This window comes from Paenibacillus sp. GCM10028914, assembly GCF_042666275.1.
GTDB lineage: Bacteria > Bacillota > Bacilli > Paenibacillales > Paenibacillaceae > Paenibacillus_AQ.
The window spans coordinates 230,687-346,029 of the sequence record NZ_JBHTFO010000016.1 but is presented as its reverse complement, the minus strand read 5'-3'; the positions used below and the strand labels follow the sequence as shown (position 1 = coordinate 346,029).

114 protein-coding genes and 1 riboswitch (2 of these 115 running past the window's edge) are annotated in these 115,343 nt (G+C 44.8%); of the genes, 36 read left to right on the top strand and 78 right to left on the bottom strand.

Annotated features, from left to right (window positions below; all coding sequences use genetic code 11):
- Positions 1 to 455, top strand: the final stretch of a protein-coding gene (acnA, locus tag ACFQV5_RS17250; protein WP_379248592.1) for an aconitate hydratase AcnA. Its footprint begins 2,260 nt before the window's first position; only the last 455 of its 2,715 coding nucleotides appear in the window; its start codon lies off the left edge, out of view; it ends in the stop codon at positions 453 to 455.
- A gap of 80 nt (positions 456 to 535) precedes the next feature.
- Here acnA and ACFQV5_RS17245 read toward each other — a convergent pair whose 3' ends face one another.
- The 6 genes from ACFQV5_RS17245 to ACFQV5_RS17220 form a co-directional block, all read right to left on the bottom strand.
- Entirely contained in the window at positions 536 to 2,719 is a 2,184-nt protein-coding gene (locus tag ACFQV5_RS17245; protein ID WP_379248591.1) for an alpha-amylase family protein, read from the bottom strand.
- Positions 2,720 to 2,747: 28 nt separating this feature from the next.
- Complete coding sequence (locus ACFQV5_RS17240) at positions 2,748 to 3,644, bottom strand: carbohydrate ABC transporter permease (RefSeq protein ID WP_379248590.1); 897 nt, start codon at positions 3,642 to 3,644, stop codon at positions 2,748 to 2,750.
- 11 nt (positions 3,645 to 3,655) lie between these two features.
- On the bottom strand, positions 3,656 to 4,612 hold the full coding sequence (locus ACFQV5_RS17235; RefSeq protein WP_379248589.1) for an ABC transporter permease: 957 nt from the start codon (positions 4,610 to 4,612) through the stop codon (positions 3,656 to 3,658).
- A gap of 21 nt (positions 4,613 to 4,633) precedes the next feature.
- Positions 4,634 to 6,307 (bottom strand): type 2 periplasmic-binding domain-containing protein, encoded by a 1,674-nt coding sequence (locus tag ACFQV5_RS17230; protein WP_379248588.1) that lies wholly within the window; start codon positions 6,305 to 6,307, stop codon positions 4,634 to 4,636.
- 122 nt (positions 6,308 to 6,429) lie between these two features.
- Positions 6,430 to 7,482, bottom strand: a complete 1,053-nt coding sequence (locus ACFQV5_RS17225) for a response regulator (protein WP_379248587.1) — start codon at positions 7,480 to 7,482, stop codon at positions 6,430 to 6,432.
- Entirely contained in the window at positions 7,475 to 9,247 is a 1,773-nt protein-coding gene (locus tag ACFQV5_RS17220; protein ID WP_379248586.1) for a cache domain-containing sensor histidine kinase, read from the bottom strand. Before ACFQV5_RS17220 ends, ACFQV5_RS17225 begins: the two co-directional genes overlap by 8 nt.
- 252 nt (positions 9,248 to 9,499) lie before the next feature.
- Between ACFQV5_RS17220 and ACFQV5_RS17215 the strand changes: the two genes are divergently transcribed.
- The 3 genes from ACFQV5_RS17215 to ACFQV5_RS17205 all read left to right on the top strand — a co-directional run bounded on the left by ACFQV5_RS17215 (position 9,500) and on the right by ACFQV5_RS17205 (position 11,627).
- Positions 9,500 to 9,664 carry a hypothetical protein gene (locus ACFQV5_RS17215; RefSeq protein ID WP_379248585.1) on the top strand — a complete coding sequence of 55 codons (165 nt, stop codon included), beginning with the start codon at positions 9,500 to 9,502 and terminating at the stop codon, positions 9,662 to 9,664.
- A gap of 466 nt (positions 9,665 to 10,130) precedes the next feature.
- The gene (locus ACFQV5_RS17210) at positions 10,131 to 10,526 is read left to right on the top strand and encodes a GntR family transcriptional regulator (RefSeq protein ID WP_379248584.1); all 396 of its coding nucleotides are present in this window, start codon (positions 10,131 to 10,133) and stop codon (positions 10,524 to 10,526) included.
- 3 nt (positions 10,527 to 10,529) lie between these two features.
- Positions 10,530 to 11,627 carry a DUF1648 domain-containing protein gene (locus tag ACFQV5_RS17205; RefSeq protein ID WP_379248583.1) on the top strand — a complete coding sequence of 366 codons (1,098 nt, stop codon included), beginning with the start codon at positions 10,530 to 10,532 and terminating at the stop codon, positions 11,625 to 11,627.
- A 134-nt stretch (positions 11,628 to 11,761) separates the two neighbouring features.
- Here the strand turns inward: ACFQV5_RS17205 and ACFQV5_RS17200 are convergent, their stop codons facing one another.
- Positions 11,762 to 12,505: an IclR family transcriptional regulator gene (locus ACFQV5_RS17200; RefSeq protein WP_379248582.1), complete on the bottom strand. Its 744-nt coding sequence runs from the start codon at positions 12,503 to 12,505 to the stop codon at positions 11,762 to 11,764.
- Positions 12,506 to 12,756: 251 nt separating this feature from the next.
- On the opposite strand from ACFQV5_RS17200, the gene ACFQV5_RS17195 reads away from it, so the two are divergent.
- Positions 12,757 to 13,719 (top strand): alpha/beta hydrolase, encoded by a 963-nt coding sequence (locus ACFQV5_RS17195; RefSeq protein WP_379248639.1) that lies wholly within the window; start codon positions 12,757 to 12,759, stop codon positions 13,717 to 13,719.
- 128 nt (positions 13,720 to 13,847) lie between these two features.
- Entirely contained in the window at positions 13,848 to 15,026 is a 1,179-nt protein-coding gene (locus tag ACFQV5_RS17190; RefSeq protein WP_379248581.1) for a Fe-Mn family superoxide dismutase, read from the top strand.
- A gap of 90 nt (positions 15,027 to 15,116) precedes the next feature.
- Here ACFQV5_RS17190 and folE read toward each other — a convergent pair whose 3' ends face one another.
- From folE to ACFQV5_RS17165, 5 genes are all read right to left on the bottom strand, one after another.
- Entirely contained in the window at positions 15,117 to 15,710 is a 594-nt protein-coding gene (gene folE, locus ACFQV5_RS17185) for a GTP cyclohydrolase I FolE (protein ID WP_379248580.1), read from the bottom strand.
- 48 nt (positions 15,711 to 15,758) lie between these two features.
- A complete protein-coding gene (locus ACFQV5_RS17180; protein WP_379248579.1) occupies positions 15,759 to 15,992 on the bottom strand; it encodes a YneF family protein in 234 nt (77 codons plus the stop codon).
- Between the two features lie 130 nt (positions 15,993 to 16,122).
- Positions 16,123 to 17,985 (bottom strand): tRNA epoxyqueuosine(34) reductase QueG, encoded by a 1,863-nt coding sequence (gene queG, locus ACFQV5_RS17175; RefSeq protein WP_379248578.1) that lies wholly within the window; start codon positions 17,983 to 17,985, stop codon positions 16,123 to 16,125.
- Positions 17,986 to 18,015: 30 nt separating this feature from the next.
- Positions 18,016 to 18,618, bottom strand: coding sequence for a signal peptidase I (gene lepB, locus ACFQV5_RS17170; protein ID WP_379248577.1), 603 nt, complete (start codon positions 18,616 to 18,618; stop codon positions 18,016 to 18,018).
- A gap of 204 nt (positions 18,619 to 18,822) precedes the next feature.
- Positions 18,823 to 19,248 carry a GNAT family N-acetyltransferase gene (locus tag ACFQV5_RS17165; protein WP_379248576.1) on the bottom strand — a complete coding sequence of 142 codons (426 nt, stop codon included), beginning with the start codon at positions 19,246 to 19,248 and terminating at the stop codon, positions 18,823 to 18,825.
- 455 nt (positions 19,249 to 19,703) lie between these two features.
- Between ACFQV5_RS17165 and ACFQV5_RS17160 the strand changes: the two genes are divergently transcribed.
- Positions 19,704 to 20,312, top strand: coding sequence for a superoxide dismutase (locus tag ACFQV5_RS17160; protein ID WP_379248575.1), 609 nt, complete (start codon positions 19,704 to 19,706; stop codon positions 20,310 to 20,312).
- Positions 20,313 to 20,376: 64 nt separating this feature from the next.
- On the opposite strand, the gene ACFQV5_RS17155 is transcribed toward ACFQV5_RS17160, so the two are convergent.
- The 6 genes from ACFQV5_RS17155 to ACFQV5_RS17130 all read right to left on the bottom strand — a co-directional run bounded on the left by ACFQV5_RS17155 (position 20,377) and on the right by ACFQV5_RS17130 (position 26,827).
- Positions 20,377 to 21,609: an MFS transporter gene (locus ACFQV5_RS17155; protein ID WP_379248574.1), complete on the bottom strand. Its 1,233-nt coding sequence runs from the start codon at positions 21,607 to 21,609 to the stop codon at positions 20,377 to 20,379.
- Positions 21,610 to 21,702: 93 nt separating this feature from the next.
- A complete protein-coding gene (gene mutY / locus ACFQV5_RS17150) occupies positions 21,703 to 22,863 on the bottom strand; it encodes an A/G-specific adenine glycosylase (RefSeq protein ID WP_379248573.1) in 1,161 nt (386 codons plus the stop codon).
- A 37-nt stretch (positions 22,864 to 22,900) separates the two neighbouring features.
- Positions 22,901 to 23,296, bottom strand: a complete 396-nt coding sequence (gene acpS, locus ACFQV5_RS17145; protein WP_379248572.1) for a holo-ACP synthase — start codon at positions 23,294 to 23,296, stop codon at positions 22,901 to 22,903.
- 178 nt (positions 23,297 to 23,474) lie between these two features.
- The gene (gene nadE / locus ACFQV5_RS17140) at positions 23,475 to 24,284 is read right to left on the bottom strand and encodes an ammonia-dependent NAD(+) synthetase (protein WP_379248571.1); all 810 of its coding nucleotides are present in this window, start codon (positions 24,282 to 24,284) and stop codon (positions 23,475 to 23,477) included.
- Positions 24,285 to 24,384: 100 nt separating this feature from the next.
- Complete coding sequence (locus ACFQV5_RS17135; protein ID WP_379248570.1) at positions 24,385 to 24,819, bottom strand: BrxA/BrxB family bacilliredoxin; 435 nt, start codon at positions 24,817 to 24,819, stop codon at positions 24,385 to 24,387.
- Positions 24,820 to 25,126: 307 nt separating this feature from the next.
- Positions 25,127 to 26,827, bottom strand: coding sequence for a two-component system sensor histidine kinase NtrB (locus ACFQV5_RS17130; RefSeq protein WP_379248569.1), 1,701 nt, complete (start codon positions 26,825 to 26,827; stop codon positions 25,127 to 25,129).
- Between the two features lie 202 nt (positions 26,828 to 27,029).
- Between ACFQV5_RS17130 and ACFQV5_RS17125 the strand changes: the two genes are divergently transcribed.
- Positions 27,030 to 28,307 (top strand): BaiN/RdsA family NAD(P)/FAD-dependent oxidoreductase, encoded by a 1,278-nt coding sequence (locus tag ACFQV5_RS17125; protein WP_379248568.1) that lies wholly within the window; start codon positions 27,030 to 27,032, stop codon positions 28,305 to 28,307.
- Between the two features lie 81 nt (positions 28,308 to 28,388).
- Here ACFQV5_RS17125 and ACFQV5_RS17120 read toward each other — a convergent pair whose 3' ends face one another.
- Entirely contained in the window at positions 28,389 to 29,627 is a 1,239-nt protein-coding gene (locus tag ACFQV5_RS17120; RefSeq protein WP_379248567.1) for an ABC transporter permease, read from the bottom strand.
- A complete protein-coding gene (locus tag ACFQV5_RS17115) occupies positions 29,624 to 30,349 on the bottom strand; it encodes an ABC transporter ATP-binding protein (RefSeq protein ID WP_379248566.1) in 726 nt (241 codons plus the stop codon). The genes ACFQV5_RS17120 and ACFQV5_RS17115 overlap by 4 nt, the downstream gene beginning before the upstream one ends.
- Before the next feature lie 281 nt (positions 30,350 to 30,630).
- Between ACFQV5_RS17115 and ACFQV5_RS17110 the strand changes: the two genes are divergently transcribed.
- Positions 30,631 to 31,098, top strand: a complete 468-nt coding sequence (locus ACFQV5_RS17110) for a MarR family winged helix-turn-helix transcriptional regulator (protein ID WP_379248638.1) — start codon at positions 30,631 to 30,633, stop codon at positions 31,096 to 31,098.
- Between the two features lie 162 nt (positions 31,099 to 31,260).
- Here ACFQV5_RS17110 and ACFQV5_RS17105 read toward each other — a convergent pair whose 3' ends face one another.
- Positions 31,261 to 32,772, bottom strand: a complete 1,512-nt coding sequence (locus tag ACFQV5_RS17105; RefSeq protein WP_379248565.1) for an MDR family MFS transporter — start codon at positions 32,770 to 32,772, stop codon at positions 31,261 to 31,263.
- Positions 32,773 to 32,893: 121 nt separating this feature from the next.
- The gene (locus tag ACFQV5_RS17100) at positions 32,894 to 33,457 is read right to left on the bottom strand and encodes a GNAT family N-acetyltransferase (RefSeq protein ID WP_379248564.1); all 564 of its coding nucleotides are present in this window, start codon (positions 33,455 to 33,457) and stop codon (positions 32,894 to 32,896) included.
- Positions 33,458 to 33,743: 286 nt separating this feature from the next.
- Between ACFQV5_RS17100 and ACFQV5_RS17095 the strand changes: the two genes are divergently transcribed.
- Complete coding sequence (locus ACFQV5_RS17095) at positions 33,744 to 34,724, top strand: alpha/beta hydrolase (protein WP_379248563.1); 981 nt, start codon at positions 33,744 to 33,746, stop codon at positions 34,722 to 34,724.
- Between the two features lie 96 nt (positions 34,725 to 34,820).
- Here ACFQV5_RS17095 and ACFQV5_RS17090 read toward each other — a convergent pair whose 3' ends face one another.
- Positions 34,821 to 35,126: a hypothetical protein gene (locus tag ACFQV5_RS17090; protein ID WP_379248562.1), complete on the bottom strand. Its 306-nt coding sequence runs from the start codon at positions 35,124 to 35,126 to the stop codon at positions 34,821 to 34,823.
- Positions 35,127 to 35,309: 183 nt separating this feature from the next.
- Between ACFQV5_RS17090 and ACFQV5_RS17085 the strand changes: the two genes are divergently transcribed.
- Positions 35,310 to 35,789: a GAF domain-containing protein gene (locus ACFQV5_RS17085; RefSeq protein ID WP_379248561.1), complete on the top strand. Its 480-nt coding sequence runs from the start codon at positions 35,310 to 35,312 to the stop codon at positions 35,787 to 35,789.
- Between the two features lie 61 nt (positions 35,790 to 35,850).
- Here ACFQV5_RS17085 and ACFQV5_RS17080 read toward each other — a convergent pair whose 3' ends face one another.
- The 3 genes from ACFQV5_RS17080 to ACFQV5_RS17070 form a co-directional block, all read right to left on the bottom strand.
- The gene (locus ACFQV5_RS17080) at positions 35,851 to 36,612 is read right to left on the bottom strand and encodes a MerR family transcriptional regulator (RefSeq protein ID WP_379248560.1); all 762 of its coding nucleotides are present in this window, start codon (positions 36,610 to 36,612) and stop codon (positions 35,851 to 35,853) included.
- A 249-nt stretch (positions 36,613 to 36,861) separates the two neighbouring features.
- A complete protein-coding gene (locus ACFQV5_RS17075) occupies positions 36,862 to 37,059 on the bottom strand; it encodes a YwbE family protein (protein ID WP_379248559.1) in 198 nt (65 codons plus the stop codon).
- Between the two features lie 155 nt (positions 37,060 to 37,214).
- Positions 37,215 to 38,021, bottom strand: a complete 807-nt coding sequence (locus ACFQV5_RS17070; RefSeq protein ID WP_379248558.1) for a C40 family peptidase — start codon at positions 38,019 to 38,021, stop codon at positions 37,215 to 37,217.
- A 503-nt stretch (positions 38,022 to 38,524) separates the two neighbouring features.
- Here ACFQV5_RS17070 and ACFQV5_RS17065 point away from each other — a divergent pair.
- Both ACFQV5_RS17065 and ACFQV5_RS17060 read left to right on the top strand, forming a co-directional pair.
- On the top strand, positions 38,525 to 39,211 hold the full coding sequence (locus ACFQV5_RS17065) for a response regulator transcription factor (RefSeq protein ID WP_379248557.1): 687 nt from the start codon (positions 38,525 to 38,527) through the stop codon (positions 39,209 to 39,211).
- Positions 39,212 to 39,219: 8 nt separating this feature from the next.
- Entirely contained in the window at positions 39,220 to 40,701 is a 1,482-nt protein-coding gene (locus ACFQV5_RS17060; RefSeq protein WP_379248556.1) for a sensor histidine kinase, read from the top strand.
- A gap of 144 nt (positions 40,702 to 40,845) precedes the next feature.
- On the opposite strand, the gene ACFQV5_RS17055 is transcribed toward ACFQV5_RS17060, so the two are convergent.
- Positions 40,846 to 41,970 carry an NADH-dependent flavin oxidoreductase gene (locus ACFQV5_RS17055; RefSeq protein ID WP_379248555.1) on the bottom strand — a complete coding sequence of 375 codons (1,125 nt, stop codon included), beginning with the start codon at positions 41,968 to 41,970 and terminating at the stop codon, positions 40,846 to 40,848.
- A gap of 195 nt (positions 41,971 to 42,165) precedes the next feature.
- On the opposite strand from ACFQV5_RS17055, the gene ACFQV5_RS17050 reads away from it, so the two are divergent.
- The 6 genes from ACFQV5_RS17050 (at position 42,166) to ACFQV5_RS17025 (ending at position 48,232) form a co-directional block, all read left to right on the top strand.
- Positions 42,166 to 42,867, top strand: a complete 702-nt coding sequence (locus ACFQV5_RS17050) for a response regulator transcription factor (RefSeq protein ID WP_379248554.1) — start codon at positions 42,166 to 42,168, stop codon at positions 42,865 to 42,867.
- Complete coding sequence (locus tag ACFQV5_RS17045) at positions 42,864 to 43,856, top strand: HAMP domain-containing histidine kinase (protein WP_379248553.1); 993 nt, start codon at positions 42,864 to 42,866, stop codon at positions 43,854 to 43,856. Before ACFQV5_RS17050 ends, ACFQV5_RS17045 begins: the two co-directional genes overlap by 4 nt.
- A 98-nt stretch (positions 43,857 to 43,954) precedes the next feature.
- Positions 43,955 to 44,725, top strand: coding sequence for an ABC transporter ATP-binding protein (locus ACFQV5_RS17040; RefSeq protein ID WP_379248552.1), 771 nt, complete (start codon positions 43,955 to 43,957; stop codon positions 44,723 to 44,725).
- Positions 44,700 to 46,643 (top strand): FtsX-like permease family protein, encoded by a 1,944-nt coding sequence (locus tag ACFQV5_RS17035; RefSeq protein ID WP_379248551.1) that lies wholly within the window; start codon positions 44,700 to 44,702, stop codon positions 46,641 to 46,643. The genes ACFQV5_RS17040 and ACFQV5_RS17035 overlap by 26 nt, the downstream gene beginning before the upstream one ends.
- A 90-nt stretch (positions 46,644 to 46,733) precedes the next feature.
- A complete protein-coding gene (locus tag ACFQV5_RS17030) occupies positions 46,734 to 47,345 on the top strand; it encodes a DedA family protein (protein ID WP_379248550.1) in 612 nt (203 codons plus the stop codon).
- A 50-nt stretch (positions 47,346 to 47,395) separates the two neighbouring features.
- On the top strand, positions 47,396 to 48,232 hold the full coding sequence (locus tag ACFQV5_RS17025; protein ID WP_379248549.1) for an undecaprenyl-diphosphate phosphatase: 837 nt from the start codon (positions 47,396 to 47,398) through the stop codon (positions 48,230 to 48,232).
- Between the two features lie 344 nt (positions 48,233 to 48,576).
- On the opposite strand, the gene ACFQV5_RS17020 is transcribed toward ACFQV5_RS17025, so the two are convergent.
- The 7 genes from ACFQV5_RS17020 to ACFQV5_RS16990 form a co-directional block, all read right to left on the bottom strand.
- Positions 48,577 to 48,924 carry a hypothetical protein gene (locus ACFQV5_RS17020; RefSeq protein WP_379248548.1) on the bottom strand — a complete coding sequence of 116 codons (348 nt, stop codon included), beginning with the start codon at positions 48,922 to 48,924 and terminating at the stop codon, positions 48,577 to 48,579.
- 161 nt (positions 48,925 to 49,085) lie between these two features.
- Positions 49,086 to 50,072, bottom strand: a complete 987-nt coding sequence (locus ACFQV5_RS17015; RefSeq protein WP_379248547.1) for a Gfo/Idh/MocA family protein — start codon at positions 50,070 to 50,072, stop codon at positions 49,086 to 49,088.
- Positions 50,069 to 51,067 carry a Gfo/Idh/MocA family protein gene (locus tag ACFQV5_RS17010; RefSeq protein WP_379248546.1) on the bottom strand — a complete coding sequence of 333 codons (999 nt, stop codon included), beginning with the start codon at positions 51,065 to 51,067 and terminating at the stop codon, positions 50,069 to 50,071. The genes ACFQV5_RS17015 and ACFQV5_RS17010 overlap by 4 nt, the downstream gene beginning before the upstream one ends.
- A gap of 22 nt (positions 51,068 to 51,089) precedes the next feature.
- Entirely contained in the window at positions 51,090 to 51,995 is a 906-nt protein-coding gene (locus tag ACFQV5_RS17005) for an ROK family protein (protein WP_379248545.1), read from the bottom strand.
- A 225-nt stretch (positions 51,996 to 52,220) separates the two neighbouring features.
- Positions 52,221 to 53,039 (bottom strand): carbohydrate ABC transporter permease, encoded by an 819-nt coding sequence (locus ACFQV5_RS17000; RefSeq protein WP_379248544.1) that lies wholly within the window; start codon positions 53,037 to 53,039, stop codon positions 52,221 to 52,223.
- Positions 53,040 to 53,906, bottom strand: a complete 867-nt coding sequence (locus ACFQV5_RS16995; protein ID WP_379248543.1) for a carbohydrate ABC transporter permease — start codon at positions 53,904 to 53,906, stop codon at positions 53,040 to 53,042.
- Between the two features lie 270 nt (positions 53,907 to 54,176).
- Positions 54,177 to 55,400 (bottom strand): ABC transporter substrate-binding protein, encoded by a 1,224-nt coding sequence (locus ACFQV5_RS16990; protein WP_379248542.1) that lies wholly within the window; start codon positions 55,398 to 55,400, stop codon positions 54,177 to 54,179.
- A gap of 239 nt (positions 55,401 to 55,639) precedes the next feature.
- Here ACFQV5_RS16990 and ACFQV5_RS16985 point away from each other — a divergent pair, with 239 nt between their 5' ends.
- From ACFQV5_RS16985 to ACFQV5_RS16975, 3 genes are all read left to right on the top strand, one after another.
- The gene (locus ACFQV5_RS16985; protein WP_379248541.1) at positions 55,640 to 56,773 is read left to right on the top strand and encodes a LytTR family transcriptional regulator DNA-binding domain-containing protein; all 1,134 of its coding nucleotides are present in this window, start codon (positions 55,640 to 55,642) and stop codon (positions 56,771 to 56,773) included.
- A gap of 196 nt (positions 56,774 to 56,969) precedes the next feature.
- Positions 56,970 to 57,818 (top strand): ABC transporter ATP-binding protein, encoded by an 849-nt coding sequence (locus tag ACFQV5_RS16980; RefSeq protein WP_379248540.1) that lies wholly within the window; start codon positions 56,970 to 56,972, stop codon positions 57,816 to 57,818.
- Positions 57,815 to 58,525: an ABC transporter permease gene (locus tag ACFQV5_RS16975; RefSeq protein ID WP_379248539.1), complete on the top strand. Its 711-nt coding sequence runs from the start codon at positions 57,815 to 57,817 to the stop codon at positions 58,523 to 58,525. Before ACFQV5_RS16980 ends, ACFQV5_RS16975 begins: the two co-directional genes overlap by 4 nt.
- 91 nt (positions 58,526 to 58,616) lie before the next feature.
- Here the strand turns inward: ACFQV5_RS16975 and ACFQV5_RS16970 are convergent, their stop codons facing one another.
- The 3 genes from ACFQV5_RS16970 to ACFQV5_RS16960 form a co-directional block, all read right to left on the bottom strand.
- A complete protein-coding gene (locus tag ACFQV5_RS16970; protein ID WP_379248538.1) occupies positions 58,617 to 59,474 on the bottom strand; it encodes a transporter substrate-binding domain-containing protein in 858 nt (285 codons plus the stop codon).
- Positions 59,475 to 59,665: 191 nt separating this feature from the next.
- A complete protein-coding gene (locus ACFQV5_RS16965) occupies positions 59,666 to 61,633 on the bottom strand; it encodes a methyl-accepting chemotaxis protein (RefSeq protein WP_379248537.1) in 1,968 nt (655 codons plus the stop codon).
- A 515-nt stretch (positions 61,634 to 62,148) separates the two neighbouring features.
- Entirely contained in the window at positions 62,149 to 62,427 is a 279-nt protein-coding gene (locus ACFQV5_RS16960; protein ID WP_379248536.1) for a hypothetical protein, read from the bottom strand.
- Between the two features lie 218 nt (positions 62,428 to 62,645).
- On the opposite strand from ACFQV5_RS16960, the gene ACFQV5_RS16955 reads away from it, so the two are divergent.
- Positions 62,646 to 64,061, top strand: a complete 1,416-nt coding sequence (locus ACFQV5_RS16955; RefSeq protein WP_379248535.1) for an NAD-dependent malic enzyme — start codon at positions 62,646 to 62,648, stop codon at positions 64,059 to 64,061.
- Between the two features lie 121 nt (positions 64,062 to 64,182).
- Positions 64,183 to 64,788: a class I SAM-dependent methyltransferase gene (locus ACFQV5_RS16950; protein WP_379248534.1), complete on the top strand. Its 606-nt coding sequence runs from the start codon at positions 64,183 to 64,185 to the stop codon at positions 64,786 to 64,788.
- Between the two features lie 27 nt (positions 64,789 to 64,815).
- On the opposite strand, the gene ACFQV5_RS16945 is transcribed toward ACFQV5_RS16950, so the two are convergent.
- From ACFQV5_RS16945 to ACFQV5_RS16920, 6 genes are all read right to left on the bottom strand, one after another.
- A complete protein-coding gene (locus ACFQV5_RS16945) occupies positions 64,816 to 65,817 on the bottom strand; it encodes an anti sigma factor C-terminal domain-containing protein (protein ID WP_379248533.1) in 1,002 nt (333 codons plus the stop codon).
- A 149-nt stretch (positions 65,818 to 65,966) separates the two neighbouring features.
- A complete protein-coding gene (locus ACFQV5_RS16940) occupies positions 65,967 to 67,382 on the bottom strand; it encodes an alanine/glycine:cation symporter family protein (protein WP_379248532.1) in 1,416 nt (471 codons plus the stop codon).
- Positions 67,383 to 67,570: 188 nt separating this feature from the next.
- The gene (locus ACFQV5_RS16935) at positions 67,571 to 68,338 is read right to left on the bottom strand and encodes a MerR family transcriptional regulator (RefSeq protein ID WP_379248531.1); all 768 of its coding nucleotides are present in this window, start codon (positions 68,336 to 68,338) and stop codon (positions 67,571 to 67,573) included.
- A gap of 125 nt (positions 68,339 to 68,463) precedes the next feature.
- The gene (locus ACFQV5_RS16930) at positions 68,464 to 69,126 is read right to left on the bottom strand and encodes a PspA/IM30 family protein (protein ID WP_379248530.1); all 663 of its coding nucleotides are present in this window, start codon (positions 69,124 to 69,126) and stop codon (positions 68,464 to 68,466) included.
- Positions 69,126 to 69,662, bottom strand: coding sequence for a hypothetical protein (locus tag ACFQV5_RS16925; RefSeq protein WP_379248529.1), 537 nt, complete (start codon positions 69,660 to 69,662; stop codon positions 69,126 to 69,128). Before ACFQV5_RS16925 ends, ACFQV5_RS16930 begins: the two co-directional genes overlap by 1 nt.
- Positions 69,663 to 69,979: 317 nt before the next feature.
- Positions 69,980 to 70,675 (bottom strand): hypothetical protein, encoded by a 696-nt coding sequence (locus ACFQV5_RS16920; protein ID WP_379248528.1) that lies wholly within the window; start codon positions 70,673 to 70,675, stop codon positions 69,980 to 69,982.
- Positions 70,676 to 70,869: 194 nt separating this feature from the next.
- Here ACFQV5_RS16920 and ACFQV5_RS16915 point away from each other — a divergent pair, with 194 nt between their 5' ends.
- From ACFQV5_RS16915 to ACFQV5_RS16895, 5 genes are all read left to right on the top strand, one after another.
- Positions 70,870 to 72,030, top strand: a complete 1,161-nt coding sequence (locus tag ACFQV5_RS16915) for a Gfo/Idh/MocA family protein (RefSeq protein WP_379248527.1) — start codon at positions 70,870 to 70,872, stop codon at positions 72,028 to 72,030.
- Positions 72,031 to 72,053: 23 nt separating this feature from the next.
- Positions 72,054 to 72,731, top strand: a complete 678-nt coding sequence (locus ACFQV5_RS16910; protein ID WP_379248526.1) for a ThuA domain-containing protein — start codon at positions 72,054 to 72,056, stop codon at positions 72,729 to 72,731.
- A 14-nt stretch (positions 72,732 to 72,745) separates the two neighbouring features.
- Entirely contained in the window at positions 72,746 to 73,852 is a 1,107-nt protein-coding gene (locus ACFQV5_RS16905; protein WP_379248525.1) for a Gfo/Idh/MocA family protein, read from the top strand.
- Positions 73,853 to 74,233: 381 nt separating this feature from the next.
- The gene (locus tag ACFQV5_RS16900) at positions 74,234 to 75,160 is read left to right on the top strand and encodes a phosphotransferase (RefSeq protein WP_379248524.1); all 927 of its coding nucleotides are present in this window, start codon (positions 74,234 to 74,236) and stop codon (positions 75,158 to 75,160) included.
- 97 nt (positions 75,161 to 75,257) lie between these two features.
- Positions 75,258 to 76,067, top strand: a complete 810-nt coding sequence (locus ACFQV5_RS16895) for an AraC family transcriptional regulator (RefSeq protein ID WP_379248523.1) — start codon at positions 75,258 to 75,260, stop codon at positions 76,065 to 76,067.
- Positions 76,068 to 76,169: 102 nt separating this feature from the next.
- Here the strand turns inward: ACFQV5_RS16895 and rbsK are convergent, their stop codons facing one another.
- From rbsK to ACFQV5_RS16870, 5 genes are all read right to left on the bottom strand, one after another.
- Positions 76,170 to 77,048, bottom strand: a complete 879-nt coding sequence (gene rbsK, locus ACFQV5_RS16890) for a ribokinase (protein WP_379248522.1) — start codon at positions 77,046 to 77,048, stop codon at positions 76,170 to 76,172.
- Positions 77,045 to 78,031 (bottom strand): LacI family DNA-binding transcriptional regulator, encoded by a 987-nt coding sequence (locus ACFQV5_RS16885; protein WP_379248521.1) that lies wholly within the window; start codon positions 78,029 to 78,031, stop codon positions 77,045 to 77,047. The genes rbsK and ACFQV5_RS16885 overlap by 4 nt, the downstream gene beginning before the upstream one ends.
- 157 nt (positions 78,032 to 78,188) lie before the next feature.
- Complete coding sequence (locus ACFQV5_RS16880) at positions 78,189 to 79,028, bottom strand: formylglycine-generating enzyme family protein (protein ID WP_483874806.1); 840 nt, start codon at positions 79,026 to 79,028, stop codon at positions 78,189 to 78,191.
- Positions 79,029 to 79,181: 153 nt separating this feature from the next.
- Positions 79,182 to 79,715 carry a chromate transporter gene (locus ACFQV5_RS16875; protein WP_379248519.1) on the bottom strand — a complete coding sequence of 178 codons (534 nt, stop codon included), beginning with the start codon at positions 79,713 to 79,715 and terminating at the stop codon, positions 79,182 to 79,184.
- A gap of 25 nt (positions 79,716 to 79,740) precedes the next feature.
- Positions 79,741 to 80,385 carry a chromate transporter gene (locus tag ACFQV5_RS16870; RefSeq protein ID WP_379248518.1) on the bottom strand — a complete coding sequence of 215 codons (645 nt, stop codon included), beginning with the start codon at positions 80,383 to 80,385 and terminating at the stop codon, positions 79,741 to 79,743.
- A 259-nt stretch (positions 80,386 to 80,644) separates the two neighbouring features.
- On the opposite strand from ACFQV5_RS16870, the gene ACFQV5_RS16865 reads away from it, so the two are divergent.
- Positions 80,645 to 81,838 carry an ROK family protein gene (locus ACFQV5_RS16865; RefSeq protein ID WP_379248517.1) on the top strand — a complete coding sequence of 398 codons (1,194 nt, stop codon included), beginning with the start codon at positions 80,645 to 80,647 and terminating at the stop codon, positions 81,836 to 81,838.
- 22 nt (positions 81,839 to 81,860) lie between these two features.
- On the opposite strand, the gene ACFQV5_RS16860 is transcribed toward ACFQV5_RS16865, so the two are convergent.
- The 18 genes from ACFQV5_RS16860 to ACFQV5_RS16775 all read right to left on the bottom strand — a co-directional run bounded on the left by ACFQV5_RS16860 (position 81,861) and on the right by ACFQV5_RS16775 (position 97,461).
- Entirely contained in the window at positions 81,861 to 83,189 is a 1,329-nt protein-coding gene (locus tag ACFQV5_RS16860) for an FAD-containing oxidoreductase (protein WP_379248516.1), read from the bottom strand.
- Between the two features lie 14 nt (positions 83,190 to 83,203).
- Positions 83,204 to 83,794, bottom strand: a complete 591-nt coding sequence (locus ACFQV5_RS16855; protein WP_379248515.1) for a YdhK family protein — start codon at positions 83,792 to 83,794, stop codon at positions 83,204 to 83,206.
- Between the two features lie 136 nt (positions 83,795 to 83,930).
- Positions 83,931 to 84,905 (bottom strand): cation diffusion facilitator family transporter, encoded by a 975-nt coding sequence (locus tag ACFQV5_RS16850; protein WP_379248514.1) that lies wholly within the window; start codon positions 84,903 to 84,905, stop codon positions 83,931 to 83,933.
- A gap of 221 nt (positions 84,906 to 85,126) precedes the next feature.
- Positions 85,127 to 85,435 carry an ArsR/SmtB family transcription factor gene (locus tag ACFQV5_RS16845; protein ID WP_379248637.1) on the bottom strand — a complete coding sequence of 103 codons (309 nt, stop codon included), beginning with the start codon at positions 85,433 to 85,435 and terminating at the stop codon, positions 85,127 to 85,129.
- 248 nt (positions 85,436 to 85,683) lie between these two features.
- Positions 85,684 to 85,866 carry a hypothetical protein gene (locus tag ACFQV5_RS16840; RefSeq protein ID WP_379248513.1) on the bottom strand — a complete coding sequence of 61 codons (183 nt, stop codon included), beginning with the start codon at positions 85,864 to 85,866 and terminating at the stop codon, positions 85,684 to 85,686.
- Positions 85,867 to 85,937: 71 nt separating this feature from the next.
- Entirely contained in the window at positions 85,938 to 87,233 is a 1,296-nt protein-coding gene (locus ACFQV5_RS16835) for an ABC transporter permease (protein WP_379248512.1), read from the bottom strand.
- A complete protein-coding gene (locus tag ACFQV5_RS16830) occupies positions 87,226 to 88,128 on the bottom strand; it encodes an ABC transporter ATP-binding protein (RefSeq protein ID WP_379248511.1) in 903 nt (300 codons plus the stop codon). The genes ACFQV5_RS16835 and ACFQV5_RS16830 overlap by 8 nt, the downstream gene beginning before the upstream one ends.
- Before the next feature lie 18 nt (positions 88,129 to 88,146).
- On the bottom strand, positions 88,147 to 89,049 hold the full coding sequence (locus ACFQV5_RS16825) for an ABC transporter ATP-binding protein (RefSeq protein WP_379248510.1): 903 nt from the start codon (positions 89,047 to 89,049) through the stop codon (positions 88,147 to 88,149).
- On the bottom strand, positions 89,030 to 89,455 hold the full coding sequence (locus ACFQV5_RS16820; protein ID WP_379248509.1) for a GntR family transcriptional regulator: 426 nt from the start codon (positions 89,453 to 89,455) through the stop codon (positions 89,030 to 89,032). Before ACFQV5_RS16820 ends, ACFQV5_RS16825 begins: the two co-directional genes overlap by 20 nt.
- Positions 89,456 to 89,516: 61 nt before the next feature.
- Entirely contained in the window at positions 89,517 to 90,149 is a 633-nt protein-coding gene (locus tag ACFQV5_RS16815) for a hypothetical protein (protein WP_379248508.1), read from the bottom strand.
- A 292-nt stretch (positions 90,150 to 90,441) separates the two neighbouring features.
- Positions 90,442 to 90,906, bottom strand: coding sequence for a DUF420 domain-containing protein (locus ACFQV5_RS16810; protein WP_379248507.1), 465 nt, complete (start codon positions 90,904 to 90,906; stop codon positions 90,442 to 90,444).
- Positions 90,907 to 90,924: 18 nt separating this feature from the next.
- Positions 90,925 to 91,833: a cytochrome c oxidase assembly factor CtaG gene (gene ctaG, locus ACFQV5_RS16805; protein WP_379248506.1), complete on the bottom strand. Its 909-nt coding sequence runs from the start codon at positions 91,831 to 91,833 to the stop codon at positions 90,925 to 90,927.
- Positions 91,834 to 92,031: 198 nt separating this feature from the next.
- Complete coding sequence (locus tag ACFQV5_RS16800; protein ID WP_379248505.1) at positions 92,032 to 92,355, bottom strand: cytochrome C oxidase subunit IV family protein; 324 nt, start codon at positions 92,353 to 92,355, stop codon at positions 92,032 to 92,034.
- Between the two features lie 3 nt (positions 92,356 to 92,358).
- On the bottom strand, positions 92,359 to 92,985 hold the full coding sequence (locus tag ACFQV5_RS16795) for a cytochrome c oxidase subunit 3 (protein WP_379248504.1): 627 nt from the start codon (positions 92,983 to 92,985) through the stop codon (positions 92,359 to 92,361).
- Positions 92,982 to 94,829, bottom strand: a complete 1,848-nt coding sequence (gene ctaD, locus ACFQV5_RS16790; RefSeq protein WP_379248636.1) for a cytochrome c oxidase subunit I — start codon at positions 94,827 to 94,829, stop codon at positions 92,982 to 92,984. The genes ACFQV5_RS16795 and ctaD overlap by 4 nt, the downstream gene beginning before the upstream one ends.
- An 83-nt stretch (positions 94,830 to 94,912) precedes the next feature.
- Positions 94,913 to 95,965 carry a cytochrome c oxidase subunit II gene (coxB, locus tag ACFQV5_RS16785; RefSeq protein ID WP_379248503.1) on the bottom strand — a complete coding sequence of 351 codons (1,053 nt, stop codon included), beginning with the start codon at positions 95,963 to 95,965 and terminating at the stop codon, positions 94,913 to 94,915.
- A 366-nt stretch (positions 95,966 to 96,331) separates the two neighbouring features.
- Positions 96,332 to 97,081: a type I methionyl aminopeptidase gene (map, locus tag ACFQV5_RS16780; RefSeq protein ID WP_379248502.1), complete on the bottom strand. Its 750-nt coding sequence runs from the start codon at positions 97,079 to 97,081 to the stop codon at positions 96,332 to 96,334.
- Between the two features lie 191 nt (positions 97,082 to 97,272).
- Entirely contained in the window at positions 97,273 to 97,461 is a 189-nt protein-coding gene (locus tag ACFQV5_RS16775) for a hypothetical protein (RefSeq protein ID WP_379248501.1), read from the bottom strand.
- A gap of 319 nt (positions 97,462 to 97,780) precedes the next feature.
- Between ACFQV5_RS16775 and ACFQV5_RS16770 the strand changes: the two genes are divergently transcribed.
- From ACFQV5_RS16770 to ACFQV5_RS16760, 3 genes are all read left to right on the top strand, one after another.
- Positions 97,781 to 98,800: a serine hydrolase domain-containing protein gene (locus ACFQV5_RS16770; protein ID WP_379248500.1), complete on the top strand. Its 1,020-nt coding sequence runs from the start codon at positions 97,781 to 97,783 to the stop codon at positions 98,798 to 98,800.
- An 83-nt stretch (positions 98,801 to 98,883) separates the two neighbouring features.
- Positions 98,884 to 99,156: a transposase gene (locus ACFQV5_RS16765; protein ID WP_379248499.1), complete on the top strand. Its 273-nt coding sequence runs from the start codon at positions 98,884 to 98,886 to the stop codon at positions 99,154 to 99,156.
- A gap of 130 nt (positions 99,157 to 99,286) precedes the next feature.
- A complete protein-coding gene (locus ACFQV5_RS16760; RefSeq protein WP_379248498.1) occupies positions 99,287 to 99,625 on the top strand; it encodes a DUF4870 domain-containing protein in 339 nt (112 codons plus the stop codon).
- A gap of 48 nt (positions 99,626 to 99,673) precedes the next feature.
- Here the strand turns inward: ACFQV5_RS16760 and ACFQV5_RS16755 are convergent, their stop codons facing one another.
- The 6 genes from ACFQV5_RS16755 to ACFQV5_RS16730 form a co-directional block, all read right to left on the bottom strand.
- Positions 99,674 to 101,035 (bottom strand): nucleobase:cation symporter-2 family protein, encoded by a 1,362-nt coding sequence (locus ACFQV5_RS16755; RefSeq protein WP_379248497.1) that lies wholly within the window; start codon positions 101,033 to 101,035, stop codon positions 99,674 to 99,676.
- Between the two features lie 39 nt (positions 101,036 to 101,074).
- The gene (locus ACFQV5_RS16750; RefSeq protein ID WP_379248496.1) at positions 101,075 to 101,644 is read right to left on the bottom strand and encodes a xanthine phosphoribosyltransferase; all 570 of its coding nucleotides are present in this window, start codon (positions 101,642 to 101,644) and stop codon (positions 101,075 to 101,077) included.
- 151 nt (positions 101,645 to 101,795) lie between these two features.
- Positions 101,796 to 101,895: riboswitch (purine riboswitch) on the bottom strand.
- Positions 101,896 to 101,997: 102 nt separating this feature from the next.
- On the bottom strand, positions 101,998 to 103,098 hold the full coding sequence (locus ACFQV5_RS16745; RefSeq protein WP_379248495.1) for a metallophosphoesterase: 1,101 nt from the start codon (positions 103,096 to 103,098) through the stop codon (positions 101,998 to 102,000).
- 70 nt (positions 103,099 to 103,168) lie between these two features.
- Complete coding sequence (locus tag ACFQV5_RS16740; RefSeq protein ID WP_379248494.1) at positions 103,169 to 103,471, bottom strand: hypothetical protein; 303 nt, start codon at positions 103,469 to 103,471, stop codon at positions 103,169 to 103,171.
- 206 nt (positions 103,472 to 103,677) lie between these two features.
- Positions 103,678 to 104,520 (bottom strand): TrmB family transcriptional regulator, encoded by an 843-nt coding sequence (locus tag ACFQV5_RS16735; protein WP_379248493.1) that lies wholly within the window; start codon positions 104,518 to 104,520, stop codon positions 103,678 to 103,680.
- A gap of 79 nt (positions 104,521 to 104,599) precedes the next feature.
- Positions 104,600 to 105,394: a zinc ribbon domain-containing protein gene (locus ACFQV5_RS16730; protein WP_379248492.1), complete on the bottom strand. Its 795-nt coding sequence runs from the start codon at positions 105,392 to 105,394 to the stop codon at positions 104,600 to 104,602.
- Between the two features lie 376 nt (positions 105,395 to 105,770).
- Between ACFQV5_RS16730 and ACFQV5_RS16725 the strand changes: the two genes are divergently transcribed.
- Complete coding sequence (locus ACFQV5_RS16725; protein ID WP_379248491.1) at positions 105,771 to 106,139, top strand: hypothetical protein; 369 nt, start codon at positions 105,771 to 105,773, stop codon at positions 106,137 to 106,139.
- An 86-nt stretch (positions 106,140 to 106,225) separates the two neighbouring features.
- On the opposite strand, the gene ACFQV5_RS16720 is transcribed toward ACFQV5_RS16725, so the two are convergent.
- From ACFQV5_RS16720 to ACFQV5_RS16710, 3 genes are all read right to left on the bottom strand, one after another.
- A complete protein-coding gene (locus tag ACFQV5_RS16720; protein ID WP_379248490.1) occupies positions 106,226 to 107,068 on the bottom strand; it encodes a M15 family metallopeptidase in 843 nt (280 codons plus the stop codon).
- 181 nt (positions 107,069 to 107,249) lie between these two features.
- The gene (locus ACFQV5_RS16715) at positions 107,250 to 107,969 is read right to left on the bottom strand and encodes a hypothetical protein (protein WP_379248489.1); all 720 of its coding nucleotides are present in this window, start codon (positions 107,967 to 107,969) and stop codon (positions 107,250 to 107,252) included.
- Positions 107,970 to 108,051: 82 nt separating this feature from the next.
- A complete protein-coding gene (locus tag ACFQV5_RS16710; protein WP_379248488.1) occupies positions 108,052 to 111,231 on the bottom strand; it encodes a DEAD/DEAH box helicase in 3,180 nt (1,059 codons plus the stop codon).
- A 192-nt stretch (positions 111,232 to 111,423) separates the two neighbouring features.
- Here ACFQV5_RS16710 and ACFQV5_RS16705 point away from each other — a divergent pair, with 192 nt between their 5' ends.
- The gene (locus ACFQV5_RS16705) at positions 111,424 to 111,627 is read left to right on the top strand and encodes a PLDc N-terminal domain-containing protein (protein WP_379248487.1); all 204 of its coding nucleotides are present in this window, start codon (positions 111,424 to 111,426) and stop codon (positions 111,625 to 111,627) included.
- A gap of 130 nt (positions 111,628 to 111,757) precedes the next feature.
- Here ACFQV5_RS16705 and ACFQV5_RS16700 read toward each other — a convergent pair whose 3' ends face one another.
- The 3 genes from ACFQV5_RS16700 to ACFQV5_RS16690 all read right to left on the bottom strand — a co-directional run bounded on the left by ACFQV5_RS16700 (position 111,758) and on the right by ACFQV5_RS16690 (position 114,896).
- Positions 111,758 to 113,041, bottom strand: a complete 1,284-nt coding sequence (locus ACFQV5_RS16700; protein ID WP_379248486.1) for an ABC transporter substrate-binding protein — start codon at positions 113,039 to 113,041, stop codon at positions 111,758 to 111,760.
- 137 nt (positions 113,042 to 113,178) lie between these two features.
- Entirely contained in the window at positions 113,179 to 114,015 is an 837-nt protein-coding gene (locus ACFQV5_RS16695) for a carbohydrate ABC transporter permease (RefSeq protein ID WP_379248485.1), read from the bottom strand.
- The gene (locus ACFQV5_RS16690) at positions 114,015 to 114,896 is read right to left on the bottom strand and encodes a carbohydrate ABC transporter permease (RefSeq protein WP_379248484.1); all 882 of its coding nucleotides are present in this window, start codon (positions 114,894 to 114,896) and stop codon (positions 114,015 to 114,017) included. Before ACFQV5_RS16690 ends, ACFQV5_RS16695 begins: the two co-directional genes overlap by 1 nt.
- 145 nt (positions 114,897 to 115,041) lie before the next feature.
- On the opposite strand from ACFQV5_RS16690, the gene ACFQV5_RS16685 reads away from it, so the two are divergent.
- On the top strand, positions 115,042 to 115,343 hold the beginning of the coding sequence (locus tag ACFQV5_RS16685) for a cache domain-containing sensor histidine kinase (protein WP_379248483.1). The gene runs 1,474 nt beyond the window's last position; the window shows 302 of its 1,776 coding nt (coding positions 1-302); it begins with the start codon at positions 115,042 to 115,044; its stop codon lies beyond the right edge, outside the window.

Here is a 115,343-nt window from a genome sequence, read left to right as displayed (position 1 = left end):
CAGATGAAGTCATGTCGATCTACGATGCTTCAATGAACTACCAGGCTGGTGGTCAGAACCTGATCGTTATTGCAGGTAAAGAATATGGTACAGGTAGCTCCCGTGACTGGGCAGCAAAAGGTACCTACCTGCTCGGCGTAAAAGCTGTGCTGGCTGAAAGCTTCGAGCGGATTCACCGCTCCAACCTTGTAGGAATGGGCGTTCTGCCGCTTCAGTTCCAAGAAGGTCATGGTTGGGAAAGCCTCGGACTCAATGGACGCGAAACGTTTGATGTTCTAGGTCTGGATAATGAAGTAAAACCAGGTCAAGAGTTGACTGTCGTCGCTACTCGTGAAGATGGTACTCGTTTTGAAATTCCAGTCATCGCTCGTTTGGACAGCATGGTCGATGTTGACTACTACCATAACGGTGGTATCCTGCAAACCGTGCTTCGCCAAATGATCGCTAATAACTAATCATTCGAACGGTCACAACGTTCATCTAAATCTAAAAGGGATGGCGCGGTCTTATTACAAGACCTGCGTCATCCCTTTTTTCATTGTTGATCGTCGATTTCTGCCCTGGAAAATTTGAGCCGGACTTCCGTATCCTCGTCATTAAAATGAAGCGACAGCTTGACGAGCTCCGGTTGTGGGCCTATGGCTAATTCACCCGTTGCACCTAAGCATTTAAAATCTTCAATTGCGAAGTTGTGCGGCACATAAAACCAGTAATTTTCCACAGTTTGAGTTATCCCTTTCAGCACAACTGTCATCGATAATTTCTCCGACTCCCAATGCTCCGACCGAACACTGACCGCATCCATACTGACATGTCTCGATGAAGCCAACAGCATGGGATGCTCTTGTACAGCCTTGATCGCGAGCAGCTGACAATGTCCTACAACCAGACTTCGGACCGGGACCTCATTCCTGTAAGTACCTAAATACTGCTGTTCCCAAAAATCAAACACGGCGTATTCGTTCCCCGGATCCAATCCAATCTGACTGCATGAAATGGATGAGGCCTCCAAATAATCTACAGCAAACCGACCGACAACACACCAACTTTTGTTCTCCATAAGGATATGGATAGCCCACAGAGCTGCAAAAGGATGCTCTTCTGTACCGTCTTCGCCAATGTCGTTCATATCCGCTTGTGTCTTCTGCTCTCCCGCTCTGTGCAGATCTACGGAATATCCTTTCACATGCGTCCAAGCGAACGCAGGCAAGTTAAGTTCAAAAGCCCCCGTCTCTGCTGTAACCGTCGTTAAAGGCGGTAAATTGCGACGGATCATATTGATCCGTTCTTCATCGTAGCTTTCCGGCTTATCACTGATCATCAGCAAGCCTCCGGTCAATGATACAAGCGATATAGCAGATCTTGCCCACTCCAGCGGCGCCCGCACGCATACATGATCCGGATCATTAAGAAACAGTATCCGCTGTGTATGAAACCAGCGAGCGCTTTCTACAAGCTGCATCTTGATCGCTGGCCAGCTCGGATTGGAATCAGTAGCAATCCTGCAGGCATCTGCCAGCCCCACTGCTTCGCTGAGTACTCCCCAGCATGACAGCAAATAAGCATCGTCACCAATCTGTTCTCTGGCGCACTCCAAAAAGCTCCGAAACCTTGTTTCCGCCTCATCATTCGTGATCAGTCCCAATTTAACGGCTTCATGGAGACCATCGTAAATCAAGTGTCGAATGGCGTCGGTTTTAAAGTAAGTATGACCGAAATCCTTCAAACCCTTGTAGTAAGGGGCGACATGACGCGCAAGAGTATTCGGTGAGCAATCCAACACGTATTGAATCCATTTACCTTTGAGCGGGACTCCATCCTCATCAGTTATACAGGAACTACTCTCTGCCGCAAACAAAGGATTGGTAACGACTGCATTCGTCCATATGCCTGGTTCAAGACCTTCATTCCGTATCGCAGTTATCAGCCCTTCATGACCTGACGGAAATTTCCCGTTGGTTTCCAGCCATGCATCCGCCACCCTCCCGTCCGCCCGGGGAGGAACCATCTGCTGCTGATAACCGTCGTCGATCTGAATGTATTCCAATCCATATGCTTTAAAATGCTCGCTTACAAAATGAGCTGCATGGAATACATCCTCCTCCTGTACATCGCTGCGATAAGCTTCCCAGGAACACCAACCAGCCATCGGCTTCAGATTAGGGCGCCATTCCCACGGCTTGTGGTAACGGAAATTCAGATGAGCTCGATAATACTGCATCCTAAGATTTATTATCCATGGCGACGAACCAACCTCGACATCGATTTCTGCCCAGGAGCTCCCGTCTTGAGCTTGCCCTATCGTAGTGCAAGCCCAGCTCCAGGGGGCGCCGCTCCAGTCGATGAATAAATCCTGAAGAATATCATACAAGCCACTCACACCGTAAATTACAGGACGACCGACCTGACCCAAGATAGCCTCTCCCACCTCAGCTCGGCGAGGACGCATATTTATAGCTTCACCACTTAGCTCAAAACGGACACGCACTGTTTCGGGACGTTCCAGAGCTAGATACAACTGCTGGATAAATGGGTTGCTTTGAAGGTTGCCGTCAGATATTCGGCGGTAATACGGATCAGCCCCTTCAGGAATACGGATAGTTATCAGCGTGCGACCATTATATTCATATTTCAGCAAACCAGCCTCTTCGTCCCAAAGATGATTAGCATGGGCATTCGGTGGTTCAGTTCGGTTCATGGTAAGCCCCTTTTGAGTCATTGAAATCATCCTCCAATTTTCGTCAGAGTTAACCTTTGACAGCTCCTAGCGTAATACCCCCGACAAAATACTTCTGAAAAAACGGATATACGAAAATAATGGGCAGTGTAACGACCATAGAAGTCGCTGCGCGAAGCGTCAGCGGTGAAATATTTCTATACTTGCTGTATGCCAGCTGCTGGTCGGCAACCTGCTGCAGTGCTTCTACTTCAAGGAGAAGTCTTCTTAAATAAACCTGCAGGGTGTCCCATTCGCCGCTCGAGTTGTACAGTATTACATCAAACCATGCATTCCAGTGACCTACGGAGCTAAAAACGGCTATCGAAGCAAAGACGGGCAGCGAAATCGGAAACATGATCTGCATGTATATCCGCATCTCCCCTGCACCGTCAATACGAGCCGACTCCGGAAGGGATTCCGGTAGATTTTGCATATAGGAGGAAATGATTAGCATGTAATAGGCGTTTAGTAAACTCGGAATCCAGTACACATGAAATGTATTGATCAATCCCAACTTCATCATCAGCAAGTAAGTAGGAATTAATCCACCGCTGAAGTACATCGTGACCAGAAACAGTAGCCTGATCCATTTTCGGCCTGAGAACCCGCGGATTGTTACGATATAGGCAAGAAGTCCTGTCATAAACAAACAGGTACAGGTGCCAACAACAACCCGGAGAACCGATATCACCAATCCTTCCAAGAGCTGTGAATTTTGAAAAAGAAGCATATACGAATCAAAAGAGAACTCACGGGGCCAAAAATAAATCCCTCCCCTTGCCGCATCGGCCCCATCGTTCAAGGACAAAGCAAGGAGATTAATGAACGGATATATCATTACAAACGACATGAGCAGCATAAAAAGGATGTTAAACGCATCAAACAGCCGGCTTCCCAAGCTTGGTTTCAAAAATGAGGGCTCCATTCTCCTCCTCCTTAAAATATCGATGTATCGAGCCATTTTTTTGCAGCCCGGTTTGCGCCAAACACGAGCAGCATCCCAATAACAGCTTTCATTAGGCCGACAGCAGCACCATATGAGTAATTGCCAAGCTGAATTCCGTATTTATACGCATACGTATCGATGACCTCGTAATACTCGCGCGTCTGTGCGTTACCGATAAGCAACTGCTGTTCAAAGCCGGCATTCAGAATGCCCCCAATGCCCAAAATCCACAGCAGCACGATCGTTGTTCTAATCCCTGGAATGGTGATGTGCCAGATGGACCCGAAACGTCCGAGTCCATCTACCTTTCCAGCTTCATATATTTCGGAATCCACACCCGCCATGGCGGATAAATAAATGATTGTGGACCAACCAACATCTTTCCATAAATTAGAGGCGGTAATTATACCCCAAAAATATTTGCCCTCACCCAAGAAAGATATTGGTTTGTCTATCAATCCCAGGCGAAGTAAAATGTCGTTCAGTATGCCTTCGTTGCCGATCAGCGTAAATAAAATGCTCGCAACCACAACCCAGGAAATAAAGTGCGGCAGATAGGATATGGTCTGAACCACCTGCTTAAACCGCTTCTTTCGCAGTTCATTCAGCAGCAGCGCCAAAATGATAGGTGCTGGAAACCCCACAAGGATGTTCAAGCCGCTGATAGCTAGAGTGTTGCGCAGAACATAATCAAAATCTGGCGAATCGATAAATGCCCGGAAGTGCTTGAGAGCGACCCAATCGCTGGTCATGATCGATTGGCCGGGGACATAATCTACAAATGCCATCAAGATGCCGTACATCGGAGCATAGTTGAAGATGATAACCCAGGCTATTAAAGGAACACAGATCAGCCAAAGGTTACGTTCCCTGTTCCAAGTGGTTTTTAGCCGCGTCAGCTTCGAAGGCGCTGCCCGTTGAAGGTCCGTCCCCTTCGTAAAATTCATGACATCGCCCCCTTCCATCCATTACTTCCACTCATTCATGCGCCGCTGGTATTCCTTAGTACGAAATGCCTCTATATCCTGAAGACCAGATTTGTTCAATTTGTCCTTGAGTTCATTAAAGCTTGCTTCAGCCTCGGCCTCAGTCTTAGCTGTCACGGCTTTAGCCCACAGCGTTTCGAGGAGCTCTTCAATTTGCGTATTCGTCACAGCGAGCGGATCATTGCCTGGAATTTGTATGGTACCCAGTGTGTTATCGTAGATCGTATCCTTCAGGTTATCGTTCATCAGTTTTTTCCATCTGGCCTCATTGTTAAAATTCTGGTCAAACCAATACGTGCTCTTACCGTCATCCTTCATTGTCCCTACCCCTTCAACCAGCGTAAATACACCCTGACCGACTTTATCGCTATTGGTGAAGTCATACGTTCCGTTAACTACGCCCTGCTTCATTGCATCCACCCACTCGATCTTGCCATCCTTGTACGTCCATACGGACTCTTCAATATTGGGAACGCCCCAGCCTATAATTCTCGTCCCCAAGTCGGTAATCGAAAAATTAAACCATTTCATAATCATCTCCGGATTTTTCGCCTTATCCGTTATAATAGTTCGGTATGTGCCCCGTGCGTTCATCGCAGTCAAGTATGCCGATTCCGCAGTTTGGGCCTTGGCTTTTACCTGAACAAAACGCTGTTCTTCTTTCCAGTCCTTGTTGGTCTTCTGCCATACTTCATGTCCCGCGTTCCAGCTCACCCACCATGAACCGATATGCCCCATAATACGCTCAGCAGAGAATTTAGCCTTCCAATCGTCGAACGTATTAATGAAGCTGTCTGGATCCAGCATTCCGTCACGATAAACCTGATTCATAAATTTGGTCATTTCAAGACCGGCTGGCGTATTGACCCAGTGGGTGTTCGTTCCGTCCTCATCAATTTGATATCCAGCTTTTAACCCCCACATTCCGGATAAAGTTGGGATGACCACTTTATACATCGGTGCATAACCGGAAAGGGCATACGTTCTTTCACCATTAGCATTTACGGGGTGACGCTCCTGCATTTGTTTCAACACTTGATAAAATTGCTCGGGAGTCTCAAAAGAAGGCGCCCCCATTTCCTGCCACCAATCATAACGGATATGGGCTGACGCTCCAGGGATAGGAAGATTACCCCAATAACTTGGAAGCGCATACAATTCTTCTTTGGAGTTTTGGAACGATTTATACAAATCTCCCAACTGGCTCTTTATGTTCGGAGCATATTCGTCTATATACTGACCAATCTCCACGGCTTTGCCCTGCGCGATCCATTTGGCGGCCTGCTCTTCGTTCAGTCCTGTAATGACTTCGGGATAGTCTCCCGATGCAAGCATCAGATTGAGCTTTTCATTCATATCTACGTCATATACCGTCTTGTTCAGCTTTACATTGAATTTATCTAGCAGAAATTGCTGAATCAGACGGCTGTTCTCTTTAACCGTATCCGGATTATCCTGACCAGCATAAAAATTGATTTCGATCGTTTCCGCTGGCACTTCCCATCCATATTCATTCTTAACACCCTCTGATTGAACCTTCCCCTCCGTCTGATCCTTCTCGACAGTCGGATCGGTCCGTTCACCACCACTCGAACAGCCGGACAATAAAGACCCTATCATGACGCAAACCAGCGCAAAGATTGTGCTCTTACGCATACAGCCACCTCCAGAAAGTTATTTACGGACTATCTTACAACAGGTCTGCATCAAGAAATATAGATATTCTTATCCCATGTATCTTTTCTTGCACAAAAAAAAAGAGCCTTACTTGCGGCCCCTTAATCATCTATATATTTTTGCAGTCTTCTGTACTCCGTGGGTGTCATCCCGGTTTCTTTTCTAAACACCTTTGCAAAATGATGATAGGTAGAGTAACCAATACTTTCAGCCACAGCCCATACGGTCAGATTCGTTTCCGTTAGCAGCTGTTTGGCCTTCTCCATACGGAGATTGGTTACATATCTCACAAAGCTCATCCCTGTTTCCTCTTTAAAAAAACGGCTGAAATAAGTGACGGACATGGCGGCATGTTCAGCGGCTCCCGTAAGCGAAAGCTCATATGAACCCATGTGGCTGTCGATATAGCTGAGAGCTTTCCTAATCTGCTGAGTCTGCCCCAATCCGCGCAGCCGCGCTGCCTTATGAAACAGGTCTATACAAGCTGCCTTGAACCACTCACTGGGATGACCAACTGCAGAAGGCTCCGCCTCCTCCCTTAATAACTCCTCCGATATTCGACTGCACATCCCAGCTGCCCTTCTTCTTATGTACGCCACCTGATCTAGGTAAATATCTGCGACAAGGACATCGTCTTGGGTCGATTCCTCCACTAATTGCTGGAATCGCTCTACTTCCCTAATAAGTTCCTTTTCCTGGCCGGACCAGAGGGAGCGAAAGAGCTGTTCAGCATTTTGATGCCAACGAGGTTCAATGCGTCCAGCCAGCCGCTTGCCCTCCAGCTTATCCTGGTCAAAGAAACTTTTCAGGAGCGACATCAGGCTTTCAGGCTCGATCGGCTTCAATAAATAGTCTGTTACGTTGTAACGAAGGGCTTGGTGCGCATACTTGAATTCTGCATGTCCTGAAATAACAATCACTTTAACTTGCCCGCAGCATTTTCTCACTTCCGCAATCAATTCCATCCCGTCCATCTCAGGCATGCAAATATCTGTGATAAGAATATGCGGGGAATTTTTACGGACTAACTCCAATGCATCCTTACCGTTTGAAGCTTCGCCAATGAGCACAAAATCATCCCCCAAGCGGGCGACTAGAGCTCTGAGGCTTCGTTTAATCATTTTCTCGTCGTCGGCGATGATAATCTTATACAATGAACTCACCCTTTCCGTTAGACCGGTCTGCAGCAGCCATCGGGAGTATAATTTGGATGATTGTTTTATGCGGTTCAGAACATACAATATAAAGTCCGCAGTCCATGCCAAAATACAACCTTATTCTGCTGTGTACATTCCACAATCCGACTCCTCTTTCATGAATGTCATTGTTTTCGTGCTCGCCAGAGAATAATAAATTATAGTGATCTTTCACCTCCTGCTCCATTCCGAATCCGTGATCCTCTATCTCCATAACGAAAAAATCCCCTTTTTCCATACCCCGAATGGAAAAATAACCCGGATCAAGCTTGTGCTGCTGATAACCGTGCTTAAATGCATTTTCCAGAAGAGGTTGAAGCATCATTGGCACTGCTTGCACTCTGGCGGCGGCGGTATCATCCACCTCGATCGATATTCGAAGGCGTTCGAACCTCTCGATTTGAATATCCAGATAATCCCTAATATGCGACATCTCGATGGACAGCGGGACAATTTTCGCATGGTTTTCCACACTATAGCGGAAGATTCGAGCCAGGGAGTTGACGACCCGGCTTATTTCAGGAACGTTCTCGACAATTGCATAGGAATTAACAATCTCCAATGTGTTATAGAGAAAATGGGGGTTAATCTGATATTGAAGCGCTTGCATTTTGGAATCCAGACGTTTCAGCTCCAGCTCCTTTTCTCTCACCTGTAACGCAGATACCGTTCGAATCAGGTTTTTAATTTCAAGTACCATTTTGTTAAATTGGCGGTATAAGTAGCCGATCTCCCCTCTTCGTTTCTCCGGCGCTCGCACATCCAGATCTCCGATTTCGATTCGTTTCATTAATCGCTGCAGCACAAGGATCGAATCCGTCAGTGAAAAAGAAACGAACCATGCTGACAGCAAACCGAGGATGAGTCCGAACACCCCGAAAAACATGGTAGTGTTCCGCAGCTTAATTAAATCGGAATTGATTTCATTGAGGGGTGTCTCTGAGACAAATGTAAGGCCGGTCAGATCAGAGACGGCGTAAGCGATCAAAATTTCTCCCTCATCAGATGGGTGAATATCGCCGCCTTCGTTGCCCATAATTATTTTTTCTAATAAGGAGCCGGGGACAGGACCTCCTCTCTTCTCATATTGAGGATGATACATATATCTTCCTTGCGGGTCGGCAATCCAGACAAATCCCCGATTCTCCAGTTGAATGCTGCTAACGACAGCAAGGATCTGCTCAAACTTGAGATCAACCATCAAGATTCCCCAATTCTGCGTACCCGGGCTGTAAAATTTGACCGCTAGAGTAAGCAATTCCAGATCATTGTAGCGGGTCCTACCCATGATCTGAAATTTACCGGCTGATTCAAACTTGCCTGCCATCTCTGCGAAACGCCTTTGTGCAAACAGATTGCTATAGCTGGAAGCACCGATTCCGTCCTGGGTAACGACTGAAATACCATAAATGTCGGATCGACCGACCATGCTATTTGAGATCATTTTAGTAATCGGCCTTGAATACAATAATCTTTCGTAGGGGCCTTCTGCGGCATGATCCAAAAATTCTGCAGAAATACTGCGGGCAGTCATAGGCAAGGTTAGATTTCCTATCTCCCTAATATAAACGTCCATACGACTACTCATTTGATTCATAAGCTGCCGACTCAGGCTCAAGGTGTTGTTCCGAATCGCAAGACTTGACATTTTGTACCAATATACACCTATTCCTACCAGCAGCACACACAGAATGAAGAACACAGTGAAAATCTGTTTCCTCAATGAAGATCTCAGCTTTCCCTCCCCCTTCGTTAATCCATCAATTCCGAAAACTTTAATATATTGTATGTTCTCTTTTATCTCCTGGCAATTAGGACTTTTGTATGAAAATAAGGAGAATATGGCTAATCCAAGTTGAATTTGAGGTAAGCACTCGGCAAACTATTACTTTCTTCCCCTTTTCAGCTAACAACGTTTCTATCAGTCTCTATCTGGTTATAAAAGAGCGATACAAACTTCAAGGAGGATTGTCACATGTTGACTATACATACAATGGCACCGTTCCATCATCAATATCAAAGGCCTCAAGCTGTGAATACCCCAAAGAAAGATCAGACAGGAGATAAACCTGCAACATTTCATGAAATTCTAACTCAGAAAATAAATGAAAAAAATACGGTGCGTGGACCGCTAAAGTAACTAGACATTCATAACTAAAGAGCATCAAAAATAATGCGGACTTACATCTCGCGGACAGACAATCCGCTATTTAGCAACATTCCATGTATTCTAAGTGCTAAGCGGACTCCGTTTCCGTTATTTACTCGATTCACAACTGAATTTACTCATAATTTAGGTAATAACGGATCCTCTGTCCTTCAAAGTTCAAAAGTGGCACTTATATAGAAAATAGTGGAACGTCAGTCCGCTAATACTGCAACTGCAAGTGCAGCTATAAACGTTAATTATATATTCTAAGCTTCAAACCACGTTTCCATCAAAAGTTCAATATACTTATACTTCTCCACCAAAAAGACGCCTGTTAATGCAGGCGTCTTTTTTCTATTTCAATAAAATGTAAAAAAATCTCACCAACGCACTTTCAATCGCTAGTTATATCTGTTATACTCGATATATAACAGTTATGACGAATTGAGGTGGTTACATGATCATTCAGCTTGATATGCAGTCGGATGTGCCTATATATACACAACTTATCAATCAGATTATAGAAGGGATCGCCAGCGGCAATCTCCAGCCTGGAGAAGCTCTCCCTTCTGTCAGAAGCCTTGCATCCGATATCGGAATCAACCTTCATACCGTTAATAAAGCATACACATTACTGAAACAGGAGGGATTCATTCAAATCCATCGGCAGAAAGGTGTTGTTGTTAATCCTGACGGTCTTCCGGAAATCACACCAGAGTATGAAGATAAGCGACGGAGCCAGCTTAAGCCTATCATTGCGGAGGCTATATGCCGTGGTATGAGCAAAGAACTAATATTGCAGGTAGTAGCAGAAATTCACGACGAAATCACTCACACTAAGGAAGGTGGATAAACTATGTATGTTATTTCAGCTGTAATCATCGTGTTGATGGTCATTCCTTTGCTCGCGGCCTTTGTATTCATGCCCTATTTCACACGAGAGACCTTAAGCTTTGGTGTTACGGTGAGTGAGGAGACATTTCACAGTGAACCCTTGCGGAAGTTGCGCAAGCAGTACTCTGGATTGAGCGCTCTTGTGTATATTCTGGTGATCGGTTGCTGCTTGCTCATATATGCCTTGTGGCCAGATGTATCCGAAGAAATCCTAATTACTGCAGGGATTCTAAGTATAACGGTCTTCTCGATTATGATGAATTTGAAGTTCCATTATAAAATGAAGTCCATAAAAGCGAATCTACCGACTGTTCCTACCAAACGCCAAACGATCGCCATCGACACCCATTTTAGACGCAGAAAGCTCGTTTTCTCCAATCGATGGTTTATCATCCACGGAATAATTACGGTCATCAGTGCTTGCTGGACACTATCCTACTATGACAGCATCCCTAACCAAATTGCTATGAAGTTTGATTTGGCAGGCAATGTAACCCGGTTTGCCGACAAATCGGTTCACACGGTTCTATTCCCAAATATCATGCAGATTGTCATGATTGTCCTGTTCATATTTGTAAATTGGTCCATTCTCAACAGCAAACAACAGATTGATCCAGGATCCCCATCTGAATCTGCAGCACGTAATGCCAGTTTCCGTCTAAGATGGTCCTTCTTCACCATCATGACGGGGCTAATTATGATCTTACTCTTTTCCTTTATCCAGCTGAGTATGGTTCTGAACTTAAGTCCGAGTACCATGGCACTTGTCAGCACGCTCTTGCCTGCTATTATCGTCATCGGAACACTTGTGATCACATTGACTACCGGCCAGGGTGGCAGTCGTATCGGGCCAAAACGCCCCCCATCAACTGTTCAGCCTTATGACGACGATGCATATTGGAAGCTTGGTGGCTTGTACTTCAACCCTCAGGACCCTGCTATTTTTGTAGAAAAAAGATATGGTATCGGCTGGACGATCAACGTCGCCAATAAGAAGGCTTGGTTCATTCTGCTGGGCATTATCGCCTTTGCCGTTGCAGCTTCATTATTCTCCACTTAATCAAAATAAACCATAAAGAGAGCAGGCCGCCCAAGGATAAACCTTGAGCGGCCTGCTCTTTGCTGTAATAAACGTGAAGTTGCTGTCCTTACACTATACTAACTACACTCTATCGAACGAACCCATGCGAACTGTTAAGAAATCATTAGTCCCATTTCTCTTGCCGCTTCCTTAAGCACCGGAGCATACTCTCGAAGTGTATCTGCCGAAAGACGGCTCACCGGGCCTGACATTGATAACGCGGCAGCAATCTTGCCACTCCGATCTAGAATCGGTACAGATACAGCTGCTGCTCCAGGTTCCCGTTCCTCAATACTTATCGCATACCCATTCTCAATGATTTCCCTCAGCTGGAGTCGATATAGGTTCCGATCAACGGACTCAGGCCAATCCGGCGCATTCAAAAGCTCCTCTTGGTCTGATGGAGGCGCATAAGCCACTAGCACCTTGCTAGACGCTCCGACCGATAAAGGCAGCCGCGTACCTACCTCAGCAACCCTACGGATCGCCTGGTTGCTCTGAACGGCCTGTATGCGAATACGTTCCTTGCCATCTCGAAGGTATAGACTTACGGTTTCCCCCAGCCGATCTCGAAGTGATTCCATCGCAGGTAACAGCAAAACTGCCGGGTCATCACTATGTGATAAATGTGTGGAGAGCTCCCAAATCTTCATCCCCAGCCGATATTTATCCGTTCTGCTATCCCGAACGACAAAACCTCTCTCTTCAAGTGTGGTCATCAGTCGATGCACCGTACTTTTATGCAGTCCGATAAGAGAGGAAATTTCCGTTAAAGCCAGTTCATGACTCTTTGTAAAACACATTAATATATCAAGCGCACGTTCTACGGCACGCACGGTTAATTTACGGTCTTCCATACCCGCTTTCCCCTCTCTTGTTTCATTACATGAAACCTGGTTACAAGAATTATAAGAAAAAATAGACCGGAAGTAAACTGAAATCCTCATTTTACAATTGTCTAACAATCTTCTATTTTACATTGACTAAAACCATTCACAGCATTACGATAATAATAATTTTAAACGTTTTCATTTTAATGAAAAGAATTTATGGTAAGGAGGGGCCACACATGAATATGATCACTGGTAACAACGCCCCACTATCCCAGATGAATGATACGCCAACTGGCCTTTCTGCCCGTATGATTCGGTTCAGACATATTTTACTCGCTCTTATCCTATCCGTTGTCTTTTTTCTCGTTTTTTGCTTTATAGCTCTCCATGCCTATATCGCCTGGGTTTTGTCGAATCCTACGGTTGCCCCGCTGTACTCGAATCCGAAACTGGCAAAAGAAATGGAATACGAGAACGTCCTATTCCACTCTATTGACGGAAAACAAACGCTAAGCGGTTGGTACATTCCTGCACAATCATCAACTCGAACGATTGTGCTCAGTCACGGATACGGAGCGAATCGTGAGGAAACGTGGATTCCCATGTACGACTTAGCGCACTATGCTCATAACTTGAATTTCAATGTCCTGATGTTTGATTATGGCTTTGCTTCACAGACTAGTAAAGAAGTCGCCACAGGAGGAAAAGCAGAAAAGCGTCAGCTTCTCGGCGCCATCCAATTGGCCAAGCAGCGTGGCGCTAAGCAAATTGTTGTCTGGGGCTTTTCAATGGGAGCCGGTACGGCCCTGCAAGCAGGTCTCGAAACTAAGGATGTTGATGCAATGATACTCGACAGCACCTTTTTGCTCGAACCAGACACCCTGTATCACAACATCAAAAATCAGATCGATTTGCCACGTCACCCATCACTTGAAATACTTGAGATATTATTCCCTATTCTGAATGGTACCAGTCTTGACCAGATTCCGTATTCAGAAGTTAAATCGCAAGATTATCCGTTTCCGATCTTATTCATCCATGGAACGAATGACGACAAAGCACCTTATCCAATTGCAGAGAAAATCGCCTCCAATCAGACTCATCCCGATTCTGATTCATGGATCGTCGAAGGTGCTCGTCATGAACTCATTTTCCGCGAAAATCCGCGTGAATATTTACGGCGCGTGTCCACATTCCTCGGAAAATTAAATTCTCCTGACGGACCTATGCCCGAATAATACAACGACCTAATTCAAAGCCGGTAGCACGTAAGATGCTACCGGCTTTTTTCTGTTATTCACTTCATAGGACAGGCGTCCACTCGAATATAGATTCATAGTGATGAATGAGACAGGAGGAAATACTTATGCTGTATATCTATGGAGCTATGCTCCCCGCCAGAATTTTAGAAGAAATAAGATTTTGGAAACAGCAAGAAATGGAGCATACAGAAGTCATTAAAGCGATCATTCCTAGTCTGGAGACGGTTTATGTTAAACTGCTGGACGATTGGGCTATCGTCTTTGGAGAAACACAGAAAGCAGCTGATCAACTGCTTCGTCAAGTACTCGCCACCTCAGGTGCACTATCCCCTCAGCTTATTGCTCAAATAGAGCTAATCCTTCGGGTCTCTCTTGAGCAGTCGAAAGAATTCATACGTCAGCTACATATGATAAAAGAGAACAGCGCTTCTGTAAAACAAGTTCCTCTTGCCGACACGGTGTTACTCCATATTATTCGAGAGTCTGAATACTTTATAGATGTTCTTAAAGAACTCAGCAATCCTGGTGCCATACAGCGTTTGATAGACAATCCGGAATCCTTCTCTACTTCTCCTCAAGGCCCAGTCGTTACACCGTTTCAACAAGAGCATATTGAAGCCGTTATTCAAAGTGTCTCCTCCCCTCCTAGTCAAAAGCCAGTACCTATCGGAGGGCACCGCCTCCCTCCATTACCTTATCCATACAATGCCCTTGAGCCTTATATTGACGAAAAAACGATGCGTATCCATCATGACAAGCATCATCAAAGTTATGTGGATGGCCTTAACAAAGCAGAAACAAAGCTTGAAGAAGCTCGCAATAGCGGAAATTTTGATTTAATTAAACACTGGGAGCGAGAGCTCGCGTTTAATGGTGCAGGTCACTATCTTCACACTTTATTTTGGTCCATCATGAATCCGAAGGGTGGCGGCGCACCTAAGGATGAACTGGCCAAGCAGATCAAGAAAGATTTCGGCAGCTTCGAACGATTCAAGAAGCAATTTACGGAAGCTGCGGACAAGGTCGAAGGCGGAGGCTGGGCTATTCTGGTCTGGAGCCCTCGCAGCCATCGCTTGGAGATCCTGCAGGCCGAGAAGCATCAAAATCTTTCCCAGTGGGATGTCATTCCAATTCTCGCTCTAGATGTGTGGGAACATGCATACTATTTGAAGCATCAGAACAATCGTAAAGATTACATCAATGACTGGTGGAATGTCGTATATTGGCCCGAAGCCGAGGAACGCTTCGAGCAGGCTAGGAGGCTTAAGTGGCAACCGTTCTGAGTTATACGAAGTTCAAATTGCTCTCCTTCAAAAAAAAGACTCCGCCAACTGGCGGAGCCTTTTCTATATCACGCAATCAAGAACTGAAACTTAGTCTTTAATTAAAGACAGGAATTCAGCACGTTGAGCTGGATCCGTCTGGAATGTTCCCCGTACAGCAGAAGAAATCGTCTTGCTTCCTGGTTTCTTCACTCCGCGTGCGCACATACACAAGTGTTCACCTTCCACCACGACCATAACGCCATGAGGCTGAAGCACTTCAACCATAATGTCCGCAATTTGGGATGTAATTCGCTCCTGAACTTGTAAACGGCGAGTAACTGCCTCTACCAGACGCGCCAGCTTGCTTAAGCCTGCGATTTTGCCGCTAGGTACATATCCGATGTGCACTTTACCGAAAAACGGTGCCATATGGTGCTCGCATTGGCTGTAGTACACAATGTCCTTTACAATAACCAATTCCTCATGCTGCTCGTCAAATGTGACGCCAAGCACTTCACGGGGATCTACTTCGTATCCGGCAAAAATCTCTTTATACATCCGTGTTACGCGGGCAGGTGTCTCCAACAGGCCCTCTCGCTCAGTGTCTTCACCGATCAGTTTGAGAATTTGCTCAACATGGTATTCAATCTGCTCACTATTCTCAACAACTTTATTATTAACATAATCTTTTACGCCTGCCACGATATTTCCCCCTTTCCATAAAAAAACAAACGGCTATCTATCAATTCATTATTTACGCTTGCGTCCCTGGCCTTTGCCCGGTGCCGGCTGGTTTTTCATCATTTGCTGGGCACGTTGCATTTGTTTACCATTCAAATTGTAGCCCATCTGTTTAGCCATCTTTTGCAGCATTTGTGGATCGTTCTGCATTTTCTCCAGCTGCTTACGGAGATAAAATACACCGATAAAAAATCCGCCAACCAGACCCACGATCAATGTAATAATCGGAATAACAATGTCCATCACTTGACCACCTTTTGCTCATACTAATATTTACCATTTAATGGCGCATATACGAACCTATCATAGCATGTCCTTTTCGGGACAGCAAATGGAAAAAACGAGTCTCTTGGGTCAGTCCTGATTCCAATTTCTAATGGGCTTTTCGGTCAGGAAGAGAACCTTCCAACGTGAGAAGAGTACGTTTTATTTCCAATCCTCCACCATAACCTACGAGTGTCCCATCCATTCCGAGCACACGATGGCAAGGAACGATAATCGGAACCGGATTTTTGTTATTAGCACCGCCAACGGCACGTACAGCTTTTGGCCGCCCGATGGCTTCAGCTACATCTTTATATGAACGGATACTACCGTATGGAATCTCCTTAAGAGCTTCCCACACTTGCAATTGGAACGGAGTACCACGCATATCGAGCGGTACCGTAAACTCCTTAAGCTCACCTTCAAAGTACCGCTTCATCTGTGACGATACTTCAGCAAGACGCTCCTCGCTGCGTTCATATAAGGCTCCGCCAGCCCAAGTACGCGACCACTGCTGTAGAACAGCCTCTTTAACATAAAAAGTACCAAACTCAATTAAGCATACACCCAAATCAGTTGCTACAATGGTTAATGTCCCAATTGGCGACTGAACTTCGTTATAATACAGCACATCAGTTGGGATATTCGGGGTAGCCATCGGTTCAGCTCCCTTTAGTGCATCCGTAACCGGCTGTTCACTTTCAATCACAGGCACAATCTGATCAGCAACACCAGCTTCCGCTGTTTTCAATGAAGCCGAAGATTGGATGCTAACTTGTTCTTCTGGCACCGTTGCTCCACGCTCAGGTTGAAGTTTATTTAAAGCTTGTTTAAGCATATTGCGTACAGTTTCATCTCGTTCTGAATTCATGCCTTTTTCTAAGTTGCTCAAAGCATCTTCGCCTCCAATGCGCCCCAGAGCCCATGCGGCAGTTCCACGCAGTTCTGGGCGCGGATCTTTCAGCAGCACCTCGCTAAGCTTCGGTACTGCCGAAGCGTCTTTAAAGTTGCCAAGGGCGATTACAGCATTGCGCTGGATCGGTTTTCTTCCCCTCCATGCCGCAGATGTATCACCGAATGTTTCCTTAAATTCACGGTTGCTCATATCAAGAATTGGAAGTAGAAGAGGCTTCGCCTTTTCTGGATCTGGCTGCAATTCTTCATGATGTGTCCAGTTCAAGCCTTTATTTTTCGGGCAAACAATTTGACAGGTATCACAGCCATATAGCCGGTTACCAATTTTGCGCATGACTTCTTCATCTAAAAACCCTTTGGTTTGAGTAAGAAAAGATACGCAGCGCTGTGCGTTAAGCTGTCCCGGACCGACAAGGGCCCCTGTAGGACAAGAATCGATACATTTCGTACATTCCCCACAGTCCTCTGTTACCGGTGAATCTGGAGGAAAAGGAATATTCGTAACCATCTCTCCAAGGTAAATCCATGAGCCGAATTTCGGAGAAATTATGGCACAGTTTTTAGCGCTGAAACCGATTCCTGCTCGCTCGGAAACCGCTCTGTCCACAAGTGCTCCCGTATCCACCATACTCTCCAGCACCGCATCTGGAACACGCTCACGAATGAATTCCTCAAGTCTTGACATCGCATCCCGCAATACTTGGTGATAATCTCTTCCCCAAGCCGAACGCGCCATAATTCCCCTGTACTTCCCAGGCTCGGATTTTGGCGGATTACTCATTTTGGACGGATATGCAACGGCAATCGCGATAATTGATGCTGGCTTTGTACCAGGGAGTGCAGGTGTAACCCGTTTATCTAAATCCGACTCCTCAAACCCGGATTCATAACCCTTATCACGGTGATTTTGCAGAATTGATTTTAGCGATACAAACGGATCTGCTGAAGTAAATCCTATATCATCAATGCCTAAACTCGGTGCAGCTTGCTTCAGCTCTGCTTTCAGTTCCTCCCATACGGAGGACGATGGAGCGTAGGCTCCAAGTCGTAGAGTCATCTCCAGCGCCTCCTTTCCTGCCTTGAACTTCTATAGTCCTTTTATTTTAGATAATGGCCAAAGAATAAACTCCGCACGCCCAACAATGTCTGATTCCTTTACACTACCGAATTCACGACTATCTTTGCTCTTTCGGAGATGCCTGTTATCTCCCATAACAAAATAATGATCTTCCTCTATTGTAATTGGAGCGAAATCAGGATCTTCAATCGGGACGTCTGTATAAGATTCTTCCTGTGCCTCACCATTTACATACAAAATATGTCCCTTTACCTCGACGGTGTCGCCTGGCAAGCCAACAATTCTCTTGACCAGAAACTCTTTCTTATCCGGTCCATTACTCGGATCCTTAAGCACGATGACATCGCCACGATCGGGATCAGCAAACTGGTATACCAATTTATTGATAAATAGACGCTCGGACGCCTCCAGTGTCGGCTGCATTGATTCTCCTTTAACCATAGACAAATTAAAGACAAACATATTCAGAAGAACCATGATACAAAATGCAATGGCAATCGTCTTGACCCAATCCCACAACTCCGTTACCCAACTGTTCTTCTCAGCTGCTGCCTCTTGGGGATTTACTTGATCTCCATTCTCACTTGAACCGGGAGAATTTAATTGTCCCATACTACACCTTCTTTGCTTCAAGTTTACCCCATTGCCGACAGCCATAGGAGGATATATAAAAAATCGGTACATTAATAGAAAAGCATATCTCTCTCCCATTTGCAACGGTCGATAGATATGCTTCATATAAAAATAAAAGTCGTTTCTTGGCTCAACATACATGTTCAGTCTATGCCGCGAAACCTGTTTACTCCATTCTGACCATTACGGCTGACCTACTATACTCAGCTTCTGAAATGATGTCAGGATTTTATTAGCTCCGTAACCCATCGCTTCATAAAGCGGCATGGCAGCTGCGTTATGTTCGTCTCCGGCAACAAGAATCTTGCTGACTTTACGAGATTGGAATCGCTGCTCCATCGCTTCGACCAAAGCCTTTCCAATACCCTGTCTACGGTGATCTGGATGTACCGCAATACGGAAATAACATCCGTGGTTTCGTTCAATGGTCCCGATCAAGGCACCCACAACTTCGCCATCTTCTTCTGCTACCATAATCAGGTCAGAATCCCAGGCTAATTGTCTGGAGAAAGGTTCCATCGTATTTTCGTAGCATTCTTCCGACAAAGCAATCTGTAAAAGCTCAGTTACTTGGTTACAGTCACTCAACTGAAAGGAACGAACATGCATCTCAAAATCTCCCTTTTCGTTAGCATGATGCGGTTTACGCGGCTTACAATATAGTATTCCGTTGCTGCAAACCTAGCATTAATAATTACTACAAAAAAATGCGAAATTCCTGCTTTCTTGTCCATTAAACCACATCTTTCTACGAAATTCACGAGTTTTCTTCTGAAAACGCTTTATATTAAGCGGTTACATTTTTAGGAATGGTTTCTCTTCCATGATTTTGTTAAATGTATCGGTTGAATTTGTCATCGCAGGATTAAATTTAATCTTCAAAACATTGATATTATGGGGGTTACCTACTTTTCAAACATAAATGTTGATTTAATCCCCCGGAAAGGTTTAATATATGAAGTGTAAGCTTTACATATGTTCCTTGTGGGTAATAAAGGTTGTCCCTTTATAGGCGACCATTTATTCATAACCAAAAAACTATTTTATCAGGAGGTATTTTCATTATGGCATTTCAATTACCACCGCTTCCTTACGCAAACAACGCGCTCGAGCCTCACATCGACGCACAGACGATGGAAATTCACCATGATCGCCACCATAACACCTATGTAACCAATTTGAATGCAGCGCTTGAGAACGCTCCTGAACTGCAAAACAAATCCCTGGAAGAAATCATCGGCAACCTTGATGCTGTTCCAGAAAGCATCCGTACAGCTGTTCGTAACAACGGCGGCGGTCATGCAAACCACTCCCTTTTCTGGGAAATCATCGGACCAAACGGCGGCGGCAACCCTACCGGTGCTTTGGCTGAAGCAATCGACAGCGAGCTTGGCGGCTTCGATAAGTTCAAAGAAGATTTCGCGAAAGCAGCTACTACTCGTTTCGGTAGCGGCTGGGCATGGCTTGTGCTGAAAGACGGCAAATTGGCTGTAACAAGCACACCTAACCAAGACAGCCCGATCATGGAAGGTCAAACTCCTCTCCTCGGTCTGGACGTTTGGGAGCATGCTTACTACTTGAAATATCAAAACAAACGCCCTGATTACATCTCCGCTTTCTGGAACGTTGTAAACTGGGAAGAAGTTGGAAAACGTTACGATAACGCGAAATAATTTTTCCAATATATATCTAAGAAGAGCCCCGGGATATTCCCGTGGGCTCTTTTTTTTCTAATTCCTACATCACGCTCATCTTTCCCTCTGGTGGTTCGTAATGATAATTTTTTGAAGGGAGATAGACAATGATGGTGAGCAAGACGGAGATAACTACTGCCACGAGTGCCGTCATGATACTGACCATCTGCAGAGAGAAAAGCTCAGCTGAGAAGCCCAGAATAAGCGTTAAAGCAATCTGTGCCATACCTTCGAGCAAGCTTGCGGTGCTGCTGAACCTTCCCATCATATGAAGCGGTACGCTATTTTGAAAAAATGTGGTATAGCCGGTATTCGCGAATGAAGAGAAAAAGCCAAATACGATAAAACCAAAAGCGGCCAGCAATATTCCGTTAGAAATATAAAATATCGTATAACCTACACTGGATAATACAACACCCATCCCGATAAACATACGCAGCGACATCCACTTAGAAGAAAATGCAGCCGCAGCCGAGCCTGCAAGATAACCTGCTCCCGCTATACTGACTAACAGCCCGTAATCCTTATCATCCAGCCCAATCACTTGCTTAATGAATGTTGCTTCCTGTGAATCCAGCGCAAAACTTAGCATCATAACCGACTGAAACATCAGATATACAAGAGTGAAATATTGTGCGGAACGCCCGAAGTTGATAACCTCTGCCCAATCCTTGGAGATGGTCTTCAGGCCGATTCTTTCACGAACTTTTACAGTGTTATGAGGCTCATCCACATCAGGAAGAAAATAAATCGCCAACGCACAAATGAGGAAACTAATAGCGTTTATAAAAATACTCACTTGTATATTTGTATACATAATTAGAAATCCTGAGATTGCTGGGCCAAGAAGAGCCGCGCCAGATGTTGTAAAACTGAACCATGAGTTAAATCGCTTACGTTCTTCAGGAGGTACTAGCTTGGTCATGTAACTCATCGAGGTGGGTCCAAACAGCGCTCCAGTAATGCTGATTAGAAACATAATTCCGTAAATTGCCCATATTGAATCCAGCCAGGGTATAACAAACACGAGCAGACCTCTAATACAATCGGCCCATATCATTAATCTACGCTTGTTAACCCGGTCTATGATGCTTCCTGACCAAGAGTTCATGAACAGTACAGCCAGCGGTCTAATAATAAACATACCAGCTACTGCAGCTGGAGATCCGGTTATTTGTAATACTAGTAAGTTAATCGCCACCAGATAAATCCAGTTACCAAGGTTGGATACACCTATTCCGAATACATACAGCCAAGGAGTTTTCCACCCTTGCATACATGCCACCCTCTCCTAATGTATGTATAAAAAAAACACAGCAGGTAACAAGGAATCCCTTATTAAACCTACCGTGTCATCAAGTAATCGTAGTTATTGTTGTATAGAAGAAAAATACTGATTAAGAATGCGAAGAAACACATTCGGAAAAGCGTATAATTCCATATCCTCAGCAGTAATCCAGCGGAACTGCACATTAGAACCCGTATCATAGGACTCACAACTCTCCGCGGCAAATAAGTTATTCTCACTAATCTCACGCCACTGACAGCGAAACACTCGCATATTCCAGTGAATATGACTGAACGTATGCTCTGCATTCATAAAGTGACCCATGGGCTTAATCGGAATCCCTTCCTCCTTCAATTCACCAGCAAGCCTGTCCATAGCTGCTTCATCCGGAAGAGATACAATCGCTGCTCCTCCATCCTGAGATACGGATATGTGAGGCAGTTCCCACATGCTAGCCAGAAGCCCCGTGCTCGGACGTTTACGGATCAACACCTTCCCCGCATACTCTCCCGTTCCTTCAACCAGAGCGGTTACACGATATTCAGGGCGTGGTGGCTTGGCCTTTGTCTTAATCGGAAGAGACTCTTCCTTCCCTTCCAGACGGGCAGCACAATGCTCCATAACTGGACAGGTAAGACATTTCGGAGATTTCGGGGTACACACCAGCGCTCCGAGCTCCATCAATGCCTGATTGAAATCGGATGCTCTGCCTTCTGGAATCAGACGAACAACAAGCTCCTCCATATGTGAACGGGTGCTTCCCTTCATAATATCTTCTTCAATCAAAAAATATCGGGACAGAACTCTCATAACGTTTCCATCCACCGCTGGCGCAGGAATGTTAAATGCAATACTTCGAATTGCTCCCGCCGTATACGGGCCTACACCTTTTAAACCAAACACTTCTTCTTTACCGCTTGGCATAACTCCACCGTATAATTCCTTCACTTGCCGAGCGGCATGCTGCAAATTTCGGGCACGCGAATAATACCCAAGTCCCTCCCAGCATTTAAGAACTTCATCCTCTGGCGCATCAGCCAGTGATTCAACGGTCGGGAATTTCTCAATAAACCTATTAAAGTACGGGATAACCGTATCCACCCGGGTCTGCTGCAGCATAATCTCCGATATCCAAATATAATATGGATTTCGGTGTCTCCTCCACGGTAAGTCCCGTTTGTTACGTCCGTACCATTCCAGAAGCTCCCGGCTGAAAAATCGCTGTTGCTCTATGTTATTCATGTACTATTTTCTCCTTCTGTGTAGCCATACTCCTCATTTATCCTATCTTCTCAACGATTGAGAAAGCGGATGCCAGCTCAGGTTGATGGGATATAGACAGATGTAATGCATAATGGTCCGGTTCACTGATCCCCAAGCGAGACCAAGCTGATTCTGATAACGTAACCACCGGCTTTCCATGCTCATCCGGGAGTACTTCGATATCCCAAAAGCCGATCGTGCTTCCAATACCACAACCAAAAGCTTTACTTACAGCTTCCTTAGCGGCAAAACGCCCCGAAACAAACTCCGTCCGTCTTCCGCCTTTATGTTCAGCCAAAGCTCTTTCTGCCTTGGTTAGAATCCGTTCCATAAATTTATTACCGTGAGGTCCCTCCATAAGTAGCTCAACACGCCTGATTTCAAGCACATCATGTCCGATACCATAAATCAAGTTTTCCGCTCCTCCTTTAGGAAATCCGGTCTTCATTACGCATACGATCTTATTGTACCAGTCACCCGTTTCCCGCGAAAGAGAAACCGTACTCTTATTTCTTATCCTCTCACATACGCACACAAACAGCCCCGGAGAAATTCTTCCGGGGCTAGGGCTGTAATATTAGGAATTTGGTTTAGATTCCTGGAATAGCCTTGCGTTTATGCGCTGATTTACGGTAATAGTTCTCCAGTTTCTCGCGGACATCAGGATTGATTTCCTTGCCCTCAAGATAATCACTGTTGTCTTCGTAGCTAATACCCAACTCTTTTTCGTCCGTTTGTCCTTCCCAAAGCCCTGCTGTAGGTGCTTTATCGAGGATCGATTGCGGTACACCCAAATATGAAGCCAGCTGACGAACCTGGCGCTTGTTAAGCGTGCTAAGCGGCGTAATATCTACCGCACCATCTCCCCATTTGGTATAGAAGCCGGTAATCGCTTCTGAAGCATGGTCCGTACCTACAACGAGCAAATGTTGTTCAAATGCCAATGCATATTGAATAACCATTCTCGTTCTAGCTTTTACATTTCCTTTACCAGGAATGCTTATATGTTGGTGAACACCGATATTTTTCAATCCGTGCTCTACTTCAAGCGCAATCTCATTTACCGTATCTTCGATGTTCGTTTCCACGGTGTATTTAAGATCAAAAGCTTTAGCTGTCTCATAACTGTGCTCTATATCTGATTGTGTCCCGTAAGGCTGAAAAACACCAAGCGTCTTAAATTCTCTACCGAGTTCTTCCGTCAGCTCATCCGTAGCCCGCTTGCAGAGACCCGTTGCAACAGCACTATCTAGTCCGCCGCTTATAGCAATCAGCAATCCGGATGTCCCAGAATCCTTAACATAAGATTTCAAAAAGTCGACCCGTTTCCTTACTTCCTGCTCCACATTAATGGAAGGTTTCACACCTAATTCGGCAATGATTTGTTCTTGTAAGCTCATATCCAGGACTCCTTTCATAATGAACAACGGTTGAATGATACATAAAAGCCCCGTGGCTTCGGAAAACGCCGAATGCTCCGGGGCCTAATAATTACTGCAATTAACGGCAGTAACGATCAAACGCATCTGTAAGATCTGCTGCAATTTCCTCTGCAGAACGATTCTCTACCTGATGGCGCTCGATAAAATGAACCAATTCCCCATCCTTCATCAAAGCGATCGAAGGTGAAGACGGCGGATATGGTGCGAAATACTCACGAGCTTTCGCAGTAGCTTCCTTATCCTGACCAGCAAAAACAGTGAACAAATGATCTGGTGTAACTTCGTGTTGAAGCGCGTGGGCAACCCCTGGACGTGCCTGTCCTGCTGCACATCCACAGACCGAATTAATAACAACAAGGGCTGTACCCTTCGCTGTTGGCAGCAATTCCTCTACCTCTTCCGGTGTTTTCAGTTCCTGAATACCCAGACTTGTCAGTTCATCCCTCATCGGTTGAACCATATCACGCATATATCGGTCAAATGACATACCCATGCTGCTTTCACTCCTTATATAAACAAGTTGTTAAATATTCTAACAGCTTACTCGCTATTTTATATTATACAATCCCTAAGAATGAAAGCAAGACAAGGAAGGCGGATTCCTAAAAAGGAATTCCGCCCTATTCTACATATCTAACGACAAGGTTCTAGGTTGATGGACGATCGATACCATCCAACTTCTTATCTTTAATGGTATCATTTTGGCGCTGCTTGTTCCCCTGCTTCTGTTGATCTTGTTGTTTGGAATTATTTTTACTCATGCTATCGCCTCCTTTACCGGAATTCTCACCTTATTATGGCTACCGTAAAGGTTCTTTATCCCTGTTTACGATCGGAAACGAAACTATAAAAGTAGTCCCAACTCCCTCTTCTGATTGGACAGAGATACTTCCGTGATGGCGCTGTACAATACTCATACATAGAGAGAGCCCCAGACCTGTGCCCTTACTCTTCGTCGTAAAAAAGGGTTCAAACAGACGACTCAGTTTTTCTTTGGGGATACCTAATCCTGTATCTCTTATACAAAGTTCCACTACATCTGTCGTCAACCGTGTCTCAATAGTCAGAATTCCCTTGTCATCCATCGACTCCATCGCATTGCGGCATAAGTTTAGAATCAGCTGTTTCATCTCTTTAACATTAAGATGAAGGCGTGGAACATAGTTCCCAAATTTAAGGTCAATACTCTGCCCCCGAATGTTGGCATCTGCCCACAGAAGTGGACTCAGCTCGTGGATGATATCATGGATGTGGCACTCTTCTTTTTCCGCAATCCGATTCTGTGCTAGAGACAAGAAATCACTAATAATCCCGTTAGCACGATCAAGCTCATCCATCACTATTCGGTAGTAATGATCCAGATTATCCGGACTTTTCTCTTTCATCAGTTGAAGGAAACCGCGCACAACCGCCATAGGATTTCGAATTTCATGTGTAATGCTGGCAGCCATCTGCCCCACCATACTTAAGCGTTCAATATTTAAGATTTCACTCTTAAGTTTTTCAATTTCAGTAATATCATGTATGATCGCTACCGCACCTTCTATGTCTCGGGTTTGTGGGTCGACTAATGGAAAAGCACCAACTGAGTAAATCAAATTTCCTGTACGAACGACTTCCCAACTGGAACGAGCCCCTCGAAGCGCTTGGTTAATTCGTTGTTTTGTGAAATCTTGCTGGACAACATGTTCAAATGTCACATGAAAATCACTTCCGATCAGCCCTTCACTGAGCACATGGGGGTTGCTCTGCTTGTAAATGAGTGCAAGAGGCTCGTTCAGTAACACAATGCTTCCCCTTCTATCAATCACCGCCATCCCTAAAGGGATCATATCTAAAAATTGCTTTATCCTAGATTTCTCCGGATTGTTCAAACTAGAGTGATCAGAATAAAGTCGGTTATACATCGTTTCTATAAAATAAATAAGAAGTGCTCCATTAAAAATACTGAGAAGAACATATAAAAGCATCATCAAAATCATCTCAGCGTTATGAGAAGTGCTCAGCGGCCTTCCCTCCAAAATAGGTGACGCTACAATAATAATTAATGCGGGTATAAGTCCAATCCAGAGACATCCAATTTTCTCCATCAATGTGTTGTGTTTAAACCGGGAAGAGAAAAAGAACAAAAGAGGATACATGGGGAGTCCTGTATGAAGCAATATTCCTGATAACGAAAAGCCGAAAATAAGTTCATGACAGACAACATAAAGCAGTGACAACAACAAGCCGGACATTTTGCTACCATATAAAATCCCTACAAACAAAGGTAGTATACCTAGGTTGATCGGAATCAATCCGTTATAAGGAGCCGATAACCCATAGCAGAACAGAATACTAATTGCACACGTTATTACAACGAGAAACTGATAATTGTGTCTTTCATCCGCGTCGTTCTCTGAAAAAGTGTTATATTGCTTACTAAAGAGCAGTGGAATCTGAAAAGTAAACACACCCGACAGCATAATTTGCAGTAAAATGTCCTTAAATACAATTAACACAATCCTCATTCACCCCATTTGATCAGTGCCCCTGATATTGTTGATTAAATCATAGGAGCTATTAGATTACAATACTTGTAAATTGATGAAGACAAGAATAAATGATTACGCTTACATTAATACTCGGGTTGGGATAACCGAGAATTTTGTTTATACTAGAAGGTGGTATGGTGAATTACACCTAAAGGAGTTTTGATCAAACATGTCACACTATGATGTTATTGTTGTAGGTGGTGGTCCCTCTGGCCTTATGGCTAGTGTTGCCGCAGCTGAGCGGGGAGCATCTGTCCTACTAATTGATAAAGGAGATAAGCTTGGACGTAAGTTAGGTATCTCCGGCGGCGGTCGCTGCAATGTGACCAACGCCAAAGAAACCGATGCACTCATTGAGCATATACCTGGAAACGGCCGATTCTTATATAGTGCATTTCAGCACTGGAACAACCGTGATATCATATCCTTTTTCGAAGGACTTGGGATCCCTTTAAAGGAAGAAGATAACGGACGGATGTTTCCCGTCTCTGATAAAGCATCCAGCGTTGTCAACGCTTTGGTTGGCAAAGTGAAGGAGCTTGGAACTGAGATTAAGACAAACAGTCCTGTCGAACAAATCTTATATAAGGACGGACATGTAGTTGGAATCGAATTAAAATCAGGGAAAACTTATAAATCGCCTTGCGTCATCATCGCGACTGGTGGGCAATCTGTTCCCCAGACCGGCTCAACCGGTGATGGTTATCCGTGGGCTGCGTCCGCAGGACATACGATAACCGAACTATATCCAACAGAGGTACCCATTGTATCGACTGAACCTTGGATTGCATCCAAAGAGCTCCAAGGCTTGTCCCTGAGAGATGTGGAGCTATCTGTCTGGAACCCAAAAGGTAAAAGGGTTATTGCTCACCGGGGAGACATGCTGTTTACACACTTCGGCGTTTCAGGTCCTATCGCTCTGCGGTGCAGCCAGTTTATTAGGCAAGTCCAGCGCAAATTCGATACCGTAAATGTGGATATGGCCATTGACCTATTTCCAGATCTCTCTCTTGCCCAGGTAGAGTCTGCGTTTAAAGAGCGACTGGAACAGGAACCTAAGAAAGCTGTTAAAAATGCCATTAAGGGTTGGATTCCTGAAAGAATGATCCCTCTTCTGCTTTCCAAAGCTTCACTTGATGGCGATACGGTGTGCAACGGTGTGTCTAAAGCGTCTATTACTTCGGTTGCCTCCATATTAAAGAAATTCCTCTTCCGTGCCTGTGGGACACGCTCATTAAAAGAAGCGTTTGTAACAGGAGGCGGTGTAAGCCTAAAAGAAATTCAGCCTAAGACGATGGAATCGAAGCTGATGAACGGGCTGTTCTTTTGCGGTGAAGTGCTCGATATCCACGGATATACGGGTGGCTACAATATTACGGCAGCTTTCTCTACCGGCTATACAGCGGGGAAACATGCAGCTGAAGCAGCAGCGTTGCTTCGGTCCTAGCTTCCTACAATTAAAAAAACGCGCCCTACTTCCTCCTCAAACGGAAACAGGGCGTGTTTTATTTGTTCTCTAATTATATTTTTATCTAATGGTTGGCCATGAAAAAAACGATGGGACCGAAAATGCACATATTAGTGCTACCGGTAATGCAGCTACCCCTCCGATCCAACTTGGCCACACTGACAATGTGAAGGCAAGTGAGAATATAAGCGCCGGAGGTATCATCAATGTACGTACTGCCAGCGTGCCTGCCGACTTCTCCTGCATGTCCGTGAACGGGAGAACTAATGAAAATTCATGCTTTGCAAAAGCAGTCCACCGCAGATGCAGCAAATAAGCCAGCAGGAACATCAGCGCAATGAGTACAATCAATTTGATTACAAGAGGCGGAAATATTATCGCTGGTATAGCGACAACAGAAAACTGAACGTAAAGCAGTAAATTTTCCGAATTCCGAAAAAATGCTTTTACCCCAACGCCGGCAAATCGTTTGTCTGGGCTGCTTGATCGGTAAATTCGTCCTGAATTACGAAAAATCCACGATTTGCTCCTTACAGGTGGGACCTTGCCTACAGCTTGAACGAGCAGTTTATCCGTAAGCCACATACGTGTGCGGGCATCTTCTCTTACATCTGCAGCAAAACTGCCTTTCATGGAAAGCCGCAACCTGATAATCCATAGGAGTAGAACCATCAAGAATACCCAAAGTCCAACAATGGCGAACGGTTTATCAGATAACACTTCAAGCATCATCAGATACACGAAAAATGATCCGACTCGGAGGATCGTGGAAAAAAACCATTGTTTAAACCCTGTACATGTAACCCGAATTCGATGAACGACTAGATTCGTACACCATGCAGTGCCTGATGCAAGCATCACCCAAGTCAGTATAGTCCACATATCCAGCTGGAATCCTCGGTACAGAAAAGGCAGTATAATCAGCAAAAATATTACTCCCTTTATGACAGAGATCATTATGCTGTAACTTATCCCCCTTGCCATTAGGCCCTTCATCCAGTGAAGATGCTGCCTCAGGAAGAGCAGATCCCCTTCTTCCACAAACAATAGAACGCTGCCCGAGAACATATATAATAGAAGAACCGCTGCGATCTGTTGAGGCAACCATTCAACCCATGCCGGAAGAGGTGCGCTCCAGAGCTCCATGTATAACCCTCCACCAATAAACAGGAAAGGTATTAATATATACAGCATGACGGTCCAATCAGCTACCGATTTTATCAACGAAATCTGATATTTCCAGTGGCTAAGCATCCGCCGTATAAAATGCCGCCCCGGAGTATGTATTCGTGCCCTCATATCAACGCGTCAAAACAATCAAAGAGAGATGCTCCCGGCAGCCCGGCGGAACTGCGGATATCGTCTAAATCCCCTTGAGTAATAACCCTGCCTTCTGATATAAGCACAAAGGAATCACAGATTTTCTCTGCCGTATCCAGTACATGTGTTGACATCAGTATTCCAGCCCCTCGCTGCCGTTCCAGATTCAGCAGTGCTAAGAAATCTTTCGTTGCACGTGGGTCTAAGCCGATAAATGGCTCGTCTACAATATAAATATCCGGCTCAGACATAAAACCGATCATCAGCATCATTTTTTGCTTCATTCCTTTAGAGAACCCACCAGGCAGATCATCTTGCACATGTTCCATACCGAACTTACGAAGGAGACGAGTGGCCTGTTTCTTGAAATGGTCATCATCAAGTCCAAAAGCCGCAGCTGCCAGATCGAGATGTTCCCAAAGGGTAAGATCATTATAAAAGACGGGCTGCTCAGGCACATATGCATATCTCGGTGGATTACCCGAAATTTTCACCGCTGCCTTAGCGTCTTTAAGAAGCCCCATAATCGTCTTGATCGTTGTACTCTTACCGGCTCCATTAGGTCCAATTAAGCCGAGCAATTCCCCCTCAGCAACCTGAAAGTGGATATCGTGTATGCGTGGACGTCCCGGCTCATAACCAGCTTCCTCAATATCCACCTTAAGCACCGGCGAACTGTATTCTTTGCCATAATCCATCATAACGCCTCTCCCCTGCCATTCTCGTATTCACTTATACATCTTTATCTTAGAGTATTTCTAATCATTACGCAGAGAATGAAAATCCGTTACAACCGATTGTTCAGAGTGTCAATCCCTGAGTATTCTAATAGAAGAAGAAATTAGGATGAGGCCTTTTTATTTTTAAATACTAAAATAGAGTGTAATTGTGATAAATAACATGTTCCTATTAAAAAGATTAGAGTAATCTATACTCAAGCAATCTGAAAATCTATGGCATGACCAAAAAGGCGGGAAGAAGCATGATTCTGTCACATGAACGCGATACACAGTTGTCACTGCACCTATATCGGGTTTTTGCCAAATCATTCAAGAGTGTAAGTGAGCACGCCGTAGCCGGTAGCAAAATTGAAGGATTTAATCCTACAGCTTTTGCGGTTATGGAAGTACTCTATCACAAAGGGCCTCAACCCATTCAACAAATTGGTGCCAAGTTGCTGCTTCAGAGCGGAAATGTCACTTATGTCATCGACAAACTGGAAAGCCGGGGATACCTGCTACGCAGACCTTGTCCAAAAGACCGCAGAGTGATTTACGCCGAGCTAACTCCTGAAGGAGAAGCACTCATGAACGAGCAATACCCGCAATATGCGGAACGGATTCACTTTGCCCTTAGCGGGCTGTCGGAAGAAGAGAAGGATCAAATGATCTACCTTCTAAAAAGACTTGGAAAACAAGCTGAAAAACTATCACCATTGATGCGTAAGTGAAAGTTTGCACAATCCAACCGGCGGGGTAATCCTCGCCGGGATTTGTTCTGCAAATTCAGTAATGCTAAAAAAATGAGTTAGTTAACCAGCGTAATATAAAAAGGCCGATTCCAAAACTCCAGATTAGGAGTGTATGGGATCGGCCTCTTCTTATTCATCTGCTTACGAAGTACGTATTTCCGGGGCCTCATCTTCTGGCATAGGTGGGCGATTATTGTAGCGAGCAACAACAATAAAGCAAAGCAGTGCAATGACCGCCATTAAAATAAACAATGAGTTGAGACTGCTCTCCAGAACCTGTTTCAGCAAACCACTTGATTCTGCTGGCAGATTTACATCACCATGCGGAGTTAACAGCTTATTGATATCATCTCCACTAATGGCTGAACCTTCTGGCTCCGCCGCAATCCTTTTAGCAATGCCGCTGTTAAGCCAGGTTCCAAATACCGCTACGCCAACGGTCTGTCCCAAAGTACGGATGAAGGTATTTAGTGCGGTGGAAGCACCGCGCAGTTCATAGTTGACGGAAGACTGTGCGATGATCGAAAACAGTGTAGAGATGTAACCAAAGCCCAGCCCATAAACAAAAGTAAATAAGAGCAGAACAACAAGTGGTGTCCCTTCATGTGTGAAAGCAAGTCCTATAGCTCCAGCTGCTAGTCCAACGACACCGATCAGCGCAGTCTTGCGCGAACCCGTCTTCATGATCAGCCTTCCGCTAGCAACAGATCCTAACAGCCATCCAATAGACATTGGAGCAAGTGTCAATCCGGATATCGTTGCATTTCCTCCCTTTACCCCTTGAATCCATAGCGGCAAGTACGTGGTTAAACCAATTAACAATGCGCTTACGAGTAAATTCGCTATCGTAGATACCGAAATGTCTCGAATATGGAACAATTTAAGTGGCACCATCGGTTCCTTCGCCTTTGCTTCAACGAATAGGAAGGCGATCAGCAGAACAACTGAAGTAATAAGGATGCTCAGCATCATTGGTGATGTCCACGGATAGGTCTGTCCTCCTGCTGCTAAAGCGAATAGCAGCAAAGTCATACCGACTGTAAACAATCCAGCACCAGCAAAATCAATTGTCACGCGGCGCGGCTCTCTTTTCTCATCGAGATAACGATAGATCAGCCAGATCGAAATCAGACCAAACGGGACATTAAAGCCAAAAATCCAACGCCAGGACAAGTAATCGACAAAGTATCCGCCAAGAAGCGGACCTACGAGCGAGGATATCCCCCATACCGAGCTTAGAAGGCCTTGTACCTTCCCCCGCTCCTCTAATGTATAAATATCCCCGATAATCGTAAAGGTTACAGGAATCACGGCACCTGCCCCAATCCCTTGAATCGCCCGGAACAAGATTAACTGGGTCATGTTTTGCGAAAATCCACATAGAAGTGAGCCAATTAGAAAGAGCAGCGAGCCGTACAAGAATACAGGCTTACGTCCGTATAAATCACTGATCTTCCCGAAGATTGGAGTCGTTACCGCCATCGTCAGTAGGTAGGAAGTGAATATCCAACTCATCAGACTTACACTGCCGAAATTTCCAATAATAGCTGGTCCAGCAGGCCCGACTACAGTCCCTTCGATCGCAGCCAAAAAAGTCGACAGCAGTATGCCGGCAAGGATAAAATTTCGTTTCGTTTGATTTAAAGTGTTCACCAGTAAGTCTCCTTTACTTTTAAAACAGCCCCTAACATGCGCAACATTACTATTATAGAGGTTCGTAATCATAAGTAAAGCCGAGTCTTTACCGTAAAGAACATGACAAGCGAACTAAAGATTAACTACACTCCCAATCCTTTCGAAGCAGTGAGAAGATATTAACGTCTACATAACTTGTTCCCGTATGTCTATAGTCTCGAAGGACACCCTCATGTTGAAAACCGAGTCTTAGGAAAAATCGCTTCCCCCTTTTGTTCTGAATATCCGAAAAAGCCTCTAACCGGTTTAGCCCCATCACCTGAAATCCGAATGTTATTGCAAGCGAGGCCGCTTCACCCATATATCCCTGGCCCCAATATGGACTTGCAAGCTCGCAGCCAAATTCTCCACGATACGCACCTTGAAGCTGCCAAAAGTTGTACCCGCAGCTTCCGATTATTACTCCGCTGTCAATTAGCTCTATCCCCCAACGTATGGAATCATTGGATTCTGCCAGCTCATTAAGCAATAAGATTAAATCTGCCGCATCCTGTTTATCGTTCAGCGGGGGAAGAAACAAATGCTTCGCTGTCAGTTCATCAGACCAACAACGATACAACTGTTCCGCATCGTCCACCGTTAATTTTCTCAGCCTCACCATGGTTCCCTTTAGCTCAGGGATAACTCCATTACACTGATACATCTGCCGCCACTCCTCTGTTTACCCTTCCAAGTAGATGAATAACTCGCCTTTGCCAGCCTGCTTGCTGGTTCGACATCATCCTTGTATGTTTAAAAGTTTCTGACTTGTTTTTCATCTTTTCGGTGATACTACGTTCATGTATGAGGAAAAAACGAACCTGATTCATTCATTACTTAAGTCACCGGGGCAGTTGCTTCTATATTGAGTCACGCGGTACGTTCCCGTCAATATTAGACCCCTCTCCCCGCTAAGGTGAAACGGAAGAAGAGGAGGAGGAACATCTTTGATGTATATTGCGATCATACTTTTGTTATTGTTGGTAATTCTCCCGGCAGGTATTACCCACTTTGGATACGTCCAGATCACTCAAATGAGAGTCAAGAATGATCTCCGGCTTTTCACGATATTGGAGAGTCTCGGCTTGTACAGTCGTGATCGTTATGAAGCATTAGTCAAACAGGAGGTTGTATTATCCAGCATTGATGGGTTGAAACTAAGTGGGGCTGCAATTGAGCCTTACCCTGACTCTAAACGCTGGATCATCATCGTACACGGCTATACTGGCTCCAGAGCTGTCTCTACACAGTTTATCGATATGTTTACAGATGAGGGATATAATGTTCTTCTAATCGACCAGCGTCGCCACGGTCAAAGTGAAGGGCGATTTACCACATATGGTTATTATGAAAAGTACGACGTCCAGACATGGGTGAATTGGCTTGTTGAACAGTACGGCTCTGATACTGAAATTGGTCTTCACGGTCAATCGCTTGGTGGTGGAACGGTTCTAGAGTACTTATCGATCGCTGCGCCGCAAGTTAAACTGGTCATAGCAGATTGCCCTTATTCTGACCTGACAGATTTGATGAAACACCAAATAACGAAGCTAAACAAACTTCCCTCCGTTCCTTTTTTCCGTTGGGTCAATAACCGTATTCGTAAAAAAGCCGGTTTTTGCTTCGAACAGGTCAGCCCTATCCGTTCCGTACGAGAAAGTCATCTACCTGTGATGTTCATTCATGGCACGAACGACACTTATGTACCGACTCGAATGAGTCAAGAGATGTATGATGCTAAGCCTGGACCTAAGAAACTTGTACTCATCAAGGGCGCCATCCATGCCAACGCCTACCATATTGACCCTCATCAATACCGTGCAGAGGTTCGCTCATTCTTGCATGAATACATCGTTAAACCAGAGATGAAGGCTGCTCCGGAACCTTCATTCATTGAATTATTCCAAGACAATTCTCTTGAAACGGTTTAAAACTGCATATAAAAAAATAGCCCCCGAAGAGTGTACTTACTTCTCATTCAGGGGCTATTTTTGCTGCAGACACTTTGTCCGCTGTCATCATATCACCTAGGCTATGGTGTCCGCCTTTTTCCGTTGAACAGGTTTGAGCACTTCTTTGCAGAGCTCCTTCAAATTCTTTTGAATTTCCTTGAATTCTTCAATCCCTGCGCCCGTAATGCTGTATCCCTCGCCATGAGATGTTAAGAAGTTCTCCGCTGTTAACCGTTCAAGCTCCTGCTTCACCTCTCGATCAGCAACTTTGTAACCGTGACGTTCTAACTCTGGCTGCATATCACTAATCGTGAGATCCCGCTCATGAGCGTGATAGAGCATGTGGATGCCAATAAACAAGTTCTGGATATCTGCACGCATTCCGTTCTCTCCCTCCACTCTTCAGGCTGCGGCCTGGTATCAACATTTATTACCCCGGCAAGTAGCCAAGGAATCAGTCGATTGTTGTCCAAGTATAAGCGTGCTCCTTGACTGCGTCGCAATTCATGTACTATCTTTAGTTAAATTAACAAAGACATCCAACTTAAAGAGGTGAAGCATCCTATGTTTCAAAATATATCTTATGAGGGCACACGCAGTGAACAATTTTCTCAAGTACTAGGTCAATTAAAAGCACTGATCCATGACGAGCCAAACGCTATAGCCAATCTAGCCAATGCCTCTTCATTGCTTAACTATTTTCTGAAAGACATCAATTGGGTTGGCTTCTATTTGTATGACGGGAAAGAACTTGTACTTGGACCTTTTCAGGGCCTTCCCGCTTGCATCCGAATTCCTATGAACAAAGGCGTGTGCGGAACTGCTGCTGCTGAGCGTCAAACAGTCGTTGTCAAAGATGTGCATGAATTCCCCGGCCATATCGCCTGTGATGCCGCATCAAATAGCGAAATTGTCATACCTATACTGAAAGATGGGCAACTCTATGGCGTTTTAGATATTGACAGCCCGCTTAAGGATCGCTTCGATTCAGAAGAACGCGAGTTCCTAGAGCAATTTGTTCAAGTATTGGAAGGGCAGTTATAATTCCATCATGCACAAAAGCCGCCTGTTTAGAGGCGGCTTTTGTACTTTACTATCCATTGTATTACATTTGCCGTTCCGCATATATTTTCATGCCGTCACGTAAATATTCTGCTAGTTGCGGGTGATAGCCAGCATACAGCTGCTTGAAATCTTCGTGTTCTACATAAAGATCTCCAAGACCACTATAAATCTCTTTTGTCGGGGTATAAAAGTGACTGATCCATTCATAATGGCGCCTGATAATGGCTTGAACAGAAGGACTGCCGGGATCCTTACCATTTTTCAGAGCCTCACACAGATCCACATAGATCTCATCCGCTTCTCTTTGGGTGTTCAAATAATCGTCTTTAGACCACTTTTGCGCTGATGTTACCTTCGCCTGCTTGGTTGACGGTTTAAATTCTGCTGGACGGAGGAGTTGACCAGTCTCTTCATATTGTTCCTGCAGAGCTAAATCAAATCCTTCATATAATCGCGAATGCTCCGTCAGATTTCCTTGTTGCAAATATTCGATGGTGTTATCGATCGTATTCATAAGAAACTGGATATGATTCTGTTTTTCTAACAAACGTTTTTTGTGAGACAAAAGTGAATCGATTCTATTCTGTTCTTGCTCCATCAGAGTTCTAATATCACCCAAGGGCATACCATACTCGCGATAAAGCATAACTTGCTGTAAGTCTAGAAGCTGGTCTTCGTCATAGTGTGGGGAGCTGATTGTGTCCATGGAAATCGGACTTAGCAGCCCCATTTCATCGTAATACTGCAACGTCTCTACGCTAATGCCAGATATTTGAGATACTTCGTTAGCCGTATAAGTCATCCATATTTCACCTCCGTCTCTTTTAAATTCGTGACAACTTCTACAAATAAGCAACAATTGTAAGTTCTGATATATTAGGTTCAACCTATTTGTCCCTTCATTAAACACCAATCCTATACATTTTTTGTCCACTCCACTGTTTTATACAAATCCATCTCGTGAATGACAAAATGAAAAAGGTCGAAGACAGAACTCTTGTTGAGTCTGGCTTCGACCTTTTTAGAAGGGCTGCTTCCTGATATAAAAAGACTACTGAGTATAAATGGCTTTAACACGGCCAACTTGTCCGTCCTGAAGCCGCACCTTAATGCCATGCGGATGACGAGGAGAATTCGTTAGGATGTCTTTCACGATCCCTCGTGTCAGCTTTCCAGTTCGCTGATCTTGCTTTAGGACGATGTCTACCTCAATCCCTGGTTTTATATCAGAACGGTTCTGTCCATTCATTGATGTCACTCCCTATTCAATCGCTCATTCGTTTATTTATGGTCCAATGATGTAAACAATACGGAAATAGTACTTCAATTGCAAATATAAAAAAACGCGGACGAAAGGTATTTCTACCTCATCATCCGCGCTTACAGGTTATGTTGTTCCTCTATTTATACTACACTTCCACCAAAGAGGAATCGATTCTTCCATGAGCTGCTGAATTCTCCTACCAATACGCCACCCGATTTCTGAGAGTAAGTATGCAGAAGTTTGTTATCTCCAAGATAAATCGCTACATGAGTAATACGCTGCTGGGACTTGTCCAAGCCTTCATAGTTCGAAGCGGAAGAGCCTCTATAACTCATGAAAAATACCAAGTCGCCACGCTTCAATTGACTAATTTTGCTTACATCTGTTCCTTTGTCTTTGATCCACTGGCCTTGTGTACGGGAATTGCTAGGCAGCTTAATGCCTGTCCCTTCCCAGTAAGCTTGGCGAACAAAGTCAGAGCAATCAAAGGTCGTTGTTGTATTACGGTCTGAACCGTATTCGTAAGGCGTTCCCAGATACTTCATCCCTGCACTAATAGCCTTTTCTACTAGCACCGAGCTAGACGTAGAGCTACCTGTATTCCCATTCGATGAGCTTCCGCCGTTTCCACCATTGGAACTGCTGGTAAGCGTAATATATTTAGATGAAGCATAGCCTGTTTTCCCTGAGCTTGTCTTCACTTTATACCAGGAGTTGGTTTTGCTAATAACCTGAACGTTATCTCCCTTTTTAATCTTCGCAATGATCGTACCAGAAGTAGATGCCTTGCTTCTTAGATTAACATTCGCTTTAGCTTGTCCCTGCTGTACACTGACTTGTGTACTTGTGGCCGCAGCTGCGTATGTAGTAGATCCAAATGTGAATGAACTCATAACCATGCCAGACAGTAACGCCCCAGCCATTATTTTTTTCCAATTCATATGCATATGTTGTGTACCTCCCTGATGTTGTAAAAGTCAGGACTTCCGGATTTTCCTCTCCGTCTTCCCGCCCCCCATTATAGGCAAGCCAAAACCAAGACTGCATGCTACCATTTTCACAAAAACCACCTCCAAATGATTCCATTAAATAGGACTTTAGTCTTAAATGTGACGTAATGATGGGTATATAGGATTATTATTGAAATAGGGACTTTTAATATTTTCCTGAGGAATTGGATTCATTTATATACCGCATGAAAAAAGAACCACCTGTTCACTGTTAAAGGAAAGGCAGTTCTCTTGTTATGATTGAGATATAATATCAACACTTCATGTTCTGTAAATGATTCAGTAGAGTCATACTAGTATGATTGAGACAGTTCTTCATTTACCTTCAGAATACATTCAGGAGACATTCAGACTTGATGTGTATTATTGTGTTAGTTGCGAGCATTTTGTTATGCTCAGTTGTAAATTAGAAACAGGAATTATTAAGGGGCGTATATAGGATGAATCATATAGAAGGTATAAAAATATTACTTGTGGATGATGAACCGAATATTTTGCAGTTTCTAGAACTCGGGCTACGCAATGAAGGGTTTATCGTCGAGTGTTCTTCTGATGGAATAAGTGCTGTTGAAATGGCCGACCGATTTTCCCCTCATGTTATCGTTCTAGACATCATGATGCCGGGGATCGATGGGATTGAGGTCTGCCGACAATTAAAGCAGAACGGAAACGAGGCCGCCATTATTATGCTTACAGCTAAAGATGAGGTGAACGACCGCGTCAGAGGTCTTACAACGGGTGCCGATGATTATATGATCAAACCTTTCAGCTTCGAGGAACTGCTAGCCCGGATTCAGGCCCGGCTGCGTAATCAATTCCCCCATCTTTTTGGAGAGATTACACTGGGACCTTTTCGAATTGATGACCGAAAAAAAGAAATTTCGTACTTCGGACAGCCTCTGGCGTTATCTCCAACGGAGTATGATCTGCTCAAGCTTCTCGTTACGAAACATGGGACTGTTCTGAGTAAAAGCAAAATTTTGAATATCGTCTGGGATTATGATTTCGGTGGTGAAGACAATATCGTGGAGGTATACATTCGTTCTCTGCGTGAAAAGCTTGGAGACCAGGAGCATGTGATCATTCGTACCCTTCGGGGGGCAGGATATCGGGTCGATCTGCCATGAGAAAGGCCATGACCTTACGATTTCGTAAATCGAGTTCATTAAGGGTTCAATTATTATCTCGTTCCCTATTCGTTCTTGCCTTACTTCTTGTTCTCATAGGCTTTCTGCAATATGTACTCATGAAAAATGCCGTGTACCGTAGTCAAGCAGACTCGATGATTGCTCAGCTTCGTTCACTTCCAAGAGACGCTTGGAATATCTCAGGTAATTTTCCTGAGATCCCCCGTTCAGGTCAAGGGAATATTAATCAGGAAAAAGAAGCGATCAACGGAAAAAGGCCTTTGTTCTTCTTTCCCGATACGTCACTTGCATTTATTGATGACAACGGCGATTTCAGCAATCTCCAAACCACGGCAGGATTAAGCCCGCCACAGCTGACAGCTGATACGTATCGTTCTCTTCTAAGTAGAATAAAAAACCGCGAGCCTGTGGAGTACCAGGTGGTCAAGGATTCGGAAGGCACCGAACAATTGGTTGTTTTCCTTCCTAACGGAAGTCCGAACCATCCGAATGGACTCCTGCAAATGGGTAAAAACACAGAGGCTTTACAAGATGTTATTATGATTCAACTCGCAACCTTTATCTTCCTAGCTTTACTGGCTATGGCAGGAGGTGTCTTGCTGTATCTGCCGATCTTACGAAAAACGTTAAATCCGCTAAACAACATGGTTGAAGCCCTCGAACGTACCGATGCGGGTAATCTTGCAGAACGCTTTCCCGCTCAGCAGGGTCAGGAGGAGATTGATCGCTTGGCCGAATCGTTTAACAGCATGCTGGAACGTCTCGATTCTTCATTTCAGGCAGAACGTGAATCCAAGGAACAAATGCGCCGCTTCATCGCAGATGCATCCCATGAGTTACGTACACCCCTGACTTCCATCCATGGTTTTCTGGAAGTGCTGCTACGGGGAGCAGCCAATCATCCGGAGCAACTGGAGGCAGCTTTGCGCAGTATGCACGGTGAATCGAAGCGGATGAAGAAATTGATCGAGGATCTTCTTCTCCTAGCCAAGCTGGACCGGGCTCCCGAGCTAAAATTGATGGACATTCAACTTGAGATGTTACTAAAAGAAATGCAGCCTCATCTGGAGATGTTGGCGGGTGAGCGCAAGTTGGCCTTTAATCTTGAGGAAGGCACCTCCTGTAAATGTGATCCGGACAAATTCAAGCAAGTGATTCTGAACCTGTTCCATAATGCCGTCCAGCACACGGACCCTGAGAAGGGGAGGATCGACATCAGCCTAAGCACCAGAGCGGGACAGGCGATTCTTACCGTCAAAGATAATGGACCTGGTATACCAGCGGATCATCTCCCCCATCTGTTTGAACGATTCTATCGCAGTGATACCTCTCGAAGCCGTAAATACGGAGGCTCTGGACTCGGCCTTTCGATTACACAATCCATTGTGGAAGCTCACGGCGGTACAATTGAGGTCGATAGCAAGCCTCACGAAGGCTCTACGTTTCGCGTGGCGGTTCCTTCGCTTTAACCATAAAGGACTGTCCTGAAGTCAGTAAAGGAACGAGAATCAATAAGCACTTCTAGCTCGTTACCCAAAGAAAGCCGCGCCTCTTATAAGAGGTGCGGCTTCTTTCAATGCTTATCCACGGCTATTATTTCGTAAGAATTATTGTTACTGCTCGACCGGAAACCATCCCGTCCGAATCATGATGAGTTGCCATAATGGGTCAGGGATAACCAATCGCTCCTGATCCTGCTTACTCAGCGTGGTCTTGATCTCAGACTCCCGGCCTTCAGCTACTTTGGATACCCAGTCAGGTTCCATGATCAGCTCACGGCCAAGCGCGACAAGCACTGCACCCGTCTGAAGCACCTCCACGGCCTCATCCGGTGTATGAACACCACCAACGCCAATGACCGGCACTCTATCCCGAACGGTATCAACGATCCACTCTAGACGGCTCTTGCTCTCGTCCGCTCCGACTCTTGGCTTCGATTTATAATCCATGAGAGAGACATGTAGATAATCAAGATCTTGATCTGCTAGTGTATCCACCAGCTTCAAAGAATCATCCATCGTAATGCCAGGGGTGGTCGCCTCTTCTGGGGAAAAGCGATAACCGACAATAAAGGGAGCACTAGCATGCTCTGCTACAACTCGCTTCACCTCATTCACCACGGCGAGTGGAAAGGTCATTCGCTTCTCGACACTACCTCCAAAGCGATCTTCCCGAGTATTGGATTGCGGAGAGAAGAACTGCTGAAATAGATATCCGTTAGCGCCATGTATTTCAACGCCATCGTATCCCGCTTCAATGGCTCTTCGGGTCGTTTCACCAAAATCACGGATAATGTTCAGGGTCTCAGATTCCGACAGACTGCGAGGCACGACGTCTGGATTTTCAACGGAAGCTACAGCACTCGCACTAACCACTTCACGATTTGGTACAAGCTCTGGGGGACAGGAACGGCCGCCATGGAAGATTTGCAGGACCGCTTTAGCGCCCTGACCTTGAATCGCTTCCGCCAGACGACGAAGGCTTGGAATCATCTCATCTGAGTCCGCTGCGAATTCGCCTGGGAATCCCTTGCCGTTCGCAGTAACATACGTGCATGCGGTAACAACCATGCCTACGCCACTTGATCTGCGGACATAGTATGCGATCTCCTCGTCGGATACGGTACCGTCCTCATTCGAAGCGTAATTCGTCATCGGTGCCATCACGATTCGGTTCTTAAGTTCAACCCCATTTTTAAGCTTCAATGTCTCAAAAAGGGCATGATTTTGCTCATTCATCTTGTAAACTCTCCCCTCGAAGTAATTCAGTCTTGTTCATGATTCTATAAAGCAACTTACCAATTTTTAATCAGACGGAACATTTTTCCTCTATAAACATAATTCAATACAGCACCGTCTTTTCCTTTGTTAACAACAATTTGGTACAATTACAACGAATAATCACGTTAATGTCTGAAGAAGGGACTTATCGATATGTTTAAAATATTTATCGTTGAGGATGACGAAAATCTAGTCAATCTGCTCAAAGAACATCTTCATAAATTCGGCTATATGACACAGTCCGTGAACGACTTTGAAACGGTACGCAGTCAATTTGAACAATATGATCCACAGCTTGTTCTACTCGACGTCAATCTTCCCAAATATGACGGTTATTACTGGTGCCGCCAATTCCGAAGCATCTCCACCTGTCCCATTGTGTTTATCTCTGCACGGGACGGAAAAATGGATCAGGTGATGGCCCTCGAAAACGGTGCCGATGATTATATTACTAAGCCCTTTGATTACGAAATCGCGATGGCCAAAATCAAAAGCCAGCTCCGGCGGGCATACGGTTCTTACGCCGCTGCAAATAATGAACGTACACTGACTATTGATGGGCTGACATTGGATGTTGAACGACTCACTCTATCAATCGGAAGCTCTCAGACCGACCTCAGCCATACCGAAGCTAAAATATTGGATGAACTCATGCAGAGATCCGGACAAGTGGTAAGCCGGGACCGATTACTCGAGAAAATATGGGATGACCAAGCTTTTGTCGATGACAATACACTCAATGTGTACGTCACTCGTGTACGCAAAAAACTCGCCCAGCTTGGCATTGAAGAAGGTGTTCAAACGATACGAGGACGCGGCTACCGCCTCCATCCAAATTGGAGTGAAGAAACATGAAACTTTTTTTACGTGAACAGCGTCCATTGATCTTTGTATACATCGCCCAGCTTCTCATCATTACGCTAATTTACTGGCTGGACGGATTCCGAAATATGGAGGTTAGCATCTATGCCTGCTTGATCAGCAGCTGTTTGCTAGTCGGTTATCTCATCTTCCGCTATATCGCCAACCGTTCATTTTATACCAGATTGGAGCATCCGCACGCCTCTGCTGAACCATTTCAGGGAGAATTCTCGGGTGATCCCTCCCAAACCCCGCTAGCCGAGGCGTTGCAGCAGGTGCTGCGGAGCCAGTTCCGGCATTACACCACCGACCTGCACAACTATAAACATAAGATCGAGGCTCATATCCAGTTTATCAATCAATGGGCTCACCAGATGAAGACCCCAATATCGGTTATTCATTTAATCTTGCAAAAAAAGGACGACCCGGACTCCACCGCGATAGGCGACGAGCTTGACCGTTTGAAAAAAGGGCTCGATCTCGTACTTCATACTGCCCGCCTAGATACGTTCGAACGTGATTTCTACGTCGAAACACTGCAGCTGGAGCACGTCGTAAGATCAGCCGCGTCGGAGCAGAAACGGCTCTTTATTCGTCGCAAGATCTTTCCTTCCATTCACGTGGAAGCAGGACTGACTGTAACATCGGACGAGAAATGGCTGTCTTTTGTCCTGTCCCAGCTCATTACAAATGCGGTCCGTTACACAACAGCAGAAAGTGGAAAGATATATTTTAAAGGATTCCGTCAGGATCAAGACATTATATTAGAGATTCGGGATGAGGGGATTGGTATTCCGAGAAGTGACCTGCCGCGTGTATTTGATCCCTATTTTACGGGAGAGAACGGGAGACGGTATCAAGAATCAACAGGGATGGGTTTATATCTGGTGAAACAAATTTGCAGCAAGCTTGGTCATGATCTGTCGATTGAATCCACTGTTGGTGTGGGAACGACCGTAAGCATCCGATTTCACGGTGTATGAACCTTACAGAGTTGTAAGGTAACTGTAAGTTATCACCATAGCAGCAGCATGATGAACTGACCTACAATAAAGATACCAGGCAAGGAGTGTGAGCAAGGTTGGCAATTCTAGAGGTCCATCATCTAAGCAAAATTTACGAAGGCCGGGTAGCGCATCAGGCATTGAATAATATTCATTTTTCAGCTGAGCGGGGTGAATTTGTTGGTATCATGGGACCGTCTGGCAGCGGAAAAACAACACTGCTTAACCTGATCGCAACCATTGATCAGCCGACAGCCGGTGAAGTCAGCATTAATGGGCGCAATCCGCATCTTCTGGATCGTAAGGAAGCCGCTCTGTTTCGCCGCCGTGAACTGGGATTTGTATTCCAGCACTTCAATCTGCTCGACACACTGACGGTAGAGGAGAACATCGTACTCCCTCTTACCCTCGATGGAGAGCCCTTGCGTGAAATGGACAGAAAGCTGAGTGAGATCGCTGATAAACTCGGAATCCGGTCCATTTTAAATAAACGCACTTATGAAATTTCCGGTGGACAAATGCAGCGAACTGCTATCGCACGGGCACTTATTCAGCAGCCGTCCCTCATTCTCGCGGATGAGCCGACAGGCAATCTGGATTCTAAGGCTTCCAAGGATGTTATGCAGGCATTGTCTGGTATGAGCAAAGACGCTTCGGCCACCGTTCTGATGGTGACGCATGATCCTGTAGCTGCGAGTTATTGTGATCGTGTCTTGTTCATTAAGGATGGCCAGCTATATAATGAAATTTATTGTGGAGAAAACCGTCAGGCTTTTTTCCAGAAGATTATCGATATGCTCGCCCTGCTCGGAGGAGGAACCCATGACCTTTCGGCAATTCGTTTTTAGGAACGTTGTCAGAAACAAGCGCACCTATGCCGCCTACTTCCTGAGCAGCTCCTTTTCGGTCATGATTTTTTTTGTGTGCGCGTTGTTCATCTTTAATCCGGAGATCAGAGATGAGATGTTCTACCCTGTGGTGTTGCAAGCCATGGTGGCTGCTGAGCTGATCATGTACGTATTCTCATTCTTTTTCGTGTTCTACTCAGTAAGCTCATTTCTCAAGACACGTAAACGTGAATTTGGTGTACTGTTTATGCATGGGATGACACAGGGCCAGTTCAATAAAATGGTCTTTCTTGAAAATATGATTATAGGCATAGGCTCCATCGTGACTGGAATGACGTCAGGAATGATTACCGGCAAGCTGTTTCTCATGGCGGGATCGGTGTTTCTAGATATCCCACCACTGCCCTTTCACCTGTCGCTTCAAGCGATTGGATTAACGGCCCTTGGTTACATGCTGCTGTTCATCCTGATCTCTCTCTTTACATCGTTGATGCTTCGACCTGATACATTAATTGAATTGTTCCAGTCCGGCCTAAAACCCAAACCTGCTGCAAAAATCTCACCACTTCTTTCATTGCTGGCAGCAGCGCTTTTGGCGATCAGTTATACGTTGGCCGCAACAACGACAGCAGCATCCTTAATGTATCGCATGTTTCCAGTAACGCTGATGACCATCATCGGCACTTACTTACTATATACACAGCTCAGTATTTTTCTGATTCGGTTGATGAAACGTCGCAAATTTTTCACTTGGAGCCGAACGCGGTTAATTTCACTTTCGAGTCTTGATTACCGATTAAAAGATAATGCACAAATGTTATTTATGGTGACAACCGTACTTGCTGTTTCCTTCTGTTCCGTCGGCGTGTTCGCTTCCATACCTGTGCTGACCAAACAGTTTAATGAGGATTATCCCGCTGCCATCGGTTATATGTCCAAAGAAGGAGATCTGTTAGAGCAGCAACACTTGGAAGAAATCCGGACAGAGTTAAAAGAAAGGTCGATTCCGTTTGAATCACTGTCATTACCGGTTAAATATGTTAGCGTTGAATCCTCATCGATCAAAGATCCACCGGAGCAGTTGCCGCTGCTGTCATTCTCCGATTACCGGAGAGCCGCAGTCATGGCAGGGTTTCCTTTTGATGAACAACCATTAACCGGAAATGATGCACTGGTACTCGTCAATTCACAAAATAACCGAACTCATATAAGAGAGCGTGCACAAGCGACTTACACACTTCACGACTCTGAAGATGAGGTTACTGAAATTGGCTATACTCGTTATGTGGCGATTCCGGAATATTTACTCCCAGAACTCGATGAAGACTCGTTATTCGGTGGTCTTGTTGTCAGCGACTCTCGGTTCAAGCAAATTTCCGCACCGCTGAGAACGGATCATTATACAGGCTTCTATGTTGAAGATTTCCGGCAGACGGAGGAAATTGCATCCCATATCACGACCAGAGGAGTTGTCCGTTATGATATGGACGAGCCTTATGCCCTAACGGTTAGTGGAACTCTGTTTTCCTTAAGAAGCAGTTTATATAGTATGATGTTATTCGCAGCCTTACTCGTAGGAACTGTATTCTTTATTGCGGCTGGAAGCTTTCTATATTTCCGGTTATACGCAGATTTGGATTATGACTTCCGTTTCTACGCTACGGTATCCAGAATCGGACTGACAGATCGGGAATTCAGCCGAATTGTCACTGGACAGCTGGCCCTTCTGTTTTTCGTGCCGATCGGTACCGCGATTCTTCATAGCATCTTTGCTTTTATTGCTCTTCAGAGCTACTTCTTCCTATCTATTGCCACAGAGATGGTCGTGGTGCTTATAGGCTTTCTCATCGCTCAGGTTCTCTATTTCCTGTTCATCCGAAGCCAGTACCTGCGAAAACTTAAGAAGGCACTGATCTAAGCATTTAGCAAAATGTTAATCTATTAAACAGGGTTATTCCTAATCATGTTAATGTAATGAATTATTAATGAATTGAAAGAGGTGTACGTATTGCAAAACTGGATTACAGATTTTATGGAGCAATTCGGGTACTTAGGTATTTTTCTAATGATCGCATTGGAGAATGTATTTCCTCCTATCCCTTCTGAAGTAATTTTGACCTTTGGCGGATTCATGACAACCTATACGGAACTTACCGTTCCTGGTGTTATTCTGGCAGCTACTATCGGTTCCGTCGTCGGAGCTGTTATACTTTACGGTATCGGTTTGCTGCTTGATGTGGAAAGACTAGAGAAGATTATTGATCGCTGGGGCCATATTCTCCGAGTTAAAAAAGCGGATATCCATAGAGCTGATTCGTGGTTTGACAAGTACGGTTACTGGACTGTGTTCTTCTGCCGTATGATTCCCTTAATCCGGAGTCTAATTTCCATTCCTGCGGGGATGTCCAATATGAAATTCGGCATGTTCTTGTTGTTTACAACACTCGGAACGCTCATTTGGAATGTACTGCTCGTCGTGCTCGGCTCTATTCTTGGCGAGTCTTGGGAAGACATCGTGGCCTTTATGGATGTATACTCTAATATAGCTTATGCTATTATTGCCGTTGCAGCTGTTGTGCTCATCGTTCTCTTTATCCGTAAGCGGAAAAAATCAGCATAATTTAACTAAGACTGAACTAATTAATTGAAATAAGGGAGAGATTCGCGTTTATGGATTTTATTCTGTTTATTAAAGCCATTATTCTCGGAATGGTGGAGGGCTTGACCGAATTCGCTCCTGTATCCTCTACAGGCCATATGATCATCGTTGATGATATGTGGCTGCAGTCCGAAGAGTTTTTAACCAAATATGTAGCTAATACTTTTAAAGTCGTCATTCAGCTAGGATCTATCCTCGCCGTTCTTGTCGTGTTCAAGGACCGCTTCCTTGATCTACTGAATATAAAGCGCAAGAAACCGGAGCAAGGCACTCCTGCCGGAACTGGACGTTTGAAACTGACCCAGGTTATCGTCGGATTAATTCCTGCAGGTGTGCTTGGCGTATTGTTCGAGGATTACATCGATGAGCACCTGTTCTCCATTGAAACGGTATTGATCGGTCTTGTCCTCGGTGCGATCTTCATGATCATTGCAGACAAGTTTAGTAAAAAAGAACCTCGTATTGTGACAGTTGACCAGATGACATACAAGCAAGCCTTCAGCGTTGGTCTAATCCAGTGCTTGTCCCTATGGCCAGGCTTCTCCCGCTCCGGATCGACGATCTCAGGCGGTGTTATGCTAGGCATGAGCCACCGTGCTGCTGCAGACTTCACTTTCATCATGGCTGTACCGATTATGTTCGGAGCAAGCCTCTTGTCACTGGTGAAAAACATGGAGTACTTCACGATGAGTGCTCTGCCGTTCTTTATCGCTGGATTTATCAGCGCATTCGTATTCGCTCTAGTCTCGATTCGCTTCTTCCTGAAGCTGATCAACAAAATCAAGCTCGTACCGTTTGCGATTTATCGTATCGTTCTGGCGGCTGTTATTTATCTTGTTTGGTTTTAATGCTTGGTATCAAGCTAAAAAGGACGTTCTCAAAGGCAACTGTTGGCCTAGAGAGCGTCCTTTTGTTGTTATTGGTGAGAGACGCTACGCATACGAAACATTCTTCCGATTGCTGTTGTCCTCGAATTTCCTTTATATTAATTTCTACAATGTAGAAATTCGAGGACAAAGGCAAGCGCTGTCGCTTCTCCAGAATTTTTTCGTCTGCTCCGCTACTACGAGCTGATCCATCGTGTTAACATGAAAAAGCGGATCGTTCACCTAAAAAGCTTTCTTTCAGAAAGCTTCAACGGATTTACAGCCCCTTTTCTCGAACCGGCCTCAAAGGCATAATAAATCCCTCTCTACTTATCATCCCTACTCCGCTCAAACTTGTCATATCTCCCATCCTCACGCTTCACGATCAGTACCCTATCATCCTCATTCGTAGAATAGATCTCTTCACCGATTTCCAAGATGTTGGATGAAAAATTTCCTTTTCCTAATACTTCTGGATCTACTTTTTTTTGTACCTCGCCTATTTTTTCACCTGCAGTGAATTCGTTATGAGTGGCATCGCCTTGCCAGAAATATTCATGATCGTTAACAATCAAGATGCCAGGATACGTAGCTTTCGAGCTGGAATTACACCCCGTAAGAACAGTGGCTCCAAGTAGTGTGACTAGAGCAAGCAAGAACATCTTTCGAAACATAAATGCTCCCCCTTTTCCTATAAGACGTATTTAGAGCGTTTAAAGTTGCCTGTCATATATAGTGAAGAACGACTGAAATCAAATGATGCATTATACTGCCATAAAAAGGAGCATCTTAAAGCGTCTGCTTCAAAGATGCTCCTCACGGATTATGTTCAGATTTATCCTAGTTTCACCGGTTTGCCTGTACGAGCAGAATCATAAGCTGCTAGCCCTACTCGAGCAGAGCGATAGCCATCCTCACCTGATACTTCAACAGGAGTGCCTTGTACAATACTGCTCACAAAGCTGTTAACTAGCTCTGTATCCATATCGTCTCCCCAATAGCTCCAGTTGGCTTTCAGATCTGCATCACTATACAGATCATTTTTCTGGGCGAAAGCATCGATGAAGAGCGTACCCTTAGTTCCGATAATCTCCAAAGTGACATCCCCCCATGTTGGGAAACTGCGGGACCTTGACCAACTCGGATCGAGCACGGCAAACACACCGTTTGCAAACTTCACATGCACCATACCTGCGTCATCGATGTCTACGTCATGGAACAATGTTTCAGCATGGGCGTATACTTCTTCAGCCACACTTCCGGTAAACCAGTGCATCAAGTCCATAACATGGACGGTATGATCGAGAACCGCGCCTCCACCAGAATGCTCCTTCTCCAAAAACCATCCGCCAGGCATCGTACCTCGATTCGTCCCTTTCATAGCTACAATATCTCCAATCTCCCCTGCATCCACAGCCTGCTTAGCCTGACGAACAGCTGTCAGATAACGACATGGGAAAGCGGTCATCAACTGAACACCATGTTCTCTGCATACCTGAATCATATGAAGCATTTCCTCTTCTGATAAACCAAGCGGCTTCTCGCACAATACATGCTTACCAGCTTCAGCTGCTTTAATGGTGATCTCTGCATGTCTGGCATTTTCTGAGCAGATCACAACAGCATCCATATCCTGTGCAAGCAGCTCATTATAATCTGCATAGTACGGAATCCCTTTACCTGTACTGAATGGAGCTACGCGTTCGGCATTTTCATCAGCGATCCCAACGACTTCTACATCACTTCGCCCGAGCATTGCGTGAAGATAACTAGCGGCATGCATATGAGCAAAACTGATAAATCCTACTTTCATCTTCTTCATGACGTTATCCCTCCCAGGCGAACGGGTTGTCCTGTTTTGGCTGAATGCTCGCAGGCAAGTGCAATTTCAATAGCATGACATGCGTCCGTCGCGCTGACAATCGGCTCGCTGCCATCACGAATACATTGGATAAAATGTTGGAGTTCATCATAATAAGGATCATGTAGTGTTGGACTGGACGGTACCTGAACAGCTTCATTTCGATGGCTATTATCGAACACCTTTTTCACATCCAACGACTGAACCTGATTACTGTCAAAACGAATGATCCCTTCATTACCGGATATTTCGAACTGGGTCGTAAATGGTCCCGGATATCCCCAGAATCCAGTCAAGTTGGCAATGGCCCCACTGCTGAATTTCATCGTTACCTGAGCGTACTCCATCTCGGATAAGGAGGGCTCCGTGATAGAAGCATACACAGACTCCACATCACCGAACAGCCAGCATGCGAAATCGATGTCATGAATCATCAGGTCCATAATGACCCCTCCGCTCTTAGCTCGATCATGATACCAATGATCGATACCTTGAGGATAAGATCCGTAGCGCTTGAAATGCGCCATTTTGGCCTCCCCGAGTTTACCTGCTCGCACCTGCTCATAGGCATTCCGATAACTTGGAAAAAAGCGAACGACGTGGCCGATGAACAACCGAACGCCATGGCTCAGGCATACCGCTTCCATTTCCTGAGCATCCTCAAGGGTCAAGGCTGCGGGCTTTTCACAAATCACATGCAATCCGCGTTCAGCAAGCTTCAGCACAAACGTTTTATGTAAGTACGTCGGCACACATACAGCCACTGTCTCTGGCCGCTCCTTCTCTAGCATGTCTTCCCAATCCGTATATGAATTAGCACCGCTTGCTGTTGCTGCCTGATCGGCACGCTCCTGTATTAGATCAGCAACTCCAGATACTTGAACTCCTGGCATTTTCCCGAGGTTGTAAGCATATGTCATGCCCATAACTCCGCAGCCGATAATAGCGATATTCATGGAAGCGCCTCCATTCTATTGGTTATTTAGTGGTTTGATCCGTCATCGCCCATTTAACAGCACCAATGATTCCAGCTCGGTTGCCAAGCTCAGCCTTAGCAAGACGTATTGGCAGAACACACATCTCTTCGAGCTTCTCATTCAGCTCTTTACTCCATAACGGGTAACCGTCTGAGACTCCACCGCCTAGTATAATAACTTCTGGATCATAGCCTTGCTGAACCGAAATCAAACCTCTAGCTAAATCAGATAAATAAACATTCATCGCCTCTGTTGCTTCTTTATTCCCTTCTTCATAAGCCTGTACCAAGTACCGGCTACTCCACTCTGGATCTACTGACTTTGCAATCCGGCTTAACGCCGTACCGGAACACTTCGTTTCCCAGCAGCCAGTTTGTCCGCAAGTACAAGCCACACCATCTTTATCTACAATAAGATGACCGATTTCTGCAAATCCACCACGAAGACCTGGCAAGACACTTCCTTCGTAAACGAATGCTCCGCCGATACCAGTACCTAATGCGACAAGCATAAAGGAATGAACATCTTTTCCAGAGCCGAGCCACGCCTCACCCCAAGCTGCGGCATTTACATCATTCTCTACTGACACACGATAAGGAAACTGCTTCTCAATCTCCTTCTTGATTTCCGTTCCGGTCCATCCCGGCATATTATCTGTAGCATAAACAATGCTACCTGTTGCCCGGTCTACACGGCCAGCAGTGCCAATCCCGATCCCGCATATCTCTGACCCCTCAGCCGACTGTTCAAGTGACCGGATCAGGCCCATTGCCGCCTCCATAATTCGATCTCTGCCTTCCAAAGCAGGCGTTTTTACAGCGAGCGGTTCTGTCATATTGCCGCTTGAATCAACCAATGCTCCTTTGATTTCGGTTCCACCAATATCTAGTCCAATCCAACGTTTCATCTGTAACCCTCACATTCTTCAAGTAAAGTATAATCGCGAGTATATCGACCAATCCTACCCTAAATATTCTATTCATACCCATGAATAACCTCCCTAAGAGGTCTTATTTAAAATCAATAATAAGGTTGCTCACAAGTAATCTTCCTACTAAAAAAGCCTCTCTCCGTAGCTGAACTACGAAGAGAGGCCTATTCGATTTTCTTGTGAAACTATAGTTGTGCGAGATTATTTCACAGCACCTTGCGTAATCCCATTAATAATCCACTTCTGGGCAAACAGATAGATGATAATCATCGGGAGCATTGCCATCAGATAAGAGGCAAAAGCGAGGTTAAATTCTGTATTAAACTGTCCTTGGAAAATATACTGCACCAGCGGCAGTGTATAAGAATCCGTATCACTAATAATGATCAGTGGCAACAAGAAGTCGTTATACGTTGAAAGACAGATCAGAATACCTACCGTCGCATTGATCGGTGCCATCAGCGGAAATATAATTCTCCAGAATGTACCCCATGTGGATGTCCCGTCTACGGTAGCCGCTTCCTCCAGCGCAACTGGAATGGATTTAATGTACCCTACGTAGACGAACACATTAAACGCCAAAGCGTACACCGTATGCAAGATCGTTAGCCCTACTAGATTCGTCATATTCAGGCCAGCTGTCAGTTTAACGAGCGGCAGCATGATGATCGGAAACGGAATGAACATAGCACTAATGAAATAAAAGTACAAACTCTTGAAGTATTTTCGGTTCATATTACGCGCAATCGCATATGCGACAAGCGAATTCGTTAACAGGGTTAAGATAACGGTTGCCGTAGTCACCATAACGCTATTGCCAAGCGCATTGAAGAAGTTCGTCATTTCAATCGCCCGGGTAAAGTTGTCAAAATTCAGCTCAGTCGGTAGACCGAATACGGAAGTCAGCATATCCTCAGGTGACTTCAGGGCAATCGTAACCGTCATATATAAAGGAAACAAGACCAGGATGGTACCCAGCGTAATTAGAATCATAACCGGCCAATTCGTTCTCGTCCGCATTTACATATCCCCCTCTCTCTTCTGAAGGAACTTAATCTGCAACATGGAGATAACTGCAATAACGATGAAATAAATGACCGAGTTTGCGGATTGATAGGCAAACTCTCCTCCTTCAAATCCACCGGTATAAATCAGGTGAGAAATCGACTGTGTGGCGCGCCCTGGCCCCCCATTCGTTAATGCAACGATCTGATCAAACACCATGAGCGAGTTTTTCATCGCTAGTACCATGTTGATCGTAAAGAACGGTGCGATGAGCGGAAACGTGATTTTCCAAAATTCCTGCCACCGATTAGCACCATCCAGATTTGAAGCCTCATATAGATTATTTGGAATCGTCTGCAGTCCGGCAAGGTACAGAATCGTGTTGTAGGCGATCCCCTGCCATACCGCCACGATGACGATACCGATCCAGGCAAGCTCCTCGTTACCAAGAATATTGGTGGATAACCAGCTAATACCGAGGTTTTCACCCCAAATCGTGAATACATTCGAGAATAAATAGTTGAATATGTAACCAACAATCAGCACACTCAGAATATTGGGCAGAAAGTATACTCCCCGGAAGAAATTACGCGCTTTGATCTTGGAATTAAGTCCAATGGCTATCAAAAGACTGAATATATTGATCAATATGGTAACGACAATTGCAAATTTAAACGTAAACCAGTAGGCATTACCTACGTTGTTATCCTTGAACAGATTGACGTAGTTTTTGAAGCCTATAAAGTCATAACTGTTGCCAAACCCGTTCCAGTTCGTGAAGGAATAATACACGCCTTGGATCGCGGGCAATGTCAGAAATATAAAGAACAGCACAACCGCCGGTATGGTCATGAGGTAAAAAGCTGTGAGGCGTTTGTTCATGTGGGATCCTCCTAAAAGTTTTCGAAGCATATACTTCGTTGTGTTTACTTCGCAGAAAACTCACTTCGGAAGCGTTACTTAGTTTTCGAAGCGTATGCTTCGTTGTGTCTACTCCGCAGAAAACTCACTTCGAAAGCGTTACTAAGTTTTATGAAGGATAACCTTCATTGATTTACTTCGCAATAAAACTAACTTCGGAAGCATTTGCTAAGTTTTATGGAGCCTATTTTCCGAAAGCGTTACCAAGTTTATTGAAGCATGGTTACTCTTCTATCGTCGATCCGCTACTTTATCCCACTCTTCATCGAGTGTCTTCAAATAATGATCCACGTCGCGCTTCTGCAGAAATGACTGTACAACAGAGTTCAGCTGTACCGCTGCGGGAATATAATGGTCTGCAAAATCAACCACTTCCCCTTGCTCCAGATAGGGCTGCAACTCCGCTACTGCAGGGTCCTCTTGCTTAACCCCTTCGATAGTTGAGAACAATGTCTGTTCATCAATATATTGTTTGCTGTTCTCCGGCTCTAGCAGGAATGTAATAAACTCCTTCGCTTCTTCCTTGTACTTCGTATCTTTTGAAATTGCTAGCAGGGTATCTACACCTGAAACTAGCTTATTCTGTTCCGGATCGTTGCCTGTTGGTATAGGAAAAAAACCCATCTCCATATCAGGATTCGCTTTACGGATCTCTGGAATGGCCCAGGTTCCCTGTATATACATCGCGGATTCCCCGCGAGCGAAAGCACGGTTCCCATCTGCGTAGCTTTTTCCGAAATTATCGCCATGACCATACTCCAGCAGCTCCAGTTGCTTCTCTGCAATCTCCTGATACTTGTCCGCAAACGTCACTTTACCTTCCCGGCGATCCATATAGAATTCAATTCCACCTAGATTGGAGGCAAGCGCGTTAAACGCAAGCACGGTCTGCCAGTCATCTTTATATGTAAAATAGAAAGGGATCTTCCCTGCATCCTTCACTTTTTGTGCAGTAGAGAGCAGCTGATCCCAACTCTTGGGGATCGAAAGTCCAAGCTCTTTAAACATTTCCTTGTTATACATTATGCCATTGGCATTCGTAGCAAACGGTACTCCTATGACCTCATCCATTCCCGCTACCTCTTTCAGCATCTGCACATAATTCGAATCCACATGTTCCAGTAGCGGACTATCTGTCATGTCCAAGAAAATTCCACTTTGGGCAAGCAAGGAATATGTATCTGTCGCCCCCATCCCGATGATGTCAGGAATATCATTCTTAACAACCCGGGTTTTTAATACGGTTTCTGCATCTGGCGGATTTACCTGAATGACGTGAATGCGTGACTGTGAGGCGTTAAACTTATCAATCAAAGCATCGAACGAAGCTTTAGCCTCAGGTTTATTCTGAAAAAACTCAATTTGTACCCTTCCTGAATCCTCGCTTCTTCCCCCGCAGGCAGAGAGCATGGATAACATCAGCAAGCATGCCACAACCACTTTCATTTTTCTCATTTTCGGTCCTCCTATTTATGACTTAGAATGTCGGTCGAGTAAGAATACCGTTAAGTAGGAAATACCCGATTCGCTTGCTTGGTAAACGCATGGCTTTTGTAGACTCTACAACCCCACCTATAATCTTCCATTTCATATTCCCAAATCTTTCAAATTTAGCTATTGTATATAGGTAACCTTTTGCCAACCAGTCATAAGGTAATCTATAAGGATCAGGTGATCATTTGAAAGTTCTACATATGAAAGATTTAGAGAAATACTCAGAGAACATGACCGTATTCCCAGCATTCAGCCTGGAAGTCTCTCAGCACGAAGTAGTAGCCCTCTATTCCAGCATGAATGTGAGAAGTACTCTTTTACATATGTTTATTGGAAAAATCCCCGTATCGCGTGGCGAGTTATCTATTGATGGCATTACATTGTCTGGAAATCGTATGGAGTATCTAAATAAACTGGGGATATCCTTTCTTGATGACGGGCTGTATGAGCGTCTGACGGTGAAAGACTACCTTATTTTCGCTCACAAGCTGAGCCAATCCCCTTGGCCGATAAATGAAGTGCTTAGAACAGTTCAGCTTGAGATGAAAAGTAATGTACGCATTCATAAACTGACTCAATCTGAAAAGAGAAGAGTTCATTTCGCGCGCCTGCTTATGATGAACCCTGCTTTATACGTGTTCGAAGAACCCGTCCAAAATGTAGATAACGAAACCAAAACCGTATTTTCGCGGGTTGTTGCTACTGTATCCGAGCAAGGCAAGAGCGTGCTTATTCTCACTGGCAACATGGAAACGGCACTAAGTGTAACGAACGAGGTATATCGATTGGACGAGAAAGGTCTGCATCGCTATGAAATTGTGGATGAGACTGAGGAGAAAGAGATGCCTGAGCCTCTGTCCTCCCCTGAGAACCAGACGATGAATTCGGAGCTAGATAAAGAAGCCGGATCAGGAGCAATCACAGACTCCATATCTGAGCCATCTTCTTCTGTTCAGGAGGATGAACCTGCAGACATATTCGTGCAGCCTGTTCGTCTTGAGAAAATCCCAACAAAGATGAACGATAAGATGATTTTATTCGATCCGCCAGAGATCGATTATATCGAGAGCAGTAATGGTCAATCGAATATTTATGTTAAAGGTGACGCTTACCCATGTGTGTTCAAAATCAATGAACTGGAGGAACGACTTCAGCCATTCGGCTTCTTCCGTTGCCACCGTTCTTACATCGTCAATCTGCAAAAAGTCAGAGAAGTGATCACATATACGCGTAACAGCTTCAGCCTTGTCCTAGACGATCAGGCCAAGTCGTCGGTTCCATTATCCAAGGCCAAGATGGCAGAGTTAAAGGAGATGCTTGGCCTAAAAGCATGATCCATTCATCTCCTCATATGCTCCATTCGCGGAGAAAACCGCACCACTGCAGCATTGTTTATGCTCCACTCGTACCTCGCCACGCTCCATTCACCCCTTGGGATACTCCTTTCGGCTGGATTATAATGCGGTCATTTTCGGAAGGACGTAACATAAGGGTAACGAAAACAAAGAATGAACAAATGGAGGTACGGCAGTGGAAAATATTATCGAGGTTACATCATTAGGAAAAACCTTTTCCGATCATCACGCTTTAAAAGACGTTTCCTTTCATGTACGGAAGGGTGAAGTTTTTGGTTTTCTCGGACCAAGCGGCTCCGGTAAAACAACTACCATTAAAATATTAACAGCACAATTAAACCAAACGATCGGTGACGCTTACGTATTCGGTGTGCCGGCTTACCGGCTTAAAGAAGAAGTCTACCGCAAAAAAATCGGAGTCATCACGGACAATAGTGCACTCTACGGACGATTAACTATTTACGATAACCTGAAGTTTTACTGTGATCTGTTCGGCGTTCCGCATAAGCGGATTAACGAGGTGCTCGAAATGGTGAACTTGGCTTCGGAACAAAAAAAGATCGTATCCAAGTTATCCAAAGGAATGCTGCAGCGTGTCACGTTGGCACGGGCCTTCCTCCATGAGCCAGAGCTGCTGTTTCTGGATGAACCAACCTCTGCACTAGATCCTGTTAACACGAAACATATCTACGCAGGACTCGCGAAGCTTAAAGCAAAAGGAACGACGATTTTTTTGACTACTCACGATATGAATGAAGCGGAGACGTTATGCGACCGAATTGCCTTTTTACATAACGGATCGATTCAGCAGCTGGATACACCGAAAAACCTGCGGACAAAATTCGGAAGCGCCACGATTACCGTCGAGTTGACCGATGGAAGCAAGGTTACTGTTAAACGGGGACCTGAAGGAGCGGAGAAACTGTTCCAGTATATGAATGAAGATCGTGTAGCGTCCATTTATTCGAATGATCCTACGCTTGGAGACATATTTGTAGAAATTACCGGGAGGGAACTCGCATGACATTTTCAATGAAAAGATCACTCGCTATACTACAGAAGGATTATAAAGATGTTTCTAAAAATATGTATGTTTGCTTCACACTGTTTCTTCCACTGGTGATGGCCGCGCTCTACGGTCGAATGGGTGTACAATCGATCGATGCTATATATATGGTGTTTAATATCTCTTTCACACTCGTTGCAACTTATGTGCAGAGTGCCTTGATTGCTGAAGAAAAGGAAAAAAACACACTGCGTGGACTGATGCTCTCCCCTGCCAGCCCGCTCGAAATTATTAGTGGTAAAAGCCTGCTCAGCCTGATCGCCACATTAATCATTCTGTTCGCCTCTGCATTCCTCATCGAGTATCAGCCCGGAAATATGGTTGCTGTTGGACTAGCGCTCTTATTCTCTAGTATTTTCTACATTGGTATGGGTACACTGCTTGGTCTCGTCACTAAATCAGCTATGGAAGCATCGGTTGCCGTTATGCCTATCGTCGTTGTCTTCAGTTTTGGTTCATTTATCACACCATTTATTGAGCAGTATCCTATCCTTAAGATTGCGGAATATATGCCGAATCTTCAGCTCATAGAGCTAGCAAACAAGGTGCAAGCTGGGGCAACCTTTATGGGTGTGATGTCTAACTTGGGAATTATCCTTCTGTGGGCCCTTATCGTTCATGTATTCGTTGTTATTGTTTACAAGAAACGCATGCTCGACGAATAGAAAATATACGCAAATAAAAGCAGGCCGGGTTCTCCGGCCTGCTTTTATTGTTAAAATTATATTATAAGTCCTGTTTTAACGGATGATAAAACTACTCAACCCATTTTTTGTAAAGAGAGTCGAATTTACCTTGCAGCTCCATCTCATCCATCCACATTTCCAGGTAGCTTGCATATTCGAAGTCACCACGAGGAATCATGTAACCTTTTTCACTGTTTGTGAAAGGCTTGTCTGTCAGAGCAGCGTACAGTCTGGAGTCAGCTTTAGCATAAGTCATCGCTTCAACTGTATCTGTAATCATAACATCATACGTACCATCAGCAACGAGATGAGGAATGTCCAGGTTGTTAGGAACAACCGTTACGTTTGCATTTGTCAGGTGTTGACGCACGAATACTTCGTTCGTACCACCTGGGTTAACACCGATGCGAACAGATGGTTTGTTGATATCTTCAACGCTAGTGTATTTATCTTTATCCTCTGCACGGATCAAAGGAGCTTTACCAAAGGAGAAATAACCTTGGGATACATAAGCTGTTTTTTGTCTTGCTGTGTTACGAGTTACACCGCCAACAGCGATATCGAACTTGTCAGCTTGCAAATCCTTCATCATAGTAGACCATGTTGTGTTTACGAAACGCACTTCTACGCCCAGATCTTTACCAAGTTCATTAGCTGCGTCTACGTCAAAACCTTCATACTCGTTTGTTTCTGGGTTCAAATATGTAAACGGTTTGTAGTCTCCGGTCATACCTACCCGAATGTAGCCTCTATCGATAATTTCATCAAGCTGAGAAATAGCTTTCTTTTGTTGTCCTGGTGCCAGCTCGGAAGCTGATTTAGCGGATACTGCTGGTGTAGTTAACAGTTCATTTGCTGTAAATCCTGTTCCTACCAAGGATAAGGTTACTACCCCGGCTAGTAATACTTTTTTCCAATTCTTAAACATGTGTTGTTTCCTCCGTTTTCTTCTTGTTGTTTTGTTTTTTTACTGCTTAAAGATGGTTGATACAACCTGCCCTCCAAGCTTGACTACGGTGTTGCTCTATTAATCTACTGCTGCTTTCTCAAGCCTTTTCTTACAGGCATCACCCCTTTCAAGTCTGTAGACAGGCTTGAGAGTCGCAGGCAGTATATTCATTAAACCTTAAACTTGGAAAGCTCTTTACGAAGTTCTCCGACAACGGATTCCAGCTGCTCTACCGAAGATGAAATTTCACTGATTGACCCGATTTGCTCTTCGGCAGCCTCGGCCGCTTTACTAGCATCATTCGAAGTCAGACTTGCAATAGACTTCATTTCTTCTACCGATGCACTTACCTGTTCCGAGCCTGCTGACATTTCTTCCGAAGCGGCAGACACTTCAAGAATGTGCTCTGCAACATTGCGTGAAGCATGAAGAATGTTAGCAAACTTCTCGCGCACATCTTCGATCAGCGTGATGCCTTCCTGAACATCTTTACGGCTCACATCCATCACTTGAACAGCATTTAGCGTATCCTCACGGATCTCCGAAATGAGACGAGCGATTTGATCCGTAGATTCCTCCGATTGCCCGGCTAGCTTCTTAACCTCTTCGGCTACGACAGCAAATCCGCGTCCATGTTCACCCGCTCTAGCTGCTTCAATCGATGCATTCAGAGACAATAAACGAATTCTTGAAGTAATCTCTGTAATAAAGCTCAAAATTTCCTCAATTTCATGGGAGCGTTCATTCAGACGTTCTATAGCCGTACCTACCTTGGTCGTACCTTCTCCAATGTTACCGATCTGGATAACAGCCTGTTCAACTACAGCCGCACCCGTCTCAGCTTGACCCGCTGCTTCCTGGGCAGCTTCTGAAACCATTGAGGAGGTTTCGGCAATTTTCACAACACCGCTTGCCATATCACTCATCGACATCGCAATTTCTTCTGAGCTGGATGCATGAGTATTCGCTCCATCAGCAATTTGGCGAATGGAGGAGCCAATTACATTAACACTTTTCTTCGCGGAATCGATGCCGCTGGAGACAACTTTAGTTACGTGAATAACCTGGTTTGAAGAATCGGTTACTCCCTCAATCAGGTGTTTCAAGTGAGCTACCGTTTGGTTAAAGTCAGACGATAATACAGCCACTTCGTCTTTTCCATGAACTTGTATCGTCTTTGTCAAATCTCCCTGAGCTACTTCCTTCACAGCCGAATTCAGCTTCTGGATTGGACGAACTAGACGAACAGTGAACAGGTAAGCTATTACGATAGCCACTAACAAAGCAATGATCGAAATGATGACAAGCGTTTTGGTCAGCTCATCGATTGGAGCATGCAGCTCTTTCGTAGGAGCCGTTACAAACACACCCCAGTTATAAGTTGACGGCGCGTACGCACCCGAATATTCTTTATTGTTCTTGGTATAACTCAGCACACCCGATTTGCCATGAACAGCTTGATCATAAGCGGCAATGACTGGCTTAATGTTTTGATCTTGAACGGTTTTTTGCAGTACCAATTCCTTCTCAGGATGCCACATAAATGTACCTGTTTTGCTTAGCAAAAACGCATAGCCCGTCTTACCGAAAGTTTGAGTGGATACACTCTTTTGAACTTCGTTAATTGGGAGTGTAGATCCCATGTAACCATACTGTTTGCCGTCTTTCATCAGCGGAAGAATCATCGTAACGATATTATTACCGGTCCGTTTGGATACCACAGGTTCAGAAACTACGATCTTCCCTTCTCCCTTACCAGACTCCTGATAATGGACACGGTCAGATACATCGGTTGTTTCTCCGAGAAAGTTAATTACGTTCTTGCCTGTCAGATCATACGAGAAGAAGAAGGTTTCATATTCCTCATTGAGCTCTTGCGCCTTCTGAATCAATTTCAAGTCTTCTTCTTTATTTCCCGAGATCAGTTTACCGATAGACTCCACTTTCGCGATTTTAGTATCAATGAATTCATTGATATTCATCGCCAAGTTTTCCGCACTCATCAAAGCCTCTTTATCAATGCTTTCTTTCAACAGGCTGGAAGCACTGTTGTAACTTACGAAGGAGACAGATTCCAGACTGAGCAACAAAAGCAGAACAATCATAAAAATAAATTTTTGCTTAAGACCTTTAAGCATCGTAATAAACCCTCCCCAATATAGTTCCGGGGCCCTATCCGGTCATTTGTCCACTTTTTTGCGCAATCTCTTTTTTTTGTAACGGGACAAGGATCTCCATCCAAAATTGGCATATTCAGCAAAATGTGTGGGATAAATTGGGCGGTAAGACTCCACTTTTGTTTTTATCGGCAGCTTTGATCGACTATTTCAGTAAAAAATTGCACTTTTTCAAAAAAACTATAAAGTGCGACGATTTGATAGCGCATACAAAATAAGTCTATAATCCCAGGAATCGCGCAACCACAGTACCTCCTTTAGTCCTAAGTATAAAATTTAATTTTTTTTCTTTTTTCATGGAATATCTACATAACAAAGTAAGAAATAACAAAATAAATACTAAACAAACTCCCTCTACACCCTTTTTATGGTATTAATGTGCAACTCATTTAAATTCTGATTTACATCACGAATACACAAAAAGGCCCATGTCTTCTCTTTAGAGAAAACATGGGCCTTTCATCACTTCATATATCTTAATCCATATAACCTGCGAGTCCTTTTTTCACAAGATAATCCATCTCTGTATCCAAAATATTCTCCACGGTCAACTCGTCCAGCTTAACATCTTTGCGACTCATGACGTAATCCACAAGATCATCACTGTCGATGTCAATATCTCCTTTGGCGCCTTTATGTGCATTATCGATATATACTTGCTCATGCTTCAGCACGAGGCGAATGTTCTGTGGGGTGGCCTTCGTTTGGCTCACAATATAATCGACAAGCTCCTGCTCGTTTAGTGTTTTGTTCATTGTTCTCAGCTCCTATTTATTATATTATCGCCATTGTAACACAGAAAGGAGGGATCAGATAAAACGCTCCGTGACCCTGTTTTATATACACCCTATTTGTCCAAAATGTATCTGGTAGGAAATATTTTTCAGAATATATAAACAGGAATACACAACTCTCTTCTCGAACTGTTGTTAATGAAGTTGCAACTTATCTGAATACAATGATGGAGGTAACCATGGAGAACACTGGACTCGGGGGAAAAAGCATCATTCTCAGACTTGAAATGAACACCCAGGAAATCAAATTCGGACAGGTCGCTGCTACCATTTTTGAAGCTGGCGGCGATATAGTAGCGATCGATGTTATTCAGGCCAGCGGGCATATCACCGTCCGCGATATTACGATTACGGTCACAGATAGCGTTGATATCAGCAAGATCACTACCGCAATCAAGAACTTACAAGGTGTCCGGCTCGTTAATATATCGGACCGAACCTTCCTGCTGCACCTGGGTGGAAAAATCGAAACCCAACCCAAAATACCGATTCAAAACCGTGACGACCTGTCCCGTGTATATACGCCTGATGTAGCCCGGGTATGTTCGGCTATTCAAGAAGATCCAAGGAAAGCATATACTTTAACAATTAAAAGAAATACAGTTGCCGTCATTTCTGATGGAAGCGCCGTACTAGGACTGGGTAATATCGGTCCCTATGCCGCCATGCCTGTCATGGAAGGTAAGTCGATGCTATTCAAACAACTTGCTGGCGTTGATTCCTTCCCCATTTGTTTGGACACGCAGGATACAGAGGAGATCATCTCCTGTATCAAAGCGATTGCACCAGCCTTTGGTGGTATCAATTTGGAGGATATTGCTTCTCCGCGCTGCTTCGAAATTGAAGAAAGACTACGCGATGAACTTGATATTCCGGTCTTCCATGACGATCAGCATGGGACAGCCGTAGTGTTGTATGCTGCACTAATTAACGCTCTTAAAGTTGTAGGCAAAACCATTGATCAAGCCAAAGTTATTGTCTGCGGTATCGGGGCAGCAGGGGTTGCTTGTAGTAAAATACTGTTGTCCGCAGGAGTTAAAGAAATTATCGGTGTAGACCGGGAAGGCGCCCTAGCATCCGGGAACAGCTATAGTAACAGCATGTGGCAATGGTATGCCGAGAACACCAATCCACATCGTGTTCAAGGTTCATTGCGGGATGTCATTAGAGGAGCCGATGTATTTATAGGCCTTTCCGCAGGCGGACTGCTTACACGTGAGGATGTGCTCTCGATGGCCGATAAACCTATCGTGTTCGCAATGGCTAACCCGACGCCAGAGATCCGTCCAGAAGAGGTAGAGGATATCGTAGGCGTCATTGCTACTGGTCGTTCGGATTATCCGAACCAGATTAACAATGTGTTATGTTTCCCGGGAATTTTCCGTGCAGCTTTGGACTGTAGAGCAACAACGATTAACGAGGAAATGAAGTTAGCAGCTGCAGAAGCAATCGCCTCTGCTGTATCCGATGAGGAACGTAATCCTTCGTATATCATTCCTAGTGTTTTCAACCAGAATGTCGTTAAAGCTATTCGTGAACTCGTTGTGAAAGCAGCGATCCGTTCCGGCGTTGCCCGAAGATATCCAAGAGAATAAACCCAGCCTCTCTAAAGACCGGATGACTATAACTCACCCGGTCTTTTTATAATAATTCTCTAGGCGTCCTGCACATTAGCGAGTTTGAAATAATTCGATTACACCTAAAGGAGTAAATGAAATGAAAAAAAGCACGCTCGTTCGAAAATTCAACAAGCAGGCGTCCATGTATGAGAGAAACAGTAGACAGCGTACACTTGGCGAATGGCGAAGTCGTCTGCTTCAAGATCTTGATGGAAAAGTGCTGGAAGTTGCTGTCGGCGCCGGGGCTAATTTCCCTTATTACAATCGGGAAACGGTTGACCTGACCGCTGTTGATTTCAGTCCAGAAATGCTAAAAAGCGCACAACGAATGGCCGCGGATCTGGATCTCAAGGTATCATTCCAGCAGCATGACATCGAGACACTTCAGCTTCCTGAAAGATCCTTCGACTGTGTCGTATCCACCTTATCTCTGTGCGGATACGATGACCCTCTGCAAGTGGTAAACAAGCTAAACCGCTGGTGCAAGCCGGGAGGACGCATTTATTTGCTCGAACATGGGATCAGTCATATCAAGCTGCTTGGCATAACACAGCATCTCCTCAATCCCGCTGCGCGCCGTATATCCGGCTGCCACTTTAATCGGGATATTCTTGGTATCGTGCAATCTTCAGATATAGAGATTATAAAGACGGAGCGCTATTATGGTGGTATGGTTCATCTCATATGGGCAAGAGCTACTTAGACGACAGCGATTATGCCTTCAGATCCGCTACTTCCAATTCCACACCTCAATCTGGCCTAATCCGAAGTTGTGAAATGCGGGTACTTCTTTCAATTTTTCCAGTTCTCTAACAGGTCCGGTAACGACCGCACCGTACACTTGGATACCGTTATTCTTCAGAAACGTGAGCCGCTGTTTATCCTCCTGTACTCCATTATAATTCACATGCGTAGTTAACCACTCCAAATCCTTCATCATTTGTTGGCTAGCCATATCAATATCATCTGTGCTTATGCTCGTGGCTTCTGTTCTCCCTAACCCGTCTTCTGAGTAACTGAAAAAGGGCCGAAGGGTTAAATGAGGTACATACATGGAATCACCGCTCGTTGAATAGTTAGATAGTTTCACTTCCTTCATTTCTCCCGAGTACATGGGCATTGCTGTGATCCACAGATCATAGTCAGACAAAAGCTCAGCGAGCTGCTGGGGCGGCATTGCCTTAGTTAGCGTAAAACTCATCTCCGACACAAAACCGTCCTCAATATGACCCAATTGTTTAATCGCTTCTTCTTCCCTCTTTAGAGCCTTCTCCCCACCTCCATAAATAACAGACATCGGTACCCAAAGATTCAACGTATTGCCGTTTAAATATTGAGGATTATCGTCTAATGTATACCTGATCTCACCGAACAGACTTTGTTCTGCGTGCAATTCACCTATGATTCGTTTTTGTTCTCCGACTTGTCGATATACTTTTGCAGTGATCGATTGTTTAAGCAGCGGGCTCACCTTAATTAATCTGATATCTTTATCTACTTTCAATCCATCCCCATGCAACTCTACAAGGGTGATAACAGCACGCTCGAACTGAAAGCTTTTTCCTGATCTGTCAAAATAGAAGTAAGTTAATCCCCTGTATATCGAAAATAGGAAAAATACCAAAATTGCAATCCCAATTATCCTTATACCCAGCTTGATCCTGTTACTCCATATCATCCGGCGCTTCTTCTGCTCCAATGATTCCGACGAGAATGCTTTTGTTTCAGTCATCTTCACATCACCCATAGACACGCTTTCCCCCATTCTTTTATCTGTATAACCCCCCTTCCCTCTAAAAGTTATAATGTACAACAAGAAAAAACGCCGTATCCGCGGCAAACAGCCGCAAATACAGCGTATATACTTAATCATTCATATTATTAATTCTTATCCGTTGAATCGTCCCAGCACTCCACATTATGGAGACCTTCAATACTGTTTTTTGTGAAAACAGGATCAAGTCCCGCTTTCTTCTGTTTCGTATAGTCTTTAAGCGCCGCAATCGCGAACTTGGAGAGCAGTGTGATCGCGATCAAGTTCACAATCGCCATCATACCCATAAACAGATCAGCCATATTCCACACTAACTGCACACTGGTTACAGATCCGAAGAGCACCATACCAAGCACACAGCCTCTGTATAACCATACCCAAATTCGCTTGGAGTTAAGGAATTCAATGTTAGTTTCTCCGTAGTAATAGTTACCCAGCAGAGTACTGAAGGCAAACAAGAAGATCATAATCGCCAAGAAATCGGAAGCCCATGAGCCGAGCTGCATGCCGAGCGCAGCCTGAGTCAACTCAATGCCATCCAGCCCGGTCTGCTTGTACGCACCTGTAAACAAGATAATAAAAGCAGTACTTGTACAGATAACTAAAGTATCCATCAATACGCCAAGAGACTGGATGAGTCCCTGCTTAGCAGGATGGCTTGTCGTTGCTGTTGCTGCAGCGTTTGGTGCGCTACCCATACCCGCTTCATTTGAGAATAGACCACGCTTGATCCCGTTCATGAGGGCCGCACCTACGGCTCCCCCGAAAGCTTGCTCTAAACCAAACGCACTTTTCACGATAAGAGATAGTACCTCTGGCAATTTAGTAATATTAGCTACTACAATGAACAACGCCGTACCAACATAAATAACAGCCAAAACAATGACGATCCATTCGGACCATTTCGCGATTCGTTTCACGCCGCCAAAAATAATGACTGCAAATACCAGAGCCATAATGATTCCAAGCGTAAATCGGTCAATACCGAACGAATTCTCAAAAGCAACACTAATCGTATTGGACTGAACGGCATTAAATACAAGACCGAAGGACAACGTGATGAGCACAGCAAACAGCGCCCCCATCCAGCGTTTCTTTAAACCAAGCTCCATGTAATAAGCTGGTCCTCCGCGGAAACCGCCTGTCTTGTGATCTCTAACCTTGTATATCTGAGCTAAAGTACTCTCGATAAAGCTAGATGCCGATCCAATAATCGCAATGACCCACATCCAAAATACAGCTCCGGGGCCACCAAGCGATATAGCCAGTGCAACACCTGTAATATTTCCTGTCCCCACACGGGCTGCCATACTAATCGCAAAAGCCTGGAAAGAAGAAATACTGTCTGACCCACGATCCTTGGATTCTCTTATAACACGAATCATTTCATTAAACAGACGAAATTGCATAAATTTCGTTCTGAAAGTGAAATACAGACCTCCACCGATCAGCATAATAATTAACAGTTTCGACCAAATGAAATCATTCAAAATATCAATATAGTATTGTAATGTCTGCTCCATATGATGTTCCTTTCGTTCAAAATATAGTCTTAAAATAACAATCTGAAAATCATATTATAACCTGCTAACTTCCCTCAAAAACAAGAGGTTAATTATGGAATGGAAAGCAGGCTCTGTATAGCCAATCAAATAAGACCATCCCATTGATCGATATCAATTAGGATGGCCTAAAGTTCTACATCATATTTCTATTGTTGTGAGATTCCTGTATAAATCAAGATGGCATCTCGTAAAAATTCCGCCGAACCAGGCTGCTCTGCATCATAATATGCCTTAAATCGCTCATCCTCTACATACATTTGGGCAAGACCCGCATGCGCTTCTTTGCTGTAATCACTCCAATAAAACATAAGCCATTGTTTGTGAAGATCTGCTGCTTGTTGAGCCAATTCCCCAGCCGGATCCCCTTGCTTGAGAGCCTCAGCAAGTGTAACTTTCACTTCATTTTCAAGGCGAGTAACCTCTTGATATCGCTCAGGTGTCATTCCCTGCAGCTTAACATTGGATCGATCAATCGCGTCATCCCCATATTTTTTACGAATTTCTTTACCATACTTCTTCTCATTATCATCAATCATTGTCTGCTTAAATCCTTCAAACTTCTCTTGATCACTCATCAAACTTCCTCCTTCTGCGGATGCAATTGTCTTATCCACATTCCCTATTAATAAATCCAACTGTCTTCTTTTATCCAGAAGCTGCTCTCGATGCTGTCGAAGGGCAACCACAGGATCAAAAGAAGGTGATGTCATGATTTCTTTAATTTTGTCCAGATGTAGCCCGAGTTCTCTGTAAAATAAAATTTGCTGCAATCTGTCCACTTCTGCCTGCCCGTATATACGATAGCCTGACGAGCTCAATCTCTTTGGCTTCAAAATACCAATCTCATCATAGTATCGAAGCGTTCTAGTACTTATCCCTGCAAGCTGTCCCAGCTTCTGAACGGTGTATTCCATGGGTTCACCTCCTGACAACTTCACTCTACACCTTAACGTAACGTAAAGGTCAACAACTATTATTCTCTAACCTTAAAAAAATCGATACCTGTATAGGTACCGATTTTTGTCTTTCAACTACTTCATTACTGTCCTTTGTTCTCCTTCAGCTTGTTAAGTTCAGCTTTGACTCTTTCATGTGCTTCAAACTCATCCAACTTTCCTTGCGCCTGAAATCCAGGTGAACCATAATACGGAATACTCTGTCCCGCCTCCAAGTTACGCACTCTTTCTTCCACACGGGTAAAGCCTCTTGTTAGCCTATCCATGTCAAGACTCCCTACAACGGATGAGGCCGTCTTCATCGATTGAGCGGCATGAATGCGAGATTCGAGAAAGAACAAACGATTCAGCAAATCCTGATGCATATCCGTCAATTGAACAATTTGCTCTCTCAATGCCTTTACGTTCTGACGTATGACTTCCCGTTGCAATTCATATTCTTCTATCATCTGCTGATGATAAAGCTTGTCCTGAACGGCCATTTCAGCTATGGATTCCTCTTCACGTTCTATGGCCAGCTCCGCTTGGCGAAGCCTTTTCACAGCCATTTCTTCAGACCTTGCAATCATTTTGTCATACTGCTGCTCAGCAGTGAGCTGTTGTAACAATGCCTGACGAGTCTGATCTAACTGTTCCTCTACCTGACGGATATACTGCTTGGCCATACGAATCGGATCCTCCATACGGTCCAACATATGATTCATATCAGCTGTTGCCATCTCTTTCACTCTTGTAAAAATACCCATTATTGTTTCTCCTCCTTATAATTGCGCTTCTCCCATTCATCAAGCAATCTGCCACGTTCATAGGATGATGTTACAGGTACATTCATCCTGCTCACTGGATATTCTCCTATGAAAGGCTGGTTTCCATAATTGTCGTTTATACGTTTCATTCTTCCTTGAGCGAGGAACAGCAAAAGCATTACAACCAATCCCCAGAATGGAGTTAACAGACTCATTAACGACAATCCAGTCAGCACAGCTCCTCCCCATTTCAACAGCCCTGTTGCCTTTGCCCAAACAACAGCAAATACACCAAGCAGAACGACTTTTATCAATACCATAGCGATAGCTGACATCCCCATCAGCCCTAATCCATGATGAGATTTAAAGTGGTAGCCCCATCCTCCTTGACCAAATTGATGTCCCCGTCCAAATCCGCGGGGCATATCTACATGTCCTAGATGAGCTATATAACCAATGGTCTTAAGACCAAGCCATATGAATACAATTGCGGAAATCCCGATCCATAACCACGACATTCCCCGTTTCTGTTTCATCTCTCCTCTTCCTTTCCTTTCTCAAGTTCATTGATTTACTGCAGTGGAGGACGAATCCGAGCTGGCTGCAAATGTTTTATTCTGCATATACCCGGCCCCTCCTAAAACCACGCTGGCAGCAATGCTGCCTATTAATACTTTTCTTCCAACATGATTCATACTTCGTCGCTCCTTTTATTTGGTTTGTTGTGTCTTACATAACCGAGTATAGGGCGATAACCTGAGAAAGAACTTAGAGGCAGATTATGAGACGCTTAGGCTTGGCTGAACGTTCACTGAAAATGTCTAAGTAACTTCAAATAAAAAATCCTATTAAGTCAAGGAGACTTAATAGGATCATGCTGTATTTTATGAGTTAGACGGATATGCGCTAATTTTCGAATGGAAAGCCATAATGATGTAATCAGTACAATCTCGAATATATTTGTTGCTGCTGAACTCTGGATAGGAATAGGAACCGCGCTGCCAATCGTCATAATGAGCGTGCCCCAGAACAACACAGAAGTAACCTTCCTCTTCCACAGTATTATTCCAGCCGTAAACAACGGGATTAAGATGAGCATAACCATAAGAGGGGGACCCGATGATTCCTCTGCTGGTACATAACGCAAGGCTCCATACTCCAGAATAGGCTTTAGCGTCAAAGATACAGTTTCCGTAGCAACTTCCAGTACGATGAGCGCTGCTGTGAAAATCCACGTTCCCCATCGAGCCACCCGTTTGTGAGCCCAGCGACTACCTGAGCGTTGAATCAGCCCTAAAGAGACGATAGTTAATAATGGGGTACAGAAGGCGTGCAACCAAAATCGGACCAGATTCAATTTCTCTAATAACTCCCCTTCTCCAGCCCATTTTCCTATACCCATAATGCCGTTATCCCATACTAGTGCCGCCGTGACGATAAGTAACAGATACTGAAGACCAGGTGAGTTATCCTGCTTCCAAAGCACAATCCCCCAAACGAACAATAATACATATAACATAGCAATAATTATGTACAAGATGGAATCCACATCATCTCCCCTTTCGGCGTAACGATATTCTTTTAATCTTTATGTACCCTCCCTACGAAAAAATAACGCCTGTATGACAATTTTTGTCCATCGTTCATCATAAACTGGCGAGAGAGTTATACATTTATTTCTTATAATGAAAGCGTTACACCCCTACTCATGAAAAACTTAATATTTTCACTAAGGAGGTTACGATGAAAAAGCTTCGCATTGGAATGATCGGATACAAGTTTATGGGGAAAGCACACAGTAATGCCTACCGTGCATTGCCAATGTTCTTCCCTCATGCCACCAAACCTGAAATGGCCGTCATCTGCGGCCGTAACCAAGAAGCGCTGGAGCTTGCTGCTTCCCAGTTTGGGTGGGCAGAAACAGAAACCGATTGGAAGACATTAATCTCCAGAGATGATATCGATATTATTGATATTAATGCACCTAGTAATGCACATAAAGAAATTGCACTTGCTGCTGCCAAAGCAGGTAAACATATTTTCTGCGAAAAACCTCTCGCGCTGACTTTGAGTGACGCACGGGAGATGCTGCAGGCTGCAGAAGAAGCTGGCATTAAACATATGACCGGTTTTAACTACCGGTTCTCCCCTGCTGTTCAGCTCGTTAAGAAGCTTATCGATAGTGGAAGGCTAGGGGGAATTTATCATTTCCGCGCTTGGTTCTTACAGGATTGGATCTTAGACCCGGACTTCCCGCTCGTCTGGCGGTTGCAAAAGGATATCGCAGGTTCAGGTTCACACGGCGATCTGGGTGCACACCTGATTGATCTGGCTCATTATCTCGTCGGTGAACTAGACGAAGTGATCGGGATGAGTGAAACCTTCGTTAAAGAAAGGCCGATTGCTGAAGAAATGACTGGCCTCAGTGCTAAAGGCAGCAAGTCTGCTCCCAAAGACAAAGTCACGGTGGATGATGCCACTTTGTTTATGACCCGCTTTAAGAATGGTGCGCTTGGTAGCTTTGAAGCTACCCGCTTTGCTGCAGGACACCGATCCACAAATTCTTTTGAGATTAATGGTAGTCTTGGCAGCGTTAGATTTGATTTTGAGCGCATGAACGAACTTGAAGTTTACTTCACTTCAGATGACGAAGATGTGCAGGGATTCCGCCGCGTACTAGCAACTGACCCTGCTCATGCCTACTCGGAAGCTTGGTGGCCTCCCGGTCACACCATTGGATTTGAGCATACCTTTATACACGAAATGCTGGAGTTTACTAGCGCCATTGCGGAAGATAGACAACCCGAACCGAATTTCCATGATGGTGTTAAGTGTCAGATCGTTCTTGAGGCTGTTGAACGATCCATACAGGAACGTCGCTGGATGAAAATTTCTGAATTATAACAACGGATGGAGATGCAGTTACGATGAAAAAAGCACTGATCGTGTGGGGTGGCTGGGACGGACATCAACCACAGCAAGTGGCAACGATTTTCGCAGAAATTTTGAAAGAGCACCAGTTTCAAGTCGAGGTTTCAAATACACTTGATGCCTTTGCAGATGGAGCTAGTCTGAAACAATTAGATCTAATCGTGCCCGTGTGGACAATGGGAGAAATTCCACAGGAGTATGTACAGAATGTATCGGAAGCGGTACAGAACGGTACCGGACTCGCAGGATGTCACGGTGGAATGTGTGATTCATTCCGTAACAATGTGGACTGGCAGTTTATGACCGGCGGACAGTGGGTAGCTCATCCCGGTAATGATGGCGTGAAGTATTCCGTAGAGATTAAGCAGAGCTCCAGCCCACTCATCCAAGGAATTGAAAATTTCACAGTAGAGTCAGAGCAATATTACTTACACGTAGACCCAGCAGTCGAGGTGCTTGCCACAACCCGCTTCCCTGTTGCTGACGGTCCTCACCGGTTCAATAAGGCTGTCGATATGCCAGTTGTCTGGACAAAGCGCTGGGGACACGGAAGAGTGTATTACAACTCACTAGGTCATCAGGCAAACATTGTCGAACTTCCAGATGTTAAAGAACTGATGACTAGAGGATTGTTATGGGCGGCAGAAGGCAAAGCAATAGCTGAGACGGATTAAAGGAGATCACAATCATGCAAACTACCATCAAAGTCGGCATCATCGGATGCGGTAACATTAGCGGTATCTACTTGGAGAACTGCAAAAAATTCAATACTCTGGAACTCATCGCTTGCGCCGATCTCGACCTTGAAAAAGCGAGAAATCAAGCTGACAAGCACAATATCCCATTGGCGTGTTCTGTTGAAGAGCTTCTTGCCCATCCGGAAATTAATCTCGTGATCAATCTTACAATTCCAGCTGTTCATGCTAAGGTGAGCCTGCAAGCGCTAGAAGCCGGCAAGCATGTCTATGTAGAGAAGCCGCTTGCGCTAACACTTGAAGAAGGACAGCAAGTGCTGAAGACCGCTGCTGAAAAAGGCCTGCTTGTAGGCAGCGCGCCAGATACTTTTCTCGGAGCAGGGATTCAAACGGCTCTGAAAATGATTAACGAAGGTGCCATTGGCCGTCCTGTCTCGGCCACCGCCTTCATGATGAGCCGCGGTCATGAATTCTGGCATCCTGATCCGGAATTTTATTACGCAGATGGCGGCGGTCCGATGTTTGATATGGGTCCCTATTATTTAACGGCTCTCATTCAACTACTCGGTCCTGTACGAAGAGTAGCTGGTATGACAAGCAAAGCTCTGCCTGAGCGGATCATCACGAGTGAGAAAAAGTATGGTCAGCGCATTCCCGTTGTCGTTCCAACCCATGTTGCTGGAACCATGGAGTTTAATAACGGTGCCATAGCAACGATGATTACCAGTTTCGATATCTTCGGTGGCAGTACGCTTCCTCATATTGAAATTCACGGTACCGAAGGCAGTTTGCTCGTTCCAGACCCCAATGGATTTGGAGGAACCTTAATGTACCGGAAGCTCGGCGAGAAGAGCTGGACGGAACAGCCTTTAATCCTGGGACATGACAGTAACAGTCGAGGAATTGGACCTGCAGACATGGCAGATGCCATAATGAATAACCGACAACATCGTGCAAGCGGTGAGCTAGCCTATCATGTACTGGAATCAATGTGGGCCTTCCAGCTCTCATCTGATTCAGGCAGCTATTACTACATGAAGAGTACATGCGAACCTGCAGAACCACTAGTAGGACAGCCGTTTTACGAAGTAACGATATAAGATTCAAAACATTGATTTTCCAAAAATTATAAATTACAATGTAACTAATCAAACAACGGAGGTGTTCCAATCATGATGATGACCGTGTTCTTAACCGCTATTCAATAAGTATAATTGAATAGCGCCTGTGCTTGAAATGGATGACACTAATTAGAGAAATTTCGATACGTCGATAGACGTTTATTTCTCATTAGCATTCTCAAGCATAAGGTCTCAAAAGAACTCGATCATCATAACTACGATTGGAATGTACCGCTCTTGGCAAGGGTGTTTTATACTGCTTAAGACGGTTCTAAGCCGTGACTGATCCCGGAGGGTTCGTCACGGCTTTTTTGTGTTCTTTTGACCGAGTTCATCAAACATTTGAATGGAGATGATCTTTTGAAATCATTTAAATTAAGTATGGATGTTTATAGTGCTAAGGAAAAATTAACAACTATTCTTGGCAGTCCTATAACTAGTCTCTCCCCTATAGAGATGGGGGAACTTAGCAAAGTGTTCAGTTTCGAATGCAACGGTCATGCGTACGTGGCTCATTTTAAAGAAACAAAGGATTCATTGGTAAAAGCAAACTATATATATCAAACCTACGGTTCCCGGCTACCCATTCCAAAGGTTATCGAGGTTGAGGAACTAGACGGTATATTCATTTCGATAACAGAAAAAGCTGCCGGAAAGCCCATAAGCACCTTCTCTCCCGTCCAGCAAGAATTTATATTGAGGGATGTAGCCAGACAATTAGTTAAGTTAGGTCAACTGGACATTAACCAAACCCTAGGTTACGGATGGATTTCTCCAAAGGGTAAAACCACATCCACATCATGGACCGAGACCATCGAGAAGTTCTTTGCGATTGATCCAGATGACTTTTATCAAGATTGGACACGGTTATACGAAGAAAGTTTTTTGGAACGACCGCTATTTGAGGAGGGCTTCTCATCTATGATGAAGTTACTTCGATATGCCCCTAAGAGCCCGCTGCTTGTACACGGTGATTTTCATCTAGGCAATATGCTGTCCGATGGGAACAAGGTTACAGGTATTGTGGACTGGGAGATGGCTATGTATGGTGATTTCATGATGGACGTTGCCGGTCTTCACTTCTGGCATCCTGCGCTCGATTTTCCTCGAAAAGTACAAGACATATGTAGATTACACGATATAGACATTCCTCATTTCGAAGAACGTCTTCGCTGCTACATGCTGTTTAAAGCGGTAGATGGTCTCCGTTTTTATGCTAAACAGGATGCCAGACCGAGCTATGATTATATAAAAGGTCGATTGAAGACTCTCCTTCTGGACAAATAGAATCATCTTATCTATGATGAAATTGCTGGAAGGATCCTTATCCTTATCCTTATCCTTATCCTTTAGACCTAACGACGTATGGTGGTGAACGTGAAGCATGAAGTTCTTTTATCAGGATTGGCATTTTGACAGCGAGCTGCCGATGAAGATCTTTTCTCAAAACGATATAAGCTTCCATGCCCACTGCCATCCGGAAGTTGAGCTTATTTATGTGGAGTCTGGTTCTCTAATAATCGGCGTGAATGAGGAAAAACGGCGGGTTTCCCAAGGGAATTTAGTCGTGTGTGGGAGCAATGATATCCATTACTTTGAGAATGACGGGTCAGATTCGAAGGTTATCGTTCTCATTTTCAAACCAGAGCTTCTTGGAGGTTTGCGCATATGGCCCGACGAATTCCAATTCACCTCACCATATGTGACCAGCAACATAGAAACAGAGCATGTAAGCAAGCTAATGTATTCGATCCTTCAGGAAAACAACAAGAAATCATTAAATGGCTTCGCCATGATTACTAAAGGGCTACTACTTCAGTTATGCGGGATGCTGCAAAGATACATTCCTTCACTTCCACAGGACAAGGAACCTCTCGAACAAAGAGCCCGAATGCAAAAGATTCTTTCATATATAGAAGAAAATTGCTGCACAGAGATTACACTGGAATCCATCGCTCGGCATTTCAATATGGATCCTCATCATTTCAGCCGGACCTTTAAGTCCACACTCGGAATCAACTTTAAGACCTATTTAAATACGGTTAGAATATCACTCGCAGAAATAAAATTAGAGTCAACTGAAGCCAGTATCACAGACATTGCACTAGAGTGTGGATTCTCGAGTATTCGCACATTCAATCGGGTGTATAAATCCTTGAGAGGACGAACACCATCCAAATTACGCAAATCATAAATCATACGTAAGTTTGGCATTATTAAATCTAAAAAAAGCCTGCGCTCCCTAGATAACATCCGGGAGCAGCAGGCTTTCATTTGATGTCGTTATATTGTGATACTAGAGACTTTCTTCTACTTCGCTGCGCGTTGGCATACCACCTTGCGCTCCAAATTTCGTAACGGACAGGGATGCTGCACGATTCGCAAATTTCAAGCTATCCTTAATGTTCATACCTTCTGCAATCGCTACCGCAAATGCTCCGTTAAATGTATCCCCAGCTCCTGTTGTATCAACAGCCTCAACGCTATATCCTGACACTACGACTTCTTCCTTACCGTCAAAATAGCGGACGCCTTTCTTGCCTTCTGTGACAATCAGCTTGTTCGGATAACGACGAAGCACATCACTCAGCGACTCTTTTCCAAATAGAATATCTGCTTCATGTTCATTCGGTGTAATATATGATGCCTGTTCAACGACATCCTGTGGTACCGAACGGGCAGGAGCAGGATTGATCATAAGAGGAACGTTATATTTCCCACACAATTCACTTACGTAAACTACGGTTTCTTCAGGGATTTCTTGCTGAATCAGAACAATATCCGATGCTTTAATGACATCCACTGCCTTATCAATATGATCAGGTGTTACATGATCATTCGCTGCCTTAACGACCACAATGCTGTTATCGCCTTCTGCTAAGATGATGTGTGCTGTACCGCTCTCCATACCTTCAATGACTCCCATGTAGTCTGTATTAATTCCGTTCGCTTTAAAATTATCCAGAATAGATTTACCGAGATGATCATCGCCAACACACCCAATCATCGTTACCTCAGCTCCGAGTCTAGCGGCCGCCACCGCCTGATTGGCGCCCTTACCTCCAGGAACAGTCTTGAAGCTTTCACCAAGAACGGTTTCTCCTGCTCCCGGGCGTATAGACGAGGTTACCACCAAGTCCATTGAAGCGCTGCCTACCACTGTAATTTTCGTCATTTATGATCCACCTTTCTAGTTGTCTCTCGTTCGATAAATTTTACAGGGAATTTCTTACTATGATTTTCTATATGCTGCTCTTCAATATATTGAATAAGCAAACGGGCGGCCTCCCGTCCCATTTCATACGCAGGTTGATGAATCGTTGAAAGCGACGGAGCAAGCAATCTGCTTAACGGAATATCATCAAAGCCAATAATCTGTACATCTTCCGGCACCCTTTTCCCTAACCGATGCGTTTCCTGAAGCACAGCGGATGCAACCATATCATTACTAGCTATAATGCCATCGGTGTCCGGGTATTTCCGAAATAATTCTTTTGACCAATCTTCTGCTTCGGTTAAAGAAAAGGATGTCGTCTCAAGTACATCATGGCTGACGCCCAATTCTTTAAGAACCTCAATCGCTCCTTCAAAACGGTCCAAAGCTGGCCGTACATGCGCAGGACCTTGCAGTACAGTAATCCGTTTGCTACCGCGCTTAACCATTTCCCGAGCAGCTATACCGCCGCCTTCTCGGCCATCCGCATAAACAGAAGGTCGATCACTGGAGGTTCTGTCCAAGAATACGACGGGTATGTTCAGCCCCGCATAAATGTCTGCATCCGGGTCATTCGTAGATGAGATAACACCAACTACATTATTCTGAACAAAGGTCTGGATATAATCCATTTCCTTCTGCCGGCTTTCATCACTGTTTCCGAAGATTAACCGATAGTTATTCTCCTGCATTTCGTCTTCAACCCCACGGGCCAACTGTGGGAAATATGGATTTGTAATATCCGGAAGCAGCAAGCCGATGAGTTTCGACTTTCTCTTATATAAAGAACGCGCTACTTCATTCGGTGTGTAGTTCAGCTGACGAATTGCTTCATCAACTTTTCTGCGGGTATCTTCATGAACGTATCCGTTCTGATTCAGGACACGTGAAACTGTCGCAACGGATACTCCCGCAGTAAGTGCTACCTCTTTAATTGTCGCCATATTCAAATCTCCTTATCCCATGTGTAACCGGTTACACATATAGACTATCATATTATAGATTTAGCCGCAAGTGTGTTTTCACATTGACAAAAAGAGGAGTGCAACTTCATTCTGCCCCCTCTTCATTCCTTCAACATCTCTTTCTCCTAATGATGTACTAGCGAACGACTCGGAACCCGCAGTTCCCTGTTGAGCTGTCCGGTGTATTGGAGCTTCTTGCTGCTACTCTATATCGATTACAATAAGACCGATGACATAAATACGAGCCGCCACGCATAGAACGTCTACCAGTCGCCTGTTTAAATTCCGGATTACGTGCGGCTGTCTGGAGGTGGTATGAAGGGCTAAACCAATCTGTACACCATTCCCAAACGTTCCCTGACATATTATAAAGTCCATATCCATTTGGCTCATAAGCATCAACAGGTGCCGTTCCTACATATCCATCAAGTGCGCTATTGTGAGTTGGAAACTTCCCTTGCCAGATGTTACAGCGATGTTCGCCGTTCACTTTCAGCAAATCTCCCCAAGGATATGTTCTACGCTCCAGTCCTCCGCGTGCTGCGTATTCCCACTCCGCTTCCGTTGGCAATCGAACCTCAGCCCATTTGCAGTAAGCTTCCGCATCATTCCATGATATGTGCGTCACAGGGTGATTCAGTCGATCTTCGATATGGGAATCCGGTCCTTCCGGAGCACTCCAGCATGCACCTTCCACAACGAGCCACCAAGGCACTTCCTGCGGCACGTTTGCTACAGATTCCTTAATCTGATCAGAGGCTAAAAGATGAAATACATAAGACCAACCGAAACGTTCCGCTTCCGTGACATAGCCGGTAGCGTCCACAAAAAGCTTAAAATCGGCATTTGTAACCGCATACGGAGATATTTGAAAGGAATCGATCTCAACCTGGCGAACAGGCCCTTCCCCATCCGCAGGAAAACCTTCTTTCGTATCCGTCCCCATCGCAAAAACTCCGCCGGGAATTGTTATCATCGTATCGAAGTGAGGCTTTTCTACTTTTACCGTCGTTCTAACATCATGCTGCATGTTTGCCGCATTTGGCAATGTGACTTGTTCTCTCGTACCTGCACAGCAGGATGTTGGTTTATTCACTTCCATGCCTCCAAATATTTTTTAACGTGTTTATTAGAATAATACGATGCCTGCAACCCCCGCCGCAAGAATAAGTATAAATGGATGAAGCTTATATTTAAGAAGCAGGAACAAACTTACCCCACATATTAATAATGTTCCGACTGTCGCCCAGGTAATTCCTGATTCTTGCTTACCTAAGAATCCGAAGTGTATTGCTGCATAGACGATAAGGCCCGTAACGATTGGTCTTAGTCCATAAAAAGACGATTTAACCCATTTATTATTTTGAACTCGAAAAAATAGAGCTGCAAGTATGATGATGATCACGAGTGATGGCAATATCATCCCCAAAGTGGACATAATCGCACCTAAAGGTCCCGCTGCCTTGTAGCCAATCAGTGTAGCGCTATTCGTAGCAATGGGACCTGGCGCCATACCAGCAAGCGAGACCGCTTCCTGAAATTGTACAGATGACAGCCACCCGTTCTCCGAAACTTCATATTCAATGAGTGGAATAACTGCATATCCCCCGCCGAAAGAGACAAAGCCTATTTTTAAAAATGTGACAAACAATTCCCAGAGCATAACTCTCCTTCTTTCAATAGATACATTAGATGTAGTATTCCGGATAGAAGGACTCCTGGCTGGATATAGAATTAGGTTCTTTCTCTGTTCTTACCTTAAGCCCAATCCATTCCTTCCCTTTCACAAAAACAATGCCCCCAAGCAAGCCAAAAGCAATCATATATATCGGACTAATTGGAACCAATAGCAAGATAAGCACGGCACTAACGGACATAAAAGCTGTCGCCATATCAAATACGGCTTGTTTAGCCATACGATATGCAGCCATCAGGATCAATGCGATTACAGCCCCCTGAATCCCCTTCAAAGCAGCTCCAACTTTAGGATTATCGTGAAAGAGAAGGTAAAAGACACTTAACGCGATCACAATCAAAAATGTAGGAAGCGTAATTCCTGCAACTGCGGCAACCGCTCCAGCTAGCCCCGCTTTTCGATAGCCGACAAAGGCTGCTGCATTCACGCCCACACCTCCAGGAGCCGATCCAGAGAGAGATACCATGTCCGCCATTTCCTTCTCATCAATCCACTGTTTCTTCTCCAATATCTCCCGTTCAATCACCGGTATCATGGCGTAACCGCCGCCAAACGTTGAAGGACCAATCCGAAAAAAGGTAACAAATAACTGCAGAATCATGCTCCGATCTTCTCTCGTCCCTTTTGTCCTGTTCATCCTTTCCCCATCTCCCTTTACTCGTTAACTCCATTGTATCATCTTTATTCCATTTTGGAATAATGTTTAGCGGATTTCGATGAGAAAATATTTAAAGTTAACGAAAATATGCTAATAATCCGGTTTAATCATGTTCTTTATTATTTCTATCATCTTATCGGGAATGCACTTTATACTATTATGGTATAAAGTAAGTCGTGGAAAAAGAACATTTCATCCGCTATAATCAGGTTAACAATGCGTATTTAAGGAGTATTCAATGCAGAATGAACACATCCCAACGCCCAAGCAGCTCATATATAATCTAATTGCCGAAAAAGGGACGGTCGCCAAGGCCGATCTCTTAGCATATACCAGCTTAACAAGCAGCACCTTAACCCGGATGCTTGAGGAGATGATCGAGGAAGATCTGATCGAGGCTGCTGACCTGGGACCATCTCGGGGCGGTAGACGGCCAATTTTGTACCAGATCAACGCGAATTACGGATATATCTTTGGTTTAGAAGTATCAAGGATTCATTCCTCACTTGGTTTATTTGATATGCAGCTCAATCCCAAGTCACTCATACATTGGCGTATGGATGAGGCGATGACGCCTGAGCGCTTCCTCGAGTACACAATGCGGCAAATTCGGAACTTTCTTAGGGACCACCGAATTCCACATGAAAAAGTGCTTGGCTTAGGTATCGGTGCTGTCGGTCCCTTGGACCGTACTTCCGGGACCATTCTGGATCCTCTCTATTTCCCTGCCAAGGGGTGGTGCAACATTCCAATCTGTGACCTGTTTGCGAAGGAAACGGGTTGGCGGGTTATCCTTGAGAACGGAGCCAATGCCGCATTAATCGGTGAACAATGGGCGCTACGCCATGACCAGATCCAGCATGCACTGTATGTCCATGCCGGGGTCAGCCTGCGTTCTGCGATGATGTCTCACGGCCGAATTGTTCATGGAACCATGGATATGGAAGGATCAATTGGGCAAATGATCATCCAAACTGATGGCCCAAGACTAAATAATACCGGCAACTATGGGGCACTCGAAGCCTACGCTTCTATTGAAGCACTTGAGAAACAGGCACGCGCACAGGCGAAAATGGGCAGGTTTCCTTTTCTTCATCATAAAGAAGTCCCCCCTGAACAGATCAACTTTGATCTGCTGCTGCAAGCACAAAGGCTCGGTGATTCCTTCGCGCAGGAGTTATTTAATCAATCCGCAACTTATTTCGGAATCGGGCTTGCCAATCTGATCAACATTTTTCACCCGGAGAAGGTTATTCTAGGCGGTGCGCTGATCAATTCCAGCCAAATGTATTTTGAAACAGCTACCGAAATTGCCACGAAGAATGCCTACTACTACCCGAAATACACACCGCAATTCTCCAAAGGAGAACTCAAAGAGGCCGCCGTTGTTACAGGGGCCGCCTTGAATGTGTGGAAGACTATGGAGTTATAAGAAACGTGTGCACACATAGACATTAGTTAATTGCAAATAGATCGTTGAAGGCTTCACTCATGACAGGGTGATTGTATACCTGATCTCTTAAATAACTGTAGGGTACATCCAAATCCATGGCCAGTTTCACTAAATTGATCAGTTCATGCGATTCCGGACCAAAGAGGGTAGCACCTAGAATTTTACCTGTTTTTTTATCTACTACTGCTTTAAATAATCCTCGTAAATCGTCGATGACATGTGCCCGAGGATGAGTAGCAATCCTTAGTCTACCCTCTGCTACTTCGTAACCCTGCTCTTCAGCCTCTGCCGCAGTCATGCCAACCCTTGATAAGGGAGGATCGATAAAAATAGAATACGGAATATGATTGCGGCTTGCCAGGGAACGCTTCTTGTCACCGAATAAATGATCCATGACAATCCGAGAATCGTCGAGGGAGATATAAGTGAATTGCATGCCGCCCTTCACATCACCCATCGCCCAAACATGAGGCACCGTCGTTTCTAGATGATCATTTACTCTAATAGCACCCTCTTCAGTCATTTCAATCCCTGTATTATCTAAACCTAGATTTTCAACATTCGGCTTTCGGCCTGTCGCGATTAGTACAGCATTTGCGTTAACCTTCTCTTGATTAGATAAAGTTAATGTGATCATACCATTCTCTTCTTCAGTAATTTCCTCAGCCTTCGCCTCAAAAATAAATCGGATCCCTTTGCTCTCCAATTCTTTTTTGACCTCGGAAGCAATTTCTAGGTCTTCACGAGGTAGAAGCTCCGATTCAGGCGTCACAACTGTGACTTGCGAGCCGAAATTTTGATACATGGACGCATATTCCAAGCCGATGTACCCTCCGCCAATGATAACTAGTTTATCCGGAAGCTCTTTCGTCTCAATTAAAGTCGTACTTGTATAAACTTTATTCGACGATAGATCCCCTTTTATTGGTGGCACAACGCTGGTTGCCCCTGTATTAATAAAGATGTGCTCTCCCTTAAGCACTTCAATTTTCCCATTCCATTCTACTTCTATTTCTTTATCGGATCGGAATTTAGCTTCCGAATTAATAATCGTCACCTGCTCAAGATCATCCAACTTTTTGAAATTGGTGGCTCTTAACTTTTGCACAACCTGATCTTTTCGTTCAACTGCATCCCTGTAGGGAACTTTCTTCAATCCATCATGTACAAGCGTTTTAGTTGGAATACACGCGATGTTGATACAAGTCCCGCCATACATCTCCGGATCTTTTTCAATCATGGCCACTTTCCAATCTTTTTTCGCTAGAGCACCTGCTAAGGTTTTTCCTGCCTTGCCGAAACCAATAATAATTGCATCAAAAGCTAACATATTTATCCCCTCCTTTACTCAACCGGCGTTAATTCATCCTCGGTTACCCATTTATGATTCGCCACTTCTTCTCCTGTTTCTGTGTCCGGATACGTCACCATATATACGGTTGTCTGTTTAGCCGAATCAATGACAGCTGTAGCACCATCCATCCCTTTCATATGATCCGCTTTTAACACAACCTCATCTCCAGCTTTAAATGGTTCCGCCCCATGGTTATCAAGTTCTTCATGAATGACCCATTTATGATCTTCTACTTTTTCGCCGCCAGTTGTAGGGGTATATGAAACAGTATATACAGTCGTATCATAGGCACCTGCAATAGTGGCAACTGCCCCTTTCATACCTTTCATATGATCCGTGTTAATGACCGCTTGACTGTTTACCGGATATACTGGATTTTTTGCCTCAGCTAAATCTTTGGGAACTTCCCCTGAACCTGAATGATTCATATCAGCATGTGAGCCAGAATCATCGTTCATTTCCATATTTGTCGAATTATTATTAGGTTCATTCGCGGTTTCGGCTTCCCCTCCAGAACAAGCAGTTAGAGTGAAAACAGTGGCCAATGATATAATTCCCGTTAGAAACTTTTTATTCTTCATGATTTATCCCTCAATTCAAATGATGTAATTACTATACCCCGGTATAGTATAGAGCTGCCTCTAATATATAATACCCTCTCACAGGTTTAATAAACATCCTTGGGGCTAATCTCATGAAACTATGGTTCATATTACTTTAATGATGATGATGCGCATGTGCATCTGGGGCACTTGCCTTGACTGTGCACAGAAGTGAGTTGTCATGTATATGATTCTCTGATTCAACTTGCAGTGTCGTGTGCTGAATATCTTTATGTTCTAAAAGATGTTCAATCGTATGAAGAATGGCTTCTGTTTCATAAATCGTCTTACTTCCATCGACAACAATATGAGCTGTTAGAGCATTCAAGCTACTTGTGATGGACCAGATATGGACATCATGAACTCTCTTCACTCCGTCTACTTTTTGAATCGTCTGAACAATATCGTTCAAATCAACATTCTGTGGCGCGCCTTCCATCAATACATGTAAGGAGGATTTTGTGACAAAGTATCCACTGCGCAGTACAAGTGCTGCAACAATAACACTAGCAAGCGGATCTGCCCAACCCCAGCCAAAAAACATCATCAATAAAGCCGCGGCAATCGCACCAACTGAACCGAGCATATCACTCAGTACATGTAAATAAGCACCGCGCATATTCAAGTTATTCTCCGTATCGCTTCCACGCATCATAATCCAAGCGACTAGAACATTAATAAGCAGGCCAATAATACTAATAATTAGCATTCCCATTGTGGCAACTTCTGGAGGGTTGATGAAACGATCTATTGCCTCATAAAAAATATAAAGCGCAACTCCAATTAATGTGATTCCGTTTAATGTTGCAGCTAATATTTCAAATCTCCGGTATCCATAAGTTTTTCCGGTATTCACCGCTTTTTCTCCAATTGTGAACGCGAGCAAAGCGATACCTAAAGCAATGGAATCTGATAACATGTGGCCCGCATCAGAGAGCAAAGCCAAGCTATTTGTAATAAATCCCCCAGCTGCTTCAACAAGCATATACACGCTAATAATTGCGAATGAGATCAGCAATACTTTCTTGTTGTTCGTATGCACGTGGTTATGCCCATGATCATGAGTGTGACCGTGGTCGTGTCCAGACATTTCACTCTTCCCCCTTTAAAATATGAAAATGATTCATTTGTCTCATAAACAAACATATGAGCAATCATTCATATGTTTGTTTATATTATATGCACGCTGAAACATTCGTGTCAATCATAAATGGTGTATTTTCCCTTGTTAATTAAAAAGACCGTCTCAGGTATAAATACCATGAAACGGTCTTTGCTCTACTTTATTTAATTTTTCATACAAAAGAATACTTATTTATCGTGTAATGTATGTTGAAGAGTCTGTGTGAATATTTGTTCAATATGGGAATCATCCAAAGAATAAAAAACAGTCTTTCCTACTTTACGGCGTTTTACGATTCTCATGTTACGAAGATACCGTAGCTGATGGGAGATCGCGGATTGCCCCATGTCCAGTAATACAGTAAGGTCGTGAACACATAGTTCTCTCTGCAATAAAGCATTTATTAACTTCACTCGTGTAGGGTCACTAAATGCCTTGAACCAGTCCGCTACTTGGATTGCTGCATATTCATCAATCATCGCTGCTTTCACTTGCATGATATCAGCTTCTGATCCAGGACATGCTAAGTCACAATCTTCAACCAAAGGATCTTTGTGCTCCACTTTTAATCACCATCCTATTCGCACCTTCTCCTCTATTGTATAGTAGCATCATGAAAAACGAAAGGATTACGATTAAGAGGCCCCTCCTCTGCGTAGATTACATAGTTCCAATGGAGGCAAATAAAAGACCTTGATAGACAAGGTTTCTTGTCATCAAGGTCTCTCACTTATATCTTCAATCCTTATCCTTTGGTGCTCTTACGCGGCATTTTGATAAGTGCTAAAAGTATGCACCCCAATCCCCCACCCGTCATTAGCCCGCTAGTGAAATCATTCATGACCACATCCAACCTTTCCAAAATGATCGGGCTAACAACTAGCATCATTCCTACCGCAACAGCATACTGAAATCCTTTTTTACTCATTAGAATAACCTCCATCAAATTGATTTATTTATTCCCATTCTTCTGTTGTCGATATATGTGTTTATTACTCCTTACATCTTATAAGCTTTCATTGCTTTTCCAAGCTCTTTCAAGCTCGGACGCTTACCATACATCAGCACGCCCGTGCGGTAAATCTTCGCTGAGAGCCAGCCTAAGATTAAGGTCGATAAGAAAAGAATCGCAAGTGATAAGAAAATTTCCCACATTGGTGGCTCACCCAGTCCGATACGAACAATCATCGAGGTTGGAGAGATGAATGGAATATAAGCAGATACCTTCATCAATGTTGAATTTGGTGCCCCAAGGCTAAAGATCGCGATGTAGAATGCAGCAAGCGTCAGCATCGTAATCGGCATAATAGCCTGACCCAGATCTTCCGTACGGCTTACGATGGAACCCACAGCTGCGTAAACAACTGCATACAGGAAGTATCCAAAGATGTAGAAGATAATCCCGAACACAAGAAGCATCGGATCAATAGCACTCATATCCAAGTTCAACGAGGCTAAAGCATCAATATTATGCGGAAGCATCAAGTTGACAGCGACTACCACTCCAAAAGATGCGATCTGTGCGAGTCCCAGCAAGAACATACCAATAACTTTACCGAACATTTGACTCAGTGGAGATACGCTGGTAATCAAAATTTCCATAATCCGCGAGCTCTTCTCTGTTGTTACTTCAGAAGCAATCATGTTACCTGTTCCCATCAGCGTCACGAAGAATAAAATAACTAGCGCATACACAACAACATAATTAGCTGCTTCTTTCTCTCCTGCTTCAACAGATGTAACTTCTGATTCACCGTTTTCCACTTTGCTTACACTTTGTGTATTAATCTGAACCGGAGTGTTGATTTCTTGAATTTGTTCATCCGTGAGTGTCAATCCTTCGACTACACTGCGTGTTTTCGGACCTTGAAGCGCTGCCTGCAGCGTGGATTGAAGCTCCGGATTGATCGTCTCATCCTCAGAGCTATAAATGACTGCCGGGAAATTAGCCCCATCCTTCGCTTCGAACCTAATGTAACCTTCGATAACACCATCTGCTACATCTTTTTTCAGGGTAGCTTCATTAAATGTGTCGTATTTCATCAATTCATAGTTTGTAGTAAGACTCTTCATCGTCTTGGTTAAATCCTCAGCAAGACTTTCTTGCTGCTCATACACCAAACCGATTTTAGTAGGTCCTTCTGCAGTTTTATCCCCGCTAAACAATTGAATAAGGAATGGGATATTAATACAGATTGTAATTAATACGGCAAAGATTAATGTCGAGACAATAAATGACCTGGTTCTTAACTTATTCATAAAAGTAAATCGAATAACAGTCCACATACTATTCATTGGATTCACCTACCGCCTTAATGAAAATTTGATTTAACGTTGGTTCCTTCACTTCAAATCGGTGAATTACACTCTGAGACATTGCCGTATTCAAAATAGATTGTGCCGCATTCACATCCGTAATACGAACGGAGTAACCATCTTCTGTACGAGTGACGCCAGCTACACCCGGCAATTGTTCCAGTCCCTTTACCTCACCAGAAGTGCCAAGCACCACTTCTTCACGAGGGTAACGGGATTTAATTTCTTTCAGATTACCTTTTACGACCGTGTTTGAACGATGCAAGATCGTAATATTCTGACACAGCTCTTCAACATGCTCCATCCGGTGTGTCGAGAACAAAATACTGGTTCCCTTGTCACGAAGCTCTTTCACTGTTGATTTCAACAATTCTACGTTGACTGGATCCAGACCACTAAACGCCTCATCCAAGATCAGAATTTCTGGATTGTGAACAACTGCTGCTATAAAGCCCATCTTTTGCTGGTTACCTTTGGACAACTCTTCGATCTTCTTATTGTAGTATTCCGGTACTTCAAACCGTTCGAGCCAGTAACGAAGACTCTTATCCGCATCCTTAGCAGACATCCCACGTAATTGAGCCAGGTAGGAAATCTGTTCACTTACTTTCACTTTTGGATACAACCCACGCTCTTCCGGAAGATATCCCATAATACGGCGAAGCTCTTTACTATATGGCTTGCCGTTGTAAAGAATAGTCCCTTCATCAGGGTAGATCAGCCCTAACACCATCCGCATTGTAGTCGTTTTTCCGGCACCGTTCGCTCCGAGAAGGCCGTATATTTCCCCCTCTTCTACCTCAAGTGAAATCCGATTGACCGCCGTTTTATCAGCATAAACCTTAACTACATTATCCAATTGCAATCGTTGCATCGTATACTCTCCTCTCCCTTAATCCTGCATCCCTGCAGGTTTATTCCCATGGATCCACAAGCTTAGGACTTCGTCTAACTCCAAACTGCGTGTTTTTATAAATGGTATCCCTGCTGATTGTAATATCTGCTCAACTTCCAAGCATTCGGTTGTTACAAAAGATACCGCAGTTGCTGATTCTTGCTTCCAGCTCACAATGCCTGGTAATTCACTAACCAACAAGGCATCTCCCGTGACCCAGCATTCCTTCCAGTTGTCCAGTAGTCCATCTTTCTCGACCATACCAAGCATTTTTCCATGATGCATAAGGACAATATAGTCGGCTAACCTTCGAACCTCATCCACAATGTGAGTAGATAACACGATCGTGGTATTTCCATCTTCCATGCAGTCCCGGAGCTGATCTATCATCAGCTTCCAGGCAAAAGGGTCGAGACCCGAAGACGGCTCATCCAGTAGTAGCAGTTTTGGCCGTGGTGCCAAGGCAGCCGCAATTTCGAATTTTCTCCGTTCGCCCTTGGACATCTTGTGCAACTTCACTCCACGCGGAACTCCAAACTTGGACAGCAGCTCATCAAAATAGTAACCATCCCAACTGCTATACCAGATGGATCGAAATCCCGCCGCTTCTTCGGCTGTCATGTACTTTTCTTCGGTACTTAGCTGCTCTGGAACGAAGCCTATCTGCTCACGAATATCCTTTGGCAACCCTTTAGGGCATGCTCCACCGAACCAAGTAATTTCTCCTTCATCCGGAAGCACCGTCTGAATCAACATGTTAAGTAAAGTGCTCTTTCCTGAACCATTCGGTCCAACAAGAGCGATAATAAAGCCTTCTGGAATCGAAAGATCAATCGGACCTATGTTTTTTGTACGCCGCCGTTTCGTAACATTACGCATTTCAATCAACTGGGGTTCCACTGGACTCACCGCCTTTTTGCTGATGATATTTACGCTGCACAATTTCCATGAATATCGCTTTCAATTCTTCCTCACTGCAATGTACGGATAGTCCCGTTTCGACTGCAGCCTCTAAAGCTTCTACGACCGTATCCCTCTTAAATCTCTCTCGTGTCTGATCACCGACTCCAGCAACAAAAGTACCTGTGCCTTGTCTGGTCCTCAGTAATCCTTCACCCTCTAAATCCTGATACACCCGTCGAACTGTAATAACGCTGCAGTTCAATCCACTGGCAAACTCCCTTATAGACGGTAAGAGTGTTCCCTCCTCGATCTGTCCACTTATAATAAGAGACCTTAATTGTGTCTCAATCTGGTGATACAGGGGCTCAGCACTGTGCTCATTAATTTGAATCGGGATTCGCACCTCTTTCACCTCACCTTGTCTACATATTCCGCGGCCTTACGAAGCATTCCCTTATCGTTCTTCATGACAGATCTCTCAGACGCATCCGCTTGTAAGTCAGACGACACATCAATGAAAATCCGATAATTCCTGTAATTAGAGAACCCCACATATAAGGAGATAACAACTTCCACTTATCCGATTCACCTATTAGATGGTTAAAAAGACTGAAGCGGACTCCCAGGAAAAACAATCCGATGATGACAACTGCAATTACTAGCGTGATTAGAAAATTAGTCCACATATACGATTTTCCATGCCTCATGAATTCGAAGTATATATAACACCCGTTGATCAAAATTCCAAGTCCGATCCATGTGAGTCCAAAGGCCATATAACTTGCTACATCCATGTTCGCGCGAAGGTCGGCTGCAAATAAGTAAGTCCCCCCAAAGAAAATCGCTCCATTCATGATAAAAGCTCCTAAACCCATAATTGCTCTGCTCATAATGACTGCTTCTGTAGGGACTGGAATACTTCGATAGTAGTACAGCATTTGTGTATATGAATCTTCACTCAGATATTTAAATGCTCTACGCGAGAAGATAAATCCTAGCATCGGCATGAATATAAACATAAGAAAGTCTGCAAGTGGATTAAGATAATCTGGTTCCTGAAACATACTGTTCATAAAGAAACTTAATACTGTTGCCATATAAAGCATAAATATAATCGACCATATGATTTGCAGCTTGTCGTTCCGTAAATCTTTAGAAATTATCCTCATCGCTTGCCTGACGGTCTGCACGTGCGGTTCACCCTTTCTTCCTAGTGTGTATGTGGTGTGCTTATCTGTGCTTACTGTATATATCTTTATACACAGTATATAGTCCAGTTATAACACTGTCAACCCTAAATATTCCAATTTTGTGTATAAAAAAGGAGGCTGTCTCCCAAGTAGATTTCTCTACTAAGGAAACAGCCTCCTTAGGCTAGATTTATCCTAGCTACATTCCAAATATAACTTTCCACACTGGTTGTGTATGACCGCCTGGATACATGAGATAAAGCAGCGTATAAACGGCAACGCCAGTAATCGCAGTGAAAAACCACATTGTCGCTGTTACCCGGCCCCATTTGCGGTGTTTGGAATACTTCTCTTTAAATCCAAGAACGAGTGTTGTTATCCCGAATACTGCAGCTACCGTAGCCAGCGTAATATGGAAAATCAGGAATACCTGATAATACGGCTGCAGACTATCTGGTCCCCCCCAAGCGGTATTGCCAATAAATACAGTCCGAGAAGAGTAAATAACAAAGAAGATAATCGCTGCGATGGCAGCCCAAATCATTACCTTTTTGTGAGCATCTCTCTTCCCTTTGATAATAAGACCCCATCCAATCGCTACCAGGACAGCGCTAATAACGATAAACGCGGTGCTGATGGTAGGAAACAGAAAGAACAAGTCCATAAACATCCCCCTTAATAATTACACTTGATTCAGATTACTTGCCGGCAGATCTGTCGGTAGTGGATCATCCTCTTTATTCTCCCGTTTATACCAATGAAAGAATACGTATGCCAGCATCGAAGCAAAGATGATTTCCTGAAAGAACTTCATAATAATTCCGCCTACCCGTTGATCGATCCCTGGCTCCAGATAGCCGAAGAAAGACGGTCCACCAAACTGAGCGAGCAACTTAGAAGGATCCCCAGGTACACAGTATCCCATTGCTTTGGCCCACGTATTAGGGTCACTGTATGTAGCATACATCGGTTCACTGGAGAAGATAATCAATCCGCATGCTGGAGTTAGAAGAACCATATTCAGAAAAATATAACCCATCTTCATCAAGCCCGAAGTCTTGTCCTTTTCAGGAATCGGTTGTATAATCGCCCACCACATCATTATAGAGGTGATGAACAGTAAAATATAGTACAGCCGGTGCACCCAGAAGTTCAACATCACAAAATCATGAATAACCGGGATATGATAGAACGAAAAAAGTCCATTGAATACTACTGCAGCAACAACCGGACGCGCTAGAAAACCTAGCTTCTTTAAAGGATTCTTTCGATCTATATAACGCCACAGCCATACCGGAATACCAAGAATCAGCAATGGTGTAGCCATAAGATAGGACATCGCCATACTCACCATATGAAACGAAAACATCGTATGCCCTAAAAGATCTATAGGTCCACCTTGAGCCATATACATCGTTAACATACCTAAGACAAAAAGTGTCTTTCTGCCGGCAGATACCGGCTCGCTATCTTTTAACCTGTAGCTAAGCGGTCCTGTGATCAAGAAATAACCTGCGGTCACCAGTAGCATGAATGCAAGAAATATCGGACTCCATTTCGCTTCAAAGGTGAAATATTCTAAACCCAGCATGCAAAAACCCCCCTTACCCGTGTGAAATCTGTCTAAATTGTGACAAAGGCCTTCTAACAGAGAGAAACGGTTCTTCCGTCTAACGAACAAGACGGTAACCGTTTCTGAGGGAAGCATAAACACAGGAGTCCTGAGGATTATGCTATTCTTATAATTTTTGAAAAAAAGAGGTGGCGCATAGCCCACCTCTTGTTCATTTTACCACCAAACCCAAAATAACGCCATGACGATACATGTACTAGCTACGAAAAATCCACCAACCATAAACAAGATCGGCATCATATGTCCTTTATCTTTCAAGTGCATCCAGTAACCCATTTGTACAAAAACCTGTAGTACAGCCATAACTAGAAGCAGGATCACCGTGAAGACTGGATTCACATCACCGGCAGCAACCGCCGCGAAAGCGATAGCTGTCAGTACGATGGTGAAAATAAAGACAACAATATGTTTCTGAGGACCTTCATGCCGATGGCGGTGCTTAACTCCGTGATTCTCAGATTGCTGTTGATCTGCAGTCATCTCTTAGCCCACCTTTCCAAGGAGGTATACGACCGAGAAAATGAACACCCATACAACGTCGATAAAGTGCCAGTACATAGCAGACACATAAACTTTCGGAGCGGTTACTACTGTAAGACCTTTAGTAAAAAGCTGTCCGATCAGAATACTGATCCAGACTACCCCGAATGCAACGTGAGCACCGTGGAAGCCAACAAGCGTAAAGAATGCTGAAGAAAATGCACTTGTCGTCATACCGAAATTTTTATGGGCAACATACTCATAAAACTCGTAAATCTCAAGTCCCAAAAACGCTAGGCCAAGAACAACAGTAATAACAAGCCATATTCTAAGCGACTTTAAATTATGTCTGTGCATCGCCTGAATAGCGAATACACTTGTCAAACTACTAAAGAGGAGAAGAAGTGTCGCCGCTGCCGTAATCGGCAGTGAGAACAATTCATTCGCTGTTGGGCCATCATTCGTCTGATTCCGGAGAGCCAGAAATGTTGCGAACAATGTACCGAAGAGAACAGCTTCACCACCAAGGAAGAGCCAGAAGCCGAGGACCTTATTACGCCCTTCCAAGGTCGCTTTTTCCGGCTCATGAGGAAGTTCTCCGTTTACATGATCTGCGTGTGCGGATGTCATTCTTTACCCTCCTCTTCCAGTTCTTCAGGATCAATGTGATAGCCAGGATCATCGAACAAAGAACGCACTATCATAGCGCCGAACGTAATCACAAGACCTAAAATGAGAACAATATAATTATTGAAGATCAAACTCATAAAGGAGTTTGTGAACTTTGCATAACTAAACATAAAACCAAGACCAGCAATAAACAGACCAACTGACATTACAAACGGTATGATCGTAGGAGACGGCATATGAATCGGACCGATTGGTTCTGCCGGGGTCATCCCTTTATTACCTGCCATTTTCTCTTTCCAGAAAGCATCAAGGCCACGTACAAGTGGAGTTTGCTTAAAGTTGTATTCTGGAGGAGGAGAAGGAATACTCCATTCCAATGTACGACCATCTTCCCAAGGGTCATTCGGAACGTTCTGCTTCTTACCTGCTGTGATGAAGATGTTAGCCAAGAACAGAATAACCCCAACACCCATCAGAATCGCTCCGATGGTACTAATAAAGTTCATCAGATCCAGATTCTGGTTAGGAAGATAAGTTACTATTCGGCGTTGCATACCGAGCAAGCCAAGGAAATGTTGAACAAAGAATGTCATATGGAAACCAATAGCAAAGGTCCAGAACGTCCATTTACCTATTGTTTCATTCAGCATTTTACCGAACATCTTAGGCCACCAGTAATGCAATCCTGCAAACAATCCAAAGACAAGACCGCCCACAATAACATAGTGGAAGTGAGCTACAACGAAATACGTATCATGGAACTGGAAGTCTGCTGGAGCAGAAGCGAGCATAATCCCAGTTACACCGCCCATTACGAAGGTTGGGATAAAACCAATAGCGAACAGGTTTGAACTAGTGAAACGAATTTGACCGCCCCACATTGTGAAGAGCCAGTTGAAGATCTTGATACCGGTAGGTACTGCAATCAACATCGTTGCAATCGAGAACAAAGCGTTCGCAATCGAACCAAGTCCTGTTGTAAACATGTGGTGAGCCCAAACCATGAAGCCCAAGAAGGCAATCAAGATCGTTGCAAACACCATCGAGCTGTATCCAAACAACCGCTTGCGCGAAAATGTTGGGATAACTTCGGAGATGATACCGAAGGCAGGCAGAATGAGGATATATACTTCAGGATGACCGAAGATCCAGAAAATATGCTGCCATAGTATAGGGCTTCCGCCCGCTGCCACATCAAAGAAGTTAGCTCCAATGATCCGGTCGAAACTGAGTAGAACAAGTCCCACTGTAATCGCAGGGAAAGCGAACAAAATCATCGCGGAAGTAATGAATGAAGCCCAAGTAAACATCGGCATTCTCATGAAAGACATCCCTGGTGCACGCATCGTAATGATGGTTACCAAGAAATTGATACCGCCGATCAATGTACCAAGACCTGCAATCTGCAAGCCTATAGTATAAAAGTCAACACCGTGGGTAGTACTGTAATCTGTTGTGGATAATGGTGTATAGGCCGTCCACCCCGCATCCGGGGCTCCCCCCATAACCCAACTCAGGTTCAGCAGAACTCCACCAAACAGAAATGTCCAAAATCCAAGCGAGTTTAGAAACGGAAACGCAACATCTCGCGCACCGATTTGCAGCGGAATGACCGCATTCATCAGTGCGAAGATAATCGGCATAACGCCAAGGAAGATCATTGTCGTTCCGTGCATCGTAATCAATTCATTAAACACTTGCGCTGATACGAGATCGTTCATCGGTTTGATCAACTGCAAGCGAATAAGAATCGCTTCAATACCACCGATACCGAAGAACAGACCACCTGCAAGCAAGTACAATACTCCGATTTTCTTGTGGTCAACGGTCGTTAGCCAGTCCATCAACCCTGAGTAGCGCTTGACGCTATGGCTATGAGCATGAGCATGAGACAAGATTGGTACCCCCTTTAAAAGTTCTTGCTGTATTAATACTCCAATTTATAATTGGCCAAGTAATCGGCAATCTGCTCAATCTCTTCATCACTAAATCCGAGATCTTTCGGAGCAGGCATCAGGTTGCCAGGTTTAACAGCCTCTGGGTCGGCAAGCCATTCCACAAGATTGTCTTTTACCGGCTTTGATCCTTTTGCACCGTTTGTATCATTCAGCAAGATACCTGCCACAGTCTCACGCGATCCTATTCCTGTCAGATTAGGACCGGTAAATCCGCCCTGGTCACCCACAGCGTGGCAAGAGAGACAGTTAGTCTTGAACTTCTCAGCAAGCTGTGTGTCCTCTGGAAGTATTGCTGGTGCCTTGTTAGCTTCAATCCACTGATCAAACGTAGCTTGGTCAACCGCTTTCACGCGGAATTCCATGAAACCGTGAGAGGTTCCGCATAACTCGGCACATTTACCGATGTATGTACCTGCATTTGGTGTACTGATCGTCATGTTATTGACGCTACCCTCTGTATTGGTATCCATTTTACCTGCAAGGGAAGGAACCCAGAAGGAGTGCAGTACGTCAGCTGTCTTCAACTGCAAAGCAATTTTCTTATCAACTGGTATGAGCATCTCTTGTGCTGTCTTTAAATTTTCATATTGCGGGTACTCAAACTCCCACCAGAATTGATGAGATGTAACTTTAATCTGAAGTGCGTCTTTGTCATCCCAATCATTCTCACCATAAGCAAAAATCTTCTGCATTGTAGGAACTGCAAGTATAAGTACGAGAACGAGCGGGATTGCAGTCCAAATAATTTCCAACTTGAAGCTACCTTCTACTTGCTCCGGAACCTCTGTCTGTCCTGGCTTTCTACGGAATTTAATCAGCACATAGGTCGCTATGGCGAATACAACAACCACAACAACAACCATAATCGAGATCGACAGCTTAATTAAATCCAATTGTCCTTCAGCTACCGGACCTTGTGGTCTCAATACCGACAAGTCCTCACGGCCGCAGCCGGACAAGAGCAAAGAAAACACGGCCAACAAAGGAAGGAGACGCTTTACAGCCTGCCACCGTTTCATCATTGATCTACCCCACTTTTCCGATTTTCGTAGACTACCATCCGGCGCGAACAGCGGTAATCTACCTGCAGTATCACGGATGAAATAATCCTGTCAATTAATGCAATCACCTATTAAATATAAGTTTAAGGTCATCTTTTGTCAATCATTCACAAGGAGTTCACAAATTGTTCGAAAAGTTGTCAAAGTCGCGTCGTAACTGATTTTGGAACCGTTTTCATCGTTTTCATTCATAGACTCCCCCCCTTCTCTGATCTTGACATCGACAATTTCCAGCACGTATCACATTATGTATATATATGGACTAATTACCTATTTTCAAACCATCTTGTCCTAGTAAAAGATAAGAGAGAAGCATGCTCCTCTCTCTTATTCTGTTAGAATATAAGGACCTTCACGGGTAATTGCAATGGTATGCTCAAACTGAACCCCTACGCTTCCATCAGCTGATGTAATGGTCCAGCCATCATCACCAAAAAACACGGCCCCGGACGGTCCTAGAGTCAGCACTGGCTCAATAGTGATCACCATGCCCTCTCTAAGCTTTCGACCTTTTCCCCGAACACCATAACATGGAACATCTGGCGGCTCATGAATAGATTGGCCAATACCATGCCCGACCAGCGGCTTAACGAGGCCGTAACCTCCCGCTAAGGCATGTTGTTCGATAACATAACCTATATCCCCCAGCGTGTTACCTACTTTAGCCTCAGCTATTCCTTTATATAGAGCAGATCGAGCGTCCACCATTAACCTTGCGACGTTTGGCTCTGGTTCCGATACAGCATAGGTCCAACCCGAATCAGCAAGCCACCCATCCTTATTAACAACGATATCGATCGTGACGACATCCCCTGCCTTTAAAGGATTGCTACTCGGAAAGCCGTGACATACGACATCATTAACCGAGGCGCAGGTTGCATACGGAAAGCCTTTGTAGCCTTTCTGTTCCGCAGAAGCGCCCGCTTGCTTTAAATACTCCTCTACCCTAACATCAATCTCGAGCGTAGTAATACCTGGCTTGATCCATTTGGCTATTTCACGATGACAGTCGGCCAAAATACGCCCAGCCTTCCGCATATATTCGATTTCATTCCTGCTCTTGATCGGGATCTTCATGTCCACACTCCTTTTGCTGCATATTCTTGTTCCCCATGCAAAGGGTATCGTTAACACTATATGTGTGAGGACACGCAAAAAAACCGTTTTTCGTGGCAGTTGCCCCAAAAACGGTTTAAAGTAGTTAATCTCGTGTGGAATTTTAAATTATGAAAAGCATGCATATGGTTTCTCTTAGGCGGGCTAAAGCCTTACGATACGGAAGAATTCAGTCTTCCCAGCTCATTCTCTACGACGAGAGTAAGCTCTTCTTCATATCCTCCCATAATATGATACTTCCGGACATACTCCTTTACAAATTTTTTCGGATCTTTAGGCCGGAAAATACGTGTCATTTCCCGCAGACTTTCTTTAACCTCATTGTGACCTTTCGTTGCCATGATGATCCCTCCCAAAACGTGGAAAATAATAACTCCGTTTAAGAGAATGCCGAAAAAGATCTACCCTTGTTAAATTATGCTGACTGCAGTTCTAGCGGTGATAGGTTGATATTCAGCAACTTACCAATGCATCTGACACTTACATACCACAAAAGCATGTAATTGAATCATTAACTTATTGTATCATATTCTTCCATCGGTTTCACCTTTCCCAGAAAAATGTTTTTTTGGAAAATAAATTTGTACTATCCGATGAGGTTTGTAATTTTGGTTAAGATACCTGTAGATGCACATCCATCAGGAAGGAGAATCAGAAAAAATGGAACAACCGGTATCTATCCTGACATCACCATCCGTATCTGCTCCCTTCTTTCCTCATGGTGAACCGGAAGAGGTCGGATGCAGTGCAGAGCTTCTAGAAGCAGCACATCAAACGATCCAGCAGCGCTATCCCAAAATGCACAGTTTCCTTATGGTGCGCAAAGGACAGCTTATTGCCGAGAAATACTATGGAGGTTATCATCCTAACGCACTAAATGACCTTCGTTCCGCGACTAAAAGTTTTACCTCCATCCTCTTTGGGATGGCTGTTCATAAAGGCGAGCTGCCACCCATTGATACACCTGTCTTACCTTTTCTAAAAAAGCATGCCACTCGTCGAATCCATCCCTTGCTTTCCCGTGTGACCTTTCGCCATCTCCTGACTATGACATCTGGATTTACATGGCAAACAGGAAAAAAGCTGGGGGAACCACTGATCCACCGCTTTCACCGCAATCAAAAATGGGCTTCCTTCGCATTATCTCTTCCTGTTTCAGAGGAAGCAATGGGATCATTTCAGTACCGCAGTACAGATTCACATCTGTTATCTGTTGCGCTAAGCGAAGCTACTGGGATGGACGCTTACACATATGCCCGTCATCACTTGTTCTCACCTCTGGAAATTCACCATTCCGCCTGGACCCCAAGCCCCGAAGGACACAGCATGGGTCATGTTGGACTATATCTTACATCCAGGGATATGGCGAAGTTCGGTCAATGTTGTCTTAATGAAGGAAAATGGAATGGGCAGCAAATCATGCCACAGGAATGGTTGCAGACAGCACTAACTTCCCAGACAGCCGGGTATCCTGCTTTCGGCGATTACGGGTTCCAGTGGTGGACAGGAAAAATCGACGGACAATCCTTTTCTCTGGCCCACGGCCACGGCGGTCAGCAAATCTATCTCTTTCCAGAGCTTGATGCCGTCATTATATTCACCCAAGACAGCCATGTAAGTCGTTGGAAAAACCCACGTATGCTGTTAGAGAAGTTTATTTTGAAGGCGGTAGAGCTTTGACAGGAATGCAGGATATTCCCGCTTTGTTCTGGATACGTTAAAGCATAGGAATCTTAATACACAGCATGAGAGGAGCACCGTATATGTCTGACAAATATAATGAAATGCATCCTGTGTCTAGAGAAGAAGTTGAAGTCGATGGCGTCTACACCAATGAATGGGGACGTGAAGAACGACTTAAACGGGGTGAAGCATTCCCAACCGATCCCATCCTGGGATCAACGGAATGGCGTTTAACCGAGTTAGAATTTGAGAACCATCATGATGGGCGCACCGATGAGCGGTTAATCGTTAAAGAAACGGGCCATGGTAAACAAGAAAAACTCACACCTAAGTACACCAGTGATCCCGAGTAAATCACGCTATATCATTCAGACAATCCCAATATTTGAAAAAGAAACAAAGAAATAAGACGATAACCATCATACTTTGTCCAAGGCATTCATATGGTATAGAAGCTTGCCTTAAAGACAAGGAGTTGGTTGTATGTCTCCATTTAAATCGTCCACAGGAATCCCGGAGAACCTTGCTGCTACCCTGTGTTACTTATTCCCGATGGTCGGTGGGATCCTCTTTCTCGCTCTTGAAAAAAGAAGCAAGTATGTGATGTTCCATGCACTCCAGTCTTTGCTGACATTCGGAATTCTGGCCCTGGCTCATGTGTTATCAGGCGCAGTACCTATCATTGGCTTGCTGGCATCCGCTCTACTCGCCTTGCTCAGTGTGGTTCTGTGGCTTGTACTCATGTTCCATGCCATTCAAGGGAGATGGTTCAAACTCCCCTGGATTGGTCACTTTGCAGAGAAGCAAATAACAAAAATGTAAACCTGAAATGCAACACTAAAGGCATCGACACAAAAAAAGGGCAGTCGCTTATGCGACATGCCCTTTTGCTGTTTCCTCTGATTGGAGGGATCCAGCTTTATTTGTTTTTAAACCATTAAACAGCAGATTGAGTACGATAGCAGTCAAGCTACCGGCCACAATACCGTTGTCAGCAAGAATTCGAATCCAGTCCGGCAGCTGCGCGAACAAATTCGGTACAGTTGTAACACCGAGGCCCATGCCTACGGAGCAGGCAATGATAAACAGATTCTCATGACGGTTCAGATCAACCTGATCACCCAGCATGCGAATACCAGAAGAAACAACCATCCCGAACAGGGCAACCATGGCACCGCCTAATACAGAAGTCGGCACAAGCTGTGTCAGTGCAGCAATCTTCGGTACAAATCCGATGAGAATGAGAAAGCTACCAGCAACGACAATGACATCACGCGTCTTCACACGGCTCATTTGAATAAGTCCTACGTTTTGCGAATAAGTCGTGTATGGGAACGAGTTGAAAACACCACCGATTACGATAGCAAGTCCTTCCGCACGGTAACCACGGGACAGATCCTTTGAGGTAATATCTTTATCAACGATTTTACCCAGAGCCATAAATACACCCGTAGATTCCGCGACGCTGACAATAGCCACAAGAATCATTGTCAGAATCGGAACCAGCTCAAACTTCGGTGTTCCGAAATAAAACGGCTGTGGAGCGCGGAACCAGCCAGCTTCATGCAGCGGAGCCAGATTCAAATCTCCAAACAACGCTGCAACCAATGTACCGATAATCAAACCGATGAGTACAGAAATAGAACGTAGAAATCCTTTTGCAAATCGATTCATTATAATGATAAACAGCAATACACCGAAGCCCAGTGCCAGATTAAGGGGACTCCCGAAATCAGCACTATCCTGTCCGCCCCCAAGGTCTGTCAGTGCGACTGGTATGAGCGTGAGCCCAATAATCGTTACAACTGACCCCGTCACAACCGGCGGAAATACGGCAATCAGCTTACCGAACAATCCTGAGAATAGGACGACGAATAAACCAGAGGCGATGATGGAACCGTAAATGACCGACATCCCATGATCTAAACCGATAATAATCATCGGTCCGACCGCCTGGAATGCACAGCCCAGCATAACCGGGAGTCCAATGCCGAAATACTTATTGCCGAACACTTGCAATAAAGTCGCAAGACCGCATGCCAGAAGGTCGATGGCGATCAGATAAGTCAGCTGCTCTGTGGTCAGACTAAGTGCATTACCAACAATCAGCGGTACGATAATGGCGCCAGCGTACATTGCTAGAACATGCTGAATACCAAGTGAGAATGTTTTTGCAGGGTGACGACGCTTATCAAAAATCGGTTCCTGTGCGGACAACTTCTGTTCTGCCATGGAAAGTCGAATGCCTCCTGATAAAAATGGATTTATGAATTATGCGAACGTAACTTCGCCGTTGTCCAATGCCGCGATGCGTACCAGCGATTCTACGCGGTAGCCCGCTTCCGCCAGCAACCGTCCACCTGGCTGAAATGCTTTTTCGATAACAATGCCGATACCTGCAACTTCAGCACCAGCCTGCTCAACAATCCGAGCCAAACCGAATGCAGCCTCACCATTAGCAAGGAAGTCATCGATAATGAGTACCCGGTCACCCGGATGAATGAATTTCTTCGATACCGTGATATCGTTACTCTCCTGCTTCGTGAAAGAGTATACCTTCTCTACATAAATATCCTCACGGAGGGTTAGTGATTTCTGCTTACGAGCAAAGATCATCGGAACCTCCAGTTCAAGTGCTGTCATAATACCAGGAGCAATACCGGACGATTCAATCGTTAGCACCCTAGTAATTTTCTCCTCTTGAAACAGGCGTGCAAACTCCCGACCTACTTCTTTCATCAGCACCGGATCCATCTGGTGATTCAGGAATGAGTCTACCTTCAGGACTTGTCCACTTAGTACTATTCCTTCCTCACGGACTTTGTTCTGCAGCAATTGCATGATGCTCCTCCTCTGTGTTTGTATGTTCGCTTATCACCGCATATTTCAAAAAAGCCCGCTTGTCCTTTTACCGAATCAACCGGTACATAGAACAAGTGGGCTTTAACAACAAACTATGGATTTGTCCCCGCCTCAAACCACGGCACGGACAAAAATCGGCTTGCCAACCCGTAGTCCAATCATTCCGGTGATTGGGTAGAAACATACAGGCCAATTCCTGTACATATACGAGAAACGTACACTATTAAATTAACATCTGTGAATTCATGAATGAATGAAGTATACCTTATTTTTCATGAAAAAATAAAGTGAAAATTTCAGGAAGATTATAAGTGAATTAAAAAGCACAATTTCTATGGTTCAAAATTCACTTGGATTTGCACAATCTCAGAGCGCGATCCTAATCGAATCGGAGGTCCCCAAAATCCGTAACCGGAGGATACGATAGAATGTAGCTGCCCTTTTTGTAAGTAGCCCCAATCGTTCTCAAACAATGCCTGAGTGATTAGATGTGCAGGAAATACTTGTCCACGGTGCGTGTGCCCGGAAACAACAAGATCAACCCCCTGTTCCTCCGCTTCCCCTAGTGCATTCGGTTGATGATCCATTAGGATGACCGGTCTCGTCAAATCTGTCCCCTGCATAATCGAAGACAACTCTGCCCTGTTCTTATCTTGCTTGTCCCGTCTCCCAACCAAAGTAAGACCATCTACGGTTAGCGTCTCATCATACAGTATATTCATTCCGCTAGTTTCAAGGACGTTGATCAAATCTGCAATCTCCCCTTCATAACGGTCATGATTACCAAGGGACCCGTACACGCCATAAGGTGCTTTAACACCGGCTAAAATCTGATCAATGCCCTGACGTAAATAGGCATCCAAATCATCATCAATGATATCACCCGGAAACAGGACCATATCAGGGTTGAGTGCATTGATTTCTTTCACCATTCGTTCGGCATGAGCTTTACCTGAGAGCAGGCCAAAGTGCATATCGGACGCCATTACAATATTAAGCTTATCCAGTGCCCCTGCCTTCTTGGCAATCTTGATATCATAAGACCGGACCACAGGGCTGTAGGCATTAAATATACCGTATCCAATCAATATAAGTGTGAGCGTTAACACCGTGTATCCTGCAGCTTTCTCCAAAGAGAACCTGCGCAGCCCGATTAATCGTAGCAACCATAAACTAAGGTGCATGAGTGGGAGAAGAATGATCAGAACATAAAATAAAGCCATCCAAAAGGATCCGATCATATTCAATACCGTAAGGTTACCAAGAAATCTTCCTGATATAAAGGAAGTGGATACAACGACAAGGACGATAATATACAACGCTTTAAGCAGCCGCGAAGACCTTGGACTCATCCACTTCCATATGCTTCGGCCAATGTAGAAAACAAGTAATCCGTAAATTAGGAGCATTCCGATTCCAACGACAATAAACATGATCAATCCCCTTCCCTGCGTACATTATAGCAAGAGGGATATGAGAGGAAAACACATATCCCAGTGAATGCTATAATCCAGTCCGTTTCGGAAGGAGATTACCTACGATAGATTTGAGATTTCGATCCTCTGTATATTTATCCTGACCGATATCCAGTTCATTCACGCGAATATATTTAAAAGCAGCGCCCGAATCAGCTGGTCTATACAACAGTTCTTCGTTCTCATCCGGAACCACATTGTATTCCATATCATGAAACATCTCTAATACTTGATTCGAATCTGGCAGTTTACCTTCATCCACAAAGATTAATCCTCTTAACTTCTTAGGCCCTTCTTTATACATCACCGTAAAACGAACTATACATTCCATTCCTAATATCCCCTTTCCCTCAAGCTTCAATAGTCGATCTGTCCTGCAACTCGCAGCAGCTGCCATAGCCCGTATGTATTTCGGTTTAGAGCGCTAAAACAGCAAAAGCCGGGATCGTCTCCCGGCATCTTTCCTAGGCCGTCCCCTAGTTAGTATATCCACTGTATTGGATTTCGTTGCTTGTAGAAATGATAAACTTCACCATTTCATCCGGCTTCATTCTCTTTATTGTCAACCAAGGCTTCAGCATCTGTGTCTGCGTCCGAAGCAATGTATTTGCTTTGGATACGTCCAAAATACGGACCGTATGTATCCTCTAGCTGGCGCCCTATGTCCTGCTCCAATTCATAAAGAACCATTTCCTGAGAAAAATGATGCAGCAGGAGCTCTGCCATAACCGGGTGTTCAGTAACGACAGCCTGGGTGTCCATTTCTCCACCACGCATACCAAGCATGCACCACTCTCGGTCAATAACAAAAGAGAATTTGCGACCGCCCTGCTTCCGCTCTTCGATCCCTTTCCACCCGCTCCATGCAAGTGTACGAGCAAGACCATCATCGGGACCATCGCAAGCCCAAAGCACCCGTACTCCACGTTTCTCCGCTGCCTCAAGTTCTTCACGCAGTAATGTTGCTTCTTCACGCCATACATCAACAACAATTTCGCTTTCAGCCTGAGCTAGCTTACGAGCAACCCGCTCTAGTACTTCCTTGTCACCATCCACACTTTGGAAAGGTGCTGCATGCCCCTCTGGACGAGGTAAACTTTTCTCTACATAAGCAAGAGATGCTTCTACTCTGCTCGAAATCAACCTGGTTAATTCTTCTGGTTTCAGTGTATTGTAGCGAACCGGTTCTCCAGCTCCCCGCTCCAGAGCACCCTGACGCTCCAACCGCTGCATAGCAGCATACACATTGGAACGCGAAGCGCCCAAACGTTTCGCTACCTCATATCCACCTGCTGGGCCATGCTCGGCAAGATCGACCATAATTTTTGATTCGATTTCTGTAAATCCCAAGTTGCGCAAATGATTCAGTAACTGTTCCATTCTCCTGTCCTCCCAAAGCTGCCTGAACGAATCATCGTCCACTTGTCCCGCTATCCACGCACTTAGCTGTATTATTTATTTAAATCTGCTCAGCACCACAGCGAGGGCACCACTTGGATCCTTTCGGCAGATCCGCGCTACAGATCTGGCATTTCACCGTATCCCGAATCTCACCATCTCTAGGCAAATTATCCTGGCTTTGATTGTTCTCCTGCCAGAAACGGATGCGCCTGTCGAGCTCCAGCTGGCGTTCACGCTCACGTTCCAGCTCCTCCAGATGGCGACGTTCACGTTCACGTTCACGCTCTTCCTCTTCATAGTTTCGGATTTCCTCGTCTTCTACTATATAGGTTGGAGCATCTTCAACATTCACATCAACTTCTGCCTCCGTATTCACCGGTTCCGGACGGTAAATAAAAGGACTCTCGTCTATTTCTGAAGTTACACTCTCTTCGGTGAAAAATAATTCGCGATCCGCTTTTGGCTCCTTCGGTTCGTTGCGCTGCTCCTGCTTCACAGTCAATTCTACCAGCTTATTACCGCAGTATGGGCAGAAATTTGCATCGAGGGCAACCGTACGACCGCACTTGCAAATCCGCTCATTCTTCAAAATAGCAATTCGAGTACGCAAATCTTCAATATGCTCCTGCAGTTCATCGCACGATTTAGCCAAGTCTACCATTTCCCTCTCTGCAATGGACATGTCCTGAGAACGGTAACCTTCATAGAACACTCTCCCCATTTCCATATAATAAGAGGTTTTTCTCTGTTCAATATCAGAAATCTGGCTGTTCAGTTTGTTGATCTCCACAACATGTTGTGCTTTCTCTGTAGCTTTGTTTGCCCCGTCTTTAAGCTTCTGAAAAATATTCATCCGTGAATCCTCCTCGTTTCCCTATGCGAGTGCCCCGTTTACCCGGTGTATGTCGCAATTATCGCTCTTCCATTGTTTAAACGATTCTACATTACTTTAAGCTTATCATCATTTTCACACATCCTATGTTGATGCGGCTACTTCCATGCATAATCTTCCGACCTGTATGAACCCGGAAGTGACTCTATCATACCAAATTTACTAGCTTGATGGAAAAAGGAAGTGGATTCCATGAAAGACTCTTTGATTCAACCCACCACAAGCCGTGTAAACATAGGTTAAATGCATATGAAGTCTGACTTATCAAGCTTAACTTTCTTATCATTTTAATAAATGCCGGGGCCCCCGGGCAATCATGAACACGGAGGGATTCTAAATGATGAATGACCAGAAGATCTACTATGTTTCCGTAGCCCATAATCTGATTCAGGACGTACCCAATGATTCCAATGAATTTGTAGTGCATATGAATGATGAAGAACTTAATAAACTGCGTGAACTAATGGATCAAGTCAGCCAAAGTGATAAATATGCATTCAAACGTACATTCGTCCCTTATAAATCAGCAGATCACGATGATGCCGCTGAAGAATTCGACGAGAGTACAATCGAGTTATATTCTTACCTCTACAAATTTGGAGATGGGAAGACCAAGAAAATGATACAAGCCATGAACATTATCTCCAAAATGGAAGATACTGGTTATGATGATCCTGGTTATGAGAGATCACCACTGAATAAATAATTGATGTTAATCTCCATAAACAGCAAAAGCGCAGAACAAAACCCGGAGCCTTTCTGGCTTCGGGTTTTGTGTTTATATGCTGATGCTTACAGTTTGATATTATCCTCATCGAAGTATTCCTCAAGAGTCAATCCGCTTTCGGCAATATCAGGAGCGAGGTCTTCACCGACATAGCGAATATGCCAAGGCTCATACACATATCCGGTAATCCCTTCCTTACCCTCTGGATAACGAATAATAAAACCATATTTCGGTGCATTATCAGCAAGCCAGATACCTTCCTTCGTCTGACCGAAGGACTGTTCAAGCGCATTCCCAGCACTTGGACTAGACACATCGATTGTAAGGCCCGTCTGATGCTCGCTTGTGCCCGGAACCGCGCTGATTCGCGAAGCTTCTGCTTCACCCTTAGTAGCTACGTGATTCTCATATACCGACTTCTGCCGTTCATAGGAACGATAACCGGATACGGCACGGAGTTCAATACCTTCTGAATCCGCAGCTGCGAACAGCTTCTCCAGCGCTTCTGCAGCTTCTTTTCGCATTTTCCGCTTTTCATGCGCCTCATTAAATGAGAATGGTACATTCGGTTCCGTCAGGTCAGGGGGCTCATAACCATCTGGTAAGCTGCGTTCCTTGTTGACAATTACGGTAACCGACTCTTCGTTCGTCACTACCTGCTTGCCGTTCTCTTCACGAGCTGTAGCTTGAAGGGAATTCTCCATGCGAGTTGCCATTACAGGATCAGCTTGTCCACCTGCATCCTCCAATGTACCGCCCTGTTGTGCCCCACCCTGTGCCTGCAATTCCTGACCTTGCACTTCACCGGATTCTTCTGATTGACAGCCGGCCAGCAGTGCTCCCGCAAGGATAAGAGAAGACAGCATTATACTTGTCTGCCGTGTTCTTTTCCCTCTAAATCCGCTCATTATCAGCCTCTTCCTTTCGTCCTGAATCTCTAGATGTCTATTGTACCTTATTCCGTTTTGGAGAGACAAACCTAATAACGACAGAAAATGACAGTTTTATGCCTATAAATTCATTTTTGCGGCAAACAAGTCGTTTTTTCGGCATTTCGCTCGTTATCTAGTAGGCTTAGCTAAGCTGCCTTCAAGGCTTCTTCAGTGCGCGGCGACGACGCTCCGCTTTGTTAGCCGTCTGGCTAACAACAAGCCCGAGCGCCTTCGAGGCGCCGCGCACCTGCGGCAGCAGGCCGGCCCAGTCTCCGGCCGGCACGAGCTGCTCCGGTGGAGGGGGCGGCTCAAGCCGCAGCTCCACCTCATGCAGCAGCGGCCCGGGGCGGTGAAGCCGGCCCTCGGCCGCTGCCTCGGCCAGCCACTCGCCTAGAGAAGGACCCGCTGGGACCTTCTCCTTCGGCCGGGCGGCCGCCTCCCCGGCGGAGCCGCGCGCCGCAGGCGGGGCTGCTTCGGCCCAGGCGTCAAAGACGCCGGCCAGCAGCTCTTCCCGCGGCAGGCCCAGCAGCGCCAGCCGCTGGAGCGGCTCCGCCGCAAGCCGCGTCCGTGCGGCTTCCAGCACGGCTGCGGCATGCTCGCAGGCTGCGCGCCCGCAGGTGCAGCGCGCGGCCGATCCTTCATCCGGTACGGATGAAGGGACCCATTCGTCCAGCCATGGGGCTGGACGGCCTTGCAGCAGGCGGTATAGCGCCTGCGGGTCGCCCGTAAGGCGGCGAAGCAAGTCTTGCTTGGCGGCGGGTGTCAGCATCTCATATGGGATGCTGACCTCAGAAGACGGCTCACCAGTTATTGATCCGCATAGCAATCCGGCCTTAAACTCCAGCTTTACCTTACCCTGTTCATCCGGCGCTATCATCCCGCATCCACCATCCTTCCAGCAGTCATCATTTTTGTGTAGAACTTCTCGTGAAAATTCATATAAACAACAGTTCCGTTCGTCACATCCAGTCCTGTCCCTGTAACTCGATCAGCTGGCGTAGTTCGCCATCTGACATTTCGGTCAGCCAAGTCTCTCCTGATCCAACAACTTGCTCGGATAGTGCCTTCTTCTGCTCGATCAGTTCGTCAATTCGTTCTTCAAGCGTTCCCTGGCTAATCAACTTGTGAACTTGAACATTTTTGTTCTGTCCAATCCGAAATACCCGGTCAGTCGCTTGATTCTCTACCGCCGGATTCCACCAACGGTCATAGTGAAGTACATGATTCGCACGTGTCAAATTCAGACCAACACCGCCCGCTTTCAGCGAAAGCACGAAAAAACTTGTCCCTTCCCCTTCCTGAAAAGCACGAACCATCTCATCCCGTTCTTTCTTAGGCACTCCGCCGTGCAAGAATGCTGGTTCCTTGCCGTAACGCTTCGCTAAAAACTTTACGAGCATCTCCCCCATACTTACATACTGCGTAAAGATAAGCGCTGATTCTCCCACATCCGCAATGCTATCAAGGATTTCAAGCAATCGCTCCATCTTCCCTGAAGATTCCATTCTCATATTACGATTGTCTTCTCCGCGCAATAACTGCGGATGGTCACAAATCTGCTTCAGCTTGGTTAGCGAGGACAACACCAGGCCTTTACGTGCCATGCCCGACCGATTCTCAATCTGTCCCATCATTTCATCCACGACAGCTTGATACATGGCGCCTTGAACCTCTGTCAGCGGACAGTAAGACTTGATCTCCAGCTTTTCAGGAAGATCCTTACGGATGTCAGGATCGCTCTTAAGTCTGCGCAGCATAAACGGTGATACCAATCGATGCAGCTCTTGCAGTCTCTCCTCCTGCCCTTCTCCTAAAGCGTAGCGCTGCCGGAATGCATTAAACGATCCTAAGTACCCTGGGTTTAGAAAATGAAAGATCGACCACAGCTCTGCTAACCGGTTTTCCACCGGAGTTCCCGTCATGGCAACCCGGTGCGGGGCTGAAAGCTTCATCACGCTTTGCGCCTGCTTGGTGCGATAGTTCTTAATATATTGAGCCTCATCCAGTACGACACTGGACCAGCTTACAGCAGATAAATCAGCACCGTCACGCCCTGCCAGATGATATGTCGTCAGAATAATGTTATATTGCTGCGCCTCATGCTGAAACGACTCACCCCGTAAACGCCGAACACCATGATGGATGTATAGAGAAAGATCTGGCGCGAATCGCTGAATTTCACGTTGCCAGTTACCGAGCAACGAGGTTGGACAGACGATCAGAACAGGGCCGCCTTTACGCAAAAGGTCGGTATCTCTTTCTGAAAGAGGTTCTTGCAGCCTAAACTCCTCTTGCTCTCTCTCCATCTGCAACTCTTTCCTTCTTCCATCCAGCAAACAGGTGATAACCTGAATGGTCTTTCCAAGACCCATATCATCCGCCAGACACACACCAAAGCCTAAATCACGCATGATGCTGAGCCACTGGAAACCTCGCTCCTGATATGGCCTCAGTTGTCCGTGCAGGGATGAAGGAACCTGACGTGCCGGAAGTCTGCGCACCCCGTCTCCTTCCAGCAACGCCGACAAGAGCCCTGTCGTCTCTACTTCCTGAATAAAGAGCCCCTTCCACATCCGCTCTCCATCCATTTCGGCCGTCAGATGCATCCACTCCGACAGTTCCATTTCGCCTTTCTCATGCTTTTTCATAAAGCGAAGAACCTGATTGATCTCTTTCAAATCAACCTCAATCCACTCGCCACGGAACTCTATATAAGGCATGTTCGCTTCAGCTAAAGCTGTTAACTCTTCCCGAGTTAGTTGCTGTCCACCAACCGCAGCAGATACCTCAAAAGATACAAGATGCTCCATCCCCAGAACAGGCAAGTGATGGTCGACACCAGCCCTTGCAGTCCCTTCCTGCATCATTTTAAGGGACAATCCAACCCGGCGGCGCCCTTCTCGGCTCCACTTGGATGGCATTTGAACTGTAACATTACCCTTGGTGAGTTTCGGTACGGACTCCTTCATAAAAGATGAGAGTTTCTCCAAGGGAAGAATCATACCAGCCGGTGCGGGTCCACTTAGCCCTTCCGCCAGCTCAGTGGACAGCTCAGCAGCTTCACCAATCGCGATCAACAGCTGCTCTTGAGCGGATGCATATATACGCCCTCGAACCAACATATCCTTTTCTCGGCTATTCCAGATGCTCTGTGCAGGCAGCCACATTCCTTCATCTTCACGGCTTCCTGCCCAGAAAGACAGCCGCCAATCTATGTCTCCATCTTCGAGTGGAGGTTCCAACCGAAGGCCAAGCCGAATATTTCCATTCTCCGGCGGCAGATTTTCGCCCTCTGTGTAGGGAAAAGCTGTTTGTCCGGCAATTTCGACTTCTTGGCCCAACTCGTGGACTTCTTCCGCAGCTCCTTGTACAGCAATCTCCCGGCTTACGGTAAGCAAACTATTCCACCATAACTCCGTAAGGGGTGAACGCCCGCGGCGATAATCTCTTAAATAAGAAGAGAGCTTGCCTTCAATTTCCCGCAAAGCTTCTCTCACCTCTGCATCAATGATTGAACAGAGGAACGAATAGAGCACCACGGCTCCCGCCTCTTCCCGAGAGGCAGGTTCACTTCCAGCCAGTGCAGCGGGTACACCTATGCATATTGGCGGTATATTAGCCGCTAACTGGAGAAAACGCTCCTCATCTTCCCCTATGAGCTGGGGCTTCCATACCGCTTTCACCACATGCATGGATGCACTCCGCCTTCTTCCAGCCGAAGGTACCTCAGCCGTCCCTGGAGCAATCCGGCCCCGAAGCTGTAATTCAAGCGCAAACTTGGCGGCTGTTAACCAGTATTCCATTTCTTCTCCCAATACGAGACCTTGGCTCTGATAGAGGCCAGTATCTATAGACAGCAGCATATTAAACGCATCCCCTGGTGTGAGCGCCAAACCTTCCATCGTTCGGCCTCCCAGTGTCTTGCGTTCATTACGCCTTACATTCTTTACCGCCACTGATTGGACAGGAAATCTCATCTCCGCCAACCGAAGCGTAGCATTCGCAAATGGACGGCTTCCGTCCCCTAGCTGCAACTTCTTTATTATTCTGCTCCATGCGTCCACTCTGGGTTCCGATACTTCACCGGAAAAACAAAAGAATGCATCTCCTAGCCATACGCCATACAGCGGTTGATTCATTGTTGTCTCCTGTCTTTTTCCTGCTTTACAGATATTATTATTATCTTATACGAAAGCGAACTTTTTTCAAAACGATTACCCAGTAAAATAAACAAATGCCATCTTCAACTGTTTTTCATAAATTATGTCACTTTTTAGGTCTACCCATCGTAACTATCTATTATAACGTTTCAGAGAGGTTTGGTGTAGATCATGAGTGTAACTTTCGGTCTTGGGATCTTTGGAGTGCTTATTTCCTTGTTCTTCTTATTCTTGTATATCTCTATTTGTGTTTGGGGCTACCGTGATGCTAGACGCAGAGGCAAAAGTTCCGAATACGCCCTGCTTGTCATGATAGGTCTTTTGTTCTTTCCCGTTATCGGTGTCATCGTTTATCTCCTGATTCGTGATTATTAACGGAATAAACCTTCTTCAAACTGTCATCACATATAAAAAGAGGTGTTCGCTGCCGATCATCGGCAAGCTGAACACCTCTTTTTATATGCTTTGTGGGCTATAGCGCCCCTTGCAATTCATGTATATCTTATTATTTCGCCTTCAAACTCTCCCAAGACTGCTCTAGCGCCTCGAATAATTGAGTTTTATCCACGTTTCCTGCAACATAACCCTGCATTTGGCTGCCAAATTCGTTCATACCGCCATCAGGGAACTTGTTAAATTCCCAGCTGATCGCTTTACCTTCTTGGCTATATTTCATAATATCTGTTCCCAAGTCGCCTAGCGTCTCCGTGTTAGCCTCAATAGATTTGAAAGCCGGAATGAATTTGAAATCTTCTGTCATGTATTTCTTACCCGTTTCAGAGGTCGCAAGCCAGTTTAAGAATTCTTTCGCTTCATCCTTCATCTTAGAATTCTTGTTAACGACCCAGCTATTCGGCACACCTATAGGAAGCTTATCATTCTGCTCTGCATTGTCGTTAATCGGCATAGGCAGAAACCCGATATTCAGTTCAGGATTAATACCATCGATCTGACCCTGTGTCCAGTTTCCGTTTTGAGTCATCGCTGCTTCACCACTAGCAAAAGTCGTGATTTCGGTATTATAGTCCGTTGTTAATGGGTTCTTCTGCCCATATTTAATCGTCAGATCAAACAGCTTGATCCACTCATCAAACACAGCGTTCCCAACCATCTTCTCTGTCCCTTCATTCATGCCTGCAACAAACGCGTTTGGATCCTTCTGATGAGCAAAACCGATGTTAAGCAGATGGTTGGCCAGAATCCATGCTTCCTGATAACCGTTTACGAATGGCGTAATTCCGGCTGCTTGCAGCTTTTGAGCTGCTGCTTCCAGCTCTGTCAATGTTTTGGGAAGCTCAGTAATTCCCGCTTTAGCAAACAGGTCCTTGTTATAAATGAATCCGTAGCCTTCGATCGCCATTGGCTGACCATAGAGCTTGCCGTCCTTCGTCATAGGCTCCTTCGCAACATCCACAACATCACCGACCCATGGCTGGTCAGATAGATCCTCGACTTTTTCAAACCAAGTATCCAGATCTCTGTAACCGCCCACATTAAAAATGTCAGGCTCCTCGCCGGAAGCAAACTTTGCTTTTAGCGCAGCAGCGTAATCCGAACCTCCGCCGACCGTCTGAATATCCAGCTTAATGCCTGGGTGTTCCTTCTCGTACGCTTCCTTCATTCTGCTCATCGCTTCAGCGATTTCGACTTTAAATTGAAATATTTTCAATGTCTTGGTACCACTCGACCCCTCTTCTGATCCACCTTCATCACTCTTCGAGCCACAGCCCGCCAGAAGAGCAGAGAACGCCAACACCATGACCAATGCGAGCTTACTGTATTTTTTCATTTGAAATCCTCCCTTTTGTTTATAACTCTTGAATACATCGTGAAACCGTTTGCTTCTTTAGTATAGATAACTCTTCTTCGTAACATCAGGTACGATATTGATATAACAGGGGGATGGAATTGACCACCCTATCAAACTTAACCTTTTACAGCACCTGCCGTAATTCCCTCGATGATATATTTTTGCATGGCCAAGAAGAAAATGATAATCGGCGTAATACCAAGCACCAGAGCCGGTAAAGCTAAATCCCACTGCTTCGTATACTGTCCGAAGAAGGCAAAGGTTGCAATAGGGATCGTACGCAGCTCTGCCGATGTCAGAATGAGAGACGGAAGCAGATAATCATTCCAGATCCAAAGTGTATTTAAAATAATTACCGTCACGAACATCGGCTTCATGAGTGGGAATACGACCCGGAAGAACACACCATAAGGACTTGATCCATCTACGGTAGCTGCTTCTTCAATCTCCAGCGGAATTGATTTCGTAAAACCATGGAACAGGAACACACTCAGCGGTACTCCAAATCCCAAATAACAAATAATGAGACCAACTAAACTGTTACCTAGTCCAACCATTGATGTTACTTTCACGAGCGGAATCATGATCGATTGAAAAGGAATAACCATCGCAGCTACAAACATCGCAAAGAGCAGCCTGTTAAACCGAGAATCCCGGCGGACCATCTGATACGCTGTCATGGCGCTGAATAAAGCCAGCAGCAAATTGCTTACAACCGTAACAATGAACGAGTTCAAAAACGCAGACGGAAATTTCGTGATGGTCCATGCACGAGAGTAGTTCGTCCATTCCACTGCTTTCGGCAAGCCTGCGGAATCTGTAAGGAGATCACCGAATGTCTTGACCGAGTTCACGAACAAAAAGTAAAAAGGAACTAGAAAGAGCAAACCGAGCAGGATCATAATGATTTCAGTGACAAACGTACCCGTGCGGTATTTTTTGATCGTTTCCATCAGGCTTCGACCTCCTTGCTTTTCGTGAATCGAACCTGCAGACTTGTTATAATAGCTACTACGATAAAGAAGATAACGGCTTTAGCGGTACCAAGTCCCAGACGATTGTTCGTAAAGGCCTCGTTGTAAATATTCATAGCAACCGACTCAGTCGAGCCAAACGGTCCACCTTTTGTCAGGGAGAGGTTCAGATCAAACATTTTGAACGACCACGAAATAGCCAGGAACAAGCAGACAGTGACAGCAGGCATAACAAGCGGTAGAATGATGGACCGAAGCACCTGTCCACGACTAGCGCCGTCGATCTCCGCAGCTTCCAGAATGTCCTTAGGAACATTATTGAGTGAGGAAATGTAAATAACCATTAAATAACCGGCGGTTTGCCACACGAACACAATGACGATCGCCCAGAAAGCGGTAGCTTTTGTACCCAGCCAAGGGAGGGTAAAGAAAGAAAGATCTGTTGCATTGCCGATAGCTGAAAACCCTTTCACGAAAATGAACTGCCAAATGAACCCGAGTAACAAACCACCAATAACGTTTGGCATAAAAAAGATCGTTCTGAGCACATTCCGGGTTTTTAAAGGCTTTGTAAGCAGGTATGCCAGAAAAAAACCTAACACATTCGTGAAGATTACCCCAAGCACCGTAAAAAGTGTCGTAAACTTGAAGGCATCTTTAAATTTAGGATCATTCGTAAAAATAGTAATAAAGTTGTCGAAACCGACCCACTTAACCTGATCCGATACCCCGTTCCAATTGGTTAAGGAATAATATAAACCGAGCAGGAATGGTATGATCATGATCAGGATGAAAAAAAATGTGGAGGGTCCCACGAAAACGAGCTGCTGAATCCATCGTGAAGTTTTATTCCGTTGCATCCTGTGCTCCTCCTTTTCTTATACTTTTGTAATATGTAAATCCATTATCCAGCAACTAAAGGACAATAAACACAGAGGATCATGAACCGATAGGAGTAATATATTGACCTCTAACTTGCCGACAAGAAATTCTGAGGTGACCCATATGAAAATCCGAAGTATTCGTACAAGGCTTATTCAGTTCATGCTTGCCGTTACGACCATACCACTCTTGCTGTCGCTCGTTATCACCCTGTTTCATACCCGGGAGTCCGTCAAAGAGCAGACCGTAAATGAAAACATACGGCTCATCTATCAAGGAAAAACGAACTTAACCAATTATCTGAACAACATCAACCGTGCTTCTCTTTCTGTATACTCTGATCCTCACTTCCTGCGAAATCTTGCACTTAGTCCAGATAATCACCGAGTGGTAGCAGAGATCTACACGACACTCCAAACCATATT

What these genes read in the sequence shown, in the direction of transcription:
- ACFQV5_RS16965 (WP_379248537.1), bottom strand. Translation starts at nt 61,633, where the DNA reads ATGCTTAAAGGTCTTAAGCAAAAATTTATTTTTATGATTGTTCTGCTT.
- ACFQV5_RS16720 (WP_379248490.1), bottom strand. Translation starts at nt 107,068, where the DNA reads ATGAGCGGATTTAGAGGGAAAAGAACACGGCAGACAAGTATAATGCTG.
- ACFQV5_RS16860 (WP_379248516.1), bottom strand. Translation starts at nt 83,189, where the DNA reads ATGTTAGCTTTTGATGCAATTATTATTGGTTTCGGCAAGGCAGGAAAA.
- ACFQV5_RS17110 (WP_379248638.1), top strand. Translation starts at nt 30,631, where the DNA reads ATGATTCTGTCACATGAACGCGATACACAGTTGTCACTGCACCTATAT.
- ACFQV5_RS16705 (WP_379248487.1), top strand. Translation starts at nt 111,424, where the DNA reads ATGAGTGTAACTTTCGGTCTTGGGATCTTTGGAGTGCTTATTTCCTTG.
- ACFQV5_RS17200 (WP_379248582.1), bottom strand. Translation starts at nt 12,505, where the DNA reads ATGGAAGACCGTAAATTAACCGTGCGTGCCGTAGAACGTGCGCTTGAT.
- ACFQV5_RS17195 (WP_379248639.1), top strand. Translation starts at nt 12,757, where the DNA reads ATGAATGATACGCCAACTGGCCTTTCTGCCCGTATGATTCGGTTCAGA.
- ACFQV5_RS16905 (WP_379248525.1), top strand. Translation starts at nt 72,746, where the DNA reads ATGCAAACTACCATCAAAGTCGGCATCATCGGATGCGGTAACATTAGC.
- ACFQV5_RS16695 (WP_379248485.1), bottom strand. Translation starts at nt 114,015, where the DNA reads ATGGAAACGATCAAAAAATACCGCACGGGTACGTTTGTCACTGAAATC.
- ACFQV5_RS17080 (WP_379248560.1), bottom strand. Translation starts at nt 36,612, where the DNA reads ATGACTTATACGGCTAACGAAGTATCTCAAATATCTGGCATTAGCGTA.
- coxB (WP_379248503.1), bottom strand. Translation starts at nt 95,965, where the DNA reads ATGATGAAACGGTGGCAGGCTGTAAAGCGTCTCCTTCCTTTGTTGGCC.
- ACFQV5_RS16735 (WP_379248493.1), bottom strand. Translation starts at nt 104,520, where the DNA reads ATGGAACAGTTACTGAATCATTTGCGCAACTTGGGATTTACAGAAATC.
- ACFQV5_RS16925 (WP_379248529.1), bottom strand. Translation starts at nt 69,662, where the DNA reads ATGAAACAGAAACGGGGAATGTCGTGGTTATGGATCGGGATTTCCGCA.
- map (WP_379248502.1), bottom strand. Translation starts at nt 97,081, where the DNA reads ATGAAGATCCCGATCAAGAGCAGGAATGAAATCGAATATATGCGGAAG.
- ACFQV5_RS16895 (WP_379248523.1), top strand. Translation starts at nt 75,258, where the DNA reads ATGAAGTTCTTTTATCAGGATTGGCATTTTGACAGCGAGCTGCCGATG.
- ACFQV5_RS17210 (WP_379248584.1), top strand. Translation starts at nt 10,131, where the DNA reads ATGATCATTCAGCTTGATATGCAGTCGGATGTGCCTATATATACACAA.
- ACFQV5_RS17010 (WP_379248546.1), bottom strand. Translation starts at nt 51,067, where the DNA reads ATGAATATCGCTATTATCGGCTGCGGAGTTATGGGCATGACATATGCT.
- lepB (WP_379248577.1), bottom strand. Translation starts at nt 18,618, where the DNA reads ATGGGACAATTAAATTCTCCCGGTTCAAGTGAGAATGGAGATCAAGTA.
- ACFQV5_RS17055 (WP_379248555.1), bottom strand. Translation starts at nt 41,970, where the DNA reads ATGAATGAGCAAAATCATGCCCTTTTTGAGACATTGAAGCTTAAAAAT.
- ACFQV5_RS16880 (WP_483874806.1), bottom strand. Translation starts at nt 79,028, where the DNA reads ATGATAACAATTCCCGGCGGAGTTTTTGCGATGGGGACGGATACGAAA.
- mutY (WP_379248573.1), bottom strand. Translation starts at nt 22,863, where the DNA reads ATGAATAACATAGAGCAACAGCGATTTTTCAGCCGGGAGCTTCTGGAA.
- ACFQV5_RS17215 (WP_379248585.1), top strand. Translation starts at nt 9,500, where the DNA reads ATGTTGACTATACATACAATGGCACCGTTCCATCATCAATATCAAAGG.
- ACFQV5_RS16815 (WP_379248508.1), bottom strand. Translation starts at nt 90,149, where the DNA reads ATGGCAACAGTATTAAGTTTCTTTATGAACAGTATGTTTCAGGAACCA.
- ACFQV5_RS16730 (WP_379248492.1), bottom strand. Translation starts at nt 105,394, where the DNA reads ATGAATATTTTTCAGAAGCTTAAAGACGGGGCAAACAAAGCTACAGAG.
- ACFQV5_RS16955 (WP_379248535.1), top strand. Translation starts at nt 62,646, where the DNA reads ATGGAGAACACTGGACTCGGGGGAAAAAGCATCATTCTCAGACTTGAA.
- ACFQV5_RS16875 (WP_379248519.1), bottom strand. Translation starts at nt 79,715, where the DNA reads ATGCTCTGGGAATTGTTTGTCACATTTTTAAAAATAGGCTTTGTCTCT.
- ACFQV5_RS16995 (WP_379248543.1), bottom strand. Translation starts at nt 53,906, where the DNA reads ATGAACAAACGCCTCACAGCTTTTTACCTCATGACCATACCGGCGGTT.
- ACFQV5_RS16830 (WP_379248511.1), bottom strand. Translation starts at nt 88,128, where the DNA reads ATGCAACGATTGCAATTGGATAATGTAGTTAAGGTTTATGCTGATAAA.
- ACFQV5_RS16930 (WP_379248530.1), bottom strand. Translation starts at nt 69,126, where the DNA reads ATGGGTATTTTTACAAGAGTGAAAGAGATGGCAACAGCTGATATGAAT.
- ACFQV5_RS16845 (WP_379248637.1), bottom strand. Translation starts at nt 85,435, where the DNA reads ATGCAAGTGAAAGCAGCGATGATTGATGAATATGCAGCAATCCAAGTA.
- ACFQV5_RS17005 (WP_379248545.1), bottom strand. Translation starts at nt 51,995, where the DNA reads ATGAAACGTTGGATTGGACTAGATATTGGTGGAACCGAAATCAAAGGA.
- ACFQV5_RS17090 (WP_379248562.1), bottom strand. Translation starts at nt 35,126, where the DNA reads ATGCGTGCAGATATCCAGAACTTGTTTATTGGCATCCACATGCTCTAT.
- rbsK (WP_379248522.1), bottom strand. Translation starts at nt 77,048, where the DNA reads ATGACGAAAATTACAGTGGTAGGCAGCGCTTCAATGGACTTGGTGGTA.
- ACFQV5_RS16835 (WP_379248512.1), bottom strand. Translation starts at nt 87,233, where the DNA reads ATGAATAGTATGTGGACTGTTATTCGATTTACTTTTATGAATAAGTTA.
- ACFQV5_RS16915 (WP_379248527.1), top strand. Translation starts at nt 70,870, where the DNA reads ATGAAAAAGCTTCGCATTGGAATGATCGGATACAAGTTTATGGGGAAA.
- ACFQV5_RS16990 (WP_379248542.1), bottom strand. Translation starts at nt 55,400, where the DNA reads ATGAGAAAAATGAAAGTGGTTGTGGCATGCTTGCTGATGTTATCCATG.
- ACFQV5_RS17100 (WP_379248564.1), bottom strand. Translation starts at nt 33,457, where the DNA reads ATGTATCAGTGTAATGGAGTTATCCCTGAGCTAAAGGGAACCATGGTG.
- ACFQV5_RS16945 (WP_379248533.1), bottom strand. Translation starts at nt 65,817, where the DNA reads ATGACTGAAACAAAAGCATTCTCGTCGGAATCATTGGAGCAGAAGAAG.
- ACFQV5_RS16775 (WP_379248501.1), bottom strand. Translation starts at nt 97,461, where the DNA reads ATGGCAACGAAAGGTCACAATGAGGTTAAAGAAAGTCTGCGGGAAATG.
- ACFQV5_RS16940 (WP_379248532.1), bottom strand. Translation starts at nt 67,382, where the DNA reads ATGGAGCAGACATTACAATACTATATTGATATTTTGAATGATTTCATT.
- ACFQV5_RS16770 (WP_379248500.1), top strand. Translation starts at nt 97,781, where the DNA reads ATGGAACAACCGGTATCTATCCTGACATCACCATCCGTATCTGCTCCC.
- ACFQV5_RS17235 (WP_379248589.1), bottom strand. Translation starts at nt 4,612, where the DNA reads ATGAATTTTACGAAGGGGACGGACCTTCAACGGGCAGCGCCTTCGAAG.
- ACFQV5_RS16855 (WP_379248515.1), bottom strand. Translation starts at nt 83,794, where the DNA reads ATGAAGAATAAAAAGTTTCTAACGGGAATTATATCATTGGCCACTGTT.
- ctaG (WP_379248506.1), bottom strand. Translation starts at nt 91,833, where the DNA reads ATGCTGGGTTTAGAATATTTCACCTTTGAAGCGAAATGGAGTCCGATA.
- ACFQV5_RS17125 (WP_379248568.1), top strand. Translation starts at nt 27,030, where the DNA reads ATGTCACACTATGATGTTATTGTTGTAGGTGGTGGTCCCTCTGGCCTT.
- ACFQV5_RS17160 (WP_379248575.1), top strand. Translation starts at nt 19,704, where the DNA reads ATGGCATTTCAATTACCACCGCTTCCTTACGCAAACAACGCGCTCGAG.
- ACFQV5_RS17045 (WP_379248553.1), top strand. Translation starts at nt 42,864, where the DNA reads ATGAAACTTTTTTTACGTGAACAGCGTCCATTGATCTTTGTATACATC.
- ACFQV5_RS16750 (WP_379248496.1), bottom strand. Translation starts at nt 101,644, where the DNA reads ATGCAATTGCTGCAGAACAAAGTCCGTGAGGAAGGAATAGTACTAAGT.
- ACFQV5_RS16690 (WP_379248484.1), bottom strand. Translation starts at nt 114,896, where the DNA reads ATGCAACGGAATAAAACTTCACGATGGATTCAGCAGCTCGTTTTCGTG.
- ACFQV5_RS17035 (WP_379248551.1), top strand. Translation starts at nt 44,700, where the DNA reads ATGACCTTTCGGCAATTCGTTTTTAGGAACGTTGTCAGAAACAAGCGC.
- ACFQV5_RS16865 (WP_379248517.1), top strand. Translation starts at nt 80,645, where the DNA reads ATGCAGAATGAACACATCCCAACGCCCAAGCAGCTCATATATAATCTA.
- ACFQV5_RS16870 (WP_379248518.1), bottom strand. Translation starts at nt 80,385, where the DNA reads ATGAACAGGACAAAAGGGACGAGAGAAGATCGGAGCATGATTCTGCAG.
- ACFQV5_RS16840 (WP_379248513.1), bottom strand. Translation starts at nt 85,866, where the DNA reads ATGAGTAAAAAAGGATTTCAGTATGCTGTTGCGGTAGGAATGATGCTA.
- ACFQV5_RS16885 (WP_379248521.1), bottom strand. Translation starts at nt 78,031, where the DNA reads ATGGCGACAATTAAAGAGGTAGCACTTACTGCGGGAGTATCCGTTGCG.
- ACFQV5_RS16745 (WP_379248495.1), bottom strand. Translation starts at nt 103,098, where the DNA reads ATGTTTATTGTCGTTGGAATCGGAATGCTCCTAATTTACGGATTACTT.
- ACFQV5_RS16740 (WP_379248494.1), bottom strand. Translation starts at nt 103,471, where the DNA reads ATGGAATGTATAGTTCGTTTTACGGTGATGTATAAAGAAGGGCCTAAG.
- ACFQV5_RS17015 (WP_379248547.1), bottom strand. Translation starts at nt 50,072, where the DNA reads ATGAAGAAGATGAAAGTAGGATTTATCAGTTTTGCTCATATGCATGCC.
- ctaD (WP_379248636.1), bottom strand. Translation starts at nt 94,829, where the DNA reads ATGGACTGGCTAACGACCGTTGACCACAAGAAAATCGGAGTATTGTAC.
- ACFQV5_RS16935 (WP_379248531.1), bottom strand. Translation starts at nt 68,338, where the DNA reads ATGGAATACACCGTTCAGAAGCTGGGACAGCTTGCAGGGATAAGTACT.
- ACFQV5_RS17240 (WP_379248590.1), bottom strand. Translation starts at nt 3,644, where the DNA reads ATGGAGCCCTCATTTTTGAAACCAAGCTTGGGAAGCCGGCTGTTTGAT.
- ACFQV5_RS17050 (WP_379248554.1), top strand. Translation starts at nt 42,166, where the DNA reads ATGTTTAAAATATTTATCGTTGAGGATGACGAAAATCTAGTCAATCTG.
- ACFQV5_RS17120 (WP_379248567.1), bottom strand. Translation starts at nt 29,627, where the DNA reads ATGAGGGCACGAATACATACTCCGGGGCGGCATTTTATACGGCGGATG.
- ACFQV5_RS17060 (WP_379248556.1), top strand. Translation starts at nt 39,220, where the DNA reads ATGACCTTACGATTTCGTAAATCGAGTTCATTAAGGGTTCAATTATTA.
- ACFQV5_RS17085 (WP_379248561.1), top strand. Translation starts at nt 35,310, where the DNA reads ATGTTTCAAAATATATCTTATGAGGGCACACGCAGTGAACAATTTTCT.
- ACFQV5_RS17205 (WP_379248583.1), top strand. Translation starts at nt 10,530, where the DNA reads ATGTATGTTATTTCAGCTGTAATCATCGTGTTGATGGTCATTCCTTTG.
- ACFQV5_RS16960 (WP_379248536.1), bottom strand. Translation starts at nt 62,427, where the DNA reads ATGAACAAAACACTAAACGAGCAGGAGCTTGTCGATTATATTGTGAGC.
- ACFQV5_RS16765 (WP_379248499.1), top strand. Translation starts at nt 98,884, where the DNA reads ATGTCTGACAAATATAATGAAATGCATCCTGTGTCTAGAGAAGAAGTT.
- ACFQV5_RS16760 (WP_379248498.1), top strand. Translation starts at nt 99,287, where the DNA reads ATGTCTCCATTTAAATCGTCCACAGGAATCCCGGAGAACCTTGCTGCT.
- ACFQV5_RS17065 (WP_379248557.1), top strand. Translation starts at nt 38,525, where the DNA reads ATGAATCATATAGAAGGTATAAAAATATTACTTGTGGATGATGAACCG.
- ACFQV5_RS16800 (WP_379248505.1), bottom strand. Translation starts at nt 92,355, where the DNA reads ATGACTGCAGATCAACAGCAATCTGAGAATCACGGAGTTAAGCACCGC.
- ACFQV5_RS17135 (WP_379248570.1), bottom strand. Translation starts at nt 24,819, where the DNA reads ATGGGTATGTCATTTGACCGATATATGCGTGATATGGTTCAACCGATG.
- ACFQV5_RS17115 (WP_379248566.1), bottom strand. Translation starts at nt 30,349, where the DNA reads ATGATGGATTATGGCAAAGAATACAGTTCGCCGGTGCTTAAGGTGGAT.
- ACFQV5_RS17165 (WP_379248576.1), bottom strand. Translation starts at nt 19,248, where the DNA reads ATGCATGTTCGTTCCTTTCAGTTGAGTGACTGTAACCAAGTAACTGAG.
- ACFQV5_RS16710 (WP_379248488.1), bottom strand. Translation starts at nt 111,231, where the DNA reads ATGAATCAACCGCTGTATGGCGTATGGCTAGGAGATGCATTCTTTTGT.
- ACFQV5_RS17190 (WP_379248581.1), top strand. Translation starts at nt 13,848, where the DNA reads ATGCTGTATATCTATGGAGCTATGCTCCCCGCCAGAATTTTAGAAGAA.
- ACFQV5_RS16985 (WP_379248541.1), top strand. Translation starts at nt 55,640, where the DNA reads ATGAAAGATTTAGAGAAATACTCAGAGAACATGACCGTATTCCCAGCA.
- ACFQV5_RS16700 (WP_379248486.1), bottom strand. Translation starts at nt 113,041, where the DNA reads ATGAAAAAATACAGTAAGCTCGCATTGGTCATGGTGTTGGCGTTCTCT.
- ACFQV5_RS17020 (WP_379248548.1), bottom strand. Translation starts at nt 48,924, where the DNA reads ATGTTTCGAAAGATGTTCTTGCTTGCTCTAGTCACACTACTTGGAGCC.
- ACFQV5_RS16850 (WP_379248514.1), bottom strand. Translation starts at nt 84,905, where the DNA reads ATGTCTGGACACGACCACGGTCACACTCATGATCATGGGCATAACCAC.
- ACFQV5_RS16755 (WP_379248497.1), bottom strand. Translation starts at nt 101,035, where the DNA reads ATGGCAGAACAGAAGTTGTCCGCACAGGAACCGATTTTTGATAAGCGT.
- ACFQV5_RS17025 (WP_379248549.1), top strand. Translation starts at nt 47,396, where the DNA reads ATGGATTTTATTCTGTTTATTAAAGCCATTATTCTCGGAATGGTGGAG.
- ACFQV5_RS17075 (WP_379248559.1), bottom strand. Translation starts at nt 37,059, where the DNA reads ATGAATGGACAGAACCGTTCTGATATAAAACCAGGGATTGAGGTAGAC.
- ACFQV5_RS16715 (WP_379248489.1), bottom strand. Translation starts at nt 107,969, where the DNA reads ATGATAGCGCCGGATGAACAGGGTAAGGTAAAGCTGGAGTTTAAGGCC.
- ACFQV5_RS16910 (WP_379248526.1), top strand. Translation starts at nt 72,054, where the DNA reads ATGAAAAAAGCACTGATCGTGTGGGGTGGCTGGGACGGACATCAACCA.
- ACFQV5_RS17095 (WP_379248563.1), top strand. Translation starts at nt 33,744, where the DNA reads ATGTATATTGCGATCATACTTTTGTTATTGTTGGTAATTCTCCCGGCA.
- ACFQV5_RS17000 (WP_379248544.1), bottom strand. Translation starts at nt 53,039, where the DNA reads ATGCGGACGAGAACGAATTGGCCGGTTATGATTCTAATTACGCTGGGT.
- ACFQV5_RS17230 (WP_379248588.1), bottom strand. Translation starts at nt 6,307, where the DNA reads ATGCGTAAGAGCACAATCTTTGCGCTGGTTTGCGTCATGATAGGGTCT.
- queG (WP_379248578.1), bottom strand. Translation starts at nt 17,985, where the DNA reads ATGACTCTACGACTTGGAGCCTACGCTCCATCGTCCTCCGTATGGGAG.
- ACFQV5_RS16795 (WP_379248504.1), bottom strand. Translation starts at nt 92,985, where the DNA reads ATGACATCCGCACACGCAGATCATGTAAACGGAGAACTTCCTCATGAG.
- ACFQV5_RS17155 (WP_379248574.1), bottom strand. Translation starts at nt 21,609, where the DNA reads ATGCAAGGGTGGAAAACTCCTTGGCTGTATGTATTCGGAATAGGTGTA.
- ACFQV5_RS17180 (WP_379248579.1), bottom strand. Translation starts at nt 15,992, where the DNA reads ATGGACATTGTTATTCCGATTATTACATTGATCGTGGGTCTGGTTGGC.
- ACFQV5_RS16950 (WP_379248534.1), top strand. Translation starts at nt 64,183, where the DNA reads ATGAAAAAAAGCACGCTCGTTCGAAAATTCAACAAGCAGGCGTCCATG.
- ACFQV5_RS16725 (WP_379248491.1), top strand. Translation starts at nt 105,771, where the DNA reads ATGATGAATGACCAGAAGATCTACTATGTTTCCGTAGCCCATAATCTG.
- ACFQV5_RS17070 (WP_379248558.1), bottom strand. Translation starts at nt 38,021, where the DNA reads ATGCATATGAATTGGAAAAAAATAATGGCTGGGGCGTTACTGTCTGGC.
- nadE (WP_379248571.1), bottom strand. Translation starts at nt 24,284, where the DNA reads ATGAGCTTACAAGAACAAATCATTGCCGAATTAGGTGTGAAACCTTCC.
- ACFQV5_RS16970 (WP_379248538.1), bottom strand. Translation starts at nt 59,474, where the DNA reads ATGTTTAAGAATTGGAAAAAAGTATTACTAGCCGGGGTAGTAACCTTA.
- ACFQV5_RS16975 (WP_379248539.1), top strand. Translation starts at nt 57,815, where the DNA reads ATGACATTTTCAATGAAAAGATCACTCGCTATACTACAGAAGGATTAT.
- ACFQV5_RS17245 (WP_379248591.1), bottom strand. Translation starts at nt 2,719, where the DNA reads ATGACTCAAAAGGGGCTTACCATGAACCGAACTGAACCACCGAATGCC.
- ACFQV5_RS16810 (WP_379248507.1), bottom strand. Translation starts at nt 90,906, where the DNA reads ATGGACTTGTTCTTTCTGTTTCCTACCATCAGCACCGCGTTTATCGTT.